The following is a 113,951-nucleotide window of genomic DNA, read 5'->3' as shown; positions in this document are numbered from 1 at the left end:
CGTGGCGCCGATCGCCGAATTATGCTGTTTGGCAACGGAATTGGCCTCCGAGATGGCCTTGAGGCGTTCGACCGGGTCCTCGATCTGGGTCTCGAGGCGGGAGAACATCGCCGACACCTGGTTGCGTCCGGGCCGGTCGGACTTGTCGTGCACCGACACCGGCACCGCGGCGATCAGCGTGCTGGTGGGCAGTTCCCCCCGATCCTGCAGGAACTTGCGCAGCACGCCCGAGACCAGCGCCATCACCACGTCGTTGAGCTTGACGCCGAAGTGGTTCTTGACGGCCTTCACGTCGTCGAGCTCGAGTTGGGCGAACGCGATGTTGCGGTGGCTGGTCACGTTGGCGTTCCATGCCGTCTGCGGCGCCACGAAGGGAGGCGCCATCGACAGCCCCGAACGCGCACGCTTGACGGTGTCGAGCACCGTGTTGACCGTCGCGGGCAACGCGTTGGCCAGTTTCAGCGGCCGGGTGGCGAACTTGATCGCCCCGTTGACGGCGATCTCGAGCTGGTTGCCGCCGCCGACGCCCGCGACCGGTTCGGGGTCCGGCGCATCGGGTTCGGTGCTGCACAGCTGCGACATGAGGCTGGCGCCGGTGACACCGTCGACGGCGGCGTGGTGCACCTTGGTCAGCACCACGAGCGGTCCCCCGTCGCGGGCGTCGGTCCCGTCGATGCCCTCGATGATCCACTTCTCCCACAGCGGCCGGGAGCGGTCCAGCGGCAGCGAGGCGATGTGGCCGAGGATCTCCGCGAGCTCCTCGCGGCCGCCAGGCGCGGGCAGCCCGATGCGGTGAAGATGCCGGTCGACGTCGAAGTCCTTGTCCTCCACCCACACCGGGTGGTCGGGGTTGAACCGGCTGTCGGCGAGCTTCTCGCGGAACTGCGGCATGGACTCGATGCGCCGCGACAGGGCGTCGCGCAGTTTGGCGAAGGTGTAGCCGCCGGGCATCGTCGTGGTGTCCAGCTCGAGGATCGAGCACACGTGCAGGAGCTGCTGTGCGGTTTCGAGATACAGGAAACTGGCGTCGAGACCGCTGAGCCGTTGCATACGCCCAGCGTAGGGGTCCGGGACGACGGTGTGAGCAAATCCACTTAACACCGTGTTCACCTGCGCGCGCCGGAGTGGCAGACTTGGGACGTCAGACGAACCCGGGGACCCGGATGGGCCTCGAGGATCGACCCGACCATCACGAGGGACAACGATGTCTGAGCAGACTGTCTACGGTGCTGCGAGCGATCAGCCCACCCCCAAGCCGCGCGTCAAGGTCCGCACCACCCACCTGCAGAAGTGGAAGGCCGAAGGGCACAAGTGGGCGATGCTCACCGCCTACGACTTCTCCACCGCCCGGGCATTCGACGACGCCGGCATTCCGGTGTTGCTCGTGGGCGACTCGGCCGCCAACGTCGTCTACGGCTACGACACCACGGTGCCGATCACGATCGACGAGTTGATCCCACTGGTGCGCGGCGTGGTGCGGGGCGCACCGCATGCGTTGGTGGTGGCGGATCTGCCGTTCGGCAGCTACGAGGAAGGCCCTCGCCAAGCCCTGGCCACGGCCACCCGGTTCCTCAAGGAGACCGGTGCGCACGCGGTCAAACTCGAGGGCGGCGAACGCGTCGCCGAGCAGATCGCCACGCTGTCCGCGGCGGGCATCCCGGTCATGGCGCACATCGGCTTCACCCCGCAGAGCGTCAACGGCCTGGGCGGCTTCAAGGTCCAGGGCCGTGGCGACGCCGCCGAGCAGACCATCCACGACGCGATCGCGGTCCAGGAGGCCGGCGCGTTCTCGGTGGTGATGGAGATGGTGCCCGCCGAACTGGCCACCCAGATCACCGGCAAGCTGACCATCCCGACGGTCGGCATCGGCGCCGGGCCGAATTGCGATGCGCAGGTGCTGGTCTGGCAGGACATGGCCGGACTGACGTCGGGCAGGACGGCGAAGTTCGTGAAGCGCTTCGGCGATGTCGGCGCCGAATTGCGCCGTGCGGCAAGCCAGTACGCCGACGAGGTGGCGGCCGGGGTGTTCCCGGCCGAGGAGCACAGCTTCTAGGCGGACTGTCTTACGCGAAGTCCGCCCTGCGTTTGGCGAGGAACGCGTCGACACCTTCGCGGCCGTCGGCGGAGTCGGCGCGGCGCGCAATCGTCCGGCCCTCGAGTTCCATCTGCTCTTCGAGACCGTTCTTCAGCGAGGCCAGCAGCAGCGTCTTGACCGCACCGTGCGACGGCGCCGAACCGCCGGCCAACTGATCGGCCAGCGCGGTCGCGCGGTCGCCGAGTTCGGCGTCGGGTACCACGTCGGTGACCAGACCCCAGTCGAGGGCTTCGCCGGCCGACAGTGTGCGGTTGGTCAGCATGAGCTCCTGCGCGCGGCGCATCCCGATCAGTCGCGGCAGGTGGTACGAGGCGCTGCCGTCCGGGCTCAGCCCGACCTTGGTGTAGGCCATCGTGAACGACGCGGATTCGGCGGCCAGTACCAGGTCGCCGGCCACGGCGATGCTGAAACCGGCCCCGGCCGCGGCGCCGTTGACCGCGGTCACCAGCACGGCGTCCATCCGGGCGAATGTCGAGACGGCCCGGTGCAGATCGTCGGCGACGCCCTTGATGAACCGGCCCCGCGACGGCGCCGTCGCGAAAGCCTTGAGATCGCCTCCGGCACAGAAGAAGCGGCCGGACCCGGTGAGCACCACCGCCTTGGTCGCCGAGGTGTCGCAGCGCGCGGCGGCGTCGGCGAGTTCGGCGGTCATGGTGTCGTTCATCCCGTTCGCCGCCTCCGGGCGGTTCAACACGATCCGGGCCACCGGACCTGACTGCTCGAAGGTGATTGCCTCGTATTCGCTCACAGGGGGACTGTAGCGATCGCCGTCGTCGGGGCTCGTTCACCTCGGTGTGGCAGGCTTGTGGCCCCCACGGACCAGCGAAGGTGGACATGGCAGCCAAGACGCCCAAGACATCTCGGTACACCGAGGTGGAACGCAAGTTCGAGGTCGCGGAACCGGACAGCGCCGAGTCGACGGTCTCCCCGTCGTTCGACGGGCTCAGCGCGGTCGCTCGGGTCGAGCGCCTACCCGTTCAGCAACTCGACGCCGTGTACTTCGACACCCCCGGACTGGACCTCGCCGCGCACCGGATCACGTTGCGGCGCCGCACGGGTGGCACCGACGCCGGCTGGCATCTCAAACTCCCCGCGGGACCCGATGCGCGCACCGAGGTCCGCGCACCGCTCGACGGCGCTGAGAACGAGGTGCCCGACGAACTCCGCGACGTCGTGCTGGCGATCGTGCGGGACCGTCCACTCGCCCCGGTCGCGCGGATCAGCACGCGGCGCACCGTCGACCTGCTGCACGGGCCCGCCGGTGACGCGGTGGCCGAGTTCTGCGACGACGAGGTGACCGCCTCCGCGGAGGGCGGCGAGGAGCAGCGGTGGCGCGAGTGGGAGCTGGAACTGACCGGTGCGGGTGACGCGAAACTGCTCGACCGGTTGACGAACCGGCTGCTGGACGCCGGGGCCTCACCGGCCGGGCACGGGTCGAAGCTGGGCCGGGTGCTCGACACCGGACAACCCGACGACGAGGTGAAGACCCATACCGAGGATCCAGTGCGCCGGGCCGTCGCCGAACAGGTCGAGCAGCTGGTGGAGTGGGACCGCGCGGTGCGCGCCGACGTCGAGGACTCGGTCCACCAGATGCGGGTGACGACGCGCAAGATCCGCAGCCTGCTGCAGTCCGCCGAGGGCGTGTTCGGCATCTCGGACGACGCGTGGGTGCTCGACGAACTGCGCCAGCTGGCCGCGGTACTCGGGGTGGCGCGCGACGCCGAAGTGCTCGCCGAACGGTACGCCAACGCGCTCGACGGGTTGGCGCCCGAAATGGTGCGGGGGCCGGTGCGGGAGCGGCTGGTGGAAGGTGCGAAGCGGCGGTACCAGTCGGGGTGGAAACGGTCGCTGATCGCGATGCGTTCGCAGCGTTACTTCCGCCTGCTCGATGCCCTCGACGGTCTGGTGGCCGCCGAACCGCCGGGCACCGGCCCCGGTGAGGAGCCGAAGCCGACCACGATCGACTCCGCCTACAAGCGGGTCCGCAAAGCCGCCAGGAAGGCGGCAGCGGCCGCCGACACCGAAGCCGACGAGGCACTGCATCGAATCCGCAAGGGTGCGAAGCGACTTCGCTACACGGCGGCGGCCACCGGTAAGGCCAAGGTGTCGGAACGGGCCAAGGCGATCCAGTCGCTGCTCGGCGACCACCAGGACAGCGTGGTCAGCCGCACGCACCTGCTCCACGAGTCCGAGGCGGCGCATGCGGCCGGCGAGGACACGTTCACCTACGGACTGCTGTACCAGATGGAGTTCGACGCCGCCGAACAGTCGCGGGCACAGGTCGACGGCGCGCTGCGCAAACTCGACAAGTCGGTGCGCAAGGCCCGGAAGAAGGACAAGTGACGGGCGGACGAGCTGGCCTGTAAGCCGGATTCTGTTCCGCGCCGTCATTGCTGACGGCGCGGCGGCGACCATCCATCTGGGCACTCCGTCGCCGGGTGCCTCGAGCGGCCTACCCGCAGGCTCGGGCGAGCAACCCTCGAGCGCCTGCGCAGCCGCACCGGGTGCGGCCTCTTGGCCTTGCTTCGGGTGGGGTTTACCGAGCCACCCCGGTCACCCGGGGTGCTGGTGCGCTCTTACCGCACCGTTTCACCCTTACCGCCCCTTTGCCCGAAGGCGTCAGGGGTGGCGGTCTGTTTTCTGTGGCACTGTCCCGCGAGTCACCTCGGATTGCCGTTAGCAATCACCCTGCTCTGTGAAGTCCGGACTTTCCTCGAACCGTTTCCGGTCCGCGGCCGCCCGGCCAACTCGTCCGCGCAGATCACCGTACCCTCATATGTATGCCGCAGGTGCCGCCGGCCCGCTATCTGCAGCGTGCCCGTGACCTCGTCGACGCCCGGTACGCCGAGCCGATCACCGTCGACGACCTCGCCGCGGCCGCCGGTCTGTCGCGGGCGCACTTCAGCCGCATGTTCACCCGCACCTTCGGGGAGTCGCCGCGCGAGTACCTGCAGACCCGCCGACTCGAACGCGCCGCCGCGCTGTTGCGTTACACCGACCGTTCGGTGGCCGACATCTGCGCGATGGTCGGGCTGCAGAGCGTCGGGTCGTTCACCACCAGCTTCGCCCGGGTCTACGGTCTGCCGCCAGCCGCCTACCGGGCCAGCCTGCCCCCGGCGGCCACGTACGCGCGGGTGCCGACATGCATCCTCAAGCGCGACACCCGTCCGCCCGCCGACAGCCGGGTGAAGACAGCACACGGGGAGAAGACGAAGGCGCCCGTCCGGTCGTAGCGTTCATTCCATGAAGATCGCAAGTGCCCACCTGTGGGTTCATGACCAGCAAGCAGCGCTCGAATTCTGGACCTCGAAGGTCGGAATGGAAGTGCGCCAGGATGTTTCACTACCCGATGTGGACGGGATGTTCCGGTGGCTGACCGTCGGACCGCCCGGACAGGACGACGTGTCGATCGTCCTGATGGCCGTCCCCGGCCGACCCGTGATGGACGAGGCCACCCGTCAGCAGGTGCTCGACCTGACCGCGAAGGGCTTCGCCGGGACGGTGTTCCTCACCACCGACGACTGCCAACGCAGCTACGAGGAGTTGTCCGCCCGCGGAGTCGAGTTCACCGAGACACCGCACGAGATGCCGTACGGGATCGACTCCGGATTCCGCGATCCGTCGGGCAACAGCGTGCGGTTGACGCAGCTGGCGGAGGTGCCGGTCACGTAATCCGTGCGGCGAGTGTGCGTCCACTGCGAAGATCCGGGCGATTCTTCGCACTGGGCGCACGTTCGGCGCGGTCGGCCGGGCGCGCGAATGACCGATGAGTTCAGCCGCTCTCCGTGGTCCCACTGTCATGCCCCAACTCCTCAGAGTCCAGAACTTCAACGTCTCCAGCGACGGTTTCGGCGCCGGCGAGAACCAGAGCCTCGAACGGCCTTTCGGCCACGTCGACCCGGGTGACATGTTCGCGTGGGCCGGCGCGACCGCGAGCTGGCCCAACCGCACCGACCCCGGCGGCAGCCGCGGGCTCGACGACTACTTCACCCGGGACTTCACCAACAACATCGGCGCCGAGATCATGGGCCGTAACAAGTTCAGCCCCCATCGCGGCCCGTGGCGCGACCACGAATGGCAGGGCTGGTGGGGCGACGAACCACCGTTCCACACCCCGGTCTTCGTGATGACCCATCATCCGCGCCCGTCGTTCACCCTGTCCGACACCACGTTCCACTTCGTCGACGATGCCCCCGCCGCAGTCCTCGAACAGGCCCGCGAGGCCGCGCAGGGCAGAGACGTCCGGTTGGGCGGCGGCGCGACGGTCATTCGACAGTTCCTCGACGCGGGCCTGGTGGACACGCTGCACGTCGCGGTATCCGATGTGCGCATCGGACGGGGATCGCGACTGTGGGAGTCGCCGGAGGAGTTGGAGGACCGCTACTCCACGAGGCGGTGCCGAGCCCCAGCGGGGTGACCCACCACCTGTTCTGGCGATCATGATGGGAGCATGTGCCCGGCACCTGACGCAGTCCTGCAGGAGAACCATCCGACCGCGAGGGCGTGGGCCGAACCCCGCGGCGTCCGCCGACGGGGTGTCGGCTGGTTCCTGATCCTGGCGTTCGCCGGCGCATGGATCCCCTGGTTCGGCGTCCACCTGGCGGGCGGGTCGTTGGACGATCCCGTCATCCAACTGCTCACCGCCGCCTTCGTCCCCGCCCTGGCCGCCTGCGTGGTGCGTCGATGGGTGACCCGGCAGGGTTTTCGCGATTCCGGCATGCGGTTGCGGCTGCGGACATCGTGGCGGCATTACGCGGCGGCCGTGACGATCCCGTGGGGTGTGCTGCTCCTGGCCGTCGGTATCGCCGCGGCGACCGGCATGTGGTCACCGCAATCGACGGATCTGAGTGCGTCCTCGTGGCTGTACCTGGCCGCAGGCCCGCTGATCTGCATCGCGCTGTCGCCGGTCTTCTGGGGTGAGGAGTACGGCTGGACGGCGTACCTGCGCGACCGCCTCGTGCCCGGCCGTCCGATCCTCACCACGTTCCTCACCGGGCTGATCTGGGGGCTGTGGCACTGGCCGCTGCCCTGGGTGGGCTACTTCGGCGGCGACGCCCCGGTGTCGGATGCGGTGTGGGGCATGCTGCTGTGGCTGCCGCTGAGCATCCTGCTCGAGTTCCTGATCGGCTGGCTGTGGTCGGAGACCGGGTCGGTGTGGCCGGGGGCGATGCTGCACGCCGGCGCCAACATGGTGGCGTCGCTGGGGATGATGGTCGTCTTCGGCGACGCGGTCGGCATCACCGGTACGACGGTGCTGCTGTGCGCCGCCTTGGTGCCGTTCGTGCTCGCAGTCGTCCTCACCGGCCACACCGCGGGCCGGATCCGTCCGATCAGCGGCGCCGCAACAGGATGACGTTGTCCAGCCACGTCACCGGCTGCCCGTCGGGGCTCACCCCGTCCCGCTCGACCGCCTCGACCCGGAGTTCCTCCCAGGCCTCGGGGTCCACCGCCAGCGACGCCAGGGCGTCCTGCAGCGACGGCAGATCGTGCGGGTGCCCGTCCTTCCACGTCCACTCCGGCGTCGCTCCGTGATCGACGATCAGCAGCAGCCCGCCCACCGTGACGGCATCGGCCGCCCGGCGCAGCGCACCGGTGCGGTCCACGTCGAGCGGGGAATGGAAGAACTGCGCCGACACCAGGTCGAACCGCCCCTCGGGGAACGTCTCGGCCAGGTCGTGCTGTTCGAACCGGACACGCTCGGCCACCCCGGCTGCCGCGGCGTCCTCGGCGGCCCGTTGCAGCGCGGTGTGCGAGACGTCCACGCCGACCACCTGCCATCCGTGCCCGGCCAGCCAGATCGCATCCGCACCCTCGCCGCAGCCGAGGTCGAGCGCGCGCCCCGGCGGCAACGGTTCGACGATCTCGGCCAGCCGAACATTGACCCGGCCGCTCCACACCCGGTCCTTCGCGCCGTAGTGCTCCTCCCAGAACTCCACCGTCTCAGACATTCACGTCCTCCTTCCATGCCGGTACCGGCAATCCGAACTCGTCGGCCAGCAGGCTCTGCATGACCGCCGCGGCCACCTTCGAACCGGCCGCGATCGCCGCGGCCACCTGCGGCAGCGCCACGGTGACGTCACCGGCGGCGAACACCCCGGGCACCGACGTGCGGCCGAACTCGTCGACCCAGACCGCCTCGGCCGAAAGGGGATTCGGCTCACCGAACCGCACGCCGAGCCGTTCGGCCAGCGCGGACCGCTGACCCACCGACGCCGCGACCATCAGCGCCCGCCGGCCCAGTACCGAACCGTCGGCGAAGACGACCTCGAGACCCTCTCCGGCCGCGCGCACCTCGGTGACCGGCCGTCCTTCGATCAGGATGCCCGCGGCCTCCAGCAGCACGCGGTCGTCGCCGACATCTCCTGCGAGCACCACGATGTCGTCACTCCACCCGCGCAGGAGCAGTCCGGCGTGCACCGCCCGGGCGCCGTCGGCCAGCACCGCGACCGGGGCGTCACGCACCTCCCAGCCGTGACAGAACGGGCAGTGGAACACCGCATCGCCCCACATCTGCGCCAGGCCGGGAACTTCCTGCAGGCGGTACTGCATACCGGTCGCGAGCACGATGCGTCGCGCGAGTTCGACTGTGCCGTCGGCCAGTTCGACGGTGAACTGCTCGCCCCGCCGCACGTCGGTCACCACTCCGGTGCGCAGTTGCACCTGCGGGTATCTCGTCAGCTCCGCTCGCCCGGCGGCGTACAGCTCCGCCGGCGCCCGCCCGTCGTGTCCGAGCAGCCCGCCGATCCCGTGCGCCACCGCATTACTCGGCTCACCGGCATCCACCACGAGTGTGCGGCGGCGCGCCCGCCCCAGTACCAGCGCGGCGCTCAGTCCGGCGGCGCCGCCGCCGATGATCACGCAATCCCAGATGTCGTCCATGTCCCGAGGTTGCCGTGTAGCCGCTACAGGTGGCAAGCTTATTTGCCATGCAGGCAAACGAGGCGTCCGAGGACAGCGTGGACCAACGGGTACGCAAGCGGTTGCGGGAACTGCGCCGCCAGCGTGGGTTCACCCTCGAGGAGGTGGCGGCCAGGTCGGCCATCGACGTGTCGACGCTGAGCCGCCTGGAGTCCGGTAAGCGACGCTTGGCCCTCGACCATCTCCCCCGGTTGGCCGCCGCGCTGGCGGTCACCACCGACGAACTGCTGCGCAGCCCGGAGGCGGAGGACCCGCGGGTGCGTTCGGATTCGCACACCCGCCACGGGGTCACGTACTGGCCGCTGACCCGTCAGGGGTCGCCGAGCGGTCTGCACGCGTTCAAGCTCCGGGTCAGCGCCCGCAGGCGCAAACCACCCGAAGACCTACCCGTGCACGAGGGTCAGGACTGGATGTACGTGCTGTCCGGACGGCTGCGGCTGATCCTCGGCGACCGCGACTTCATCGTCGAACCCGGTGAGGCCGTTGAGTTCTCGACGTGGACACCGCACTGGTTCGGGGTGGTCGACGGCCCGGTGGAGGCGATCGGGATCTTCGGCCCGCACGGCGAGCGCCTCCACCTGCACACCTAGAGGTGGGCGGTCTGGTTGACCAGCCGCACCGACGATCCACCGTCGGGGTAGAACTCCGCGATGCTCAGCGAGGCGAGATCCAGGTGCAGCCGGTACAGGATGCCTTCCCCGGCGTTGAGCGCCAGCCGCAGCATCGTCTTGATCGGCGTGACGTGGGAGACCACCAGCACCGTCGAGGCGCCGTGGTCGGCGATGATGCGGTTGCGGGCCCGCCGCACCCGGTGGGCGACGGTGTCGAAGCTCTCCCCGCCGGGCGGGTCGACGCTGGTGTCGCGCAGCCAGCGGCCGTGCAGCTCCGGATCCCGTTGCGACGCTTCGCCGAATGTCAGCCCTTCCCAGGCGCCGAAATCCGTCTCGATCAGATCCTCGTCGACGGTGACGTCCAGTCCGAGCGTCTTGGCGGCAGCGGTCGCGGTGTCGTAGGCGCGCTGCAGCGGTGAGGTGATGACGGCGTCGATGCCGCCCCGACCCGCGAGGTAGGCGGCCGCGGCGCCGGCCTGGCTGCGGCCCAGTTCGGTCAGCGCCGGGTTGCCGCGCCCGGAGTACCGGCGCTCCACCGACAGCTCGGTCTGTCCGTGGCGCAGCAGCAGGAACCGTGTCGGCTCCCCCCGCGCACCCGTCCAGCCGGCCGGTGACGTGGGGGTGTGGGTGGACGCGGCGGGGGCGGCCGTGCGCGGCGGGGGGTCGATACCCTGCGCGGCGTCCATCGCCTCGTTGGCCAGCCGGTCGGCGCGGGCGTTGGCGGCCCGCGGAATCCACGAATACGTGACGCGGTCGAACCCCTCGGCCAGTTCCCGCGCCCGCTGATACAGCGGAATCAGGTCGGGGTGTTTGACCCGCCAGCGGCCCGCCATCTGCTCGACGATGAGTTTGGAGTCCATCGACACCGCGACCTCGGTGGCGCCGACGTTGGCGGCCTCCTCGAGACCGGCGATCAACCCGCGGTACTCGGCGACGTTGTTGGTGGCCCGGCCGATCGACTGTTTGGCCTCGGCGAGCACCGACGACCGGTCCTCCGACCAGACCACCGAGCCGTAGCCCGCCGGTCCGGGGTTGCCCCGCGAGCCGCCGTCGGCCTCGACGAGAACCTTCACTTCTTGAAGCCCTCCGCGCGCACCAAAATTGCGTTGCACTCGGGGCAGCGCAGCACCTCGTCGTCGGGCGCGGCCGAGATGCGGGCCATCTCGCCCCGGTCGATCTCGAGGCGGCAGGCGCCGCATCGGCGACCCTGCAACTGCCCGGCGCCCGCACCGCCACGGGCTCGTTGCCGCTCGTAGAGGTCGACGAGGTCGGACTGCAGGGACCCCAGCAGCTCCTCGCGCCGGCTGAGGTTCTCCTGCCGGGATCCGTCCAGTTCGGCCACCGCGTCGGCGACCGCGCGCTGAGCTGCCGACAGCGTGATCTGCAGTTCGTCGACGCGCGCGAGTTCCGCCGCGCGCTGGGCGGCCAGTTCCTCGCGGCGCTCCATCAGCTCCAGCAGGGAGTCCTCGAGGCTCGCCTGGCGACGTTCGAGCGTCTCGAGTTCGTGCTGCAACTCGGCGACCTGTTTGGCGCCGACGCTGTCACCCTCCAGCAGGGCCCGGTCGCGGTCTTCGCGCTGACGGACGGCGTCGATCTCGGACTCGAACTTGGCCACCTGCTCGTCGAGATCGTCCATCGCGATGCCGAGCACCGCGACCTTGTCGGTGGCCGCACCGTGTTCGGCGCGGACCCGGTCGAGTTCGTCCTGTTCGGGCAGCTTGCGCACCCGGTGTTCGATCCGCGCCAGCCCGGCGTCCACCTCGGCCAGCTGTAGCAACGAATGTTGCTGCCAGACATCAGCTTTCACTTGTTTCCCTACCAGTTCCTAGGTTCCATGGATCGGTGCGCAGGGCACAGACCCGCACCGGCAACGCATCAGAGAAGTGGCGCCGCAGCACACCGGCGGCCTGTTCGCACCACGGGAACTCGCTTGCCCAGTGTGCGACGTCGACCAGCGCCACCGGCGACGCCCGCCGGTGCTCGTCGGCGGGATGGTGGCGCAGATCGGCGGTCAGATAAGCCTGTACCCCCGCGCGCGACACCGCGCCGAGCAGCGAGTCACCCGCTCCCCCGCACACCGCCACCCGTGACACCACGGTCGACGGATCCCCCGCGGCGCGCACCCCCCAGGTGGTGGCGGGCAACGCGGCGTTGACCCGGGACACGAAGTCGGACAACGTTTCCGGTGTCGGCAACGACGCGATTCGGCCGATTCCGACGTCGCCGGGGATCGGCGCGATGTCGAAGATGTCGAACGCGGGCTCCTCGTAGGGATGTGCGCCACGCACCGCGTTGAGCAGGTCACGGCGCCGCGCCGACGGCGCGATCACCTCGACGCGTTCTTCGGCGACGCGCTCGACCGAGCCGACGCTGCCGACGGCCGGTGAGGCTCCCTCGTGGGGCAGGAACTGTCCGGTGCCCGGCGCGCTCCAGCTGCAGTGCGAGTAGTCACCGATCTGACCGGCACCCGCACCGAACATGGCCTCGCGCACCGCATCCGCGTTCTCTGCGGGTACGTAGACCACCCATTTGTCCAGTTCGGTGTCGGCGGCGATCGGTGAGAGCACCTCCTCGACGGTGAGCCCGAGCGCGTCGGCCAGCGCATCGGACACCCCCGGCGACGCGGAGTCGGCGTTGGTGTGCGCGGTGAACAGGGACCGTCCGGTGCGGATGAGCGAATGCACCAGCGCACCCTTGGGGGTGCTCGCCGCGACGGAATCCACCCCCCGCAACAACAGCGGATGATGCGCCAGCAGGAGCCCCCGCTCGGGCACTTCGGCGATGACGGCCTCGGTGGCGTCGACCGCGACGGTCACCGATTCCACGGGTTCGTCGGGGTCACCGCACACCAGCCCGACCGAATCCCAGTCCTCGGCCAATCGCGGCGGATACGCCTCGTCGAGCACGCCGATGACGTCGGCCAGCCGTACGCTCATCGCATCGCCTCCGCCAGCGCCTCGGCGAGCACCGGCCACTCCTCGCGGACCGCCGCCCTCAGGAACTGACCATCCAGGCCGACGAATGTGTCGCACCGCCGCACTGCGATCCCCCTGACTTCCAATCGTTTTCGCACCAACTCGGCATCCGGCACCGCGAACAGCACGAACGGTGCGGAGCCGGCGACACACTCGGCGCCGATCCGGCGCAGGCCGGTCACCATCTCCGCCCGCAGCGCCGCGAGCCGTTCCGCACCGGCTTTGGCCTCGCGTAGCGCGGACGGCGCATTGCATGCGGCGAGCGCCTCCAACTGCAGCGTCCCCAGCGCCCAGTGTGCGCGCTGCGCGGTCAACCGCCGCAGCACGTCGGGGGCACCGAGCGCATACCCGACCCGTAGCCCGGCCAGCGCCCAGGTCTTGGTGAGGCTGCGCAGCACCAGCACGTCCGGCGGGGCATCGTCGGCCAGCGACTCCGGCTCCCCGGGCACCGCGTCGGCGAACGCCTCGTCGACCACCACGATCCGGCCGGGTCGGCGCAGCGCGAGGATGTCGGCCCTGGGGTGCAGCACCCCGGTGGGGTTGGTGGGGTTGCCCACCACCACGAGATCGGCCGCATCCGGTACCCGGGCGCCGGTCAGCGCGAACGGTGGATCGAGCACCACGTGTGCGAGGGGCACCCCCGCGGCGGCGAACACCGCATCGGGTTCGGTGAACGACGGCGCGACGAGCGCGGCCAACCGGGGCTGCAGGCGGGCGAGCAGCGCGAAGCCCTCCGCCCCGCCGGCCAGCAGCGCGACCTCGTCCTCGGCGCGCCCGTGCCGGGCCGCCACCGCGGCCACGGCGCGGCGTTCGTCGGCGGGCGACGGATAGCGGCCGAGGTCGGCCAGGCGGTCCGCGAGGCGCTCGGCCAGCCACGACGGCGGCGCGGCGGCGCGCACGTTGACGGCGAAGTCGAGCATGCCGGGCAGCACGGCCTGGTCGCCGTGGTACCTGATCGCCTGCGGCGCGGGACGTGGCACAGCACGACAGTAATGCGCGCGACGCGACGCGAAGCCGGACGACCCCGCGAACGCCGGTGCGGACTTCGGGGAGAATGGGGGCGTGACCGACACGCTGGCCCGTTCCACCGCCACCCGCCCGCAGCTCGTGCTGTTCGATCTGGACGGCACGCTGACCGATTCGGCGGAGGGCATTGTGGCGAGCTTCCGGCATGCGCTGGGTGAGGTCGGGGCGCCGGTTCCCGACGGTGATCTGGCCGGCCGCATCGTCGGCCCGCCGATGCACCACACCCTGCGCTCGCTCGGCCTCGGCGAGCAGGTCGACGCGGCGATCGCGGCCTATCGGGCCGACTACACCTCACGCGGCTGGGCGATGAACCGCACCTTCGACGGCATCCCGGCCCTGCTGGCCGACCTGCGGGCGGCGGGGATTCGCCTGGCCGTGGCGACCTCCAAGGCGGAGCCGACTGCGCAGCGCATCCTGGCCCATTTCGGCCTCGACGGCTTCTTCGAGGTCATCGCGGGCGCCAGCCCGGACGGGACGCGCGCGGTCAAGGCCGACGTCGTCGCCTCCGCACTGGCCCGGCTGGAACCCCTGCCGGAACGGGTGGTGATGGTCGGCGACCGCCTGCACGACGTGGAGGGCGCAGCGGCGCACGGTATCGACACGGTGGTGGTCGGCTGGGGCTACGGCCGCGCCGACTTCGCCGAGCCCACCTCGGTGCCGGCGTTCGCGCACGTGGACAGCGTGGCCGACCTGCGGGAGGTGCTGGGTGTCTGAAACGCCGTTGCACATCACGTTCGTCTGCTCGGGCAACATCTGCCGCTCGCCCATGGCCGAGAAGATGTTCGCCCACCAGATCGCCGAACGCGGGCTGTCCGGGGCGGTCCGGGTCAGCAGTGCGGGCACCGGAGGCTGGCATGCGGGTGATCCCGCCGACCGGCGGGCGATCCACGTGCTGCGCGCGCACGGTTACCCGAGCGGGCACGAGGCCGCCCAGGTCGACGACGACCACCTGGCCGCCGATCTGGTGGTCGCGCTGGGCCGCAACCACGTCCGGATGCTGACCGAACTGGGTGTACCGCCCGGGCGGCTGCGCATGCTGCGCTCGTTCGATCCGCGTTCGGCAGCACATCCCCTCGACGTGGAGGATCCCTACTACGGCACCCAGGACGATTTCGAGGACGTGTTCCGGGTGATCGAGGCGGCACTGCCCGGGCTGCACGACTGGGTCGACGAACAGCTCACCATCCGGGGTATCGCGAGCTGATGAAGCGTTGGGCGTTCCTTCTGCGGCCGGCGTGGCTGGCGCTGTTCGTGGTGGTGCTCGCGTTCGCCTACCTGTGCTTCACCGTGCTGGCGCCCTGGCAGCTGGGCAAGAACACCACGACCTCGCGGGAGAACGATCAGATCGCCCGCTCCGTGACCGCCGAACCGGTCCCGGTGACCTCGGTGCTGCCCCGGCAGGATTCGGCCGCGCCGGACGAACAGTGGCAGCGGGTCACCGCCACGGGGCGGTACCTGCCCGACGCGCAGGTGCTGGCCCGGCTGCGGGTGATCGACGGCGATCCGGCATACGAGGTGCTGGTGCCGTTCGCCGTCGACGGCGGCCCGACCGTGCTGGTGGACCGCGGCTACGTCACACCCGAACAGGGCACGGAGGTGCCGCCCATCGGACCCGCCCCCACCGAGACCGTGACCATCACCGCACGCCTGCGCGACGCCGAACCCGTTCCGGCGGGCAAGGAACCGCTGCGGGAGAACGGCACCGTGCAGGTGTACGCGATCAACCCCGGTCAGATCTCCGCGCTGACCGGTGTCCCGTTGGCCGGCTCCTATCTGCAGCTGGTCGAGGATCAGCCGGGTGGGCTGGGCGTCATCGGTCTACCGCACCTCGATGCCGGCCCGTTCCTGTCCTACGGGATCCAGTGGATCGCGTTCGGCATCATCGCCCCGATCGGCCTCGGCTATTTCATCTACGCCGAGGTCCGTCAGCGCCGCCGCGACAAGGCTGCCGCGGACTCCACCGCGCCCGCGACCCCCGAGGACAAGCTGGCCGACCGCTACGGCCGGCGGCGCTGACCGCCACCGCCAGCACCGCGGCCGCGCCCTGCACCACCCGCGACAGCCGCACCGCCCGCCGCAGATCGGCGGGCACGGGAGCGCGTCCGTCCCCCAGCGTCGGCCTGATCTCCAGTTCGTGGGCGTACTGGGTGGGCCCACCCAGACGCACGCCCAGCGCACCGGCGAACGTCGCCTCGGCGACCCCGGCGTTGGGGCTGGGGTGCCGGTGGGCGTCGCGCCGCCAGGCGTGCATCGCGGCGACGGGTGAACCACCGACCACCGGCGCGCACAGCGCCGCCAGCAGCCCGGTCAGACGAGCCGGCAGGTAGTTGAGGGCGTCATCGAGTCGTGCTGCGGCCCAGCCGAATCGGGCATATCTCGGGGAGCGGTTGCCGATCATAGCGTCGAGGGTGTTCGCTCCCCGGTACACCAGCAGACCGGGCACACCGGCGACGGCCGCCCACACCAGCGGCGCAACCTGGGCGTCGGAGGTGTTCTCGGCGATCGACTCCACGGCCGCGCGGGTCAGGCCCCCGGCGTCGAGCACCGACGGATCCCGTCCGCACAGTGACGGCAGCAGATCGCGGCCGGCCTCGATGTCACCGGTGTCCAACACCTCCGACAGTCGGTCACCCACCCGGCACAGCGAGGTCCCGCCCGCCGCGACGAAGGTGGCAGCCGCGGTGAGTGCGGTCGTCGCCCAGGGGCTGCGACGCGCCGCCCTCTGCGCCGTCGCGCCGGCGACGGCGAGCGCGCTCAGCAGCGCACCGGTGTGCAGTGCGCCCGCCCGTCGGGAGTCGGCGTAGCTGATGCGCTCCAATTGCGCTGCGGCGCGGCCGAATCCGGCGACCGGATGTCCGCGGCGCGGATCACCCAGCAGCGCATCGGCGACCAGTCCGGCGGCGATTCCGGCGGCGCGGGCACGCATGATCGGCGAAACCATCCCGGGAGCGTCTCACACGATGATGCGCAGTCGACGGCATCCCAGCTTGGCAAATTTGACAAGATCACCGATGAGCATCGGAATTTGCGATGTGGTCAATTTTTAGCAAAGCTGAACGGACGCCCGCGAGCGCATCGGACAGCGTGCACTCCGCACCTCCCCGGCGTCCCGCCCGAGCGAAGAAACTCGTCGGCGTTCCGGGTCACCCGGTCGGCGGCGACCTCACGAACTGCGGATCAACCAGATGCTGCTTGACCGACAGCCGACCACGCGCGCCAGCCTCGAAGGGCTACGCGTCGCACGGCCACGCAGCGCAGGCCGCGCAAGTTGCATTGCCAAGCACAGAATCTTGCGGATCCCGCTAAATCTTCCTCTGACCGCCCGACAGTGCTTTGATACATGAACAGGGGGTTTTGGCAAAGGAGGTCGAGATGTCGGTCTCATCGGGGGGAACCGGCGAGTCGGCGACGTCGATCGTCGTCATCGACCGCCAGGCCGTGGTGCACGCCGGCATCGAGCACTGGCTCATCGGCAGCGTGCCACCGATCAAGATCGTCGGGCACTTCTCGGATCCGGCCGAGTTCCTCGCGGCGTACCCGACGGCGGATCCGACGGTCGATGTCGTCCTCTCGGCGCTGAAATACGACGACCACGGGCCGGATTTCGATTCACTTCGCCGGATCTGCGCCGGCGGGCACCGGGTCATCGTCTATTCGTACCTCGTCACCGACGAAGTCATCCTGACCTGCCTCGACGAAGGGGCACTCACGTTCGTGGCGAAGTCCGAGAGCGGAAACCACTTGCGCGACGCGATCTACGCGGCGCGGACGAGTACGCCGTACGTCGCCCCGCGAATGGCCAGAGCGCTGCTCAACGACAAGACGGGCGGGCGGCCCCACCTCACCAAACGGGAACGCGAGGTACTCGTCGCCTGGTTCCAGACCGAGAACAAGGATGTCGTGGGACGGCGATTGTTCATCGAGCCGTCCACAGTCCGCACACACCTGCAGCGGGCACGGGCGAAGTACGCCGCAGTGGGCCGACCCGCGCCCACCAAAGCGGCCCTTGTCGCGCGGGCGATCCAGGACGGGATCCTCAGCGTCGACGATCTGTGAGACGGACGGGACCGGTTGCGCGCCCGAGTGCGTCTCCCCGCAAATCAGCGCGCGGATGGATTTTTGGCAAACTCGACTTATGCTGTGGCGTCTACCGTTCTGTCCGTCGAACGGATGAGGCGGTTGTCGCTTGATCGCACGAACCTCGGAAAAGCACTGATCAAACGTTTATTTTGTCTTGCTTGACGTCGGGCGAACGCGCAAACTCTGCATACCGTCATGGACGGCACTTTAAACAGCAAACTTCTGACACTTCAGGAGTACGCGTACGGGGTGGATTTCCGCGGAGCAGAGGGCATCGGGTCGTGCCCGGCCCGCGGTGAGGAGGTAGGACCATGTTGCATCGAGCACCGTCCCGGGCACAACGAGCGAACAAACGCGTCATCGGCGCATCGGTCGTCTCCGTCGGCCTGGTGTTGAGCGCCGCGCTCTACCCGCTACCCGGTGATTCGCGCCTCCTCGACCTCTTCCCGCCGGAGGGGGGCGCCTCGGATTCGCTGTCACCGGGATCGAGTCTGGTGCAGCTCCAGCTCACCGACCGCGACATGTTGGACGCCATCGCGGCGTCCGCGCTGCCTGAGGCCATCCGAGAGTTGCTGAACGGCGGCGACACGATGCTCCCCGGATTCGACGACCTCTCGGTGTCGACGCTCAACACTCTGGTCGAGACCTACGGACTGCCGAATCTCGTCCTGGCTCTCAATACACTCGCCCGGATCGTCCCACTGGTGGCCGGAGGCGGCCACGGATCGAGCGGTCCACCGATCGAACTCGGTCAGGGCGTTCTGCCGACGCTGGTCATACTGCTCGACTTCCTGCAACAGGAACTGCCCGCACTGTTCGTTCCCGGATCGCCGGCCCTGGTCGTCATGGTCATGCCGGCGGTACTCCGGTCGCTCGGATTCCTGGCCACGCCGGCGCCGCCACCTCCGGGGCCCACGGTGTCGACGTTCGCAGGACCGCCCGTGGCCGACCCCGGTCCCAACCTGGAGCCCGCACCTTCGCATGACCCGGTGCCGCCGCCCGAGCCAACACCGGTATCGGCACCCACATACGAACCGCAGGTTGCAGTCCAGGATCAGGTGTTCACCCCCACGCCGGAGCCACTCCCGGAGGTCCCCGCGGTGGTCACCGTCCTCTCTACGCCGGATCCGGCCCCCGAACTTCCCCTCGAGACCCGTGAGCCCCTGGAACCGGGCGGCATCGACGGCGACCCGGTCGAAGAACCCAGCGATCCGGACCCTCCGGCGACAGCGGAGCCCGATGACACCGCCACAGCCGAACCGGATCCACCGCAGCAGACACAACAGAACGAACCGGACGAGAACAAACCGGACGACAACCCGCCGGGGGGCACCGACGAGAACGGGGCATGAGCCCGTTCTCACAACCACACAACAAGGGGGACAACATGATCGACGGACGAACCACCGAGACGGCCGACTCACGATCGCGACGCCGCTGATGTGCGGCATCATCGCGTGCCGGACGCACCGTCCGGCCGCCGAGTATCTGCTCACCGCACTTCGCCGCCTCGAATACCGCGGATATGACTCGGTCGGTGTGGCGGTACGGACCACCGCGGGCGACATCGCGCGACTGCGGACCATCGGGCGGATCGGCGCACTCGAACTGCAACTGCGGCAGTGGACCGGAGCCGAACTCGACGGCACCGGCATCGGCCATACGAGATGGGCCACCCACGGTCCGGTGACCGAGGACAACGCGCATCCGCACAATGACTGTTCGGGACGGATCAGCCTCGTGCACAACGGGACCATCGAGAACGCCGACCGATTGCGCAGCGCGCTCGCCGGCGCGGGCCACCGCTTCACCTCCGCTGTCGACAGCGAGGTGCTGACCCACCTGATCGAAGACGAGTTGCTCGTCGCCGACGATCTTCCGTCGGCCGTGCGCAACGCCCTGGCCGTGGCCGAGGGCACCTGGGCTCTCGCCGTGCTCGAACGCGGTACCGGCCGAATCGTCGTCGCCGCCAACGGGTCTCCCCTGCTCGTCGCCCGCACCGCCCACGGGGTGTTCGCCGCGAGCGACATCGCCGCCATCGCCGACTGGGTGGACGAATTCCAGGTCGTCGAAGACGGCGACGTGATGGAACTGACCCCCACCGACCCGGTGGCCTGCACCGATCAAAACCGGGTGCAGCCCACCATGGTGCGGTGCATATGGCGCAGCGGCGACGCCGACCTGAACGGCTACGCCGACCACATGGCCAAGGAGATCGACGAACAACCCGAAGCGGCGATGCGCGTGCTCGACGAACTCGCCGGGGGCGTCGCCGACGGGACGCTGTGGGGCGATCTCGGGCTGGCGCCGTTCGACCGTCTGCAGGTGATCGCCTGCGGCACCTCGCTCAATGCGGGGATGGTGATCGGTAACGCGGTGCACGGCCTGGCCGGCCTGCCGGTCACGCGGTGCGTCGCGAGCGAGGCCGGGATGGACCTCCCCGAGCCCCGCACGTTGTGCCTGGCGATCAGCCAGTCCGGCGAGACCGCCGATGTGCTGCACGCCGTCAGCACACGCGTCGCCGAGGGCTGTTCGATCCTGGCCGTCACCAACAGTTCCCACTCCACCCTCGCCCGTCGCGCGGACGGCGTGGTCCACTGCGCCGCGGGCCCGGAGATCGGCGTCGCGGCCACCAAGACTTTCGTGTGCCAGATCATCGCGGGCGTCGCGGTGACGATCTCGGCGCTGGTCGCGATGAGTCGGGTGTCGCGGATTCAGGCGATCGGGCTCGTCGACGAACTGCGGCGGTTACCGGACCAACTGGCGCGGGCCGGGACCGTCGCCAAGAGCGTGGTGCCCCCGCTCGCCGAGGAGTGCATCGACGCCTCCGGCTACGTCTTCATCGCGAGAGGCACCGGCCTGCCCTACGCCGCCGAGGGCGCACTCAAGCTCAAGGAACTGACCTACCGCTGGGCGGAGCACTATCCGGCCGGTGAACTCAAACACGGTCCGCTGGCCCTGATCAGCGACGGCACCCCGGTCGTGGTGGTCGACAACGGTGACCCGAAACTGGCCACGAACATCGCCGAGGTGCAGGCTCGCGGCGGACGGGTCGTGCGGATCGGCCCGCCCGGCAGCTGCGTACCGGTGGTCGAGGACCCGATGGGCCCGTGGGGTCCCCTCCAGAGCGCGCTCCCGTTGCAGATCCTCGCGCGGACATCGGCGCTGTTGCTGGGCCGCGACGTGGACAAGCCGCGCAACCTCGCCAAATCGGTGACGGTGGAGTGACGCGATGACATCGATCGGAGCTCTCTGATGCGCGCCGTCGTCACCGGCGCAGCCGGATTCATCGGGTCCGCGCTGGTGGACCGCCTGCTCGACGATGGGCACCAGGTGGTCGGGATCGACAACCTGAGCACGGGATCGCTGGCGAACCTCGGATCCGCGTTGCGGCACAGCGCCACCGCCGCACGTCGATTCACCCTGGTGCGCCGGGACATTCAGGCGCCGGAGCTGACCGACATCATCGCGGGCACCAACCCCGCCGTCATCTTCCACCTGGCCGCGCACGTGAACTGCGAAGCCTCTTGGGCCGATCCGCATTTCGATGCCCGGAGCAACGTGCTGGGCACGATCAACCTCTGCGAGGCCAGCCGGCGCGCCGGGGTCGAGAAGATCGTCTACGCCACCGAGGGCGCGTCGTGTTCGTCCTCGCCGAGTTCGGTGGCCAAGGCCGCGGGCGAGATGTATCTGCGGGCCTATGCCGAACGGTATGGCCTGGCGCCGATCTGCCTGGCGATGGCCGGCGTCTACGGGCCGCGTCAGCATCCGGGTGGAGACGCGGGGCTCGTGACGCGTCTGGCGAGCGCGCTGATCACCGGCGCTCCGTCTGAGACCTGCCGCGACGACTTCGTCCACCGGGACTTCCTTTTCGTCGACGATGCGGTGGAGGCCCTGGTGCACGCCGGGTGCACACCGGTCGCGGCAGGCACCTACCACGTGGGCAGCGGACGCCCGACGACTGTGCTGCGCATGCATCAGATGATCTGCGCGGCAGTCGGGACCACGCGGCCCTGCCTGGTGGTCTCGATGGACGAGTGGAAGGCGGCCGCAGCAGGAGCCACGAGTACCGCCGGGGAATGGGACTGGACGCCCGCGGTGACTCTCGCCGAGGGGGTCGCCCGCACGGTCGAGTGGTTGCGAGCGACGCTCGACTCCGACTGTGACCGGCAAGAGGCAGGGTGAGAACGACCGTGTTCAGCCCCTTCAGAAGACGCCCGGACGCCATCCGCGGCACCGACCCTCTGACCGCCGCACCCGGTCCGGTGTTCTTCGACCGGACGGGAAAACGTCTGTACTACTTCGCCGCCGGTGTCATCGTGCTCGCGGTGATCGTGGCAGTGCTGCCGGTCCGGGTGACCCCCATGGCCTTCGATCCGCTGTGGACCGTGCCGACCAACAGTGATTCGGGCTTCCCGCGTCGCGTGCTGTCCACCGCCGACGACCGGCGCTTTCCCGTTCTCGGCAGCGAGGATGACGAGGTCCTCAGCAGGGTGGTCCGGGTCGACCGGCGGGGTGATCAGTGGAATCTCGTCGACCCGTTCACCAATCAGCTGTACCGGGTCGCCGACGATGACGACAAGGATCGGATTCGCGACAGTGCCTACGCGATAGACCATTACGGCCGTCCGCCGGACCGCCACCTGATGCTGACATTCGACGACGGACCCGACGTCGAGTTCACCACCCAGGTGCTCGACATCCTGTCCCGCGAGAAGATTCCCGCGACCTTCTTCGTCCTCGGCTCTCAGGTCGTCCTGCATCCGGATGTCTTCCGGCGGATGATCCGCGAGGGCCATATGGCCGGCAACCACACGATGTTCCATGTCGACTTCGACGAGCACACCGATTTCCGCAACCGGCAGGAGATCATCGCCACCGACCGCGTCATGCGCGCCACCGCGGCCTATGCCAGCAGACTCTTCCGGATCCCGCGAGGCGACCCCGACAACAACACGCTCGCGCTGCTGCAGTCACAGCAGCTCGGATACCTCCAGGTCGACCAGGACATCGACACCCTCGACTGGAAGGTGTCGCCGGAGAACGAGGTGGCGGTCCCACAACTCGACGGGCGTGGACACGTCGTCCTCCTGCACGACGGTGGCGGCGACCGGTCAGCGACCGTCCGCATGCTCGAGCAACTGATCGCCGAGGCCAAGAGCAAGGGCTACACCTTCTCGACGCTCGCACCGCTGCTGTCTGAGCAGGAGCTGCCCGTGAGCAACGCCGAACAGTATCCGGCCGACGCCGCGACGTACCACACGCTGCGGCTGATGGAGAAGGCGCCGGGAGCAGTGCTCGGGTTCCTGTTCTGGCTGGGCATGGGCTCGCTGACGGTGATGTCGTTGCTGTACCTGATACTCGCGCTCGTCTGTCAATACCGGCAGAACCGGTTGCGCTGGAACGACATCGGCGATGACCAGCTGCCGATGGTGAGCGTGGTGTTGGCCGCCTTCAACGAGGAGAAGGTGATCGCGAGAACGATTGCCGAACTCCGCCGCAGCGACTACCCGCGGTCGAGGTTCGAGGTGGTCGCGGTCAACGACGGGTCCACGGACGGCACCCTGCGGATCCTCACCGAACTGGCGCGCGACTGGCCCAAATTGCGCGTGGTCGACCAGGCGAACAGCGGAAAATCGTCGGCGATCAACAACGGGATCAATCACGCGTCGGCGGTGTCGACCGTGATGGTCACGATGGACGCGGACACCCTCTTCAGACCGGACACGATCCGCAACCTCGCCCGGCACTTCGCCCGCCACACCCACGGCAGACAGGTCGGCGCGGTGGCCGGGCACATCAAGGTCGGCAATCGGCGCAATCTCCTGACCGCCTGGCAGAGCCTCGAGTACATCTCCGGAATATGCGTCACCCGTATGGCGGAGCGCCTGCTCAACGCGATCTCGATCGTCCCCGGCGCGTGCTCGGCGTGGAGCCGCACGGCCCTCGAGGAGATCGGCGGCTTCTGCGATGACACCATGGCCGAGGACTGTGACGCGACCCTGGCGCTGCAGCGACGCGGTTACCGGATCCTGCAGGAGAACAACGCCATCGCCGACACCGAGGCGCCGGAAACCATCCGTGCCCTTGCCAAACAACGCAAACGGTGGACCTACGGCAACATCCAGGCGCTGTGGAAGCACCGCGCCATGCTGTTCCGGCCGCGCTACGGGGCACTGGGTCTGGTCGCGTTGCCCTACGCCGCGCTCTCGCTCATCGTGCCGCTGCTGTTCATGCCGCTGACGATCGTCGCGGCCGGGATGAGCCTCGCGGCCGGCAACTGGCAGAGCATCGCGCTGTTCGCGGGATTCGTTGCGGCACTGCACATGATCATCTCGATCACCGCTGTCGCGATGGCCCGGGAACGCGCCTGGCATCTGCTCGTCGTCCCCGTCTACCGGATCATCTACGAGCCGCTGCGGGCCTATCTGCTCTACGCCTCGGCCTATCGGGCCATCAAGGGCACCATCGTGGCCTGGGACAAGTTGGAACGCAGGAACACGGTGAGCGCCTTCGTCGAACGTCACCGCCCGATGCCACCGATCCTCGGGGCTCAGCAGTAGAGGTCCTCCCCCGGCGGCACCCCGAGCAGCGCGCTGATCCGCAGATAGGCGTCCACCCGGCTCTGCACCTGCGCCGGATTGCCGCCGCCACACTCGAGAACGCCGTTGAACGCCCGGATCGTCTCACCGAATCCGAGGCCGCGCACCATCGCGTCATGCGGGGTGGCCGCAGCCGCGGCTTTCTGGGTGGTCCAGAACCACAGCGCGGTCCGCCACGCCAGTGGGGCGTCCTGCGCGACGAGCTCGGGTTCGGTGAGCAGGTCGACCCCGAGCGCATCGCCCGCCGCGCGATAGTTGTAGTTCCAGCTCAGTTGGCCGGGACCGCGACCGAAATAGGCGTCCTCGCCCGCTGGACAACCGAACGGAAGGTCGGCGTCGCAGTACACTCTGCGGCGCTGTGGGCTCTCCTCGATGATCTCCAACCCACCCGTCTCGTGCGAGATGTTGCCGAAGAACGCGGCGACCTCGCGCCGGCGTGTGGTCTCGTCACCGGTCGTGGCGAACGCCGGAAACGACGGGAGCGCGTCCACCAGGTCGTCGTACGAGTAGAACCCGATGCGGCCGGGGAAGGCGCGGTCGAACTCCTCCCGGCTGACCACGAAAGCGCTCGCCGGGTCGGCATCTGCGTGCGGTGGCACCGGCATCGATTGGGCCCCGCACCCGACCACCGCGGCCACCGCCAGACACGCTGCCGTTCGCAGGTAGCGCATATCGAATCTCCCGATCTGCCGGTTGCACTCTTCACCGAGTGTGACAACATCGCCCGGCCCCAGGAGGGGGTTTTGCCGCACAGACTTCCCTGCGGCCCAGGATGTTTGATCGGGACAATAACGTCACATATGCGGTGCGCGGCACCTTCCGGCAGCCCGCTCGCGGACCGATAATCGATGAGGCGGTGAATGGCCTGACTGATCCGAGTAGCCGGATGTGCACGACTCCCCGAACCGGCCACGCCACCGCGGCCACTCCACTGGCCCGCAGGAAGGGGATGAACGATGTCTGAGCAGGAACGCAATGTCGAGGTGGTCAAGAAGGGGTACGACGCCTTCGCAGCCGGTGACATCGAAACCGTGATGAGCCTCTTCGACGACAACATCGAGTGGATTCATCCCGGGGCGAGCGCGATCAGCGGCACGTACCACGGGAAGGGCGAACTCGGTTCGTACTTGGAGAAGTTGACGAGCAAGCCGATCGAGGTCCGGGTGCACCGCCTCGTCGCCGAAGGTGACACCGTGGTCGCGCTGACCGACGTCACCGTCGAGTCCGAGCACTCCCGGGATGCCGATGTGTTCACGCTGCGTGACGGCAAGACGGTGCGTGTCGAGGTCTACGGCGACACCGCGCTGATGGAACGCGTGTACGGCAAGAAGCAGGTCTCGACGACGTAACTGACCCGATTGCGCTGTGGCACAGATGAATACGTCTGCGGGTGGCTCGCCGATGGCGATCGGCGGGCTCACCCACGTCGCGGTCACGGTGCGTGACCTCGAAGTCAGCACACCGTGGTACCGCGCACTCATCGGTACCGAGCCCGTCCTCGACGAACACACCGACGCCGGCTTCCACCACGTGGTGTGGGCATTCGGCGACGGCACGCTGTTCGGCATCCACCAGCACGACAGCCCCGCCGGACAGGTTCGCTTCAGCGAATTCGCCCCCGGACTCGACCATGTCGCCTTCGGCTGCGCCGATCGGACCGAACTCGAGCAGTGGGTACGCCGGCTGGACGAACTCGGCGTGTCCCACGGCGGCATCGTCGACGCCGGCTACGGGTCGGGGCTGAGTTTCCGCGATCCGGACGGGGTGGCGCTGGAGTTCTTCGCCCCGCCGCCGCGTTAACCGTTGCGGCACAGAGTCATCGAAAGTCAAGTCCGTAAACAGGCTTCCCCCCGTTCGAGGGGTAATCGCACGAAAGGGTATGGATCATGTCGGAACAAGAACGAAACATCGAGGCGGTCAAGAAGGGTTACGAGGCCTTCTCCTCCGGCGACATCGAGACTGTCATGAGCCTCTTCGACGACGACGTCGAGTGGGTGCAACCCGGCAGGAGCGCGGTCAGCGGCACGTTTCACGGTAAGGACGAGATCCGCGCCTATCTCGGCAAGCTGGCCGAGAAACCGTTGACGGTCAAGTTGCACCGGCTGATCGGCGAGGGTGACACGGTGGTCGCGCTGACCGAGCTGACGCTCGCCGGCGAGCATGGCACCGATGCGGACGTGTTCACGCTGCGCGACGGTAAGACCGTCCGCGTGGAGGTCCACGGCGACACCGCACTGATGGAACGGGTGTACGGGAGCAAGCAGGCCGCGACCGCACAGTGAAGATCGCCGGACCCGACTGCCCGGCATGAAGTGGGCGTGGACGGTATCGAACCGCCGACCGCTGGTGTGTAAAACCAGAGCTCTACCACTGAGCTACACGCCCCGTGCCGGGCAGGCTACCCGGACCCCCACCGCAGGCGGAAATCGCCTCAGCTCGAGCGCAGCGCCGCCAGCGCGTCCGTCCACACCGCCTGATCGCGCGCCTCACCCGGGCTCTTCATCTCAGAAAACCGGATGATTCCCGACCGGTCCACCACGAAGGTGCCCCGGTTGGCGATGCCTGCGTCGGCGTTGAACACCCCGTAGGCCTGGGCGACCGCACCGTGCGGCCAGAAGTCCGACAGCACCGGGAAGGTGAAGCCGCTCTGCGTCGCCCAGATCTTGTGGGTGGGCGGCGGGCCGACGGAGATCGCCAGCGTCGCCGTGTCGTCGTTCTCGTAGGTGGGCAGGTTGTCCCGGATCTCGTCGAGCTCACCCTGACAGATGCCGGTGAACGCGAGTGGGAAGAACACCAGCAGCACGTTCTTGGCGCCCCGGAAGTCGCCGAGCGTGACGGGCTGACCGTTCTGGTCCTTGAGCGTGAAGTCGGGCGCCTCGGTGCCGACATCGAGTGCGGCCACCTAACGCCTCCCCGCGGCCTTGGACTTGGGCTGCACCAGCCGGCTGGCGATCCAGTCACCCAGGTTCGCCGACGAGGTCTGCATCAGACCTGCCGTGGGCGCCGACTCCGCGATGTCCGCCGGTTGCACGTGCCCCGGCTTACCGGTCTTCGGCGTGATCACCCAGATCACGCCGTCGTCGGCGAGTGGGGTGATGGCGTCCATCAGGGCGTCCACGAGGTCCCCGTCGTCGTCGCGCCACCACAGCAGCACGACGTCGATGACCTCATCGGCGTCCTCGTCAAGCAGCTCGCCACCGCACGCATCCTCGATATCGGCCCGGATGTCGTCGTCGACGTCCTCGTCCCAACCCAGTTCCTGCACAACCTGATCGTTTTCGATGCCCAGTCGTTGGGCGTAGTTCGGGGCGTCCGCCGCCGCCACCACCGTCGGTCCTCCTTCTGCCGATGCTGCGCGTTCTCGAGCCCCTATCGTTGCACGTGCCCCACCGGTTACGTGCGGCCGCTGCCCCGGTTCGTCAATATGATGCGTCGCACAGTTCGAGCGCGACCTCCCTGGAATCGTTCAACCGCGTCACCGCGTCGTTGAACTCGTCGGGCCCGGCGTCCCGGGTGATGGTGCCCGCGACGTCGCGCGCGGCGCCCACCCAGGCGCCCAGCGCATCGCGCAGTTCCGGGGTGAGCACGTCGGAGATGCCGGTGGCGACGAGGTCGGCGCTGATGTTGAGCGCCTCCACCGCCGGTCCGGCGCGGACCCCCACCTCGGGCGTGTTCTCGTTGACCGCGTCGACGTAGGCGTTGACGGCGCCGATCGCGTTGACGCTGGAACTGCTGAGGTCCTCGCACGCGGTGTGGATGGCCGCGGTGGTCAAGGACTGCTGCCGTCGGGACTCCCGGGCGCTCGACTGCGCGATCGACTCCTCGACGGAGGCGGACACCGAGGCGCGGTACACCGGCGCGGCCTCGCGGTCGACCTGACCCGAACCCGAGGTCACCGACGTGCAGCCGACGATGACCATGGCCGCCGCGGCGAGGCTGCCGAGTATCCGGGCAACCATCTTCAGCCGCCTCCCCTGGCGCGGTCCACCGCTCAGCACGGTCTGCAGACGTTACCGGTTGACCGGCGTCGTCGCGGGTTCATTCCGACCACCTGCCCCCAGCGGTGCAGTTGGGGCACGATGGGGGAAGGATGGAGGTTGTCGCGCACGTGGAGAGCCACAAACCCCCCGCGGTCGCGGCGTACCGATACCGCCTGACAAGGAGCGGAAGTTGACCACCGAGTTCGTGCGCCAGGATCTGGCCCAAAACTCCTCCACCGCAGCCGAACACGATCGTGTCCGGGTGATCCGTGAGGGTGTTGCATCGTATCTGCCCGACATCGATCCCGATGAGACGAGCGAATGGCTGGAGTCGTTCGACCAGCTGCTCGAACGCTCCGGACCGGCGAGAGCCCGCTACCTGCTGTTGCGGCTGCTCGAACGCTCCGGGGAGCAGCGGGTGGCCATCCCCGCGCTCACCTCGACCGACTACGTGAACACGATCCCGACCGAACTCGAGCCGTGGTTCCCCGGCGACGAGGACGTCGAACGCCGCTACCGGGCCTGGATCCGGTGGAACGCCGCGATCATGGTGCACCGCGCGCAGCGTCCGGGAGTCGGTGTGGGCGGCCACATCTCGACGTACGCGTCGTCGGCCGCGCTCTACGAGGTGGGCTTCAACCACTTCTTCCGCGGTAAGAGCCACTCCGGCGGCGGCGACCAGGTGTTCATCCAGGGCCACGCCTCCCCCGGGATCTACGCGCGCGCCTATCTCGAGGGCAGGCTGACCGCCGACCAACTCGACGGGTTCCGCCAGGAGCACAGCCACCCCGGCGGCGGTATCCCGTCGTACCCGCATCCGCGGCTGATGCCCGACTTCTGGGAGTTCCCCACGGTCTCGATGGGCCTGGGCCCGATGAACGCGATCTACCAGGCCCGGTTCAACCACTACCTGCACGACCGCGGCATCAAGGACACCACCGACCAGCATGTGTGGGCGTTCCTCGGCGACGGCGAGATGGACGAACCGGAGAGCCGGGGGCTCATCCACGTGGCCGCCCTCGAGGCGCTGGACAACCTGACGTTCGTCGTCAACTGCAACCTGCAGCGCCTCGACGGCCCGGTGCGCGGCAACGGCAAGATCATCCAGGAACTGGAGTCGTTCTTCCGCGGCGCCGGCTGGAACGTCATCAAGGTGGTGTGGGGCCGCGAATGGGATGCGCTGCTGCACGCCGACCGCGACGGCGCACTGGTCAACCTGATGAACACCACCCCCGACGGCGACTACCAGACCTACAAGGCCAACGACGGCGGCTACGTACGCGACCACTTCTTCGGCCGTGACCCGCGCACCAAGGCGCTGGTGGAACCGATGACCGACGCCGAGATCTGGAACCTCAAGCGCGGCGGGCACGACTACCGCAAGGTCTACGCCGCGTACCGCGCGGCGATGGAGCACAAGGGCCAGCCGACGGTCATCCTCGCCAAGACCATCAAGGGCTACACCCTGGGTAAGCACTTCGAGGGCCGCAACGCCACCCATCAGATGAAAAAGCTTGCGCTGCAAGACCTCAAGGACTTCCGCGACGCCCAGCGCATCCCGATCGGCGATGCCCAGCTCGAGGAGAACCCCTACCTGCCGCCGTACTACCACCCCGGCCCCGAGGCGCCCGAGATCCGCTACATGCTCGACCGCAGGCGCGCGCTCGGCGGTTTCGTGCCGGAGCGTCGCACGAAGTCCAAGGCACTCGCGCTGCCGAGCAGCGATGCCTACAAGGCGCTGAAGAAGGGCTCCGGCAAGCAGGAGGTCGCCACCACGATGGCGACAGTCCGCACCTTCAAGGAGATCCTGCGCGACAAGCAGATCGGCCATCGCATCGTGCCGATCATCCCCGACGAGGCGCGCACGTTCGGGATGGACTCCTGGTTCCCGAACCTCAAGATCTACAACCGCAACGGGCAGCTCTACACCTCCGTCGACGCCGAGCTGATGCTGGCGTACCGGGAGAGCGAGGTCGGGCAGATCCTGCACGAGGGGATCAACGAGGCCGGTTCGGTGGGCACGTTCATCGCTGCGGGCACGTCGTACGCCACGCACAACGAGCCGATGATCCCGATCTACATCTTCTATTCGATGTTCGGGTTCCAGCGCACCGGTGACAGCTTCTGGGCGGCCGCCGACCAGATGGCCCGTGGATTCGTGCTGGGCGCGACGGCCGGGCGCACCACGCTGGTCGGTGAGGGGTTGCAGCACGCCGACGGCCACTCACTGCTGCTGGCGTCGACCAACCCCGCGGTGGTGGCCTACGACCCGGCGTTCGCCTACGAGATCGCCTACATCATCGAATCCGGGCTGCACCGGATGTACGGGGAGAACCCGGAGAACGTCTACTTCTATCTGACGATCTACAACGAGCCCTACGTCCAGCCGGCGGAACCGGAGAACCTCGACGTCGAGGGTCTGTTGCGCGGGATCTACCGGTACCGGGCCGCGGCGGAGAAGAAATCCAACACCGCCCAGATCCTGGTGTCCGGCGTGGCGATGCCCTCGGCGCTCAAGGCCGCCGAGATGCTGGCCGAGGAGTGGGACGTGGCCGCCGACGTGTGGTCGGTGACCAGCTGGAACGAGCTCAACCGCGACGGCGTCCAGGTCGAGAAGGACCTGCTGCGCCATCCGGACCGGCCGGCGGGCACCCCGTACATCACCACGGCGCTCGCCGACGCGGCCGGACCGGTCGTGGCGGTCTCGGACTGGATGCGCGCGGTGCCCGAGCAGATCCGGCCGTGGGTACCCGGTACGTACATCACGCTCGGCACGGACGGTTTCGGATTCTCCGACACCCGGCCCGCCGCGCGGCGGTTCTACAACACCGACGCCGAGTCGATCACCGTGGCGGTGCTCGAAGGGCTGGCCCGCGACGGCAACATCGACATCTCGGTGGCCGTCGAGGCGGCCCGCCGCTACGAGATCGACGACGTGCTGGCGGCGCCGGAGCAGACCTCCGATCCCGGGGTGGCCTGAGTACCTCCCGCGAGCAGACACAGAATCGCGTCCCCGAAGGCGGCCTAACGCGATTCTGTGTCTGCTCGGCACACCCGGCTTGGAGGTATCCGCCAGAACCATGGCGTAGCTTTTAGGGATGCCCGACAATCGGTACGTGCCGCCGGCCTCGACGGTCGAGGTGCTGCAGACCGTGCCGGATTCCGTGCTGCGCCGGTTGAAGCAGTACTCGGGGCGATTAGCCACCGAGGCGGTGGCCTCCATGCAGGACCGGCTGCCGTTCTTCGCCGGCCTGGAGGCCTCGCAGCGCGCGAGCGTGCACCTGGTGGTGCAGACGGCGGTGGTCAACTTCGTCGAGTGGATGCGCAACCCGCAGAGCAACGTCAGCTACACCGCGCAGGCGTTCGAAGTCGTGCCCCAGGACCTGACCCGCCGCATCGCGTTGCGCCAGACGGTCGAGATGGTGCGCACCACGATGGAGTTCTTCGAAGAGGCCGTGCCGCTGCTCGCGCGCTCGGACGAGCAGGTCACGGCCCTGACCGCCGGCATCCTGCGCTACAGCCGGGATCTGGCGTTCGCCGCCGCCTCGGCCTACGCCGACGCGGCGGAGGCACGCGGCGCGTGGGACACCCGGATGGAGGCCAACGTCGTCGACGCGGTGGTCCGCGGTGACGTCGGGCCGGAGTTGCAGTCCCAGGCGGCCACGCTCAACTGGGACGCCACCGCCCCGGCCACCGTCATCGTCGGCCTCCCCCACCCCGACCGAATCGATCTCGCCGCCGACGACGTGCGCGACATCGTGACCCGCAACGACCGGGCCGCGCTGTCGGATGTGCACGGCACCTGGCTGGTCGCGATCGTCTCGGGGCCGATCTCACCCACCGACCGCTTCCTCAAGGAGATCCTCGTCGCGTTCGCCGACGGCCCGGTCGTCGTCGGCCCGACCGCGCCGACGCTGTCGGCGGCCCACCTGTCGGCCACCGAGGCCATCGCCGGCATGAACGCGGTCGCCGGGTGGAGCGGTGCGCCCCGGCCGGTGTCGGCGCGCGAACTGCTGCCCGAACGTGCGCTGCTCGGGGACGCGACGGCCATCGCGGCGCTGGAAACCGAGGTGATGCGGCCGCTCGGCGACGCGGGCCCGGCACTCACCGAGACCCTCGACGCCTACCTCGACGCGGGGGGCGCGATCGAGGCGTGCGCCCGTCAATTGTTCGTTCATCCAAATACCGTCCGCTACCGGCTCAAACGGATCGCCGACTTCACCGGGCGCGACCCCACCCTGCCGCGCGATGCCTACGTGCTCCGGGTGGCCTCCACCGTCGGCCGGCTCAACCGGCAAGCGGCCCAGTCCAGCCGGGCGAGTGGGCCATCCCCGCAGGTCCCGGCCGCGCGGCCGGCCAGTGCGACCCTCTACCGCAGCGGATGAGATGTTGCGGCCCGATCTCGCTGGAGTCGCATCACATGCCGTTTTGTGGACTTGCTACAAAAACATAAGACGAGGTTCATAATCTCTTACACGGCGCAAAGTCGTCTTCACAGTGTTCTCTTAGAGACGTGCCTCAATCGCATACCCAGATCGCGCTGCTCGCGCCCGGCCAGGGGTCCCAGACTCCCGGGATGCTTGAGCCGTGGCTGCAGCTGTCCGGCGCCGCCGAGCGCCTGGCGACGTGGTCGGAGATCAGCGGCCTGGATCTCGCCAGGCTGGGCACCACCGCCGACGCCGATGAGATCACCGACACCGCGGTGACCCAGCCCCTGGTCGTGGCCGCGACACTGCTCGCCCACGAAGAAGCCGCCCGACGCGACCTGTTCGGCGGCGCAGGTGACAACACCGTCGTCGCCGGCCACTCGGTCGGGGAGATCGCCGCCTACGCCATCGCCGGGGTGATCTCCGCCGACGATGCCATCAAGCTGGCCGCGACCCGCGGCGCCGAGATGGCCAAGGCCTGCGCACTCGAGCCGACCGGCATGGCCGCCGTCCTCGGTGGTGAGGAGGCCGAGGTCCTTGCCCGCCTCGAGGCGCTGGACCTGGTCCCCGCCAACCGCAACGCGGCCGGTCAGATCGTGGCCGCCGGTGCGGTGTCCGCCCTGGACAAGCTCGCCGAGGATCCGCCGGCCAAGGCCCGCGTCCGCAAGCTGGCCACCGCGGGCGCATTCCACACCCGGTACATGGCCTCCGCACTCGACGGCTACGAAGCCGCCGCCCGCGAGGTGGCCGTCGCCGAACCCACGGCCACGCTGTTGTCGAACGCCGACGGCCAACCGGTAGCCTCGGCCGCGGACGCGATCGAGAAGCTGGTCGCCCAACTCACCCGGCCGGTGCGCTGGGATCTCTGTACCGCAACGATGCGGCAGCGCTTCGAGAACGCCGAGAACGCCGCGATCGTCGAATTCCCGCCCGCGGGCACACTCGTCGGCATCGCCAAACGTGAACTTCGGGGGGTTCCGACGCACCCCGTCAAGTCCCCCGCTGACCTGGACGGGCTCACCTCGCTGTAATCCGCCGGGACAACCACATATCGATCGTCATTCAAGAGTTCTCCGCTCCGCGGAGGCATGTTCACCACATATATAGAAGGAGCCATCGTGCCCGCCACTCAGGAAGAAATCATCGCCGGTCTCGCCGAGATCATCGAAGAGGTCACCGGCATCGAGCCGTCGGAGGTCACCCCCGAGAAGTCCTTCGTCGACGACCTCGACATCGACTCGCTGTCCATGGTGGAGATCGCGGTGCAGACCGAGGACAAGTACGGCGTGAAGATCCCCGACGAGGACCTCGCCGGTCTGCGCACCGTCGGTGACGTGGTCGCCTACATCCAGAAGCTCGAGGAAGAGAACCCCGAAGCTGCCGCCGCTCTCCGCGATAAGTTCTCGCAGTGACCAGGCCTTCCACTGCTAACGGCGGTTTCCCGAGCGTCGTGGTGACTGCCGTCGAGGCCACCACGTCGCTCGCCGCGGACATCGAGAGCACGTGGAAGGGCCTGCTGGCTGGCGAGAGCGGCATCCGCGTTCTCGAAGACGACTTCGTCACCAAGTGGGACCTGCCCGTGCGGATCGGCGGTCATCTCGTCGACAACGTCGACGACCACATGACCCGCATCGACATGCGTCGCATGTCGTACGTGCAGCGCATGTCCAAGCTGGTCTCGGGTCGCCTGTGGGAGACCGCGGGCAGGCCCGAGGTCGATCCGGACCGGTTCGCCGTGATCATCGGCACCGGTCTGGGCGGCGGCGAGAAGATCGTCGAGACCTACGACGCGATGAACGAGGGCGGCCCCCGCAAGGTGTCGCCGCTCGCGGTCCAGATGATCATGCCGAACGGTGCGGCGGCCGTCGCCGGTCTGGAACTGGGCGCCCGCGCCGGGGTCATCACCCCGGTGTCGGCCTGCTCGTCCGGCTCGGAGGCGATCGCGCACGGCTGGCGTCAGATCGTCATGGGTGACGCGGACTTCGCCGTCGTCGGCGGCGTGGAGGGCGGCATCGAGGCGCTGCCCATCGCGGCGTTCTCGATGATGCGCGCCATGTCGACCCGCAACGACGACCCCGCCGGGGCGTCGCGGCCGTTCGACAAGAACCGCGACGGGTTCGTGTTCGGCGAAGCCGGGGCGATGATGATCATCGAGACCGAGGAGCATGCCCTGGCCCGCGGCGCCAAGCCGTTGGCCCGCCTCATGGGCGCGGGCATCACCAGCGACGCGTTCCACATGGTGGCCCCGGCCGCGGACGGTCTTCGGGCCGGCCACGCGATGAAGCGTGCGATGGAGACTGCGGGGATCGATCCCAAGGACGTCAACCACGTCAACGCACACGCCACCGCGACGCCGATCGGTGACACGGCCGAGGCCAACGCCATCCGGGTCGCCGGTGTGGAGCACGCCGCGGTGTACGCGCCGAAGTCGGCGCTCGGCCACTCCATCGGGGCGGTCGGTGCGCTCGAGTCGATCCTCACGGTGCTCGCACTGCGTGACGGCGTCATCCCGCCGACACTGAACTACGAGACACCGGACCCCGAGATCGATCTCGATGTCGTTGCGGGCGAGCCACGGTATGGCGACTACCAGTACGCCATCAACAACTCGTTCGGATTCGGCGGCCACAATGTGGCCTTGGCGTTCGGTCGTTACTGAGTAGCGCACGACCAACGGAAAGACACATACGGAGCAGTAATGGCACGGTTAACCAGGCTTTCGACGGGGAACGGTTTCCCCAACGTGGTCGTCACGGGAGTTGCCATGACGACCGCCCTGGCTACCGATGCGGAGACCACCTGGCAGCGTCTACTCGACGGGCAGAGCGGTATCCGCACGCTCGAGGATCCGTTCGTCGAGGAGTACGACCTCCCGGTCCGGATCGGCGGGCATCTGCTGGAGGACTTCGACAGTGAGCTCACGCGTGTCGAGCTGCGCCGTCTGTCCTACCTGCAGAAGATGTCGACCGTGCTGGGCCGGCGGGTCTGGGCGAACGCCGGTTCCCCGGAGGTCGACCCGCGTCGGCTGATGGTCTCGATCGGCACGGGCATGGGCTCCACCGAGGAGCTCGTGTTCAGCTACGACGGGATGCGTGCCAAGGGTCTCAAGGCCGTGTCACCGTTGGCCGTGCAGATGTACATGCCCAACGCGGCCGCCGCCGCGGTGGGTCTGGAGCGCAAGGCCAGGGCCGGGGTCATCACCCCGGTCTCGGCCTGCGCCTCCGGCTCCGAGGGCATCGCCCAGGCCTGGCGCAACATCGTGCTGGGCGAGGCCGACATCGCGATCTGCGGCGGTGTCGAGACCCGGATCGAAGCGGTGCCGATCGCGGGGTTCGCGCAGATGCGCATCGTGCTGTCGACCACCAACGACGATCCGGCCGGCGCCTGCCGCCCGTTCGACAAGGACCGCAACGGCTTCGTCTTCGGCGAGGGCGGTGCGCTCCTGGTCATCGAGACCGAGGAACACGCCAAGGCCCGCGGCGCCAACATCCTGGCCCGCATCATGGGTGCGAGCGTCACCTCGGACGGCTACCACATCGTGGCGCCGGACCCCAACGGTGAACAGGCCGGGTGGGCCATGACCCGCGCCATCCAGCTGGCCGGTCTGCAGCCGACCGACATCGACCACGTCAACGCGCACGCCACCGGCACCAGTGTCGGTGACGTCGCCGAGGGCAAGGCGATCAACAACGCGATGGGCGGTCACAAACCGGCGGTCTACGCACCCAAGGGCGCGCTCGGCCACTCGGTCGGCGCCGTCGGCGCGGTGGAGTCCATCCTGACGGTGCTGGCGCTCAAGAACGGCGTCATCCCCCCGACCCTCAACCTGAAGAACCTGGATCCGGAGATCGACCTCGACGTCGTCGCCGGCTCTCCGCGCCCCGGTAACTACCAGTACGCGATCAACAATTCGTTCGGATTCGGTGGGCACAACGTCGCGCTCGCTTTCGGGAAGTACTGAGCACCACAGCTTCTCGACAGTCAGCTGACATCGGAACGGGCACTAGGAGGATTTGAATGACGGTCATGGCCCCCGAGACGGTCGGCGAAACGCTCGACCCGCGCGATCCGCTGCTGCGCCTGCGCACGTTCTTCGATGACGGCACCGTCGAGTTGCTGCACGAGCGGGACCGCTCGGGTGTGCTCGCCGCGGCCGGCACCGTCAACGGCGTCCGCAGCATCGCGTTCTGCACCGACGGGACCGTGATGGGCGGCGCCATGGGCGTCGAGGGCTGCCGCCACATCGTCAACGCCTACGACACCGCGATCGAGGAACAGAGCCCGATCGTCGGCATCTGGCACTCCGGCGGCGCCCGCCTGGCCGAGGGGGTCAAGGCCCTGCACGCGGTCGGTCTGGTGTTCGAGGCCATGATCCGGGCGTCCGGCTACATCCCGCAGATTTCCGTGGTCGTCGGTTTCGCCGCGGGCGGCGCCGCCTACGGACCGGCCCTGACCGACGTGATCGTGATGGCGCCCGACAGCAAGGTCTTCGTGACCGGCCCCGACGTGGTGCGCAGCGTCACCGGCGAGGACGTCGACATGGTCTCGCTCGGCGGACCCGAGGCCCACCACAAGAAGTCCGGTGTCTGCCACATCGTCGCCAGCGATGAACTCGACGCCTACGAGCGCGGTCGCCGCCTGGTCGGACTGTTCAGCCAGCAGGGCCATTTCGACCGCACCAAGGCCGAAGCCCAGGACAGCGACTTGGCCGCGCTGCTGCCGGAGTCGGCGCGGCGCGCCTACGACGTGCACCCGCTGATCACCGCACTGCTCGACGACGGCGTGCCGTTCGAGGAGTTCCAGGGCAAGTGGGCGCCGTCGATGGTCGTCGGCCTCGGCCGGCTGGCCGGGCGCACCGTCGGCGTGCTGGCCAACAACCCGCTGCGGCTGGGCGGCTGCCTGAACTCCGAAAGCGCCGAGAAGGCCGCGCGTTTCGTGCGGCTGTGCGATGCGTTCGGCATCCCGCTGGTCGTCGTCGTCGACGTGCCGGGCTACCTGCCCGGCGTGGATCAGGAGTGGGGCGGCGTGGTCCGCCGCGGCGCCAAGCTGCTGCACGCGTTCGGTGAGGCCACCGTCCCGCGCGTCACGCTGGTCACCCGCAAGATCTACGGCGGCGCCTACATCGCGATGAACTCGCGGTCGCTGGGTGCGACGAAGGTCTTCGCCTGGCCCGACGCCGAGGTCGCCGTCATGGGCGCCAAGGCCGCGGTCGGCATCCTGCACAAGAAGAAGCTGGCCGCCGCCGCCCCCGAGGACCGCGAGGCGCTGCACGAGGAGCTCGCCGCCGAACACGAACGCATCGCCGGCGGCGTGGACTCCGCCATCGAGATCGGCGTGGTGGACGAGAAGATCGACCCCGCCCACACCCGCAGCAAGCTGACCCAGGCGCTGGCCGAGGCGCCCGCCCGCCGCGGCCGGCACAAGAACATCCCGCTGTAGGCGCTCTACGCAGAACACCCGGAAGATCCCCGGCCGCCGCATGGCGTCGCCGGGGATTTCTGCGTCTGCCTGGCAGCAGCGCCGGCGGCGCGTAGCGTGGGGAACGGCGTCGGGGGAAGGATCATCGCCGGAAATCAAGGGGAGAAAAATGATCACATCGGGCATCACCATGCGCCGTAAACTCGCCGGCGTGCTCAGCACCGGCGCCCTGCTGGGGGTCGCGGCCGCCACCATCGCCATACCGTCGGCTTCGGCGCAGCCCCAGTGCACCGCTGCCGGACTGAGCAGCGCCCTGTCGTCGGTCTCGGGGCAGACCGCCGCATATCTCAACAGCCACCCCGGCGCGAACGACGCGATCACCAACGCCGGTTCCGGTGGTGAGGCGGTGATTCGGAACTACTTCGTCGCCAACCCGCAGGAGTGGGCCGATCTGCAGCGCATCGCCCAGCCGTTGCGCACCCTTCGGCAGCAGTGCCAGGTCGACGTCGCACCGGCCGAGATCGCGCGCCTCTACGACGCGATGGCCGCGTAGCGCCGCAACACCAGTCACCGTCAGGTGGCCCGGTCAGCGCCTCGGGACGATCATCACCGGAACGGGGCTGTGCCGCAGGATCTTCGCGGCGGCCGACCCGAGGAACACGTGCGCGGCAGGCCCGGCCGCACCGGAGCCGAGCAGAAGCAGATCGCCCGGCTCCCAGGCCACGTCCTCGACGGCGGTACGCCAGTCGTGGGAGACCCCGACGACCACCTCGGCGTCGGGGGCGGCGATGTGGGCCCGAATCTCGTTGAGCTGCTTGGTGATTTCGTCGGCGGTGCGCCTCGACCACTGCTCGACGACGAGGCTTTCCGCGGACGGTTCGATCGACCCGCTGAACACCGCGACCGGCCGCACCGAGAACGACGCGATCCGCAGCCGCGCCGACCACCGCACCGCGAGTTCGGTGGCGGTCTCGATCAACCGGACGGCGTCGGCGTGCCCACCGTAGGCGACGGTCAGCCGCCGGATCGGCTCCCGGCTCGGCGGATAGCTGCGCGGTGCGATCGCCACCGGCACCGCGGCGGTGTGCACGAGGCGGTCGGTCACGCTGCCCAGCGCGACCCGGCCGAGCAGACCGGACGACGAGGAGCCCACCACGACCACGTCGGCGTGGTGGTGCGCCGCGAGCTCGGTCAGACCTTCGGGTACCGACGCCGCCTTGTGCACGACGACCGACACATCGGCGTCGCCGGACATCTCGGCGACCACCCGTTCGAGTGACGTGCGCGCCGCGGCCGTGACGTAGCGCAGGTACTCCTCCTCGACCGGGTCGCCGCGAGGCGGCCACGGCCGCTCGACGATCGCCGCGGCGATGATCCGGTCGAAGGTGCACCGGGCGATCTCGGCCGCCAGATGCAGCGGTGCGCTGCCCTGCCGGCTGGCGCTGAACCCGGCGACGATCGTCATGGCGTGGCCGTGGCTTCGGCGCCCGTGGCGACCACGTGGGTCACCGGAACCCTGTGCTGTGCGCGGGCCCGGTCGACGACGTCGAAGCGCTGCCACACCGACTTCTCGGGCGGCAGCGTCGAGATGACGATCTGGTCGGGGTCGAAACTCTCGACGGCGTCGGCCAGCGCCCGCAGCGGCCGGCGGTCGCCGAGCTCGCCGTCGGCGGTGAAGTCGTGCCCGCGCAACGCGTTCAGCGTCAGGTCGAGGCGTTCGGAGGCGGCCTTCTGGGTGGCCTCCTCGACGTCGAGCGGTCCGTGCGTCTCGGCCGTGCCCGTCTCGATCGGGCTGACCGGCACCACCACGAAGTAGTGCGTCTCCTGATCGGCGCCGATCCGGTGCAGCTCGTCGAGCAGCTCCGTCGAGTTGACGGTCTGGTTGGCCAGCACGAGGACCCGATGCGGTTTGCCGGTGCCGGTGACCCCTGCCTTGGTCGGCCGGCGCTTGAGGAAGTGCTTGTTGGCGAAGTAGAGCAACAGCACCACTCCCCAGGACAGCAGGCTCAGCACCAACTGGGACCGCAGCGCGTCGTCGATGAACATCTGCACCAGGATCGCCACGATCCCGACCGCGGTGAGCACCGACAGCACCGGGAAGAGCCACATCTTCACGCGCAGTTCGGAATCCGGTGTGCGCCTGCGCAGGATGATCTGGGAGACGGCGATGAGCAGGTAGACGAACAGGATGATGGCGCCGCTGGAGTTGAGCAGGAACGCGAAGATGGTGTCCGGTGACACCGCCGCGGCGATCACGCACAGGAACCCGACCACCGACGACGCCAGGATCGCCTGTGCCGGCACTCCCCTGCGGGTCACCCGGACCAGCGAGGGCGGCGCTTCCCGCCGGGCGGCGAGGACGAACAGCATGCGCGACGCCGTGTACATCCCGGAGTTCAGACAGCTCAGCACCGCGGTGAGCACGACGGCGTTCATCACGTGGTCGGCATAGGGAATGCCCATCTCGGTGAACGCCGCGACGAACGGTGACGCAGCGATCCCCTCGTCGTTCCACGGCAGGATCGTCACGAGCAGCAGCGCGGAGCCCACGTAGAACAGCAGGATGCGCACGATCACCGAGTTCGCGGCCTTGGACACCGCCCGCTCGGGGTCCGCCGACTCGGCGGCCGCGATCGTCGCGATCTCGGCGCCCACCATCGAGAAGATCACCGTCACGATCCCCACGGTGATCACCCCGAAGCCCATCGGCATGAAGCCGCCGTGCGCGGTCAGATTCGAGAAGTCGGCGTCCTTACCCGGCCACAGCCCCACCACGAACAGCGCACCGAGCGCGATGAAGGCCACGATCGCGGCGACCTTGATCCCGGCGAACCAGAACTCGAACTCGCCGTAGGACTTCACCGAGAACAGGTTGGTCGCCGTCATCAGCACCATGAACACCAGCGAGGACGCCCACAGCGGGACGTCGATCCAGTACTGGATGATCTTCGCGCCCGCGATCGCCTCGAATCCGACGACGATGACCCAGAAGTACCAGTAGAGCCACCCGACGGAGAAACCCGCCCAGTTGCCCAGGGCGTTGCGCGAGTAGTCGGCGAACGAGCCCGTGGACGGATTGGCCACCGCCATCTCGGCGAGCATCCGCATCACCATGATGATGAGCACGCCACTCATCGCGTAGGTGAGGAAAGAGCCGGGCCCGGTGTCGGCGATCACCACCCCGGACCCCACGAACAGTCCGGCGCCGATGACGCCGCCGATGGCGATCATCCGCAGTTGGCGCTGGTTGAGCGCCTTTTTCAAGGTGGGTGCTGCACTCATCCGGCACGGATACCCAGATGTGACCGCCGTCACTCCACAAGTGCGTCGACGAACTCCTTCGCCACCTGCAGCGCACGGTTGCGGTCGTCCTCGACGAGGCCGATCCGGGTGCGTCGGTCGAGGATGTCGTCGACGGTCAGCGCACCCTCGTGGGTGACCGCGTATTCGAATTCGGCACGGGTGACGTCGATTCCGTCGGCCACGGCCGCGGTGGGCCGGTCGCAGCGGGCGCGGGCGACCACATGTGGGGCCTCGGCGCCGTAGCGGGCCACCAGCGACGTAGGCAGATCCGCCGGAACCCGGCCGACCGCCCCCACCAACGGCAGGTCACGGGTGCGGCACGGGCCCGCGGTCAGACCGCGCAGCGCGATCGCGCGGTCGAGGACGTCTTCGGCCATGTAACGGTATTCGGTCAGCTTGCCGCCGATCACGCTGATGACGCCGGACGGGGATTCGGTCACCGCGTGGTCGCGCGACAGGTCGGCGGTGCTGCCGGCGCCGGTGCCTGTTTCGCTCCTCGCGTGCGCGGTGTCGATCAGCGGGCGCAGTCCCGCGTAGGCCCCTCTGACGTCGGCTGCGGTCAGCGTCGTCGCCAGCGCGGTGTTGACGGTGTCGAGCAGGAAGGTGACTTCCTGTGGGCTCGGTTGTGGCACATCGGGTATCGGCCCGGGCGCATCCTCGTCGGTGAGCCCGAGGTAGACGCGGCCGAGTTGTTCGGGCATCGCGAAGACGAACCGGTTGAGCGCGCCGGGGATCGGGATGGTCAGCGCGGCGGTCGGGTGGCCGAACGCCGCGGCGTCGAACACCAGATGCGTCCCCCGCGATGGCCGCAGCCGCAGCGTCTCGTCCACGTCGGCGGCCCACACACCCGCGGCGTTGACCACCGCGCGCGCCGCGACGTCGAACGACTCGCCGGTGCACTGATCGGTGAGCCGGACGGAGGTCCCCGTGGCGTGGGAGGCGCCGACGCGGGTGAGGATGCGCGCGCCGTGCTGGGCGGCCGTTCGCGCGACCGCGGTCACCAGGCGGGCGTCGTCGATGAGCTGGCCGTCGTAGGCGAGGAACGCTCCCGCCAGCCCGTCGCGGCGGACGGCCGGTACCAGCTCGGCGGCCCGCCCGGCCGTGACGCGTCGCGAGCGCGGCAGCGTCGACGCCGGCGTACCCGCCAGCCGGCGCAGTCCGTCGCCCGCCAGGAATCCCGCCCGCACCAGCGCGCGCGCCGGACCACCCATCTCGGGGAGCAGCGGTACGAGCTGCGGCATCGCGGAGACGAGGTGGGGGGCGTTGCGGGTCATCAGGATCCCGCGTTCGACGGCGCTGCGCCGCGCGATGCCGACGTTGCCGCTGGCCAGGTAGCGAAGCCCGCCGTGGACGAGTTTGGAACTCCAGCGGCTGGTGCCGAACGCCAGATCGTGTTTCTCCACCAGCGCCACCGACAACCCGCGGCTCGCGGCGTCCAGTGCGATACCGGTGCCGGTGATCCCGCCACCGATCACCACGACGTCGAGCGGGGCACCGTCGGCGAGGGCGCTCAGTTCGGTGGCGCGGCGGGACGCGTTCAGGACCGGACTCCGTGACGAGGTCATGGCCGCAGGTATCCGTTCAACGAGCGCGCCAGCTCCACCGACAGTGCCTCCTCGTCGAGCAGCGGGGCGACCATCTGTGCGGATTGGATGGTCGACTGGGTGATCAGCAGGCACATCGCGGCGAGTTGGCGGGGTTCACCCGAGCGGACGCTGCCCTCGTCCTGGGCGAGTTTGATCTCACCGGCCAGCGCGTCGATGAGGATCTGCTGGCTGGTGCCTAGCCGTTCGGTGATGTAGACCATCGCCAACTCCGGCGCGCTGTGCAGCACCGCGATCACGATCTCGTCGTTGCGCAGCCGATCCCCCACCCGCACGATCCGGTCGACCAACGGCTCGCGGCCGACCGCGCTGCCGGGTACCGCGTCGAGCACACCGGCGATCCGCGCGGTCAGCAGGGCGGCGAGCACCGCGTCGGTGTCGCGCCAGCGGCGGTAGATGGTCGGCCGGCTGACCCGGGCGCGGCGGGCGATCTCCGCCAGCGTCACCCGGTTGACCCCGTAGGCCACGACACACTCCGCGGCGGCGTCGAGGATGCGCTCCTCCACCGATCGCGGACTGTCCTTACGGATTGACACCATGTGTAATACTGTAACGCATGTCCGCCGGATCGGAGCACCCAGCAGCCCTTCTCCCCCCGATGAAGTGGAACGCCTGGGGTGACCCGGATGCCGCCAAACCGCTGTCCGACGGCATCCGGGCGCTGCTCGAGCAGGCGCTCGGCGTCACGGAAGGGGCGGCACCGCCCGCTCTCGAGGACGTGACCGTGCGCCCCTCTGCGCTGCCCGATGCCGACCGCGACGCACTCGGCGACATCGTCGGTGCGCCGTACTGCCTGGTCGACGACGCCGGCCGGCTGTTGCACGCGGGCGGCAAGTCCACCCTCGACCTGCTGCGCCGCCGCGACCGCGGTGAACAGGAGGCCCCCGACGCGGTCCTGCTGCCCGCCGACGAAGATCAGATCGCCGCGATCCTCGAGTACTGCGGCGCGCAGCGGATCGCGGTGGTGCCGTTCGGCGGCGGCACGAGCGTGGTCGGGGGTCTGGATCCGATCCGCGGCGACTTCACCGCGGTGGTGTCGCTCGACCTGCGGCGACTCGACCGGCTGCACTGGCTCGACGAGGTCTCCGGTGAGGCCGAACTGGGGGCCGGCGTCACCGGCCCGGACGCCGAACGGCTGCTCGGCGAACGCGGTTTCTCCCTCGGACACTTCCCGCAGAGCTTCTGCTATGCGACCATCGGCGGCTTCGCCGCGACCCGGTCCTCGGGTCAGGACTCCGCGGGTTACGGCCGCTTCGACGACATGGTGCGCGGCCTGCGCGCCGTCACTCCGGCCGGTGTCCTCGACATCGGCCGCGCTCCCGCCTCGGCGGCAGGCCCGGACCTGCGGCAGCTCCTCGTCGGCTCCGAAGGGGCGTTCGGCGTGATCACCCGGGTACGGCTGCGGGTGCACCCCGTTCCGGAGGTGACCCGATACGAGGCGTGGTCGTTCCCCGACTTCGCCACCGGCGCAACGGCTTTGCGCGCAGTCACCCAGACCGGCAGCGGACCGACCGTGCTCCGACTGTCCGACGAGGCGGAGACCGGCGTCAACCTGGCGACCACCGAGGCCATCGGCGAGCAGACCATCACCGGCGGATGCCTGGCCGTCACGGTCTTCGAGGGCAGTGCAGCGCACGCCGAGAGCAGACACGCCGAGACCCGCGCCCTGCTCGAAGAGCACGGCGGCAGGTCACTGGGCGAGGGACCCGCCAAGGCGTGGGAGCACGGCCGGTTCGGGGCGCCGTATCTGCGTGACTCGCTGCTGTCCGCGGGGGCGCTGTGCGAGACGCTCGAAACCGCCACCACGTGGTCGAACGTCCCGGCGCTCAAGACCGCGGTCACCGATGCGCTGACGGATGCGCTCGGCCGATCCGGGACGTCGGCGCTGGTGCTCTGCCACATCTCGCACGTCTATCCGACCGGCGCGTCGCTGTACTTCACGGTCGTCGCCGCCCAGCGCGGCAACCCGATCGAGCAGTGGCGTGCCGCGAAAGCCGCTGCATCGGAAGCGATCATGCGCGCCGGCGGCACCATCACCCACCACCACGCCGTCGGCGCCGACCACCGGCCCTGGATGCGCGACGAGGTCGGCGACCTGGGGGTGGAGATCCTGCGTGCGGTCAAGGCGACCCTCGACCCGGCCGGAATCCTCAACCCGGGCAAGCTGATTCCATGACACGATGAGCCCGATGACCATCGGCCACGTCACGGTGCTGACGAACCCGCTGTCGGGCCACGGCAACGCCCCGCACGCCACCGAACGCGCCGTCGCCCGGTTCCAGCGGCGTGGTGTCGACGTGACGGCGATCGTCGGGACCGACGCCGCTCACGCGCGCCGTCTGGTAGACGAGGCGCTGGCCGGCGGGACCGACGCGCTCGTCGTGGTCGGCGGGGACGGCGTCATCTCACTGGCCCTGCAGGCGCTGGCACACGGCGACGTCCCGCTGGGCATCGTGCCGGCGGGCACCGGCAACGACCATGCCCGCGAATACCGTCTGCCGACCGGAGACCCGGAGGCGGCGGCCGACGTGATCGCCGACGGCCACACCGAGACCGTCGACCTCGGCCGGATCGACGACGCGTCCGGCGGGCACAAGTGGTTCGGCACGGTGATGGCGGCCGGTTTCGACTCCCTGGTCAGCGACCGCACCAACCGGATGCGCTGGCCGCACGGCCGGATGCGCTACAACGTGGCGATGGTCGCCGAACTGTCGAAGTTGCGACTGCTGCCGTTCCGGCTGCGCTTCGACGGCGGCGAGGAGGTGCGTACCGATCTGACGCTGGCCGCGTTCGGCAACACCCGAAGCTACGGCGGCGGCATGCTGATCTGTCCCGACGCCGACCACACCGACGGGCTGCTCGACGTCACGATGGTGCATTCGGCCTCGCGGACCCGGCTGATCCGGTTGTTCCCGACGGTGTTCAAGGGGACCCACGTCAACCTCGACGACGTGACCACCGCCCGCGCGCGGGTCGTCGAGGTGGACTGCCCGGGCATCAACGCCTACGCCGACGGCGACTACGCCTGTCCGCTCCCGGTCACGGTGTCCGCGGTGCCGGGCGCGCTGCGCATCCTGGTGCCCGCCCCCTAGCGCGAGCAGACACAGAATCGCCCTTTCGCGACCGGGAAAGGGCGATTCTGTGTCTGCTCGCGGGGGAAGTCTGGCTACCCGACTCCGCGCGACAGCCAGCTGACCTCGGCGCCCGCGCCGCCGTCGCGGTAGGGCTCCAGCGCCTCGTCCCATGCCGTGCCGAGCACGGTGTCCAGTTCGGCGGCGAGCACGTCGGCGCCGGCGGCCATCAGCGCACGCAGCCGCATCTCGCCGACCACGATGTCGCCGTTGGCGCTCATCGGGCCGCTCCACAGGCCGAGCTGCGGGGTGTGGCACCAGCGGTGTCCGTCCACTCCCGGACTCGGGTCCTCGGTGACCTCGAAACGCAGCACCGACCAGGAGCGCAGGGCGTTGGCCAACTGCGCGCCGGTCCCCACGGGACCCACCCAATTCGTGACAGCGCGAAGCTGCCCCGGCATGGCGGGCTGCGGGGTCCACTTCAGGTTGGCGCGCGCCGACAGGGTCGACGACAACGCCCACTCGACATGTGGGCACACCGCCGCGGGTGAGGCGTGCACGTACACCACGCCTGTCGTCGCGTCGGCGAACTGGTTCGACGCACGCATAGCTGCTCCTTCGGCTCCACGAGGGACGTCTTCCCCAAGCGGCCTCTTGAAACCGAATTACAACTGTGTCGTGCGTGTCTATTGTGCCTTGTGAGGCGCCTGTTGCGCTAGTGTGGCCCGAATTCTCTCAGGACTCCATCAGAGATCGTCGGCCAACGCTCGTACGCCCAGTCCCCGAAGTCGCGATCAGCAAAGGTGACGAGCGCCAGGTCCGCGTCCGGATCCACCCACAGAAACGTCCCTGACTGGCCGAAATGGCCGTACGTGCGCTTCGAGTTCGTCGAGCCGGTCCAGTGTGGCGACTTGTCGTCGCGGATCTCGAACCCCAGGCCCCAGTCGTTGGGGCGCTGCACGCCGAAGCCGGGCAACACGCCGTCGAGTCCCGGGAACTGCACGCTGGTCGCCTCGTCGTGCATCTGCTGGGAGACCAGCTTCGGGCGCAGCAGGTCGCCGGCGAACGCCGCGACGTCGGCGACCGTGGAGTAGGCCCCGTACCCGGCGGCCTCCGCCCCGCCGTCGAGCGTGCTGTCGGACATGCCGAGCGGTTCGAACACCGCCTCGGCGAGATAGCGGCCGAACTCGATGTCGGCGGCCCGCTCGATGGTGGCGGCGAGCACCCCGAATCCGTAGTTCGAGTAGACGCGGCGGTCGCCCGGTTCGGCCATCGTCTCGTCGGAGTGCATGGAAAGCCCGGAGGTGTGGGCGAGCAGGTGCCGGACGGTCGAGCCGGGCGGACCCGCCTCGGTGTCGAGGTCGACGACACCTTCCTCGACGGCGATCTGCGCGGCACGCGCCGCCAGCGGTTTGGTGACCGACGCGAGCCGGAACCGGTGCCGCTGATCGCCGTACTCGGCCAGCACACCGGCCGGTCCGACCACCGCCGCGGCAGCGGTACCGACCGGCCAGTCCGCGATCACGTCGAGCACGCCCATCGGGCAGATGTTACTTGCGGCAGACGTAGTAGAAGTTCAGCGGATCGGAGTCGATCTCCCGCACGTCCACTTCGGTGAAGCCGGCGTCGGCCAGCATCGACGTGGCGAGTTGGCGGCCCCAGCAGGTCCCCAGCCCCGCGCCGTCGAGCCCGAGCGACACGCTCATGCAGTGCATCGTCGAGACGGTGTAGAGGTAGGGCGCCATCGGCACCCCGACGTTGTCCTCCAGCCGGCTCGACGCCTTGATGTCGACCATCAGGAACACGCCGCCCGGCCGCAGGGCGCGCTGGATGTTGGCCAGCACCCGCGCGGGCTGCGCCTGGTCGTGGATCGCATCGAACACCGTGATGACGTCGTAGGCCTCGACGGCGTCCAGCGTCGCCACGTCGGCGGCGACGAACTGCGCGTTCTGCAGCCCGAGGCGCTGCGCCTCGGCGCGTCCCACGCCCAGGCCCTCGTCGGAGAAGTCGATGCCGGTGAACCGGCTGGCCGGAAACGCCTGCGCCATCACGTTGATGGCATGTCCGCTGCCGCAACCGATGTCGGCGACGTCGACGCCGGCCGCCAGCCGCGCGGGCAGGCCGTCGGCCATCGGCAGGATCACGTCGACGAGCGCGGCGTCGAACACCTCACCGCTCTCCTCGGCCATCAGGGTGTGGAACCTCGGATAGGCGCTGTAGGGCAGTCCCCCACCGTGGCGGAAGCATTCGATGATCTTCTGCTCGACCTCGCCGAGCAGCGGGATGAACTGCGCGACCCGGGCCAGGTTGTCCGGGCCGGCCGCGCGGGTGAGGACCGCGGCGTGCGTGGGCGGCAGCGAATAGGTCTGCGCCGCGGCGTCGTAGTCGACGACGCGGGCGGCGACCGTGCCGCCGAGCCACTCACGCACATAGCGTTCGTCGAGTCCTGCGGCGTCGGCGATCTGGGTGCTGGTGGCCGGCGGGAGTTGGGCCAACGTGTCGAACAGACCGGTCTGGTGTCCGATGGACAGCAGGATCGTCAGGCTCGCGCTGTCGATGGCGCCGACGATGCGTTCGGCGAACTGTTCGGTGGAGGTGGTGTCATCGAGTGTGGTCATACCCCGGAACGCTAGGCGCCGGGGCGGGTGGGCGGATCGGGAAAACGATGTATTTTCCGCACCTTCGGCCTACACGATGCCGGCTACGCGATGTTGTGCTGGTGCGCCCACGCCACCGCCGCAGCGCGCGATGACACCTGCAGCTTGAGGTAGATGTTCGCCAGGTGCCGGCCGACGGTCTTCTCGCTGATGAACATCTGTTGCGCCAACTGGCGGTTGCTCGCACCGTCGGCGGCGATGCGGCGCAAAATGTCGATCTCCCGCTTGGTGAGCCCACCGGGAGGTCGGCCGCAGACCGTGGCGGGTTCCACCCCGAGATGGGCGTAGATGCTCTCCGCGGTGGCGGAATCGGCGTCCGCGGTTGCGTGGTCACCCAACGCGCGGTGCGCCAACGCCATCCACTCGTAGACCTCGGCGGTCTCGTAACGCGACTGCTGGGTGCGGTATTCGCGTAACGCGGCGCCCAGGCTGTCGAGCGCCTCGGCGTGCCGTCCGGCCTGGACGTGGACCGCGCCGCGCGCATGGGCCGCCCACGCCCGGAAGCCCGCGGTGCCGAATTGCGCCGCACCGTCTTCCAGTTCGCGGCAGTATTGCTCGGCCTCCTCGAATTGCCCACGCGCCAAGGCGATCTCGACGGCGGCGCGCAGGAGGCGCATCCGGTCCAGGCGGTCTGCCGACGTCAGGGCCACCCTTAGATCGGCCCATGCCGCCTGGCTCTGGCCCAGCCGGCAGCGCAGCATCGCCTCACCCGGCTGCGGATCGACACCCGATGCGCGGGCCCTGGCGTACGCGGCGAACGCGCCGTCCGCGTCGCCGCGCAGTCGCCGCACCTCCCCCAGTTGGTAGAACCCCTCGCCGGCCGCCCAGGAGTTGACGCTCTCGAGCATCTGGCTGGCGCGGGCCAACTGGTTCTCCAGGCTCTGGTAGTCGTCGGTGGCGGCCCGCACCTGCAGCCGGTGCACGTCGCACACCCCGCCGTAGGTGTCGGATCCCGCCGCCGCGCACCACCGTTCCATGGAGTGCACCCAGGCCCGCATCCGTGGCAGGTCGGCCACCTTGTGGCAGATGTGCAGCACGATGCAGTAGATGTCGCCGGCCCAGTCGATCGGCACGTCGTCGGCCATCAGCGGCAGCATCACCTCGTCGAGAAGTCCACCGGCGTGCGACATCCGCCCGGCATAGACCGCCTCGATCGCCTCGGCCACCATCGCGAGCGCGGTCAGTGCGGGCACGTCGAGCCGGCCGCTCATCGCCCGCAGATCCGCCACCAACCGGGTCAGCGTGTCCAGGTCGTCGCCGAGCACGGCGACCACGGCGTCCAGATAGGTGAGGTAACCGTGCGTCGGGCTCTCCGGCACACCGTCGAGCAGTCGGCGGGCGCGGTTCATCCACCCGGCGGCGATGTTGAGGTCCCCGCGGGTCAGCCACGCCAGCGCCAGTTCGACGGCCTTGCGCGCCGCGGCGTTCGGATCGCTGCGCGCCAACTGGGCGAAAACCCGCTCGGCGATGCGCACCGCTTCCTTGGCCTCGCCGATGCGCCAGGCCGCGACCGACAACGCGTCGAGGTCGTCGGTGCTCAGCGCCGCGACGGCGTTGGCCCGGGCGAAGTTCGCATACGAGCCGTGCCAGTCGCGGCCGGCATGGGCGGCGCGGGCCGCGGTCACCAGTTCGGTGTGGAGGTCGGTCGTGGTTTTCATGTCGCCGGCGTTCATCTCGCTCGGTTCAACGGTAGTGCGGACCCGACGGTTCAACCATGGGTTTGGCCGAGACCGACACGATTCGTTCCCACCGCCGAGGCATTAGGTTGTAGGGATGAGTCAGACAGTGCGCGGGGTGATCTCCCGGTCCAAGCAGCAGCCGGTGGAAGTGGTCGACATCGTGGTCCCGGATCCGGGTCCGGGTGAGGTGGTCGTCGACATCATCGCGTGCGGGGTGTGCCACACCGATCTGACCTACCGCGAGGGCGGGATCAACGACGAGTACCCGTTCCTGTTGGGCCACGAGGCGGCCGGGACCGTGGAGTCGGTCGGCGAGGGTGTCACCAATGTGGTGCCGGGCGATTTCGTGATCCTGAACTGGCGTGCGGTGTGCGGACAGTGCCGGGCGTGTAAGCGGGGCCGCCCCCATCTGTGTTTCGACACCCACAACGCCGCGCAGAAGATGACGCTGACCGATGGCACGGAGCTGACCCCGGCGCTGGGCATCGGCGCGTTCGCCGACAAGACCCTGGTGCACGAGGGGCAGTGCACGAAGGTCGATCCGGCGGCCGATCCGGCGGTGGCCGGGCTGCTCGGCTGCGGCGTGATGGCCGGTATCGGGGCCGCGATCAACACCGGCGCGGTGGGCCGCGACGACACCGTCGCGGTGATCGGCTGCGGCGGCGTCGGTGACGCGGCGATCGCGGGTGCGGCGCTGGTCGGGGCAAAGAAGATCATCGCCGTCGACACCGACGACAAGAAGCTGCAGTGGGCGCGCGAGTTCGGCGCCACCGACACGATCAACGCCCGCAGCGTCGACGACGTGGTCGAGGCCATCCAGGAGCTCACCGACGGATTCGGCACCGACGTGGTGATCGACGCGGTCGGAAGGCCCGAGACCTGGAAGCAGGCGTTCTACGCCCGCGATCTGGCGGGAACCGTTGTGCTGGTGGGTGTTCCGACCCCGGACATGCGGTTGGAGATGCCACTGGTGGACTTCTTCTCCCGTGGCGGATCGCTGAAGTCGTCGTGGTACGGCGACTGCCTGCCCGAACGGGACTTCCCCACGCTGATCAGTCTCTATCTGCAGGGCCGGTTGCCGTTGGACAAGTTCGTCTCCGAACGCATCGGCCTCGACGGCATCGAGGACGCCTTCCACAAGATGCACGCCGGTGAGGTGCTGCGCTCAGTGGTGGTCCTGTGATGATGAGCGGCGGACCGATCCAGCGGGTGGTCACCCACGGCACGTTCGAACTCGACGGCGGGTCCTGGGAGGTCGACAACAACATCTGGGTCGTCGGCGACGACGACGAGGTGATCGTCTTCGACGCCGCCCACGACGCGGCCCCGATCGTGATGGCCGTCGGCGGGCGCAACGTCGTCGCGGTGATCTGCACCCACGGCCACAACGACCACGTCACCGTGGCACCCGAACTCGGTCAGGCGCTCGACGCCCCGGTGCTGCTGCACCCGGCCGACGACATGCTCTGGCAGATGACCCACCCGGACAAGACGTTCCGCGCCGTCGAGGACGGTGCGACGCTGCGCGCGGGCGGGATCGAACTGCGCGCCCTGCACACCCCGGGGCACTCGCCGGGTTCGGTCTGCTGGTACGCCCCCGACCTCGGTGCGGTGTTCTCCGGGGACACCCTGTTCCAGGGCGGCCCCGGTGCCACCGGGCGGTCGTTCTCCGACTTCCCCACCATCCTCGACTCGATCTCCGGACGCCTCGGCACCCTGCCCGGGGACACCGTCGTCTACACCGGCCACGGCGACACCACCACCGTCGGCGACGAGATCGTCAACTACGACGACTGGGTGGCACGCGGCCACTGACGCCTCTCGGGCACTTGCGCGCCGAATCCGCCGCGCGGCGACTACCGTCGGAGGTGTCGTCCGTTCGAAGGAAGTCCGCTCGTGCCCGAGTCCAGCGTCGTGGTCCGTCCGCAGCCGATGGACAGCGCCTACTTCACCGCCGGATCGCGGCTGCAGGCGGCCGGTCTGCGTCCGGCCATCGCCCTGTTCGAGCAGGCCGCTCGGGTGGTGCCGCTGCCCGCGCCGCCGCAGCCCATCGCGATCGCCGACTACGGCGCCGCCACCGCGCACAACTCGCTGCTGCCGATCTGCGCGGCGATCGCCGTCCTGCGCACCAGGACCACCCGCGAGCACTCGGTGCTGGTGGCGCACACCGACGTACCCGAGAACGACTTCACCGCGATGTTCCGCACGCTGACCGAGGACCCGGATTCGTATCTCCGCAAGGACGGCGCGTCGTTCGCGTCGGCGGTCGGCCGGTCGTTCTACTCGCAGATCCTGCCGTCCAACAGCGTGACCCTGGGCTGGAGTTCGTATGCGATTCAGTGGCTGAGCCGGGTGCCCGCCCCGGTGCCCGATCATCTGCAGGTCGCCCACACCGCCGAGGAGGCGCTGCGCACCGCCTACGCCCGCCAGGCCGCCCACGACTGGCATGAGTTCATCGCGTTCCGGGGCCGCGAACTGTGTCCGGGCGGGCGTCTGGTGGTGATGACCATGGGCATCGGTGAGGACGGCGAGTACGGCTACCGGCCGCTGCTGGCCGCGTTGACCGATTCGCTGACAGAACTCGCCGGGCGGGGGCTGGTGCGCCAGGACGAAGTGGTGCGCATGACGATTCCGACCGTGAGCAGACGTGCCGCTGATTTCATGGCGCCGTTCGCCCCGTCGGGCCGTTTCGAACGCCTGGAGATCGAACACCTCGAGATATTCGACGGTGAGGACAGGTTCTTCGCCCAGTACCGAATGGACAAGGACGCCAAGGCTTTCGGCGACAACTGGGGTCAGTTCGCAAGGGCGTCGGTGTTCCCAACGATGGTGGGCGCCCTCGACGGCGGCCGTGACGATCCGCGTGCCGGACAGTTCCTCGACCGCCTCGAGGCCGGCATCGCCGCGCGCCTGGCCGCCGCACCGGAGCAGACGCAGATCCCGCTGGCCCATCTCGTGCTGCACAAGCGGCCCAAGAACCGCTGATCAGCCGGCGACGCGCTCCCGGAACGTGTTGCGGTAGCTCAGCGGTGCGACGCCGGTGAGCCGGCGGAACTGTTCGCGGAAGTTCGCCGGTGAGCTGAACCCGACCTGGCGGCCGACGCGTTCGACGCCGAAACCGGTGGTCTCCAGGAGTTGCTGGGCGTGCCGGACCCGCACCCCGGTCACCCACTGCATCGGGGTCTGACCGGTCTCGGCCTGAAAGCGCCGGTTCAGCGTGCGCACGCTCATCGACGCGTACTGCGCGATGTCGGCGAGCGTCAGGTCCCGGTGGGCGTGCTCTTCGAGCCAGGCCAGTACGCCGTCGAGGCGGGTGTGTTCGGCGAGCGGACCGGTGGCCGCCCGGTTGCGCAGGATGAACTGCGCCTGCCCGCCGCCGCGGTGCAGGGGTGCGACCGCCATGCGGGCGGAGTCCGCGGCCACCGCGGCGCCGTGGTCGCGCGCCACCATGTGCAGGCACAGGTCCAGACCCGCCGACGCGCCTGCCGAGGTCAGCACCTGTCCCTCGTCGACGTAGAGCACGTCCGGGTCCAGATGCACGGCCGGGAACGCGGCGCGGAACGCGTCGGCGGCCATCCAGTGGGTGGTGGCCCGCCTGCCGTCGAGCAACCCCGCCGCGGCCACCGTGAAGGCGCCGGTGCAGATCGACGCGACCCGCGCACCCGCGGCGTGCGCGGCGCGCAACGTCTCCAGCACGTCGGCGGGCGCCTCGGCGCCGATGTCGTTGCAGCCCGGCACCACGATCGTGTCGGCGTCGGCCAGCGCGTCGATGCCGTGGTCGGTGCCGATGCGCAGCGGCCCGGCGTCGACCTGCGCTGCGGTGGCGCAGACCCGAACGTCGTAAGCCGTTGTGCCATCGGTTTTTCGGGCGCGGCCGAACACCTCCACGGCGGTGGCGAGGTCGAAGGCGATGACGTCCGGCAGGGCCAGGACCGCGACGGTGTGCATGGCGGCACCATAACAGTCACGCTGGCAAGATATCGGCGTGGTTTGGCGATCTGGCCACTCCCGGAGCGCAGCCGGCGCGGGCACGCTGGTCGGCATGGATGCCCAGATCGTGCTGTTCGACGGATTCGACCCACTCGACGTCATCGCGCCCTTCGAGGTCCTCGTCGCCGGCAGCGACGCCGTCGGGGGTGACCTGACCGTGGAACTCGTCTCCGCGGAGGGACCGCGGCCGGTGGTCAGCGGCAGCCGGGGCCTGGTCCTGCACGCGACGTCCGGATTGGACCCGCACCGGCCGGGTTTCGTGATCGTGCCGGGCGCCGCTGGGCCGATCGAGGGTGACCCCGACGAGGGGGTCGAGACCATCCCGGTCCTGTTGGCGCGCTTCGGCGATACGGTGGCGATCCCGCTGATGCGCCGGGCCATGGCCGATCCGGAGGTCACGGTGGCCACAGTCTGTGGCGGCTCCCTCGCCCTGGCCATGGCCGGTTTGCTCGAAGGCAGGTTCGCCGTCACCCACCACCTCGGCATGGACATGCTCGAGGCGACCGGCGCGCACGCCGTACCCGCCCGGGTGGTCGACGACGGCGACCTGGTCACCGCCGCGGGGGTCACCTCCGGGCTGGAGTTGGCGCTGCACCTGCTCGACCGCAGCTACGGCCCGCAGATCGCGGCCGCGGTCGAATCGCTGTTCGCCTATGAACGGCGCGGCACGGTGTGGAGCAACCGCGGCCGCATCCCGGTGTCGGTGTGACGGGGGTCGTCGGCCAATGGGACGTGCGGATCAGGACCCCGATCGGATCCCTTTCCACCACTTACGAATTCGTCGTTGACGGAGGAGCCCTGCGTGGCAGCGCGACCTCCAGGGACGAAACCGTTGCGCTGCACGACATCACGGTCACCGACGAACCGGACGGACAACGGGTGACGTGGCGACAGTCGGTGACCAGGCCCATGCGGCTGCACCTCGCCTTCGACGTCGTCGTCGCCGGCGACCGGATGACCGGCCACTCGCGGGCCGGCCGGCTGCCCCGCTCGGCGGTGACCGGCGTGCGCCGCGCGCGCTAACCGCCGAAGCCGGGAGGTGCCGGGACGAACGGCAGACCCGGGATCGTGGTGTAGGGCAACGTCGGGATCACCGGCGGCGGCTGCGTGGTGGGCGGCGGGGGTGGCGGCTCTTCGGCCGGCGGCGGGGGCGGCGGCTCCTCGGCCGGCGGTGGCGGTGGCGGCTCCTGGGCCGGCGGCGGCGGTGGCGCCTCGGTGGCCGCCGGCGGTGGCGCCTGCTGGGTGACGGTCTCGGGCGCGGGGGCCTGGGGTTCGGGATTGTCGACCGGCGGTGGCGCGGCCGGCGCCGGGCCCTCGGTGGTCGTCGTCACAGGGGTGGTGGTGTCCGTCGTCGCGGGTGCGTCACCGTCGTCGCGGTTGACCAGGAACACCGCCGCGGCGAGCGCCGCGAGCACTGCCGCCGCCCCGATCGCCAGCGCCACCGGCGTCCGCCGGTACCACGGCACCACGGCGGGCCGGTCGTCCGCGGCGGACTCGGCGGCGCCGAACATCAGTCGCGGCCGAAGATCCTGCGGGTCGGCGGCCGGGTCGGCCTCGTAGGCGGCGGGTGCGACATCGGGGATGTCGTCGGCGTCCGACCACGCCAGCGCTCCGAAGGTGCCCGATTCGGCGTTTTCGAACGCGGCCGGCGCGGCCGCCGTGAGCGGGGCTGCCGCGGCGAGTGCGGTGTGGTCGTCGTCGGGCCCGCGCACGGCGGTCAGCCCGGCACCGATCGCGGCCGACAGTTCCGGCCGCGGGGTGGTGACCACAGGGACGCGGAAGTTCTCCGACAGGGCGGTCGTGACGATCGGTATGCGCGCACCCCCGCCTGCAGTGGCCACCGCGGCCAGGTCGGCCGGTCGCGCACCGGTGCGCTCGATGGTGTGGCGCAGCACGTCGACGAATTCGGCGAGTGGGCCGCGCACCACGTCGTCGAGTTCGGTACGCGTGACCCGGACCTCGCCGGCGCTGCCCGGCAGTTCGGCGCTCAACGCGGTCACCGTGTCGGTCGACAACCGCTCCTTGGCGGCGCGGCACTGGCCCCGCAACCGGGTCAGTGAGCCGATCGCCGACGTTCCGGACAGGTCCGCCGAGTCAGGGACACCGGCGAGGACGTGCGTCAGCAGCGCCTGATCGATCAGGTCACCGGACAGGTCGAGATGGCGGACGGTCGGGGCGACGGGTCGATATCCGTCGGCGGCGTCCACCACGGTGATGCTCGTCCCCGAGCCGCCGAAGTCGCAGAGCGCGATCAGGCCGCGGGTGGGCAGACCCGGTTCGGCCTGCAACGCCGTCAGCGCGGCCGCCGCGTCGGGCAGGACGGGGGTGGCCGGGCCGAACTCGGCGATCTCGGCCAGGGCGGCGCGCAGCGCGTCGACGGATCCGGCGTGCCAGTGGGCCGGGTGGGTGACCCCTATCGGTGCGCCCGGTTCGTGACCGCGGGGCAGCGCATAGAGCAGGGCCCGCAGCGCATCGGCCACCAGCGTCGCGCCGCGGTGGCTGGTCCCGTCGGCGGCGAGGATGCCGACCGGGTCCCCGACGCGGTCGACGAAGTCGGTGATGACGAGCCCGCGCTCGTCGAGGCGGGGGTTCTCGCTCGGCACGCCGACCTCCGGCGGCCGGTGCGGGAACAGCGTCAGCACCGGTGAGCGCCGCACGGCCGCGCGGTCCACGACCACCGCCGTCAGTGCGGTGGCCCCGATCGACAGCCCGGTTGCGTCCGTCATGTCAGCGAATTGTGCCCGCTCCGGCGATCAACGGTAAATCCAGTGCCGTGACCCACCCCGGCCGCAGGTCGTTGACGGCGGGCACCGCGTTGAGCGCCCGCATGCCGGTGGCCAGGCAGCCGGCGGCGGCGGCGTCGCGTCCGGAGCCGTCGGTGAAGCGGAACGCGGTCTCCTGCACGATGCTCGGCGTGCCGTCGATCTCGACGCGGTAGACGTCGTTCTGCGTTCCCGACGGCCAGTCAGGTGCGGCGTCGGCGCCGATGCGGTTGACGTGTTCGAGCTGGATGCGGGTCTCGCCGCGGTAGACGCCGTTGATGGTGAACCGGACCGCGGCGACGCTGCCCGCCTCGATGACGCCCTTGGCGCTCGTGCGCTCCGTCGGCGTGACCCACTTGTCGTAGGTGGTGGTGATCTCGTCGAGCATGATGCCCGCCGCCTGAGCGATCATCGGAACCGTTGCCCCCCAAGCGAATACGAGGATGTCGGGGGTTTCGAGCAGCGCGCGGTGCCCGGGTGGCCTGCCGATGCCCATCTCGTTCTCGTAGTCGCCGGTGTAGTTGGTGTAGTCGAGCAGTTCGGCCGCGCGGACGCGCTTGACCTCTGAGCACACACCCATCAGCGTCATGGGGAACAGGTCGTTGGCGAAACCGGGGTCGATGCCGGTGGTGAAACACGACGATTCACCGAGTTCGCACGCCTCGGTCACCGGCATGATCCACTCGGGCGGGTTGAGGTGCATGGTGGGCCACACCCACGGCGTCATCGCCGTCGAGCACACGTCGATACCCGCGCGCAGGAAGCGGGTGATCACCGCGATGTTGGCGTCGGCATGTGCGGCGGTGGGCCCGAAGTGCACCAGGGCGTCGGGGTCGAGCGCGATGAGCGCGTCGACGTCGTCGGTGGCGGTCACGCCGATCGGGTGGCCGAGCCCGCAGATCTCCCCCGCGTCGCGTCCGACCTTGGCCGGGTTGCTCACCCCGACGCCGACGAGCTCGAAGAGCGGATGCCGGTCGATCTCGGCGATCACCATCTTGCCGACGAAGCCGGTGCCCCACACGACGATCCGTTTGGTCATGCGCTCTTGCCTTCCGTCGGGATGTGTTCACCATAGGGTGAGACCATGACGGCTGCGGTGGAACAGAGACTGGCCGGTCGGCGGGCGCTGGTGACCGGCGGATCACGCGGTATCGGCGCGGAGATCGTGCGCCGGCTGGCCTTCGAGGGGGCGGCCGTGGCGTTCACGTACGGGTCGTCGGTGAGCGATGCGGACAAGGTCGTGGTCGACGTGTCCCGCGGTGGCGGCCGGGTGTTGCCGATCCGCGCGGACAGTTCGGACGCCGGGCAGATCGCCTCGGCGGTCGACGAGACGGTCACCCGCCTCGGCGGCCTCGACATCCTGGTCAACAACGCCGGGGTGGCCCATCTCGGCGCGGTCGAGTCGTTTCCGCTCGACCAGTTCGACCGCCTGGTGGCGGTCAATGTCCGCGGCGTGTTCGTGGCGATCCAGTGCGCGGTCCCGCATCTCGGCGACGGCGGGCGCATCATCAACATCGGCAGCGTCAACGCCGACCGGGTCCCGTCGCCCGGTCTGTCGGTGTACGCGATGACGAAGGCCGCGGTGGCGGGGCTGACCCGCGGCCTGGCCCGCGAACTCGGGCCGCGCGGCATCACGGTCAACACCGTCGCGCCCGGGCCGATCGCGACGGACATGAACCCCGCCGAAGGCGAGTTCGCCGACGCGGCAAGGGAAATCATCGCCGTCGGGCATTACGGGAACCCCACCGACGTGGCGGGCGTGGCGAGCTACCTGGCCGGCCCCGACGCCGGCTACGTGACCGGCGCCAACTGGACAGTCGACGGCGGGTTCACCGCCTGAGCGGCCCGCAGAGATCTAGAAGCAGCGCCGCAGGCCGCCCGGCTCACAGATCAGCGGGTACTTGTCGACCGGGATCGGCAGTTCAGTCTTGTACGCCAAACTGAACGGCGTCTTGATCATCGTGGCGGGCAGTTCGCCGTTGCAACCCGGCGCGTGGGTGTTGGTGCGCGTGCCGGACATGGTTTCGGTGTTGAACTCGTAGATCTCGACGACCTGCAGTGGACTGCCGTCGGAGCAGGTGATTCCGTCGGCGATCGTGGTGTCGTAGGCCCACACACCGTTGGTGAGCACCGCGTCCCCACCCTGGACGCCCTCGAACGACGTCACGTGCAGCCGGCAGGCCACCGGTAGGTACAGCGGTTCGCGCAGGTCCCCCACGGTGGGGACACACGACGGGAAGATCGTCCACTCACCGCTCAGACCGTCGGCCTGGGTGTAGGTGTAGATCCCCTGCAGCACCTGCTGCTCGGCCTGCGCCGGTCCGGCCGCGCCGACGGCGACCCCGAGCGCCAGGACGACGGCGGCGATCACTCGCGAGATGGTGGTCATCGGGGTCAGTATGGCAGTCGGCCTCCCGTGAAGTCACCGGTTCACCGCTTCGGCGTTTGCGGGGACGACCGCGTGGGGTAAGAAGCGGGGAGGTGCCCGATTGATCTTGAGGTGGTCGTGATGCGGCGTGACGCGGTGCAGGCTGCCGGCCTGGCCCTGATCGTGGCGCTGCTGCTGGCGGTCACGGGCTGTTCCACCGCAGAACGCGTAGACCTCGGTGACGCCACCTCGGGCAATCTCGTAGCCGCGATCGCGGGCGAACCCGACCAACTCGACCCGCACAAGACCAGCGCGTACTTCTCGTTCGAGGTGCTCGAGAACGTGTTCGACACCCTGGTCGAACCCGACGCCGCCCTCGAGATGCGCCCGGCGCTCGCCGAGAGCTGGGAGGTCAGCCCCGACCAGCGGGTGTGGACGTTCCACCTGCGGCGCGGCGTGACCTTCCACGACGGCTCGCCGTTCACCGCCGACGACGTCGTCTACTCCTACCGCCGCATCATCGACGAGGAACTCACCAACGTCGACAAGTTCAGCGCCGTCACCGACGTCACCGCCGTCGACCCCGCCACCGTGCGCATCACCGTCGACAAACCCACCCCGAACCTGCTGACCAACCTCGGCGGGTTCAAGGGGATGGCGATCGTGTCGCGGGCCAACGTCGAGAGCGGACGCATCGCCACCCATCCCGTCGGGACCGGACCGTTCTCGTTCGCCGGCGCCACCAGCGGTGACTCGATCACGTTGCGCGCCAACCCCTCGTTCTGGGGTGGACCGCCCCGCATCTCGGGGGTCACGTTCCGGTTCATCTCCGAACCGTCGACGGCGTTGTCGGCCCTGCAGGCAGGCGAGATCGACTGGACCGACTCGGTTCCCCCGCAACGGGTTTCGCAGCTGCGTGACGACGAGTCCCTGCGCCTCGCCGTCACACCGAGCAATGACTACTGGTATCTGGCGCTCAACGAGGCGCGTGCCCCGTGGAACGACGTGCGGGTGCGCCAGGCGATCGCCTACGGCATCGACCGCGAGGCGATCGTCGCCGCCACGAGCTACGGCACCGCGGCCGAGAATCAGCTCGCGATCCCCGAGGGCAACCCCTGGTACACCCCGTACGACCGGTACTCCGCCGATCTCGAGAAGGCCAGGAGCCTGCTGGCCGAGGCGAACGCCGAACCGGACCGGCTCGACATGCTGGTCACCAGCGAGTATCCCGAGACGGTCACCGCCGCGCAGATCATCGCCGACAACCTCGCCCCGCTGGGGATCACGGTCGACATCCGCACCGTGGACTTCGCCACCTGGCTCGACGAACAGAACAACGGCAACTTCGACATGCTGATGATGGGTTGGCTCGGCAACATCGACCCCGACGACTTCTACTACGCCCAGCACCACACGAACGGCACCAGCAACGCCCAGAAGTTCTCCGACCCGGAGGTGGACCGCCTGCTCGACGCCGGCCGCGTGGAGACCGACCGCGACGCGCGCCACGACGTCTACGCCAAGGCCGCCACCCGCATCGCCGACGAGGTCAGCTACATCTACCTCTACAACCCGTCGGTCATCCAGGCCTGGACCCCGGCCCTGTCGGGATACGAGGCACGCCGCGACGGTGCGGTCCGCTTCCGCGACGCCGTCCTCGGTGAGGACGAAAGCTCATGACGGCGTTGCTCACCCACCCCGTCGTACGCTTCCTCGCCCGGCGGATCGCCTATTCGCTGGTGGTGCTGATCGGTGTGCTGGTCGTGGTGTTCGCACTCGTGCAGTTGGTGCCCGGTGACCCCGTGCGCATCGCGCTGGGAACCCGCTACACCCCGGAGGCGTACGAGGCGCTGCGGTCGGCGAGCGGCCTGGACCGCCCGTTGATCGTGCAGTTCTTCAGTTATCTGGGCAATGCGCTCACCGGTGATCTCGGGGTGAGTTTCCGCAACGGCGACCCGGTCACCGCCACCCTGCTCGACCGCCTGCCCGCGACGGTGTCCCTGGGGTTGGTGGGCATCGTGTTCGCACTGCTCATCGCGGTGCCCGCGGGCATCTGGGCAGCGCTGCGCGAAGGCCGGGTCAGCGATGCGATCGTGCGGGTGAGCAGCCAGTTCGGGGTCTCGGTCCCGGACTTCTGGCTCGGCATCCTGTTGATCGCGCTGTTCTCGTCGACGCTGGGGTGGCTGCCGACGTCGGGGTACCGACCGCTGTTCGACGATCCGGCGGGCTGGCTGCGCCACATCGTCCTGCCGGGGCTGACCGTCGGATTGGTGGCGGCGGCGATCATGACCCGCTACATCCGGTCCGCGGTGCTCGAGGTCGCCTCGATGGGCTACGTGCGGACCGCCCGGTCGAAAGGCCTTGCGCCGCGGGTGGTCACGCTGCGCCACACGGTGCGCAACGCGCTGATCCCGGTGCTCACCATCACCGGTATCCAACTCGCCACGATCCTGGGCGGCGTCATCGTCGTCGAGGTGGTCTTCGCCTGGCCCGGCCTGGGCCGGCTCGTGTACAACGCCGTCGCCGCCCGCGACTACCCCCTCATCCAGGGCGCGGTGCTGCTGATGGCCGCCCTGTTCTTGCTCATCAACCTGATCGTGGACGCGCTGTACGCGGTCGCCGACCCGAGGATCCGGCTGTCATGAGCGCCCCCGCCGACCACACCAGCCCCGAAACGCGAATCGCGTCGTGGCGGTTGCTGCTCGGCAACCCCGTCACGGTCGTCAGCGCGGTCATCCTCGCGGTGGTCATCGTCGTCGCGCTGTTCGCACAGTGGCTGATCCCCTACGGCGTCAACGACATCGACGTGCCGAACGCGTTGCAGGCCCCCAGCGGCGCGCACTGGTTCGGCACCGACGAACTCGGGCGCGACGTGCTCTCACGCGTACTGGCCGCGATCCAGGCGTCGATGCGGGTGTCGGTGGTCAGCGTGTCGTTCGCGGTCGTGGTCGGGGTGACCGTCGGTGTGGTCGCCGGATACCGCGGCGGGTGGCTGGACACCGTGTTGATGCGCATCGTCGACGTGATGTTCGCGTTCCCGGTGCTTCTGCTCGCGCTCGCGGTGGTGGCGATCCTCGGGCCGGGAGTGACGACGACGATCTTGGCGATCGGCATCGTCTTCACGCCGATATTCGCCCGGGTGGCCCGGGCGAGCACCCTGTCGGTGCGGGTGGAACCCTATGTGGCGGTGTCCCGCACGATGGGCACCGGGCACCTCTACATCCTGACCCGGCATGTGCTGCCGAACATCTCGGGACCGCTGATCGTGCAGACGTCGCTGTCGCTGGCGTTCGCGATCCTGTCCGAGGCCGCGCTGTCGTTCCTCGGTCTGGGTATTCAACCGCCCCAGCCGTCGCTGGGTCGGATGATCTTCGACTCGCAGGGTTTCGTGACGCTGGCGTGGTGGATGGCGGTGTTCCCCGGCGCGGCGATCTTCGTCATCGTCCTGGCGTTCAACCTCCTCGGCGACGGGCTGCGCGATGTGCTGGATCCCAAGCAGCGCACCATGATCGAGGCACGCGCACGCGAGGAGCGAGAATGACACCGGAGAAAGCAATGACCGAACCGGTCCTCGACGTCGCCGACCTGCAGGTGCGGATCGGCAGGCGCGACATCGTGCGCGGGGTCTCGTTCACCGTCGAGCGGGACAAGACGCTGGGCATCGTCGGCGAATCGGGGTCGGGCAAATCGATGACGGTGCTGGCCGCCACGGGTCTGCTGGACGCCCCCGGCGCGGTGGTCGGCGGCTCCAGTCGGCTCGGCGGGCAGACGCCGACGCAGTTGGTCGGCGCCTCGGCCCGCACGCTGCGGTCCGTGCACGGCGGGCGCATCGGTTTCGTGTTCCAGGACCCCGGTACGTCGCTCAACCCCCTGCTGACGCTGGAACGTCAGATCACCGAATCCCTCGAGGCGCACCGGAACATGACGCGCCGGCAGGCCCGCGAACGCGCCCTGGAACTGCTCACCGCGGTGGGACTGCCGGAGGCGGACCGGCGCCTGGACTCCTACCCGCACCAGTTGTCAGGTGGGCAGCGCCAGCGGGTGATGATCGCCATCGCCCTGGCCTGCGACCCGGAACTGCTCATCGCCGACGAACCGACCACCGCACTCGACGTCACCACGCAGGCGCAGATCATCGACCTGGTGCGGGATCTGCAGCGTGACTTCGGCACCGCGGTGGTGTGGATCAGCCACGACCTCGGGGTGATCGGGCAGGTCGCCGACGACGTCACCGTGCTGCAGAACGGGGTGGCGGTCGAGCAGGCCCCGGTGCTCGACGTATTCGACCACCCGCAGCACGACTACACCCGCGAGCTGCTGGCGGCGCGCCCGCTCGTCGGCGGTGACGGTCCTCCAGCCGCCGACCCGGACGCTCCTGTCCTGCTCGCGGTCGACGGCCTCGACGTCCGGTTCGACGTATCCGGTCCGACGGGCCGCTCGACTGTCCATGCGGTGCAGGATCTTTCGTTCCAGATCCGCCGCGGCAACACACTCGGCCTGGTCGGCGAGTCCGGGTCCGGGAAGTCGACGGTCGCCGCCGCGCTGACCGGTCTGGTCGCCCCGCACGCCGGGTCGGCGACGCTGGACGGCGTCGACGTGCTCGCCGTGCGGGGCGCCGACGAGAAGCGGCTACGGCGGCGGATCAGCCTGGTGTTCCAGGATCCGTTCTCCTCGTTGAACTCCCGGATGCGGGTGGGTGCGGCGATCGGTGAACCGCTGGCGGTGCACAAACTGGTCGACGGGCGGGCCGGCCGCCGGGCGCGGGTCGCCGAACTGCTCGACCTGGTCGGGTTGCCCACCGACTTCGCGTCGCGCTACCCGCACGAACTGTCCGGCGGTCAGCGCCAGCGGGTGAGCATCGCCCGCGCGCTGGCGACCGAACCTGATCTGCTGATCCTCGACGAATCGACTGCCTCCCTTGATGTCTCGGTCCAGTCCAAGGTGCTCGACCTGCTGGCCCGACTGCAGCGCGACCTCGGGCTGACGTATCTGTTCATCGGCCACGACCTCGCGGTCATCCAGCGGATGAGCCACGACGTGCTGGTGATGCGCGACGGTGCGGCGGTCGAGTACCGGCCGGCGACGGATTTGTTCGCCGCCCCCGAGCAGCCGTACACCCGGGACCTGCTGGCGGCCGTGCCTCCCGCCCGGCCCCGTGCGTCGGCGTGAGACAGTCGTCGCCATGACACAGCTGAGCGGCAAGGTGGCGTTGGTGACGGGCGCGTCGTCGGGGTTGGGTGCGGCGACGGCGAAAGTGTTCGCCGAGCGCGGTGCGACGGTGTTCGGGATCTCCCGCGACGCCGACCGGATGGCGTCGGTGTTCGCCGACGTGCCCGGCGGGACGTACGCGTCGGTCGACATCACCTCCCCCGAGGCCTGCCGCCGAGCCGTCGACGACTGCGTCGCGAAGTTCGGCAGGCTCGACGTGCTGGCGAACATCGCCGGCTACCACCAGATGCGGCATACCCCGACGATGTCCGATGCCGACTGGGACCACGACCTCGCCGTCAACCTCAACGGCCCGTTCTTCCTGTGCCGCGCCGCGTTACCGCACCTGCTCGAGACCGGCGGCAGCATCGTCAACGTCGCCTCCATCGCGGGTGTCGAGGGTGAGGTGTACTCGGCGGGCTACTGTGCGGCCAAACACGGTCTGGTCGGTCTGACGCGCGCACTGGCCATCGAGTTCACCGCGGACCGGGTGCGGATCAACGCCGTCTGCCCCGGCGGCATGGTCACCCCGCAGACGACGGAGTTCTCCGCACCCGATCAGGCGGACTGGAACCTGATCATGCGCATCGCCGCACCCCGCGGGATGATGGATGTCGCCGACGTCGCCAAGACCATCGCGTTTCTGGCCAGCGATGACGCCGCGGCGGTGCACGGCGCGGTGTACGTGGTGGACAACGGGAAGACGGCAGGATGACGCGACTCCCAGGTGTGGTGCGGTCGAAGGCGACCCGAGCGAGCGCAGGGGTGGCCAGGTCGGTGGGGACCCTCAACAGCGCAGGCGTCTCGGCGTCCGTCGGCACCATGAACAGCGCCGGGGTGACCGGCTCGATCGGCACCGCCGGCAGCGCTGCGGTGGCCGGAAGCGCGCTCACCGCACTGTCGTTCGCGATCAGCGCGTGTCTGGCCTGCGTGGGGTGTTTCGCGTGCGCCAGGTGCGTCGCGTGCCTCGGCTGCGCCCGGTGCTCGAATTGTGTTGGCTGCGTGGGGTGTTACAACTGCTCAGGGCTGCGGAACGCGGTCGGCCTGCGGGATGTGCACGTCTAGCCCAGAGACGTGTGCATGAGCAGCGTGCTGTAGTCCGACCAGCGTGACAGCGTGAAGTACAGGTCGCGGCCCTTCGACCACGGGTGGATGTACGGGGCGTAGATACCGCCCGGCACCGCGGCCGAGGTGACGACCGTCTTCGCCGAACTCCACGGCCCCTCGGGTTTGTCGGCGGTGCGCATCACCACATCGCTCACCGTGTTGGTGTAGAGCATCACGAACTTGTTCAGGTGGTCGTTCCACGCCACCGACATCTCGCTGCCCGGCGCCCACACCACCTGGACCGCCAGGAACGGGAAGCCGCGCAGCCAGCCGAAGGGCGTGTAGTACTCGTAGGCGGATTTGTCGGCCACGGCGTTCTCGTTGACGCGGGACAGGAACGGCATACCGCCGCGGCCGGCCCCCGTGCCGTAGGCGTAGACGTAACCCTTGTACCGCAGGTACGCACCCATCTGGAAGTTCTGGTCGCCCCAGACGAACTGCACGCCGGGCACGGTGTTGAACCAACTGGGCCGGATGCTGGTGCGTGGCACCGTCCACGTCTCGCCGTTGTCGTCGGAGACCGCGACGGCCGAGAAGTTCGTCGACCACTGTCCGGGGGCGCCCCACTGGCTGACCGACATGAAGTTGACGTATTGCCGGGTGCCGACCGAGATCCCGGCCGTGGGGATGACAGTTACCTCGGTGGCGGCCAGGTTGAGGCTCTGGATCACCTGCCGGGAGAAGCTCGGCCGGTCGGCGTTGACCGGTGAGCCACCGAACCTGTCGCCGGGCACCGGGTCGGTGACCGTCATCCCGTTGGAGAGGTCGGTGGTCGCGCTGCGGAAAAGGGTGTTCTTCCGCCACTCCTGGTCCTGCAGGCTGCAGTTGCCGAAGGTGTCGCCGAACGCGATCAGCACCTGGCGCTGCGCACCGGAGTTCCCGTTGTCCCACAGGATGCCGAGGTCGGCACCGGAGATGCCGAACCGCGGGTAGGACGACGAGTTCGGGCCGGCGATCGTGTCGACGATGGTGGCGCCCGCCGCGGCGGGCGCCGCTGCCGCGGTCGGCGCGGTGTCGGGGGCGACGGCGGCGTCGGACTGGGCGGCCTCGGCGGCGGTCGTCTTCGGCGCCGGTTTGCGCCCGATCGGCAGGTGCAGGATCGGGAACCGCGGGATGGTGAACGAAGGGTTGGCGCTGCGGGCCGACGGCGCCGCGACCGGAACCGAACACGGGTCGGCGGCGGCGGGCGGGCTCGTCGCCACCGGCACCACGAGCGACGCCAGGGTCGTCGACGCCACGGTCAGCGCCGCCAGTCGTCGCATGGCCGGCATGTCACACCTTTCGGACCGCATGAAGCGAGATACCGGTGTGACAGTAGTGGTTTGTGTGGTTGACCGACCGGCTCAGCGAGGGAACCGCAACGGCTTCGTGATCGATCCGAGATCGTTTGCCATGACCAACTGACGTCTACGTCAACGCAGCACGCGATGAATCACCGCGCACTTTATTTGTTTGCGCAAAGGCTAGCTGGCGGCGCGGCCGAGCAGGATATGGGGCGTGCGGTGGGTTCCGTCGAGCTGACGGGCGAACTGATCGCGGGCGGCGAGCACCACGTTCTGCAGGCGGGCGACGTGGGCGGACTGACCCCCGACTGCGGCGGCCGCATCGGCCACCTCGTCGATCGCCTGCCAGGTCTGGGCGCTCAGCGGGGTCAGGGGCTGGAGATGTGCGTTGCGAACGCCGGTGCGGATCGCCTCACACAACCAATGTTCAAAGTTAATTCGAAGGGTTTCCTCAGGGAATTCATTGGTATACATGTTCGCTGTCCTCCGCACGCCAAGCTGTTTAGGCTGTTCACAGCTTCGCGTCTGATCTTACCCCCCTTTGCAATCTCCCAACCCTCCAGATCGGGTGAGCGGCCGATAGTGGCCCAGGCCACATCGACGTGTCGTTCCCAGGCGAGTGGGCATGCTGCTCCAGGTACCTACTGAGGGGAATTCATGACTGAGAACAACAAGTCCGACCAGGCACGTAAAGGCCTCATCGACTCGGTCAAGGGCAAGGCCAAGGAAGTCGTCGGCGCCGTCACCGGCAACGACTCCCTGACCGCCGAGGGACAGCTCGAGCAGACCCAGGCCAAGGAACGCAAGGCCGCGAACGCCCAAGAGGCGCTCGCCGAGGCCGAGGCCGAACAGGCTCGCCAGGAGGTCGCGGAGGCGCGGCAGGAGGGTGCGCAGGAGCGCGCGGCCGTGAACGCCGAGACCGCCGCCCAGGAGCGCGCGGCACGCGCCGACCAGGCCGCCCAGAAGCAGCAGGCCGAGCAGGCGGCGGCGCAGCGGGCGGCCGCAGACACCGCCCAGGCCGAGACCGAGGCCCAGCGCCGTGCCGAGCGGGCCGACGCCGAGGCCCGCGCGGAGAAGGCCGCGGCCACCGCCGAGGTCGCCGACGCCGCCGCTCAGCGCAACGACGCCTTCAAGGTCGCCGCGGGCGCGAAGGCCGAGGCCGAGCGCATCCGGCAGGAAGCCGACGAACTGGCCGCCGACGCCGATGTTCCCGAACAGCGATAGAGAACCCAGGAGTAATTGATGAGAGTCACCGACGTCCCATTCGCCGTACTGCGATTCCAGTACCAGATCGCCCGGATCCCCCTGCAGGTGATCGAGGACCGGGTCGTGGCACGCCTCGACGCAGAGGCACCCGCCCGGCTGTTCTACGAACGCTCGCTGGGCATGCTCGACCTCGCGGTCGGCAATGCACTCAGCGCACCCGAGGTCGAACATCGCGGCGCGGCGTTGATCGAGCGCAGCGAGGCCCTGCGCCGGGCGGCTCAACTCGACGAGACCGCCACCGAGGTGCACCAGCAGGCCGAGGCGAATCTCGAATCGACCCGCGAGCAGGCCAAGCGCGAGCAGATGCAGGCGGAGCAGGACCGGGAACGTGAGATCAAGGAGTCACGCGAGACGGCGTCCGAGCGTAAACAGAATGCCGTGCAGACCGCCCAGAAGAAGGCCGCCGACGCCAAGCAGCAGGCCGACCAGATCGCTGCGCAGCGGGTGAAGTCGGCCGAGGCCGCCCGCCGCCAGGAAGAGGCCGTGATCTCGGCGACCGAGAGGAGCATCGAGAAGGTCGCGCAGGGCAAGCTCGACGACGCCGCCGACAAGGCCGGTAACGCCGCCGCCAAGCGGGCGCAGGCCGACCGCGTCGAGGATCTCGCGGAGACCGAGAAGGAAAAGCGTCAGCAGGAGCGCGCGGCGAAGAACGGAAACTAGCCGCAGCTAGTCCGAGTAGTACTCCAGTACGCGCTCCGAGGTATCGGCCCGGCCGTTGCTCACGATGGTGAGCCGGTCGGGCCGAACTTCGTAGCGGGCACCGCCGGACGGGTCGACCACGTCGTATCCGCCGCCTGCGGGCTTGGCATCCTGCAGCTCGATCGTCGCGCCGTCGCTGAGCCGTTCGCCGCGGTAGTAGTACTCGTCATCGTCGTTGCGGCACACGATGGCCAGTGACTGCGCGGTGCGCACCATCGCCGCCGGGGAGCCGCCGGATTCGCACCGTGCGTAGTGGCCGACGAAACCCTGCCCGTCGGCCCCCGACACTCCCGCCGGGGCGGTGGTCGACGTCGACGGCGAGGTGCTCGTCGTGGACGGCGTGGTGCTGGTGGTCGACGGTGTGGTGCTCGGGGTGGTCGACTCGGTGGTGGTCGGGATGCTCTCGTCGTACGGGGCGGTGGTGGGGGTCAGCGTCGTGCGGGCCGTGGGCGTGCTGTCCTGCCCGTTGAACGCGAGGATCGCGGCCAGCACGGCGGCCACCCCGAACATCACGATGATCGCGGCGATCAGCACCACCTGTGCGGTGTTCTTCTTCGCCTGCGGTTTCGCCGGGGGTCGAGGCGCCGCGGGCGGATACGGGGTGAAGCCGGTGGCGGCGGGGTTGGCGAACACCGACGAGAATTGGCGGGTGCTGTTCGGCGGCGCTGCGGCGGCGGCACCGGCGGCGGGCGCTGCGGGCTGCATCGCCGCGGCGGAGGCCGCCTTGGCCAGGTCACCGGCGGTCGGGAACCTGTCCCCCGGCTGTTTGGCCATCCCCCGGGCGATGACGTCGTCGAACGCGCGGCTGATCCCGCGCCGCATGATGCTCGGCCGCGGCGGCGGCGCGAACATATGGGCGCTCATCAGTTGTTGCAGGGCACCGGTCTCGAACGGTGGTTTACCGGTCAGGCACTCGTAGAGCAGGCAGGTCAGCGAGTACACGTCGGCGGGCGGGCCGACGGGTCCGCCGCTGAACCGCTCCGGCGCCATGTACGCCGACGACCCGACGATCATCCCGGTCGACGTGACACCCGGATCCCCACCGGTGTGGGCGATCCCGAAATCCACCAGATAGGCGAAGTCGTCGGGGTTGAGCAGGACGTTCTCGGGTTTGACGTCGCGGTGGACGAGTCCGTCGGCATGCGCGGCGTCGAGCGCCGCGGCGACCTGGGCGATGATCGAGGCCGCCCGTTTGGCGTCGAGGGGCCCGCCGGCCTGCAATACGTCCTTGAGGCTGGCGCCTTCGACCAGGCGCATGTCGATGTAGAGGACACCGCCGATGTCACCGAAGTCGTGCACCGGGATGACGTGCGGTTCCTGCAGCCGGGCCGCGACGCGGGACTCGCGGCGGAAGCGCTCCTGGAAGCTCGGGTCGGCGGCCATCTCCGCGCGCAGCAGTTTCAGCGCGACCGTACGGCCCTTGACCGTGTCGTAGGCGCGGTACACCTCGCCCATCCCGCCGACTCCGATCAGGGACCGGAGTTCGTACGGGCCGAACCGGGTACCGAGCCGCGAGCCGCCGTGCGGGGTGGCCATCAGAAGTGAGTCCTTTCAGTCCGTCCCGACCGTACCGGTACCGACTACCCGCCGGATCCGGTGACAACAGTGTTCCCGGTCGGCCGGGGACGGATTCGTGGCACATCCCACACGCACTTCCACGAGCGGACCGGTGCCGAGAGGGAGGCCCCTAAAACGTTGCGCGGTCTGCTATCACTACTCACGACACCACGTCACGGAGGATTTCACCACGTTGCCCAACTCGCACGTTGAGGCTGGGCGCCGTCTCGGTCCCCCGTCAGAACGCACTGCTCGCACCGGTCCGGCGAAATGGATCCGGCGGTTCGCGATCCCGATCATCCTCGGCTGGATCCTGCTGGTCGCGGTCCTGTCGCTGACGGTGCCGCAACTCGAGGTCGTCAGCCAGATGCGGTCGGTGTCGATGGCCCCCGCCGAAGCACCCTCGGTGATCGCCATGACCCGCGCCGGGGAGGTCTTCGAGGAGTTCGAATCCGACAGTTCGGTCATGATCGTGCTGGAGGGCGAACAGCGCCTCGGCGATGAGGCGCACCGCTTCTACAACGACATGGTCGACCGGCTCGAGGCCGACACCGTCCACGTCGAACACATTCAGGACTTCTGGGGTGATCCGCTGACCGAGGCGGGCGCGCTGAGCGGCGACGGCAAGGCCGCCTACGTCCAGCTGTATCTGGCCGGCAACCAGGGCGAGGCGCTGGCGAACGAGTCGGTCAAGGCCGTGCAGGACGTCGTCACCGGTCTGTCGCCCCCACCCGGGGTGAAGGTGCACGTCACCGGCGGCTCGGCGCTGGCCGCCGACCAGCAGATCGCCGGCGACCGCAGTGTGCGCGTCATCGAGATGGTCACGTTCGCCGTGATCATCGTGGTGCTGCTGATCGTGTACCGGTCGATCACCACCGTGCTGCTGGTCCTCGGCATGGTGCTGCTCGGTCTGTCCGCGGCGCGCGGTGTGGTGGCGTTCCTGGGCTACCACGAGCTGATCGGGCTCTCGACGTTCGCGACCACGCTGCTGGTCGCGCTCGCGATCGCCGCGGCGACCGACTACGCGATCTTCCTGATCGGCCGCTACCAGGAGGCCCGCACCGCAGGCGAGGACCGCGAGTCCGCGTTCTACACGATGTTCGCCGGCACCGCCCACGTGGTGCTCGGCTCCGGTATGACGATCGCCGGTGCGACGTTCTGCCTGAGCTTCACGCGGTTGCCGTACTTCCAGTCGCTCGGCGTCCCCCTGGCCGTCGGCATGACCATCGCGGTGTTCGTCGCGCTGACCCTGGGTCCGGCGTTGATCACCGTCGCCACCCGGTTCGGCCTGCTGGAACCCAAGCGGGCGATGCGGATCCGCGGCTGGCGCCGCCTCGGTGCGGCGGTGGTCCGCTGGCCCGGCCCGATCCTGCTGCTCACGATCGCGCTGTCGCTGATCGGTCTGCTCACCCTGCCGGGTTACAAGACCAACTACAACGACCGCAACTACCTGCCGGACGACCTGCCCGCGATGGAGGGTTTCGCGGCCGCCGAACGGCACTTCTCCGTCGCCACGATGAACCCCGAACTGCTGCTCGTCGAGACCGACAGGGATCTGCGCAACCCCGCCGACTTCCTCGTCATCGACAAGATCGCCAAGGCGGTCTACCGCGTCGAGGGCATCGGGTCCGTTCAGGCCATCACCCGCCCCCAGGGCAAACCGCTGGAGAACGCCACCATCCCGGCGCAGATGAGCCTCGGCGGGGTGATGCAGGCGATGACCCGGCCGTACCTGCAGGGGAACATGGAGATGCTCCTGCTGCAGGCCGACGAAATGGAGAAATCCGTCGACACGATGACCGAGATGATCGCGTTGATGGAGCAGATGAGCGCGACCACCCACGACCTGGTGGGCAAGTCCAAGGACCTGTCCGTCGAGATCGCCGAACTGCGGGACAGCATCTCCGATTTCGACGACTTCTTCCGGCCGATCCGCAACTACTTCTACTGGGAGCCGCACTGCTTCAACATCCCGGTGTGCGCGTCGATGCGGTCGGTGTTCGATGCCCTCGACGGGGTCAACACCATGACCGAGGACTTCCAGGCGATCATCCCGGACATGGAGCGGCTCGACGCGCTGATGCCCCAGCTTCTGGCGATCATGCCGCAGACGATCGAGACCATGCAGACCGCGCGCGCGACGATGCTGTCGATGCACTCCACGCAGTCGGCCCTGCTGGAGCAGCAGGCCGCGATGGACGTGAACTCGACGGCGATGGCCGATGCGTTCAACGAAGCCATGAACGACGACACGTTCTACCTGCCCCCGGAGATCTTCGAGAACGAGGATTTCAAACGCGGTATGGAGAGCTTCATCTCGCCGAACGGCCGCGCGGTCCGGTTCATCATCTCCCACGAGGGTGACCCGCTGACAGTCGAGGGCATCGAACGCATCGACGCCATCGAGACCGCGGCCAAGGAAGCCATCAAGGGCACCCCGCTGGAGGGTTCGCGCATCTACATCGGCGGCACCGCCGCGGCGTTCAAGGATATGCAGGAAGGCAACAACTGGGATCTGCTGATCGCCGGAATCGCCGCGCTGTCATTGATTTTCATCATCATGCTGATCCTGACGCGGGCATTGGTGGCCGCGGCGGTGATCGTCGGCACCGTGGTGCTGTCACTGGGCGCGTCGTTCGGGTTGTCGGTGCTGGTGTGGCAGCACGTGTTCGGGATCGAACTGCACTTCATGGTGATGGCGATGGCCGTCATCATCCTGTTGGCCGTGGGCGCGGACTACAACCTGCTGTTGGTCGCGCGCCTGAAGGAGGAGATCCCGGCGGGGATCAACACCGGGATCATCCGTGCGATGGGCGGAACCGGGTCGGTGGTGACAGCCGCGGGTCTGGTGTTCGCGTTCACAATGATGTCGATGGTGGTCAGCGAGCTGACCGTGGCCGCGCAGATCGGCACGACGATCGGCCTGGGACTGATCTTCGACACGCTGGTGATCCGGGCGTTCATGACGCCGTCGATCGCGGCGCTGCTGGGCCGCTGGTTCTGGTGGCCTCAGCGGGTGCGTCAACGGCCGGCGACGACGGGTTCACTGATCCGCCGCTGAACCCCTACCGACCGAAGCCGGCGTCGCGCAGCGCCTGCGCCATCGACCCCGACGGTGCCTTCTCGCGACGATCGTTGTCGCGCTTGGGGTTTCGCTTCTGCTGTGGCCGCGGCGCGCCGGCGTTCTGGCGCGGTTTGGCCTTGTCGCGCTGCGGTGTGTCGCCCAGGCGCAGGCTCAGCCCGATCCGCTGCCGGTCCACGTCGACCTCGACGACCTTGACCCGCACCACCTGACCGGACCGCACCACCTCGTGCGGATCGGAGACGAAACGGTCGGCCATCGCGGAGACGTGGACCAGCCCGTCCTGGTGCACGCCGACGTCGACGAACGCCCCGAACGCGGCGACGTTGGTCACCACCCCCTCGAGCACCATGCCGACCTTCAGATCGGCCACCTTCTCGACACCGGCCGCGAACGTCGCCGTCGAGAACGCCGGCCGGGGGTCACGGCCGGGCTTCTCGAGTTCGGCCAGGATGTCGCTGACGGTCGGGATGCCGAACCGGTCGTCGGCGAAGTCGGCGGGTTTGAGCGAGCGCAGCTGCCGTTCGTTGCCGATGATCTCGGTCAGGGTGACCCCCGACCGGTCGAGGATGCGCCGCACCACCGGGTAGGCCTCGGGGTGCACACCGGAGGCGTCCAGCGGATCGTCCCCGCCGGTGATCCGGAGGAAGCCCGCGCACTGTTCGAAAGCCTTGGGCCCCAAGCGCGGGACGTCCAGCAGTGCTGTGCGGTTGCGGAACGGCCCGGTCTTCTCACGGTGGGCGACGATGGCCTCGGCGAGCGTGTCGGTGACACCCGACACCCGGGACAGCAGCGGCACCGACGCGGTGTTCAGGTCGACGCCGACGGCGTTGACGGCGTCCTCGACCACGGCGTCGAGGCTGCGCGCCAGGGTCCCCGGCGTCACGTCGTGCTGGTACTGGCCCACCCCGATCGACTTCGGCTCGATCTTGACCAGTTCGGCGAGCGGATCCTGCAACCGGCGTGCGATGGACACCGCACCCCGCAACGTCACGTCCAGCGCGGGCAGTTCGTGCGCGGCGTACGCCGAGGCGGAGTACACCGACGCCCCGGCCTCGCTGACCATCGCCTTCACCGGCGCCTTGGCCCCCGCCGCCGCGATGTCGGCGATGAGTTCGGCTGCCAGCGCGTCGGTTTCGCGCGATGCGGTGCCGTTGCCGACGGCGATCAACTCGACCCCGTGGCGGGCGACGAGCGCCGCGAGCGTGGCCTTGGCCTGATCCCACTGCTTCTGCGGCTGATGCGGGAAGATCGCGCAGGTGTCGACGACCTTGCCGGTGCCGTCGACGACGGCCACCTTGACACCCGTGCGGAAGCCCGGGTCGAGGCCCAGGGTGGTCCGGGAACCCGCGGGGGCGGCGAGCAGCAGGTCCTTGAGGTTGCGGGCGAACACCGCGACCGCATCCTCTTCCGCGCGTTGCCGCAGGCGGACACGTGCGGCGACGGCCGCCGAGACCATCAGCTTGACCCGCCACGCCAACCGGACGGTGGTCGCCAGCCACGGTGTCGCCGGGGCCGTCGACGCCATGTCGATGCCCAGGGTCTGGGCCACCATCGCGAGGTAGAGGTCGTCGTCTCCCCCGTCGAAGTTCAGCGACAGCACCTCTTCCTTCTCGCCGCGCATCACCGCGAGCACGCGGTGCGACGGCATGTTCTGCAGGGGTTCGGAGAATTCGAAGTAGTCGCGGAACTTCTGGGCCGCCGGGGTCTTGGCGACCTCGTCGGAGCGGGGTGAGGTGCGCAGCGCCCCGTCGGTCCAGAACTTCTCGCGTACGGCGCCGACCAGATCGGCGTCCTCGGCCGCACGCTCGATCAGGATGTGGCGCGCCCCGTCGAGTGCGGCGGCAGCGTCGGGCACACCGTCGGCGAGGAACCGAGCCGCTGCATCCTCGGGGACCAGCGTCGGATCGGCGAGCAGGCGGTCGGCGAGCGGTTCGAGGCCCGCCTCCCTGGCGATCTGCGCCTTCGTGCGCCGCTTCGGCTTGTACGGCAGGTAGATGTCCTCGACCCGCGACTTGGTGTCGGCGGTCAGCAGCGCGGTTCTGAGGTCGTCGGTGAGTTTGCCCTGCTCCTCGATGGAGGCCAGCACCGCCGCCCGCCGCTCGTCGAGTTCCCGCAGGTAGTTCAGGCGTTCTTCGAGCGTGCGCAGTTGCGCGTCGTCGAGGCTGCCGGTGACCTCCTTGCGGTAGCGGGCGATGAACGGCACGGTGGCGCCTTCGTCGAGCAACCGGACGGCGGCCGCGACCTGCCCCTCACCGACGGCGAGTTCCTCAGCGAGACGGGCATTTACGGATCTGACGGTCAGGCTCGAAGTCACGCCGAGACCCTACCGAAGCCGGCCGACAAGTCGCGGCAGCGGTCGACCGGCGCGGCGCTCGGTCAGGGATGGGTGGTGGTGTGGCCACCACCGTCGACCAGGGTGTCGAGGTCGTGTTGCCACGCGGCGGACCGGATGCGGTCACACGTCATCTGGACGAGCGTGGAGAGGATCGCCGCACCCGCGGCCACGCTCAGCCAGATCGCGGCGGCGCCCGCCACCGCCTCGACGGCGGCGCGCGACGCCGGCGCCGGGGCGAGCACCCGGGCGCCGTCGGCGTCGATCCACAGGTCCACGGCGTCGCCCGGGTCCACCGAGCCGTGCGCCTGCACGGTCTCGGTGTGGCGGGTGTCGCCTTCCCACCACTCCACCGGGACGGTCATCATGCCGGTCCGGGTGAACGACCGGTACTCCGGCACATCGGTGACCACCGCGGTCACGTGTTGCCTGGTCGCGTTCTGTTCGTTGTAGAAGTGGCTGCGGGAGTCGTGGATCGCGGTGCCGATGGCGGCGGCGACGGGCACCGCGAGCAGCACCACCACGATGGCCAGCGTCACGACGAGCGCCTCGAACCGGTCGGTGGGGCGGACCAACGGCCCGCGGTCGAACAACCGCACGAGAAGGGGCCACCGGGGCACGCGGATCTCGAAGGGTTCCATGGCATCGTCGCGCCGTCGACGCGACGTGTCGTGCCGAGGGGCCGGTTCGTGGCGCTTCACCGTGATCTCCGTCCGTCGGCGAAACGGCCACCGGAGGTGAGCGCGGCGATCACCACCCACCTCCTCGAATCGATCCATCGGTTGATTCCATGGTGGACGAGTTGTCCGCCGCACGGTTAGCCCGAACTCGACAACGTCGCGGCGGGGAATTGTCTGATTCTCACAGGACCGATGACGCAATTCGCCGTGGCGGCGGATTGCGCGTCACGCCGGGCTCACTGGCGCACGGACTCGCGCTGTTCGGTCGTTGCGGCGGGCACGGCGGCGGGGGTGGCGGGCCGGCGCCGCAGGCGGGCGTCGGCGCGGGCGAACCGCCGGTCGAGGACCCGGAAGTCGCGCTTGGTGAGCGTGCGGCTGATCCGGGCGAGTTGATCCAACTGTTCCCAGCTCAGACCGTCGAGGTCGCCGTCGGTGTCGTGGGTGGCCACGACCACGCCGCCGCGCAGGAGCGGGACGTTCTTGGCGGTGAACCCGGTGGCGGCCAGCAGCAACTCGGTGGCGCTGCGATTGACCCGGCGCTGGCAACGCCGCGTGGTCGGGGTGAACCAGAAATCGAACTGGCGATCACCGCTGGACAGGCTTTCCAACCCGTAATCGCTCACGAGATGGGCGATATCCGCTTTGCTGAAGGCGCGGGTTTCGTAAACCACGCCCTTGGGATCGATATAGAGGACGGTGTTCATGAGGAGTCCTTTTCGCTGGTGGATTCGGTTGAGATGGGCTCTCGATAATGAGGTTTGCCGTGATACTTCTGTGATAAACGTGAAATTTGTGACCAATGTGACAGATGATTCGAATTGAGGTCCACGATGAAGGCAATGCAGCTCTCCGCCTGGCAGACGCCGCCGGAGATCCGGGAGGTTCCGGAACCCGAGCCCGGACCCGGTGAGGTGGTCATCCGCGTCGCGGGCGCGGGCGCCTGCCACTCGGATCTGCACCTGCTCCACGATTTCGCGCCAGGGATGATGCCGTGGAATCCGCCGTTCACGCTCGGCCACGAGAACGCGGGGTGGGTGCACACCCTCGGCGCCGGGGTGAGCGGTTTCAGCGTCGGTGAACCCGTCGCGGTGTACGGACCGTGGGGATGCGGACGCTGCAAACGGTGCCAGGTGGGCATGGAGAACTACTGCGAGCGCGCGGCCGATCAGCCGGCGGCCGGCGGTGGGCTCGGCTACGACGGCGGCATGGCGGAATACATGCTGGTGCCCGCCGCCCGCCTGCTCGTCCCGCTCGGTGACCTGGACCCGGTCGAGGCCGCCCCGCTGACCGACGCGGCGCTGACGCCGTATCACGCGATCAAGCGGTCCCTTCCGCTGCTCACGCCGGGGGCGACCGCGGTGGCCATCGGCATCGGCGGGCTGGGTCATCTGGGCGTGCAGATCCTGCGCGCGTTGACCGCCGCGCGGATCATCGCCGTCGACAACCGGCCCGAGGCGTTGCGCCTGGCCGAGCGCAGCGGCGCCGACCACGCGGTGCGCGCGGGCGACGACGCGGCCGGCGAGATCCGCGACCTCACCGAGGGCCTCGGCGCCGACGTGGTCGTCGACTTCGTCGGGGTCGACGCCACCCTGGCGCTGGCCACCGCGGTCGCCCGGCCACGCTCGGACATCACGGTGGTCGGCATCGGCGGCGGCACTGTGCCGTTCGGCTTCTTCTCGGTGCCCTACGAGGCCAGTCTCGCGACGACCTACTGGGGCTCCCGCCCGGAGCTGATGGAGGTGCTCGAACTGGCCCGCCACGGACGGATCAAGACAGAGGTGCACCGGTTCCCGCTCGAGGAGGGACCGCAGGTCTACGAACGTCTCGCCGCGGGCGAGTTCACCGGACGCGCGGTCATCACCCCGAACTCATGAGCCCAAAGCCCCGAGTCCGCATTCGTGTGACTTCCGACCCTGGCTCGACCACACCGGACCGTGGCACGTTTGCATTCGTCACGCAACGAGAGGACAGATCATGAGTGGGTCCGCCTACGTCACCTTCTTCGAGGAGATCGGCATCGACGACGTGCCTCTGGTCGGCGGCAAGAACGCCTCGCTGGGCGAGATGTACCAGAACCTGTCCGGCCAGGGTGTCCGTGTGCCACACGGGTTCGCGATCACCGCCGCGGCGTACCGCCACATGCTCGACGAGGCCGACGCGTGGGGCCGGTTGCACGCCGAACTCGACGACATCGACCCCGCCGACGTCGCCGCCCTGGCGCGCAAGGGTAAGCGCGCCCGCGAGATCGTCTACGGCGCAGGGCTACCCGACGATCTGGCCGCCCAGATCCGGGATGCCTACCGCACGCTCCAGCAGGAGTACGGCGAAGACGTCAGCCTCGCCGTCCGCAGTTCAGCGACCGCAGAGGACCTGCCCACGGCGAGCTTCGCCGGCCAGCAGGACTCCTACCTCAACATCAAGGGCGACGAAAGCCTGCTGGACACCTGCCGCCGCTGCTTCGCCAGCCTGTTCACCGATCGCGCGATCCACTACCGGATCGATCAGGGCTTCGACCATTTCAAGGTGTCGCTGTCGATCGGCGTGATGAAGATGGTCCGCTCCGACATCGCCTCCTCCGGCGTGATGTTCTCGTTGGACACCGAATCGGGTTTCCGCGACGCGGTGTTCCTCACCGGTGCCTACGGCCTCGGTGAGAACGTGGTCCAGGGCGCGGTCGACCCCGACGAGTTCTATGTCCACAAGCCCACCTATCTCGCCGGCCACCGCGCGGTCCTGCGCCGGCGCCTCGGCGACAAGGCCGTGAAGATGGTCTACGTCGAAGGCGAGACGAAGAACACCACCCGCAACATCCCCACCCCCAAGGCCGATCGCGCCCGCTTCTGCCTCGACGACGAGGACGTCCTGGAACTGGCCGGCTACGCGTGTGCGATCGAACAGCACTACGGCCGGCCCATGGACATGGAGTGGGCCAAGGACGGCCTCGACGGGCAGCTCTACATCGTCCAGGCCCGCCCCGAGACCGTGGCCTCCCAGCAGAGCGTCACCGCCCTGGAGACCTATGTGTTGGAGAGCCACGCCGAGGTGCTGGCCGAGGGCCGCTCGGTCGGCGAGCGCGTCGCCTCCGGTGCGGTCAAACGCATCGAGCACCTGTCCCAGCTGGCGGAGTTCCAGCCCGGGCAGGTGCTGGTGGCCGACACCACCACCCCCGACTGGGAACCGGTCATGAAGACCGCCGCGGCGATCGTCACCAACCGCGGCGGACGGACCTGCCACGCGTCGATCATCGCCCGCGAACTCGGCATCCCGGCCGTCGTCGGGACCGGCGACGCGACCGTCAACGTGCCCGACGGCGCCATGGTGACGGTGTCGTGCGCGGAAGGCGATACGGGCCGGGTGTACGACGGCGCGTTGGGTTTCCACGTGGACCGCACCGAGGTCGGCGACATCGCGCGGCCGCGCACCGAGATCATGATCAACCTGGGCAACCCCGAACTCGCCTTCAAGACGTCGTTCCTGCCCAACGACGGTGTCGGATTGGCCCGGATGGAGTTCGTGATCAGCGAGTACATCCGTTTCCATCCGCTGGCGCTGCTGCACCCCGAGAAGGTCGACGACCCTGCGATCCGGCGTGACATCGAACGGCTGACGCAGGGCCACCGGGACGGGGGCGCCTTCTTCGTCGAGCGCCTGTCGGAGGGGATCGGCACGATCGCGGCCGCGTTCTGGCCGAAGCCGGTGGTGGTGCGGATGTCGGATTTCAAGACCAACGAGTACGCGAGCCTGCTCGGCGGACGTGTATTCGAGCCCACGGAGAGCAACCCGATGCTCGGCTTCCGGGGGGCCTCGCGCTACGCCCATCCCGCGTACGCGGAGGGCTTCGCCCTCGAGTGCCGGGCGATGCGGCGCGTACGCGAGGAGATGGGCCTGAGCAACGTCATCCTCATGCTGCCGTTCGTCCGCCGGGTCGCCGAGGCGGACCTGGTTCTCCAGACGATGGCCGACCTCGGTCTGCGGCGAGGGGAGAACGGGCTGAAGATCTACGCGATGTGCGAGATCCCGAACAACGTCATCCTCATCGACGAGTTCGCCAAACGCTTCGACGGATTCTCCATCGGCTCCAACGACCTGACCCAGCTCACCCTGGGCGTCGATCGTGACAGCGAGGTCGTCGCGTTCGACTACGACGAACGTGACGACGGCGTGAAGGAGATGATCCGGCTGGCCGTGGAAGGCTGTCGCCGCAACGGCATTCACTCGGGACTGTGCGGACAGGCCCCCTCTGACTACCCGGACATGGCCGAGTTCCTGGTGCGGGTCGGCATCGATTCGATGAGCCTCAACCCCGACACCGTCGTGCGGACCACCCGCCTGGTCCTCGCCGCCGAACAACAGCTCGCATCCCTGTCATGACCGTGCCGGTCGTCATCGATCCCCGCTACCACGACGCGGTGATCTTCGACCTCGACGGCGTGCTCAGCGACCCGGCGCCGACGGTGACGCTGGCGCGCGAACTGCAGGACGTCGGCGTCAAGACCGCGGCCTGTTCGTCGAACAGTCACGGCCGGGACATGGTGAAAAGCATTGGGGCCGAGGGTTTCGATGTGTGCGTCGACGGCTCCGCCGAAGACCGGGCCGGCGCCCCGTGTCTGGAGGCAGCGCGCCGACTCGGTGTGCGCCCGCAGCGCGCCGTGCTCATCGAGGATTCGGCCGCGGGCCGGACACCGGGCCGCGACGGTGGGTTCGCCCTCGTGATCCGGGTCGACCGGACCCGGCACCCCGACGAACCGATCGACGGCGATGCCGACCGGGTCGTCGCGGGTCTGGCCGGTATCGCGGTCCGCACCGGTGACAGGCGCGTCTCCGAGGTCCCCAACGCGTTGGAGTCCTACGGACAGCTCATCGGTATCACCGGCGCCCGCGAGTCGGTGTTGTTCCTGGACTACGACGGAACCCTGTCCCCCATCGTCTCCGAACCGGACGCCGCGGTGCTGGTCGACGGCGCGGCCGAGGCGCTGGCGCTCGTCGCCGCGGTGTGCCCGGTCGCGATCCTGAGCGGCCGCGACCTCGCGGATGTCCGCACCCGCGTGGGCGCACCGGGGCTGTGGTACGCCGGCAGCCACGGATTCGAGCTGACCGGACCGGACGGCACCTACCACCAGAACGAGGCGGCCGCCGCGTTCGTGCCCGTCCTCGAACGGGCCGCCGGGGATCTGCGCGACCTGCTGGGGCACGTTCCCGGAATCTTCGTCGAGCACAAGCGCTTCGCCGTCGCGGTCCACTACCGGGAGGTCGGGTCCTCCGACGAGGTCGCCGAGATCGTCTCGACCACACACAGACTCGGCAGGCAGGCCGGTCTCCGGGTGACGAGCGGCCGCATGCTCGTCGAACTGCGACCCGACATCGACTGGGACAAGGGCACCACCCTGAGGTGGATCCGGGACCGCATCGACGCGGCCGGTTCGCTGATGCCCATCTACATCGGTGACGACCTCACCGACGAAGACGCGTTCGATGCGGTCCGCTTCGACGGCGTCGGCATCGTCGTGCGCCACGACGAGGACAGCGACCGCAAGACGGCGGCCCGATTCAGCCTGCAGTCACCCGACCAGGTGCGCGAATTCCTCCAACGGGGGTCGCAGTGGCTGGCCTACAAGCACCAGGTCGCAAGCGAGGCCTGGGATCTCACCTACGAGGGGTACGACCCGCAGAGCGAGAAGCTGCGCGAGGCGTTGTGCACCGTCGGGAACGGTTACTTCGCCACGAGGGGCGCGGCACCGGAATCGAAGGCCGGCCAGGTGCACTACCCCGGCACCTACGCCGCGGGCATCTTCAACCGCCTCGTCGACGACGTATCGGGTACCGCCGTCGACAACGAGAGCCTGGTGAACCTGCCGGACTGGCTCTCGCTGACCTTCCGGATCGACGGCGGTGACTGGTTCGACATCGACGAGGTCGAAGTGCTCTCCTACCGCCAGACTCTCGACCTGCGCGGGGCGACGCTGACGCGGGAGGTCCGCTTTCGCGACGACGCCGGGCGCACCACTTCGGTTACGCAGCAACGTTTTGTCGCGATGCACCTGCCGCACGTCGGCGCTCTGCAGACCAAGATCGTCGCCGAGGACTGGTCGGGCCGGATCACGATCCGCTCGACGCTCGACGGGAACGTGACGAACTCGCTGGTCGAGCGGTACCGCGACCTCGGTAAAGAGCACCTCGAACTGATCGAGAAGCGGCAGCTCAGCGACGATTCGGTGTTGTTGACGGTCCGCACGACCCAGTCGGGCATTCCGATCGCCATGGCGGCCCGCTGCATCGTCTGGCGTGACGACGCCCCGGTCGGGGCGTCCTACCGACTCGTCGGGGACGGCGCCGAGATCGGTCACGAGATCACCGTCGAGCAGTCGGTCGGCGAGGCGCTGACGGTGGAGAAGCTGGTCACCCTCTTCACCGGCCGCGACGTCGCGACCTCCGATCCCGCGGTGGACGCCGAGCGGTGGGTGGCGCGACTCGGCCGGTACGCCGAGGTACGCGAGGGACACCTCACCGACTGGACACACCTGTGGGAACGCCTGTCCATCGAATTCGACGATTTCACCGACGAAGTGCGCATCCTGCGGCTGCATCTGCTGCATCTGCTGCAGACCGTCTCCCCCAACAGCGCCGACCTCGACGTGGGTGTGCCCGCGCGTGGCCTGCACGGTGAGGCATACCGCGGCCACATCTTCTGGGATGAGCTGTTCATCTTCCCGGTGCTCAATCTGCGGCTGCCCATGATCACCCGATCGCTGCTGGCGTACCGCTACCGGCGGCTGCCGGAGGCCCGGCACGCCGCCAGGGAGGCCGGTTACGCCGGCGCGATGTTCCCCTGGCAGTCCGGAAGCGACGGCCGCGAGGAAAGCCAACGGCTGCACCTGAATCCGCGCAGCGGCAACTGGAATCCCGATGCGAGCGCTCGCGCGCACCACATCGGTATCGCCGTGGCCTACAGCGCGTGGAAGTTCTACCAGGCCACCGGGGATCTCGCCTACCTGATCGACTACGGCGCCGAGATGCTGGCCGAGGTCGCGCGCTTCTGGGTGAGTCTGGCCAGCTACGACGAAGACCGCGGCCGCTACAGCATCCGCGGGGTCATCGGGCCCGACGAATTCCACTCCGGCTACCCCGACGCACCCTACGACGGCATCGACAACAACGCGTACACGAACGTGATGGCGGTGTGGGTGATCATGCGGGCGCTCGACGCGTTGGACCTGCTTCCGCTGCCGAACCGGCTCGACCTGCTGGAGACGCTCGGGCTGACCAGCGGTGAACTGGCGCACTGGGACGACGTGAGTCGCCGGATGTACGTGCCGTTCCACGACGGTGTCATCAGCCAGTTCGAGGGCTACGGCGAGCTCGAGGAGCTGGACTGGGACCGCTACCGCGCCCACTACGGCAACATCCAGCGCCTCGATCGCATCCTCGAGGCGGAGAACGACGACGTGAACCGGTACAAGGCGTCCAAACAGGCCGACGTGCTGATGTTGCTGTACCTGATGTCGGTGCCCGAACTCGGCGAGATCCTGAACCGGCTCGGTTATCACTTCCCCGCGGACCAGGTTCCGAGCATGGTCGACTACTACCTGGCCCGCACGTCGCACGGGTCCACGCTCAGCGGAGTCGTGCACACCTGGGTCCTGGCGCGCGCCAACCGCGACCGTGCGATGGAGTTCTTCGAACTGGCGCTCAAGTCCGACGTCTCCGACATCCAGGGCGGCACCACGTCCGAGGGCATCCACCTGGCCGCCATGGCCGGCACCGTCGATCTGATGCAACGCTGCTTCACCGGATTGGAGACCCGGTCCAACCGCCTCATCCTTTCCCCGTACTGGCCGGAAAGCCTTGGGGTGCTGGCGGTCCCGATCCACTACCGGGGCCTGCACCTGCACCTGCGGGTCAGCGGTAAGGGTGTGATCATCAGCGTCGACCCACGCGAGGCCGCCGGGGTGGTGGTGGAATGCCGGGGGCGGGTGGTGCAGCTGATGCCGGGCACCACCGTCCGCTTCCCCGGCTGACCGGCCTCAGGCGCTCGGCGAGGCGAGCGCCAGCACCTCGTCGAATCCGTCGACGAGGCACTGGCGGAACACGTCGAAGTCGGGGATCGCCCCGGTGTCGACGTCGATACCGATCGTGCAGATGTCCACGTAGGTCAGCAGAGTGACGTTGACCGCCGCGCCGATTGTCGGGCCGAAGGCGTACTGCGTCACCACCCGGGCGCCGCCGAGGAACACCGGCACCGGTACGCCCGGCACGTCGCTGCACAGGAAATCGACGTTGCGCAGGATCGAGCCGATGTACCACCGCGGCATCATGTTCAGGGCGCCGGCGATCCACTGGGTGTAGGGCAGCGACTTCTCGTGGCGAACCGCGCTGGTTCTCTCGTGGATCCGACGGATCCGTTCGGCGGGGTCGGCGATCCCGACGGGGACGTCGAACCGCATCAGGGTGATCCGGTTACCCCCCAGCTCGTCGCCCTCCTCGCGCAGGCTGATCGGCATCGTCAGGTGCAGGTCGCCGACGTCGGCGCCGTGGTGTTCGTGGTAGCGGCGGAGGCCGCCGGCCACGCCGGCCACGAATGCGTCGTTCAGCGCGCAGTCGCAGCGGTGGGCAGCGTCCCGGAGTTCCCGGAACGGAACCTCTGTCACGCCGAGGCGTCGAATCAGGCTGCGCTTCCTGATGATCGGCGAACCCGTCCGGTTCACCGGGCGGACGGTCCGGACGACCGACGCGGCGATCTGGGCCGCCGACGACACCGTCGACACCGGCCGACGGATGCCGTCGCGGATCAGCCTCGGGGCGCTTCTCGCCGTGCCGATCACCGCGTCGGTGATCAGCCGGGCGTCGTACTTCGCCGTCTCGCGGTAACCGCTCAGCCACGGCGGCGGGGTCACCTCCGGGACCTCCGCGACCGGACCGTGTTTCTCGGGGATCTCGGACAGATCGAACAGGATCATCCCGATCTGGACCCCTCCCACCCCGTCGGTCAGGGCGTGGTGGAATTTCAGGACCACGGCCGCCCCGCCGTCGTCGAGCCCGTCGACCAGCGTCGCCTCCCAGAGCGGACGCGCACGGTCGAAATCCTCCATCGCCGCGACCCTGGCCATCTCCAAGACGGTGTCGAAGCCGCCCGGGGCGGGCGCGGTCACTCTGCGCATGTGGAAGTCGAGGTCGAAGTCCGCGACGTACTCCCATCGCGGCGGCGTCGGCGGTGACGACGGGACGACCCGCTGCCTCAACATCGGCACCTTGCGCGAGACCAGGTCGAAACGCGCGCGCAGCTCATCCCAATCCGGGGATCGCTCGAGCACGATCACCGTGACCACGGTGGAACGCAGTCCGGGATCGGTCTCCATCGCCCAGGTGAACGCGTCGCTGTTACGCATGAATTCAGTCATCTCGAAGGACACGTTAGGGCTGCCGGGGAGCACCGGACCAGGGCCGTTGGTCTCTTATCCGATCAGGACGTCGATTCGTTCGGACGATCGGTTCGGGACTTCAGACCCTGTTGCGCGGCCCACAGGGAGCGGACAGTGGTGACATGGACCACCTGAGCACCCTCGACGCGAGCTTCCTCGAGGCCGAGGACTCCGACCCCCACGTCAGCCTCGCCATCGGTTCGGTGTCCGTACTCGACGGTCCGGTTCCCGACGACGACGCGTTCGTATCGGGCCTCGCGGACCGGGTGCTCGCCGTGCCGCGGTTCCGGCAGGTGCTTCGCACGCATCCACTGGACCTCGAGGCACCGGAGTGGGCCGACGCGGAGAACTTCGACATCTCCCATCACGTGCACCGGACCGCGCTGCCGCATCCGGGCGACGACGCGGCGCTGTTCCGGCTGACCGCCGACGTGATGGAACGCCGACTCGACCGCGAACGGCCACTGTGGGAATGCTGGATCGTCGAGGGGCTGCCGGACGACCGGTGGGCCATGATCATGAAACTGCACCACTGCATCGCCGACGGGATCGCGACGATGCACATGCTGGCCGGGCTGAGTGACAGCGGCGAGGGCGATACGTACGCCACGGAGATCCGGGCGGCCGGCAGCACAGCGCAGCGCAGGTTCCGGTTACCGCAACTGAGTCCCGATCCGCGGCAATGGGTCGGCACCCTGTGGCGGACCTCGACGGGTCTGGTCGGGGCCGCCGCACGCGGGGTGGGCGGGGCCGCCGAGATCATAGGCGGCCTCCTGCGGCCGAGCCCCACATCGCTGGTCGGATCGGTGAGCACGATGCGGCGTTTCGCGGGTGCCGAGGTGTCGCTCGACGACGCGCAGCGCGTCTGTTCCGCCTTCGGGGTGACCCTCAACGACGTGGTGCTCGCCGCGATCACCGACGCCTTCCGCGCCATGTTGATCCGCCGGGGCGAGAAACCCCAGGGCAATTCGCTGCGCACGCTGGTACCGGTGTCGGTCCGCGCGAACAACGCCGTCGGCAAGGTCGACAACAGGGTGTCGCTGATGCTCCCGTACCTCCCGGTCGACAAAGCCGATCCCGAAGAACAGCTGATGACCGTCCACGCGCGCTTGACCCAGGCCAAGAACAGCGGGCAGCGGCAGGCCGGACACGCCGTCATCTCCGCGACGAACATCATCCCGTTCCCGTTGACCGCGTGGGCGGTTCGCGCGATGACCCGGCTCCCGCAACGCAGCGTCGTCACCGTCGCGACGAACGTGCCCGGTCCCCGGCACCACATGCAGATCATGGGGCGCAAGGTCGTGCGCATGTTCCCGATCCCGCCGATCGCGCTCGGCCTGCGCACCGGTATCGCGATCGTGACCTACGCCGACCGGTTGGTCTTCGGGATCACCGGTGACTTCGACACCGCACCCGACGTCGACGACCTCGCCCGCGGTATCGAACACGCGATGGACCGTCTCGTGGAGATCAGCACCGACGCCGAGAACCGACGACCTCACTAGGGGAGCCCGAATCCATGAGTCAGGGCCGCGCGGACACCGACGTCCTCGTCAAGGCGATCCGGCTGGCGTGCAGAGCGCCGTCACTGCACAACAGCCAGCCGTGGCGGTGGATCGTCGGTGAGACCGTGGTCGATCTGTTCGCCGACCACCGACGGGTGGTGCGCTCCACCGACAGATCCGGCCGTGAGGCCATCATCAGCTGCGGTGCGGCCCTCGACCACTTCCGGACCGCGATGGCCGCCTGCGGCTGGAGCACCGACGTCGACCGTTTCCCCGATCCCGGTGAGCGCGACCACCTGGCTTCGGTCACCTTCGCGCCCGCGCGCAGCGTGACGGCGGACCAACGCGACCGCGCCGAGGCCATCGTGCGACGCCGCACCGACCGGCTGCCGTTGCGCGCACCCGAGCGTTGGCAGGAGTTCGAACCGACGTTGCGGCGCAGCATCGAACCCGGGATGGCGGCACTGGTGGTGCTGGACGATCAGTCGCGGCCGATACTGGCCGAGGCATCCCGGCTGACCGAGTCACATCGCCGCCACGACATCTACTACCATGACGAATTACGTTGGTGGACAGAACCTTCCCGGCCGTACCGGGGCGTGCCACCGAGCGCTCTGGTGTCCGAGGAGGAGCAGGGACGAGTGGACATCGGTCGCGCCTTCCCGGTTTCGGGGCACGGGAATCGCTGCCCCGAGGTGCGCACCGACGAGGCGAAGATCCTCGTCCTGACCACACCGGGTGACACCCGCGCCGACGCACTGCGGTGCGGCGAGACGCTGTCGACCGTCCTGCTGGCGTGCACCGCGGCCGGGCTGGGGACATGCGCGCTGACCCATGTCACCGAGTTGCCGGAAAGCCGCGCCACGATCGAGAACCTGATCGGGGACCGCGGTGTTCCCCAGGTGCTGATCCGGGTGGGCACGGCCCCGACGATCGAGGAGGATCGGGCGCCGACACCGCGGCTTCCCCTCAGCGACGTCATGCAGATTCGACGATCGAACCGCCCTCGGCCGGAGGAGTGACATGAACGCGAACGGTAGCGGCATCCTGGTGGGTGTCGACGGCTCGGCGGAGTCCGACGCCGCCATCCGCTGGGCGACCCAGGAGGCGGTGATGCGCCGTGCGCCACTGACGTTGGCGCACGTGGTCGCGGCTGTGGCGACGAGCTCACCGATCGGGCCCATCCTCGCCGAGATCAACGAGTGGCAGCAGGACAACGCCCGGCACGTCCTCGAGCAGGCACTCAAGACCGCGCAGGCCTGCGCACCCGAATCCCATCACCCCGACATCCACACCGAAGTCCTCGGCGCGAGCGTGGTGCCGACGCTGGTGCGCGAATCCGCCGACAAACAGATGATCGTCGTCGGCAACCGCGGAACCGGTGCGCTCGGCCGGCTGCTGCTCGGCTCGGTCAGTACCGGGCTGGTACACCACGCCCACTGCCCGGTGGCCGTCATCCGCCCCACCCGCGGCGGGTCCCCGGACGCCGATGCGCCCGTCCTGCTCGGCATCGACGGGTCACCCGCCTCGGAGGCCGCCACCGCGATGGCGTTCGACGAGGCGGCACGCCGCGGAGTCGACCTGGTGGCCCTGCACGCGTGGAGCGATGTGGCGGTGTTCCCGATAGTGGGTCCGGCCTGGCGCGAATACGAGAGCCAGGGCGAAGAGGTCCTCGGCGAACGGCTCGCCGGCTGGCAGGAACAATATCCCGACGTGCGCGTCCACCGTCGCCTCGTCTGCGACCAACCGGCCCGATGGCTGATCCGCGAGTCCGAGCACGCGCAGCTGGTGGTGGTCGGCGTCCGCGGCCGCGGCGGCTTCGCAAGCACCTGGCTGGGTTCGGTGAGCTCGGCGGTGGCGCAGTCCGCGGACACCCCGGTGCTCGTGGTGCGCGACGCATCGAGGGGTCAGGGCCGATGAGACGGTCCGGCGAACGCACAGGACACGGACCGGCCATCGTCACGCTGACGATGAACCCGGCGCTCGACATCACCACGAGCGCGCCGCAGGTCCGGCCGACCAGCAAGATCCGTTGTGTGGGAGCCCGTTACGACCCTGGAGGCGGTGGCATCAACGTGGCCCGCACCGCTCACGTCCTCGGCGAGTCGGTGTCGGCGGTGTTCCCCGTGGGCGGGCCGACCGGCGACCTGGTCACCGAACTGCTCGGTAAGGCCGATGTTCCGTTCCGTCGTATCGCGATCGGAGATCCGACGCGCGAGAGCTTCACCGTCAACGACGACAGCAGCGGCCAGCAGTACCGGTTCGTCCTTCCCGGCCCCTGTCTGACCGCACAGGAACAGGCGAAGTGTCTGGAGGAACTGCGTTTCGAGGCCCGCGCGGCGCAGTTCGTGGTGGCAAGTGGCAGCCTGCCGCCGGGCGTTCCCTCGGACTTCTACCAGCGGGTCGCCGACATCTGCCGCGACGTCGGCGCACGGCTGATCCTCGACACCTCGGGCGACGCCCTCCAGAGCGTCCACTCGGGGGTCTTCCTGCTCAAAGCCAGTGTGCGCGAACTACGGGAGCGGGTCGGCCGCGATCTGCTCGACCGGTCCGATCAGTTGACCGCCGCACAGGAACTCATCGCCGCCGGCGTCGCCGAGATCATCGTGGTGTCCCTGGGTTCGGAGGGCGCGCTGCTGGCCACCTCGCAGGGCGGTCACCATTTCCCGCCGGTGCCCGTGGAGGCCGTCAGTGGTGTCGGCGCGGGGGACGCGATGGTGGCGGCGATCGCCGTCGGCCTGACTCGCGGGTGGTCGCCGACCAAGTCCGTGCAGTTCGGGGTCGCCACCGGAGCTGCCATGTTGTTGACGCCGGGGACCGAGGTGTGCGCACGAGCCGACGTGGAACGGCTCTTCGAAGCGACGCCGGAGCCCGAAGAGATTGTCGGCTAACGGATCCGGCCGCCCGCGCCCGGCCGCGCGGGTGCCCGATACAGCGCGGCGCCCGCGGTGATCCCGGCCCCCGCGGCGACGATCAGGATCAGGCCCTCCGGCGGGAGGGCGGCCAACGCCGGCTGCAGGGCCGAGGCGAGCGATGCGGTGTGGGCGTTCTCGTCCTCGGCGACCACGAGCCGGCCGGCGCGCAGGTCGAGCCGCTCGGCGAGCGCGACACCGTAGCGGTGGCGGCCTGGCGCGGCGACCACGACGTCGATGTCGGACAACGTCAGCCCCGCATCGTCGAGGCAGCTGTGAACGGCGTGCACCGCGGCCTGCGCGAGCCGGTCATCGAAATCGGGAGATTCCTCGAAGCGCAACACGTTTCGGGCGTCCGCCGACCCCACCGTGGCGCGGAAGTTCGCCCCGCCATCGGGATCGTTGACCCAGCTCACCCGCCCGAGCCCGGAGTCGTCGTCGGTCCAGTCGCACAGCAGCGCGGCCCCCACCGGCGTGAACGGGAAGTCCCGGCTCATACCACGCCCGGGATCGGCTTCGCTGGCGGTGATGAGTGCGTGGGTGACCGCGCGCGACCGGAGGAATCCGTCGACGATCTGCAGCCCGGTCAGGATGCCGCAGCTGCCGTTGGCGATGTCGAACGAGAACGTGCCGTGGGCATCGTCGAACGGGCCGCCGTGCGGATCCTCGGGGTTGGCGCCGATGTCCTCCTGGATCAGTGCCGCGAGCGCGGGCTCCCCCAGATTCCGGTCCCGGTAGATCCCGGCGTTGACGAGCAGATCGAGGTCGTCGGGATCCCGCTGCGCGGCGTCGAGACACGATCTGGCGGCCGCGACCGCGAGGTGCAGGGCACTGTGCCGGGTGCGCCAGCCGCCGCGCGTCAGCTCGACCCGATCAATGATGGTGCCCATAGCGATTCACCAGATCCTCGTCCACCTCGATGAGTACGACCCCGATCTCGAGCCCCGACGCCAGCGCGATGAGCGCGATCGTCTCGCCGGGCTCGATGTGGCCTGCCTCCAACTCTTCGACGAGGGCCACCGTATGTGTCGTCGACGCCGTGTTCCCGTAGCGGTCGACGGTGATCACCGCGTCGTGGCGGGGGCTGTCGCCGAAGACCGCGGACATCTCGGCCATCCCCTTGCGGATGGCCCGCGCCGAGGTCTGATGCGTGATCACGTGGTCGATGTCGTGGATCGCGATCCCGGCCGCGTCCAGGACCTCGTGCAGCAGCACCGGCGTGTCGGCGATCGCCGCCCGCTGGATCGCCCGGGAGTCGGTGAACATCCGCGCCCCCGGATCGCGGCCCTTCGGGTAGGCCAGGCACAGCCGGCTGTGGTCGGCGATCGTGGTGAAGCCGGCCAGGCTGATCGCGCCCGAGTCGGCGCCGGCGCGTTCGAGCAGCAATGCAGCGCCGGCGTCGCCCAGGGTCAGACAGGCCAGTTCCTTGCTCATGATGGTGCGGATGTGGCGGGCGGCATTGTGGCCCAGCTGGGAGATGTATTCGCCGCTGACCACCAGGCCCCGCCGCACCACGCCCTGGCGTATCCAGTTGTTCAGAACCGTGACGCCCGTGAGCATCCCGGCGCACGCATTGGACAGGTCGAACGTCATCGCCCGCTGTGCACCGATGGCATGCGCGACCGCGCTGCTCATCGTCGGTTCCATCCACTGGGTCAGACCGCCGTGGAACTTCGTGATGCTGCAGCTGATGACGACGTCGATCTCGGAGGCCGGCGTCTCAGCCCTGTCCAGGCAGTCGCGCGCCGCCGTGGTGGCCAGGCTGTAGGAGTCCTCGTCCCCGACCGACACCCGGCGCTCGTGGATCCCGGTGAGGCGTTCGAGGTCGATGTGGGTGTTGTGCCGCGTCGTCGACATCAACTCGTCGGTCGTCAGACGGGTCGCGGGCAGATGCCGGCCGGCCGCGGCCAACCTTGTGCGGTACGGCGCGCCGTCACCGTCCCTCGAGTGGTCCATCACCAGCCAATGAGTGCTCACCAGCGTCACCTCCCGATGTGATCGTGGTTCACCGCGGCGACCCGCGGCCAGGGCATTTGGACCCTTGTTGGCGGCCTGACGGCATGTGCTCGATCTCGGCCAGCACGGCGTCGACCACCTCCGGCACGGCCGCGGCCACCGCGGCGGACAAGCCCAGTCCCACCCCGGTGTCGGCGGCTTCGACGGCGAACACCAGGAGATCCCCGGGCATCCGGTCCAGCGCTCGACCCAACTCGAGCACCGTGGCGAGGTCGACGGCATGCGACGTCACGGTCGACGACGCCGGCAGTTGATCGGCGGCGCAACGGTGGATCCGGCCCGGTGTCGACGGTGTCGCGACCGCGGCATCGATCACCACGGCCAGCCGGGCCCCGGCCCACGCGTCGAGGATCGCGCACGGGTCGTCGGCGACGCTGAGCACCCGGACGCCGGGAGTCCCGCGGGCATCGACGGCCGAAGCGACGGCCGGGCCCACACCGTCGTCCCGGCGACAGCTGTTGCCGACGCCGATCACGACGATGTCGCTCATCCGCGCTCGACGGTGAGCGTCAGGAAGTGCGCCGAACACGAGATGCACGGGTCGTGGTTGCGGATCGACCGCTCGCACAATGACGTCAACTCCGCATCGTCGAGCGTGAGGTTGCCGGCCACCAGCCGGCCCATCTCGTATTCGATGGCGGCCTGGTTCTGCGCGGTCGGTGGCACCATCGTCGCCGCGCTGACCAGACCGTCGTCGCCGATCTCGTAGCGGTGGTACAGCAGCCCGCGCGGCGCCTCGCTGACGCCGTGGCCGACGCCGGCGCGGGCCGGCACGTCGACGAACGGCCGGGCGGGCCGCTCGTAGTCCTCGATGATCCGCAGCGCCTCCTCGATCGCGTACACGACCTCCACAGCACGGACGACGATGCTGCGGAACGGGTTTCGGCACTGCGCACCCAGCCCCGCCTGTGCGGCAGCCTGCCGGGCGGTCGGTGAGAGGGCGGCCGAGCTCAGCGAGTACCGCGCGAGCGGCCCGGTCAGATAGCGCTCCCCGTCGAGCGTCGCGTGCAGCGCCGTGGAGTGCGGCACCTGCATCTCCCTGACGTGCTCGCTGAAGTCGGCCACCGGGAATGCGGGCCCAGCGCTGCGCACGATCGCGCCGTCCTCGATCGCGTACCGGTCCGGTTGCGTCAGCGCGAGGAACTCGTGGTCGAATTCCACGTCGGGGAAGTCGAATTCGGCCACCGACCGCAGCGTGAACAGGGCGTCGTCCAGCGCGCGGCGCAGTTCCTCGGCCAGCGGTCCGAGCTCGTCGCGGCGCGGAACCGAGTAGAAGCCTCCCAATCGGACGTTGATCGGGTGGATGGCCCGCCCGCCGATCTGCTCCATCAGCCGGTTCCCGGCCTTCTTCAGGGCCAGCCCGCGTTCGAGGAACTCCCGGTGGTCCTTGGCGAAGCTGATGGCGTCCGGGTATCCCAGGAAGTCCGGTGCGTGCAGCAGATAGATGTGCAGGGCGTGACTGTGGATCCACTCCCCGCAGTACAGCAGCCGCCGCAGCTCGATCAGTTCGGGATCGAGCGTCACGCCGCACGCATCCTCGATCGCGTTGCAGGCACTGACCTGATAGGCCACCGGGCAGATGCCGCAGACCCGCGCGGTGATGTCGGGCGGTTCGGTGTAGGCCCGTCCCCGCAGGAACGCCTCGAAGAACCGCGGCGGCTCGTAGATGTTCAGTTCGACGCTTTCCACCACGCCGTCGGTCAACGTGACGTGCAGCGCCCCTTCACCTTCCACACGGGTCAGCGCGCCGACGGTCAGGGTGCGGATCTCGGGATTCACGTATCGTCCCGGTGCTCGGCGAACTTCGCGACGTTGAACGTCGAGAACACCCGGTCGACGTCACCGCCCGACATCCCGTCACGGCGCAGCACCGGGATGAGCGCGGCGGTGTTCGGCGTCGCCGCGGGACCGAAACACCCGTAGCACCCGCGGTGATACGTCGGACACAGTGCACCGCAACCGGCGTGCGTCACCGGCCCGAGGCAGGGCACGCCCTCGGCGACCATCACGCACGTCACCCCGCGGAGTTTGCATTCGGTGCACACCGTCTTGGCCGGCAGCCGCGGTTTGCGCCCCACCAGCAGCGCGGCCAGGGTCTCGAGCAACTGGCCACGGTCGATCGGGCAGCCCTGCAGCTGATAGTCGACCTCGACGTGGGCCGCCGCCGGGGTGGAGGTCGCCAACGTGTCGATGTAGTCGGGCCGGGCGTAGACGACCGAGGCGAACTCGTCGACGTCGGCGAAGTTGCGCAGGGCCTGGACTCCGCCGGCGGTCGCACAAGCGCCGATGGTCACCAGCACCCTCGACTGCTCGCGAATCTCCTTGATGCGCCGTTCATCCGCCGCGGTGGTGATCGAACCCTCGACCAGCGACACGTCGTAGGGACCACCCAGGATCGCGCTCGACGCCTCCAGGAAGGTGGCGATCTGGACCTGGCCGGCGAGGGTGAGCAGTTCGTCCTCACAGTCGAGCAGGGTCAGCTGACAGCCGTCGCACGAGGCGAACTTCCAGACCCCCAGCGTGGGTGGGCTCATCTACAGCTCCTCGACCTGCAGCAGTGGCTCGGCGACGTCGTAACCCACCACGGGTCCGTCGCGGCACAGCAGTAGCGGGCCGAGCTGGCAGTGCCCGCACCAGGCGATCCCGCACTGCATGTTCCGTTCGAGCGAGACACGGATCTCACTGTGCGCGAGTCCTTTTCGAAGCAGCTCCTGTGCGCCGTTGCGCATCATCGGCTCGGGGCCGCACAGGAATGCGGTGGTGCGGCCGGGCCGGACGGGCAGGCGGCGCAGCGGTTCGGTGACGAAGCCGACCTCACCGGGCCAGCCCTGGACCGGAACGTCGACGGTCAGGTGGACGTCGATGGCGCCGCTGTCGGCCCATCGCCGGAGTTCGTCGGAGAACAGGAACTCCTCACGTGAGCGGGCGCCGGCGATGAGCGCCACCCTGCCGTAGCGGTCCCGGTCGGCCAGCGCGCCGAGCACCACCGGCCGAAGCGGTGCGAGGCCGACCCCGCCGGCGACGATGACGAGATCGCGGCCCTCGGCGTCGTCGAGACCCCAGTTGGTGCCGAACGGCCCCCGCATCCCGATGACGGTCCCGGGCTGCGCGTCGTGCAGGGCCCGGCTCACGGCGCCGACCGCGCGGATGGTGTGGGTGATGGCGTCGTCGGTGGCCGTCGGCGCCCCGCTGACCGAGATCGCGATCTCGCCGACCCCGAAGGCGTACAGCATCAGGAACTCACCGGGTTTCGGCGCGGGAAGCGGGGCGCCGAGCGGTTCGAGACACAGGGTGGCCGAGTCACGGGATTCGGTGGTCCGGCTGCGTACCCGGTACGGCACCGGGGTCATCGCCGAGATCGGCGCCGACACGGTGGCGGCCTCAGTCATCGGCGGCGTCCGCCCCGTCGGCCATTCGGTTCATTTCCTCGGTGATGTCGATGCCCGTCGGGCACCACGCGATACAGCGCCCGCAGCCCACGCATCCGCTGCTGCCGAACTGGTCGTGCCAGGAGCCCAGCTTGTGGGTCAGCCAGTGCCGGTACCGCGACGACGCCGTCTGCCTGGTGCTTCCTTCGTGCACGAACGTGAAGTCGAACTCGAAGCACGACGCCCAGTGCATCCAGCGCTCGGCGTGCTCACCGCTGAGGTCGGTGACGTCCTCGACGCTCGTGCAGAAGCAGGTGGGACACACCATGGTGCAGTTCCCGCACGTCAGACACCTGCCGGCGACCTCCTCCCACTGCGGCGACTCCCGGGAGTCGATCAGCAGTCGGCGCAGGTCGAGTTCCGGCATCTGGCGGCCCATGTGGTTCGCGGCCTCGCGGACATCAGCACGTGCCGAGTCGACCTCGGCCGGCTCGGCGTCGCGGTGCGCCACGGCGGCCAGCACGTCGGCGCCGTCGTCGCTGCCCACGTCGACGACGTACCGCCTGCCCTGCCCGTCGATGCGTTCGGTCAGGGCGAGGTCGTAGCCGGGACCGACCGCAGGGCCGGTCCCCATCGACGCGCAGAAGCACAGCCCGCCGGGTTCGGTGCAGTTCACGGCGACGACGAAGAGCCGCTCCAGGCGCCCGGTGAAGCCCCGGTCCGGATGGGCGCCCCCGCCCAGCACACCGTCGAGGACGCGGATCGCCGACAGGTCGCATGCGCGCACCCCGATGAAGGCGTACCTCGGGGGCTCGTCGGACGGGGCGCCGTCCGAGGACCAGAGCCGCTGCCTGGGCTGGTGGAGGAATTGCTTCCAGGACTGCGGCCCGGCGGAATGGCCGAACAGCGCATCGTCGTCGCGGCGGCGCAGACGGTAGCTACCGGGAGCGACGTCGACACCCCAGCCGCGGGGCAGATCGTCGGCCGAGGTCAGTTCGGCGAGCACGATCGCGTTGTCCGAGACGGTCGGGCCCACCACGCGGTAGCCGCGTTCGATCAACGCGGCAAGCATCTGCTGCAACCCCGCAGCGTCGATCACCCCGGCGTTCACGGGCCCATCGTGCTCTCAACCGGGAGCGGATGTGGAGGCATTGGCCCTATTGCGCGAAAGCCGCGACGGTCATCGGCGGGGCGGGCGTCGCGCCAGGGTCCGGATGTGCGACCGTCGGGTGTACGCAAGCGCGGGAGTTGAACAGCAGTGAGTAACGACCAGATCCTCGCCGCCCTGTTGAGGAGGGCGGCGCCGTCACTACTCGTCGTCGCCGCGGTGGCCGCCGGCGGCTGTTCGGCGTCGAGCGAGCCGGCAGCCGCACCGTCGCCGCCCCAGGCGGTGACTGCGCCGTCGGCCACACCGAGGGCCGCAGCCGAACCACCGAGACTGCGCCTGGCGGCCGACCCCGCGAGGATCGTCGACGACCTCGTCGCCGACGAGCAGGCGCTGCGCGATCCGTCGTCTCCGGAGGAGGTGCGGCGGGCGGCCGCGCGGCGCCAGCAGCTGGCCTACCGCGCACTGGGACATCACCCCGAGTGGGACCCGGTCGTGCGACCGCGGGTGCCGGCGCCGCTGCTTGAGATCTACGACCGCAACGTCAGCGCCCGGCGCCAGTTGTCGTCGCTGAGCAAGGGCGACGCCAAACCGACCCTGCCGGCCTGGCGGATCATCGAGCCGCGGCCCGCCGAGGAGTTGATGGGCTACTACCGCAAGGCCGAGGCGACCTTCGGCGTCGGCTGGAACTACCTGGCGGCGATCAACCTGGTGGAGACGGCGTTCGGGCGCATCGCCGGGGTGAGTACGGCAGGCGCCCAGGGGCCGATGCAGTTCATGCCCGCGACGTTCGCGGCCTACGGGGGCGGTGGCGACATCACCTCACCCCACGACAGCATCATGGCCGCGGGCCGCTACCTCGCCGCCAACGGTTTCACCCGCAACCCCGATGCCGCGCTGTGGCGGTACAACAACTCGAACGAGTACGTGCGGGCGGTGAGCGACTATGCGGCGGTGATGGCCCGCGATCCGGCGGCGTTCGCCGGATTCCACCGCTGGGACGTCTACTACAACTCGACCGCCGGAGACGTGGCGCTGCCCGTCGGGTACTCCGCGACCGCACCGGTTCCGGTCACCGATTATCTGGCCGCACACCCCCTCGAACCGCCGGTCGTCCGCGTCTCGCCCCGCAGCGAACAGATCCTCGGGGATCTGCTGCGGGTCCGCAACGGCGCTCTGCACGAACGGGTTCCGTCCCTGGCCGAGGCGGTGTCGGGAAGATTCCTCGGGGTGCCCTACGGCGCGAACACACTCGTAGGTTCGCCGACCCGACCCGAGGAACTCATCGTCAACGTCGAGGCGGTGGACTGTTTCACCTACGCCGACTACGTGGAGGCGCTCAAACGCGCCGACGACCGTGAGGAGTTCATCGACCGCCTCATCGAGGTGCGATACAAAGGCGGTGTCGTCGGATTCCGGAACCGGAAGCATTTCTTCACGGACTGGTCGACCGCGACACCGGCGATCGCGACGGATGTGACCGCGGATCTCGGCGCGAAGTCGGTCACGGTGGCCAAGCGCCTCAACCAGAAGGACGGTGGCGGGGTGCATCTGCCCGGGCTGCCGGTGGTCCCCCGTCAGGTCTCCTACCTCCCGAGTGCCGAGATCGACGACGCCGTCGTGGCCGGTCTGCGCACCGGTGACTACATCGGGGCGTACGCGGAGGACGGCGGCCTCGACGTCACGCACGTCGGGATCTTCGTCGACGGACCCGACGGACCGGTCGTGCGGAACGCCTCGTCGCTGCGGGCGAACAACAAGGTGGTCGACGAGCCGTTGGGCGACTACCTGCGCACCATCCCGGGCATCGTGGTGCTGCGCCCGACCCGGTGACGCGAGGGTCCGCAACGCGAACGAGTCACTCGCCTCCAGCCGGCGACATTTCTGTGAAAAGGTAAGGACCGCGTTGGTCCACGCCGCGAGGATGTGGTCGGTCGACAGATGGGGTGCGATTCGGATGAACGGTTCGGTACGCGCGGTGTTCACTGCCGGCGTCGTCGCGTTGACCGGCGGTGCGCTGGTGGTCAGCACCCCGCTGCTCCCGACGACGGTCGAGGTCGTCCGGCCGGTGGTCAACACCGCCGGCGTCGCAACGCTCGCGCCGCCGGTCGAACCACCCTCGGCGGACGAGCTGAGATCGGCGCTCGCACTGGTCGGCCAACTCGCGCAGGCGCCGATCGGCGCGGACGAACCTCCCGTGAGGGTCGCCGCGGCGGCGTTCGACGATCCGGCTGTGCTCGACACGGCCTCCACCGTCATCGACGACGTCTACTCGGTGGCGAGGTACTGGGCCAACTACGTGGCGCTGGATCTCGGCCCCTGGTTGCTCAACTGGGTTCCGTTGGGATACCTGATCTCCGACCAGATCTACATCTGGTATCCGGATCTCGTCCTGCCCACGGTCGACAGCTTCGTCTACGACTTCCTCGATCCGGTGGTGAACGACGCGCTCAACCCCGCCGTGTGGCTCGAGGGCATCAACGCGATCGTCAGCACCGCCGCCAACGGCGTGGGCAACGGGATCGTCGACGAGATCGACTACGTCCTGAGCCTCGGATGGTTCCCGATCCCATTGCCGCCGTTACCGACTCCCCCGCTGCCGCGCCTCGCTTCGGAGTCGGCGCCCGCCGTGACAGTGGCGGCCTCGAGCGAGTTCGACGAGATCGTCACCGACACCACCGACGGTCCGCTCGCGGATCCTGCCCCGCAGGCGAGCGTCGAGCAGATCGCGACCGAGAAGATCGACGAGACCGAGACCGAGACCGACCCGGCGGCGGAGGTGCAGGCGCCGGGAGACTCCGGGTCCGCAGCCGAGGACGTCGAGGAGCCGGCTTCGGACTCCGAAGACGAGGAGTCGCAGGAGGTTGCGGACGACCCGTCCGTGGACGACCCGTCCGACGCCGATCAGCCCGACGCCGATCAGGCCGAGGGCGAGAGCGCTGAGCAAGAATCCGCCGCCAAGACCGCCGAGACGTCCAGCGGCGAAAACGGTTCCGGCGACTGACCACGGTCCCAGTCAATCCACCGCCAGTTCCAGGCGTTCGAGTCGACGCACCAAGAGACTCGGCAACCAGCGGCCGACCTCGACCGCGTCCACCTGCGAGGTGCGTTCGAGGAGCTGACGGATGACGATCCTGGCCTCCAGTCTGGCCAGGGCCGCTCCGACACAGAAGTGCGCACCCCTGCCGAACGCCATGTGCCCCCTGCCGGCGGGGCGGTCGAGCCGGAAGTCGCCGGGGTCGTCGAAGTGTGACGGGTCGCGATTGGCCGCGCCCCAGAGCAGCAGCAGCCGGGATCCCGCCGGTAGGTCGACGTCGCAGAGCGTGGTGTCGTGGACGACGTGCCGGTAGTGGCCGCGGAACGGCGGTTCGCAGCGCAACACCTCTTCGAGGAATGCGTCGAGCAGTTCGGGCCGGGCGCGGACCCGCTGCTGGATGTCCTGGCGGGTCGCGAGAATCCATGCGGCGGAGCCGATCAGCGACGCCGTCGACTCGCCCCCGGCGCTGAACAGGGTGATCATCATGGCCAACGCCGCCATATCGTCCAGCGTGCCATCGGCGCACGCGGCTGCGAGGTCGCCGAGCAGATTCTCGCGGGAACCTGCTGCCGCACGCCGGAACTGGTCGGCGATGTAACCGCTCAACTCCAACACCGCGACAGAAGCGGCGTCCAATTGCTGTTGGGTGACCAGACCCTCGACGACCTGGGTGGCCGAGTACCCCCATCGGATGAGCTTGTCGACGTCGGCGTCGGGCACGCCGATGATCCGCCCGACGATCATCATCGGCAGCCGGTTGGCCACCGCACCCATCCACTCGATGCGGCCGTCTCGAAGGTGGGTGTCCCAGAGTTGCGCGGCGGTGTCGTCGATGAACGGCTCGAACGCGCGAATGCGTTTGACCGCCAGATGCGGTAGCAGCGCTTTGCGATGGACGGAATGGGCCGGCTCGTCCGCGGTCGCGAGGGCCTGCGTCGGGCCGCCGAGTTCGCCGAGGTGGAACTCGGTGACCGCGCCGCCGGGCTGATACAGCATGGTCGCGGTCAGGTTCGACGAGAAGTCGTCGCAGCGGGCGATCGCCTCGGTCACGGCGTCCCATCCGCTGACTGCGTAGAAACCGGAATCCCCGATGCGGTGCACAGCGCCGGCCCGGTGCATCCGCGCGTAGAGCGGACCCGGGTCCTGGATGTAGCGATCGTCGAAGAGCGAGATGCCAAGGGCACCATCCGGTGACGTCATCGTTCCACGCTGCGCGGCGCGATGACGCCACGTCAACGGGTGCCGCCGAAGTGGAGATCCGGCGCCGACGCTACGGCGCGGCACTGTCTCAGCGCGGGGACGCCACCCTGCGGAAATGCTGAAACACTTCGCCAGCCTCGTCTCAAATCTGAGATACTCCGCGACAACCGGACACGGGGGTTCTGCGCGATGGTTCGCGACGACTGGGTGGTCGGCGGCGATCGCCGCGATGCGGCGGCCGAACGCATCTACGCCTCCGCCGTCGACGTCGTCGTCACCGAGGGACTGGACGCGCTGGACATCGACGCCCTTGCGAAGCGACTGCACTGCTCGAGGGCCACCATCTACCGCTACGCCGGAGGAAAGGCCCAGATCCGTGACGCGGTGTTGATGCGCCTCGCCGCAGGCGTCATCGACACGGTTCGCCGCGCCGTCGCGGACCGGAGCGGTGCGGACCGGGTCGTCACCGCGATCACGGTGGCGCTCGGCGAGCTCCGGTCCGATCCGATGCGAAAACTGCTCATGGGCGCACCGAACGCGCCCGAACTCGGTGCGCTGCATTCGTCACCGGTGCTGGGCCAACTCGCCGCCGACCTCAGCGGGATCACCGAGGACGACCCCTTGGCCGCACAGTGGATCGTGCGGGTGGTGGTGTCGCTGGCGTACTGGCCGGACCCGGACCCCCGGCAGGAAGAACAACTGCTTCGCCGCTTCGTCGCCCCGGCGTTCGGCGCGGCGTCGTCGCGGTAACGCCGGACCTGACGCCGACGATGTGTCAGCGTGAAGTTTGCAGTGCTCATCGCCGGGGTCGCCCTGGGACTCGGATTCGCCCCGGCAGCCCTCGCTACCCCGCTGCCCCAGCAGCCCTCCCAATGCGATCCCAATTACTCCGGCCCATGCGTTCCGATCGCCAGCGACGTCGACTGCGCCGCAGGCAGCGGGAACGGCCCCGCCTATGTGTCCGGCCCCGTCACCGTCATCGGGACCGACATCTACGAACTCGACCAGGACGGCAACGGAACGGGTTGCGAGAACGGCTGAGACACCGCCGTCCTGAGTCAGGCATTCATCGACCCGGCGGTCTCCGGCTGGCTCTGAATGCCGGTCCGGGCAGGGCGTAGCAGATCGGTAGGTAGATCACCCACGGCAGGCCCAGGCACAGGACGATCGCCGACCACATCACGCTTGGCGCGCGCACGGAGTCGTCAGCCCGGAACAGGAAAATCAGCGCGTCGACCGTTATGGCCAGGAAGCCGTAGGCGGAGATCGAGATGGCAGCGAGGGCGAGCGCCCGGAACCGGGAGTCGGCGACGGCGCCCCAGTCAGCCTGCGCCTTCCGATACCGGTAAAGGCCGGCCGTCCTCAGCACGATCATCGAGCAAGCGATCGCCGCCATGACCAGACCGAAGATCCAGACAGCTGCGACGGCCAGACCGGACGGCCGGTCCGGGTACATCATGAACACCAGGTACTGGTTCGAGACGTTGACGAGCGACAGCGTCGTGGTCAGCACGATGAAGAAGCTGAAGACCCCTCCCAGAGCCGCGAAGATCGGACTCTCGATGTCGTTCGTGATGGCGTACTGGACGATCATCCAACCGATGCTCACGACCAGGACGGTCGCCCCGACCATCAGCATTCCAAAGCCCGGCATCGCCAGGGTCCACACGAGATAGCACACGTACTCGCCGCCCGGCGCGATCACGTCGTCGATCACGAACGGCTTCCTCGAGTGCACCGACGCGAACAGGAAGGAGTCGGCGGCGAGGATCAGCACACCGGAGGCGAGCAACGCGATCGTGTGGGGTGGCGCCGCTTCCTTCTTCCCGAGCAGGAACGCGACCGCGCCGAGCGCGAGTCCGCAGAGCAGGTTGGACAGGAAGCCGTAACCTCCGACCAGCTCGACTATGCTCGTCGGGAGGTCGATCGAGACACATGAGCCGTCCAGTTGTGCATTCACGAGGACTCACCTCCCCAGCCCCGCCGAGACTGCTGCCAGATCACGAAATCACTGCTGGACCTTATCTGTGCGCAGTTTCGCCGCAATACAAGACCTGGGGTGGGGCGGGCGGGGCTCGAACCCGCGACCAATGGATTATGAGTCCACGGCTCTAACCGACTGAGCTACCGCCCCCGGCGCATCGAACGCGGCACCATCGTCGCATGCGGCTGTGATTCCCTCGCCCGCACCCACGGCAGCGTCATGGCCACCCAGACGATGACGATCAACACCGTCGCCGAGACGATGTACACCGGCCACGGGCCGAGCACGTCCAACAGGCTCGCGGTCACCGGCTTGCCGTTGAGGAACCCGTAGTTGGTTCCGGCGATCCGGTTGAACGCGAACGTGACCGCCGCCCACGCCGCGGTGACCAGCAGGACGAGCCGCAGGCTGCGCCAACTCGGTCGCATCCCCCGCCCCCACGTCAGGTAGATCGCCGCCCACACGACCAGCAGGTGGATCGCCCAGAACGCCAGAAACGTGTAGTGCGGGAAGTCGGGGCCGACCAGAACCGGCGAGATCAGCGCCTGCGCGCTGAGCACCAGTCCCCAGTAGTAGGTCAGCGCGAACGCCCAGTGCCGCTGCGACCACAGCGCGCACGCCGCGGCCACCGTCGCCAGGTCGGTCAACCGCAGAGGCACGGACCGCCCGATCATCGGCGGGAACAGCGAGTAGACCAGTACGGCCACATAGATCACCGCGGTGAGCCCACCGACGATCCGGCCGAACCGCCGCGACTGCTCCTCGGTCTGCCGACGGCCCACCCACACCAGGACCACCGCACCGACCACGAACACGGCGATGGCACCCCAGTACGACGGTCCGTACGTCTCGAACTGTCGTGCCGCGGTGACGGTCACGGCGCCCCGGCGAACACCGTCTGCCCGTCGTCGTCGATCAGGTAACGCTCGGTACCTGACGCCACCCGGGGCGTGTCGGCGCCCAGTGCGACGGCGATCTTGTTCGTCGCGTTACGCATGATGTCCAGTGTCAGCTCGAGGGACTCGTCCTCGGAGAAGCAGCTGCGCACACCCCGCGCCACCTCGACCGGTATCGCCGACGGTGTCCACACCAGCGCGTCGACGTAGCGCAGCGCCGCCTTGTGCTCGTCGCTCAACTGCTCGGAGTGCTCGTAGTCCTGGATCTCGGCGTACAACGATTCCGAACCGCCCGCATCGAGGGCATGGCCCTCCCGCAGTGATTTGCACAGCCGGCAGTTGTGGGCGACCGCCCCGCGCAACCGCACCACCTCCGTCGTGAGCGGATCGAGCGCGCGCAACCGGGCGACCGCGGGGACGAATTCGCCCAGCAGCGCCTGCGCCGGGTCGGTCTCGTGGTCCCAGTCCACCGGTACATCCCTACCCGGATGGCCCAGCCCCAACGCCTCCAACCCGGCCCACACCCGCGGCACGAAGTCCGCGATGAACACCGCGGCGCTGACCCGAAACGCCCTGTCGCCCAACGCTGTCACGAAACAGGTGCGCTGATTGTCACTGACGCCCGTCACGTCGGTGGCGAACTGTTCGGCGAACGCCGCCACCACCGACTCGGCGTCGGACTTACCGTCGAACAGGTCGACTTCGACCGGTAGCGGCAACAGCCGCAGGGCCCGCCCACACGTCAGGCGGATCACGGTGTCGAGGCGCAAATCCCCCGACGACGTCGCAACCAGAGCGGACAACTGTCGAAACACCGCATCTACGGGCACCTCAGTGATTATTGCGCCTGGCTCACCGAAGACATGTGAAAGTCGGGAATCCGTAACGTCGGCATCGCCGCGCGGGTCGCCCAGTCCCCCCACTCGCGTGGCAGCGTCACCTCGCTCACCCCCGCCTCGGTGGCCCGCCGCAGTAGATCGAGCGGGCTCTCGTTGAACCGGAAGTTGTTCACCGCCGCCGAGACCTCACCGTCCTCGATGAGGTAGACGCCGTCGCGGGTCAGCCCGGTCAGCAGCAGCACCGTCGGATCGACCTCGCGGATGTACCACAGCGTCGTCAGCAGCAGTCCGCGCTCGGTGGCGGCGATCATGTCGGCCAGTTCCGCGGTTCCGCCGGTCATCAGCAGGTTCTCCGCCGGTACCGCGACCGGCTCCCCGAACTCCGCGGCCGCGGCGCGCGGATAGGCCAGCGCGTTGACCGCGCCGTCACGCAGCCAGTCCACCCGGTCGATGTCCATCCCGTTGTCGAACACCGACACCCGCTCCGAGGACGTGGCCGCCGTGACGAACGGCAGGCACGCCAGACCTGGTGCGGCGGGATCGGAGTACAGCGTCAGCGGCAGGTCGGTCAGCTTCTCCCCCACCCGGGTACCGCCCGGCGCCGACAGCGCGGTGCGGCCCTCCTGCGCCCCGCGGCCGTCCATCGTCCAGGTCAGGTAGATCATCATGTCGGCGACCGTCGACGGCGGCATGAGTGTCTCGTAACGTCCGGCGGGCAGTTCGACCGTGCGCTCGGCCCATCCCAACCGTGTCGCCAGGTCTTCGAGCATGGAATCGGTTGGCACGTTGACGAAGTCGGGCGTGCTGACACCGGCCCACGCGCTCGCGCCGCCCCGCTTGGCGTTGATCTCCACCGATCCGGTCGGCTGCGTGTAGCGGCGGCGCAGACCCGTCGACGTCGCGACGAACGTCGTTTCCAGCACGTGCCGGGCGAACCCGTACAGTGCGTCCTCGCCACGGAATCCGCGCGCCAGGCTGCCCGCCACGCCGGCGAACACCTCCGCGCCGGTCGCAGGCACCGGAAGCTCCCAGTCTCCGGGTGTCTCGGTCGGCGGCAGCGGCGGCGCACTGTCGCGGGCCTCGGGTGCGGCGACGGCGGCGTCCTGCGACGCCGCGACCAGCGCGCCGATCGCGGCCGGTTCCACCTCGCTGGAGCGCACCGACCCGACGCGCGCGCTGTTGCCTTGCCGCACAATCGAAATCACCGTGGTGCTGCGACTGACCGACTCACCGTTGGTGGTCATCGAGTTGCCCGCCCACCGCAGCGACGCGTCGGCCCGGTCGGTCACCAGCACGATCGTCTCGTCGGCGCGACCCCGGCGGGCCGCTTCGGCGAGTACGGCGTCGACGACGTCCTGCGGCCCGATCACCTACCGGCCTCCTCACGGGTGTTGAGCACGTTGATCCCCCGGAACAGCGCGGACGGACAACCGTGGCTCACCGCCGCGACCTGTCCGGGTTGGGCCTTACCGCAGTTGAACGCCCCGCCGAGCCGCCACGTCGACGGCCCGCCGACGGCCTCGAGCGCACCCCAGAAGTCCGTCGTCGTCGCCTGATAGGCCACGTCACGCACCTGACCGTCGAGGCGGCCGTCACGGATCCGGAAGAACCGCTGACCGGTGAACTGGAAGTTGTAGCGCTGCATGTCGATCGACCAGCTCTTGTCGCCGACGATGTAGAGGCCGTCCTCGACGCGGGCGATCAGGTCGTCGGTGCCGACGTCCTCGGCGGCCGGCTGCAGGGACACGTTGGCCATCCGCTGGATCGGCACGTGGTGCGGCGAGTCGGCGTACGCGCACCCGTTGGACCGGGCCACCCCCAGCCGCGGGGCGAACACCCGGTCGAGCTGATAGCCGACGAAGATCCCGTCGCGCACCAGGTCCCAACTCTGCGCGCGGACGCCTTCGTCGTCGAAACCGATTGACGCCAGACCGTATTCGACGGTCCGGTCGGCGGTCACGTTCATCACCGGTGAGCCGTACCGCATGGCGCCGAGTTTGTCGGGGGTGGCGAACGACGTGCCGGCGTAGGCGGCCTCGTAGCCGATGGCCCGGTCGTATTCGGTGGCGTGGCCGATGGATTCGTGGATGGTCAGCCAGAGGTTCGTCGGGTCGATCACCAGATCGGTCGGCCCGGCGGTGACGCCGGGCGCCTTGACCTTCTCCGCGAGCAGCGACGGCAACTCGGCGAGTTCGGCGGTCCAGTCCCACACCTCGTCGCCGGCGACGACCTCCCAGCCGCGCGCGGTCGGCGGGGCGAGGGTGCGCATGGTCTCGAATGTCCCTGCGGCGCTGTCGACGGCGACGGCATCGAGGGTCGGCAGCACCCGCACCCGCTGCTGCGTGATCGACGACCCGAACGTGTCGGCATAGAACGTCTGCTCCTTGGCGGTGTGCAGACCGGCCGACACGTGGTCGACGCCGTCCGCGGCGAGCAGCCGACCGGAGTATTCGCCCAGTACCGCGATCTTGTCCGCGGCGGGCACGGTGAACGGGTCGACGCGGTAGTCCGACACCCAGCTGACGTCACGGTAGACCGGTTCGGGTGCCAGTTCGATGCGTTCGGCGTTGAGCGGGGCCAGCGTCGTCGCCACGGCCACCGCCCGCCGCGCGGTATCGGCGGCCACCGCCGGGTCGAGTTCGGCGTGCGAGGCGAACCCCCATGTGCCGTCGACGATCACCCGCACGGCCAGGCCGATCTCCCGGTCGATGACCGCGGTCTCGAGTTCGCCGTCGCGCAACTGAACCAGTTCGCTGGTGATCGCGTGGATCCTCAGGTCGGCGTAGGTCGCCCCCGCCGCCAGCGCAGCCGACAACGCGGCGTCGGCCAGGTGCTGTCGTGGCAGGGCGAGGAAGTCGGCGTCAACACGTCGGGGCGCTGTCACGGCATCCACCGTAGTGGCGCTGCGGCGACGGCACCGATCAGGTGGGCGCCGAACTCGTCGGCAGCACGGTCAGTTCCACCGCCAGCGCCGCCCCGCACACCACGACGATGATCGCCATGGTGATCCAGTCGCGCGCCCTGGGTCCCGACGGCGCCGCCGAGATCTGCCCGGTGCCACCGCGGGCGGTGATCGCATCGCCCATCTCGTCGGCGCGACGCAGTGCGGCGGTCACGGCCGCGGCGAGCAGGTCGACGATCTCGATCAGCCACCGCTTGCGCCGCGCCTTGCGGCTCGACAGGTGCTGTTTGGGGCGCAACCGCCGCGCCGCGTACAGCGTCGCGAACTCGTCGACGAGCATCGGAAACGCCCGAAGGGCCAGGGCGATCGCCACCGCCCAGTCGTCGATCGGGATGCGGACCGCCCGCAGCGGGCGGCCCAGTTTCGCGACCGCGGGGGCGATCTCGGCGACGTTGGTCGTCCACGACACCATCGCGCCCAGACCGAGCAGCACGATCGACAGCGCCGTGATGCGCAGGAAGTTGAACAGGCCGCCGAGCCCGACCTCGACCGAGCCGAAGGCCACGACGGGGTCCCCACCGCCGAACGTCGCCGTCAGGCCGCCGATGAACAACAGACCCCACAGGAAGGCCGGGATCGACGGGAGCGCCCCACCCGGGATGTGCGCCAACCGCGCCGCCACGACCACCAGCAGTCCGACCGCCGCGATCGGCACCCAGCCCGGATAGAAGGTGAGCAGGACTCCGATCGCGGCGACCGCGATGAGCTTGGTTCCGGCCCACAGGTCGTGGATGACCGAGCGTCCCGGGACCGGACGCAGCAGCACCACCGGCCGGCGCGGTTTGCGGGCGGGGGCCGTCACGACACACCTCCCGCGGTCGCCGAGGCGGGGGCGAGCAGGCCGTCTCGCAGATGCAGGGTGCGCGGGCACAGCTCCTCGAGTCCGGAGAAGTCGTGGGAGATGACGACGACCGTCAGACCGGCGTTGCGGCGCAGATCGGTGACCAGCCGCAGCAGGCCGCGCTGGCTGGCGGCGTCGAGCCCGGCCAGCGGTTCGTCGAGGATCAGCGCCCGCGGTTTCCGGGCCAGCAGACCGGCCAGCACGACGCGGCGCATCTGACCGCCGCTGAGCTGGTCGATCCGCCGCGAGGCCATCGTCGGATCCAGGCCGACCGTGGCGAGCGCCTGCCGGACGCGGTCGTGGTCGTGGTGGGAGAACCCCGCGGCCGAAGCGATCTCCCGGTCGACATGGCTGCGCATGAGCTGCAGACGGGCCGCCTGGAAGGAGATCGCGACGGCGCCGACCTGGTCGGAGACGGGTTCGCCGTCGAGCAGGCAGCTGCCGGTGGTCGGCACGGTCAGACCCGCCATGATCCAGGCCAGTGTCGATTTGCCGGAGCCGTTGAGGCCGTGGATCAGCAGACCGTCGCCCTCGGGCACGGTGAAGTCGATGTCGCGCAGGGCGGTCTTGGCCCACGGGGTGCCGGTGGCGTACTCGTGTCCGACGCCGACCAGTTCGAGGACCGGTGCGGCGCCGGTGTGAGCGACGGGCGTCGTGCCCGTGGGGGCGGCGGCGGTCTCGACCATCTCGGCGTTGTCGGCCGCGCCGCCGTTTCCGGTGAGGTTGATGGTGCGGTCGGCGACGCCGGCCTCGTCGTTGTAGTGCGTGATGTGCACCAGCGACATGTCGTGATGTTCGGTGAGCCCGGACAGCACCTGGATGAGACCGTCGCGGCCCTGCTGGTCGACCATGCTGGTGACCTCGTCGGCGATGAGCAGCGCCGGTTCGCGGGCCAGGGCGGCGGCCACGGCGAGCCGCTGCAGTTCGCCGCCGGAGAGACCGCCGGTGTCGCGCTCCTCCATACCGCTCAGGCCCACCTCGGACAGCAGCCTGGGCACGTCGGTCTTCGTGCCCGGAGGCAGGCCCCAGACGACGTCGTCGGCCACCCGCGTACCCAGCACCTGGCTCTCCGGGTGCTGCATGACCACCGCGGTGCCGCCGAGGCGCCCGAGTCCCACCGCCCCCGGCCGCTCGACGGTGCCCGCGGTCGGTTCGCGGCCGGCCAGCACGAGCATCAGCGTCGTCTTCCCCGATCCGTTGGCGCCGGTGATCGCGAGGTGTTCGCCGGGACTCACGGCCAGCGACACCGGACCGAGCGCGTCCTGCCCGGTGTTGGGATAGCGGAACCGTACGTCGCGCAGTTCGGTCGGGACCGGCGCGACGGGCCCGGTCTCGGCGGCGGCCTCGAGTTTGTGCACGTCCGGGATGTTGACCAGGCGGCCGAGCACCCTCGACAGCGCCCACCATCCGATCAGCGTGACCATGGTGATGCTGAGGATCCCGGATCCGCCGATGACCAGTGGCCAGTAGTCCAGCGCCGTCGCGAAGTCGCGTTTGAGCCGTTCGGCCGAGTCCTCCATGTTCGGGATGCGCGACAGCACCGCGGCGATGCCGTTGATGTTGGCGGTCAGCGAATCGAAGATCAGGTTGCGCAGACGCGAGAGGACGGTCAAGGCTGCCACCGCCGCCGCGCCGAAGGCGGTTCCCGCGACCAGGGCCGCGACGAACACGGTGGGCGTGCCGCGGCCGCGCCGTTTGACGATGCCGGTCAACCCGCCGATGTAGGCGCAGTCGATCACCGACATCATCCCGCCCATACCGGCGATCAGGAAGGCGATGGTGGCCCCCGCGACCGTCGCGGCGATCAGCACGCGCAGGCGGTAGCGATAGGCCAGCAACCCCATCGGGACGGTGCCGAGCAGCGACAGCGCGGCGGCGAACGGGACGACGACGGCGATGATGGCCGTCGCCGCACACAGGGCCGCCATCACCGAGGCCTGGGCGAGTTCACCGGGCTGCAACGACCCGGCGCGGCGAGGCTGGCTCGGCGTCGGGGTTGCGGTCATCACCCGATTCTGCCAGTCGGCCGCGTAGGGTCTGCGTCCCCGGGCAGATGACAGTGCTTGGACTGCATAGTTTTCCTATGTATTATGGCGGCCATGACCACACCTGCCACCGAGGATTCCCCCGGGGCGGGCGGCGAACATCTCGGCGGCGACCTGCTCGCCGTCGTCGCCCGGCTCAACCGGTTGGCCACCCAGCGCACGCGGTTACCGCTGCCCTGGGCGCAGGCGCGGCTGCTGTCGACCATCGAGGACCAGGGTGAGGCCCGCATCTCCGACCTCGCCACCCTCGACCGCTGTTCGCAGCCCACCATGACCACGCAGGTGCGCCGGCTCGAAGACGCCGGCCTGGTCTCGCGGACCACCGACCCGCTGGATGCGCGGGCGGTGCTGATCCGCATCACCGACAAGGGCAGGACGGTGCTGGCCCAGGCCCGCATCGACCGCGCCGCGGTCATCGATCCGCGGCTGGCACAGCTCTCGCCGGAAGACCGCCAGACGCTCGCCGACGCCGTCGAGGTCATCGAGCGGTTGCTCGCGCAACCCGACAGCTGACAGACAGGAGTCGCCCACCGATGTGGCGCCAACCCAAAGCCGTCTGGGCCGTAGCCTTCGCCTCCGTCGTGGCGTTCATGGGCATCGGCCTCGTCGACCCCATCCTCAAACCGATCGCCGACAACCTGAACGCCTCCCCGTCCCAGGTGTCGTTGCTGTTCACCAGCTACATGGCCGTGATGGGGGTGGCGATGCTGATCACCGGCGTCGTCTCCAGCCGCATCGGCCCCAAGCACACCCTGCTGCTCGGTCTGGTCGTGATCATCGCCGGCGCCGGTCTGGCCGGGATGAGCGGCACGGTCATGGAGATCGTCGGATGGCGCGCGCTGTGGGGTCTGGGCAACGCCCTGTTCATCGCGACCGCGCTGGCCACGATCGTCAACTCGGCGCGTGGCTCGGTGGCGCAGGCGATCATCCTGTACGAGGCCGCACTCGGCCTCGGTATCGCCGTCGGCCCACTCGTCGGCGGTCTGCTCGGTGAAATCTCTTGGCGCGGGCCATTTTTCGGCGTCTCGGCGCTCATGGTCGTCGCCGTGGTGGTCACCGCGATCCTGCTGCCGCCGACGCCGCGGCCGGAGCGGGCCACCACGCTGGCCGATCCGTTCCGCGCGCTGCGGCACCGCGGTCTGCTCGGCACGTCGATCACCGCGCTGCTCTACAACTTCGGGTTCTTCACCCTGCTCGCGTTCACCCCGTTCCCCTTGGACATGTCCGCACAGCAGATCGGGCTGATCTTCTTCGGGTGGGGGGTGGCGCTCGCGTTCACCTCGGTGGTCGTAGCGCCCCGGTTGCAGCACCGGTTCGGCACCGTGCCCACACTGATCGTCAACCTGCTCGCGATGACGGCGACGTTGGTCGTGATGGCGATCGGCACCGACAGCAAGGCAGTGCTGGCGACCTGTGTCGTGGTGGCCGGCCTGTTCATCGGCGTCAACAACACGCTGATCACGGAGACGGTGATGAAGGCCGCCCCGGTCGAACGCGCGGTCGCGTCGGCCGCCTACAGCTTCCTGCGGTTCGGCGGTGCGGCCGTCGCCCCGTGGCTGGCCGGTGTGCTCGGTGAGCAGGTCGACGTCCACCTCCCCTACTGGGTCGGCGCGGGCGCGGTGCTGGCGGCCGCCGTCGTGCTGACCGCCACCCGCGGACACCTGCGCGGTATCGACGTCGAGGAAGACGAGCTCACCGAACGCACCGACGAGGCCCGAGCCGTGACGGTCGGAAGCGAGACCTAGGCCTAGGTGACGGTGGTGCCGATGAGGAGGCCGACGGCGTAGGTCGCGGCGATCGCGATCGCCCCGAGACCGAGCTGGCGGATCCCGGCGAACGCGATCGGCTTGCGGGTGAACCGCGCGGCGCTCGCGCCGGCGATGAGCAGGCCGACCCCGCCGAACAACAGCCCCACCCAGAGCGATTCGTAGCCGAGCAGGTACGGGATGAGCGGAATGATGGCGCCGATCGCGAACATGACGAACGACGAACCGGCCGCCACCCACGGCGACGGCGTCTCCTCCGGATGCACGCCCAGTTCCTGGACGAGGTGGAAGTTCAGCGCCCGCGTCTCATCCTGGTGGATCTCCGTGGAGGCCTTGCGGGCGGTCTCGTCGCTCATCCCCATCTCCATGAGCATGCCGACGAGCTCGTCCTCTTCGGCCTGCGGCTGGGTCCGGAACGACCGCCGTTCGAGGCGGACCTCGGAGTCGATCTGCTCATTGGCCGTCTGCACCGATGTGTACTCCCCGAGCGCCATCGAGAACGCGCCGGCCAGCAGACCGGCCACACCGCTGAGGACGACGGTCTGCGCGCTCGCGCTCGCGGCCACCCCCGCGATCAGCGCGGTGTTGCTGACCAGCCCGTCCATCGCCCCGAAAGTGGCCGCACGCAACCACCCTCCGGTGACGTCGGCGTGCTGATGATCGACCGTGTGCGGCAGGCCGGTCGGTGACACCGGATTAGGCCGCTCGGAATCCGTCATGCCGATATTGAACGCTCACCCGAAGATGACGTTTTCCTGAGGTCTGCCTTGGTTTGCCATATCACAGTTTCGCGGAATGGATAGCGGGTTACCGTCAGGTATGACCACCACTGCGGAGCATCTGCGAAACGCCCTCGACGGCCGCTGGCGTGACGTGAAGAACGACATGCGGGACAAACTCTCCCACGAGGTCTTCAAACCGCATTACACCCCGAACACGGTCATCGCCCGCACCAAGGTGAACGAACAGCTGCGGATCATGGCCGCCGAGGGCGCCGCCGAGGACGGCTTCGCGAAAGAGCACGGCGGCAACGGCAACGTCGGCGCGGCCATCACCCAAATCGAGATGCTCGCGATGAGCGACCTGTCGCTGATGGTCAAGGCCGGTGTGCAGTGGGGACTGTTCGGTGGTGCCGTCGAGAACCTGGGCACCGAACGCCATCACGAGCAGTACGTCAAGCGCATCATCGACTGCGATCTGCTCGGGTGCTTCGCGATGACCGAGACCGGCCACGGCAGTGACGTCCAGTCCCTCGAGACGACGGCCACCTACGATC

104 protein-coding genes, 2 tRNA genes, 1 other RNA gene and 2 pseudogenes (2 of these 109 cut by a window edge) are annotated in these 113,951 nt (G+C 69.2%); 58 read left to right on the top strand and 51 right to left on the bottom strand.

What is annotated here, in order from left to right:
• Window positions 1-1,050, bottom strand: the 5' portion of a protein-coding gene (locus G6N49_RS06295) for a WS/DGAT/MGAT family O-acyltransferase (RefSeq protein ID WP_011768290.1). It extends 342 nt beyond the left edge of the window; 1,050 of the gene's 1,392 nt are visible here — the first part of the coding sequence; it begins with the start codon at window positions 1,048-1,050; its stop codon lies beyond the left edge, outside the window.
• A 154-nt stretch (window positions 1,051-1,204) separates the two neighbouring features.
• Here G6N49_RS06295 and panB point away from each other — a divergent pair, with 154 nt between their 5' ends.
• Window positions 1,205-2,053 carry a 3-methyl-2-oxobutanoate hydroxymethyltransferase gene (gene panB / locus G6N49_RS06290; RefSeq protein ID WP_011560715.1) on the top strand — a complete coding sequence of 283 codons (849 nt, stop codon included), beginning with the start codon at window positions 1,205-1,207 and terminating at the stop codon, window positions 2,051-2,053.
• 10 nt (window positions 2,054-2,063) lie between these two features.
• Here panB and G6N49_RS06285 read toward each other — a convergent pair whose 3' ends face one another.
• The gene (locus G6N49_RS06285; protein WP_011560716.1) at window positions 2,064-2,843 is read right to left on the bottom strand and encodes an enoyl-CoA hydratase/isomerase family protein; all 780 of its coding nucleotides are present in this window, start codon (window positions 2,841-2,843) and stop codon (window positions 2,064-2,066) included.
• A gap of 86 nt (window positions 2,844-2,929) precedes the next feature.
• On the opposite strand from G6N49_RS06285, the gene G6N49_RS06280 reads away from it, so the two are divergent.
• Window positions 2,930-4,438, top strand: coding sequence for a CYTH and CHAD domain-containing protein (locus G6N49_RS06280; protein WP_011560717.1), 1,509 nt, complete (start codon window positions 2,930-2,932; stop codon window positions 4,436-4,438).
• A 4-nt stretch (window positions 4,439-4,442) separates the two neighbouring features.
• On the opposite strand, the gene rnpB is transcribed toward G6N49_RS06280, so the two are convergent.
• Window positions 4,443-4,846, bottom strand: an RNA gene (gene rnpB / locus G6N49_RS06275) — RNase P RNA component class A.
• A gap of 29 nt (window positions 4,847-4,875) precedes the next feature.
• On the opposite strand from rnpB, the gene G6N49_RS06270 reads away from it, so the two are divergent.
• The 4 genes and pseudogenes from G6N49_RS06270 (at window position 4,876) to G6N49_RS06255 (ending at window position 7,448) form a co-directional block, all read left to right on the top strand.
• Window positions 4,876-5,328 (top strand): helix-turn-helix domain-containing protein, encoded by a 453-nt coding sequence (locus G6N49_RS06270; protein WP_011560718.1) that lies wholly within the window; start codon window positions 4,876-4,878, stop codon window positions 5,326-5,328.
• A gap of 10 nt (window positions 5,329-5,338) precedes the next feature.
• Window positions 5,339-5,767 (top strand): VOC family protein, encoded by a 429-nt coding sequence (locus G6N49_RS06265; RefSeq protein WP_082947959.1) that lies wholly within the window; start codon window positions 5,339-5,341, stop codon window positions 5,765-5,767.
• A gap of 127 nt (window positions 5,768-5,894) precedes the next feature.
• Window positions 5,895-6,538 (top strand): annotated as a pseudogene (locus G6N49_RS06260) (dihydrofolate reductase family protein).
• A 7-nt stretch (window positions 6,539-6,545) separates the two neighbouring features.
• Window positions 6,546-7,448, top strand: coding sequence for a CPBP family intramembrane glutamic endopeptidase (locus G6N49_RS06255; RefSeq protein ID WP_011560721.1), 903 nt, complete (start codon window positions 6,546-6,548; stop codon window positions 7,446-7,448).
• Here the strand turns inward: G6N49_RS06255 and G6N49_RS06250 are convergent.
• Both G6N49_RS06250 and G6N49_RS06245 read right to left on the bottom strand, forming a co-directional pair.
• Window positions 7,426-8,043 carry a class I SAM-dependent methyltransferase gene (locus G6N49_RS06250; RefSeq protein ID WP_011560722.1) on the bottom strand — a complete coding sequence of 206 codons (618 nt, stop codon included), beginning with the start codon at window positions 8,041-8,043 and terminating at the stop codon, window positions 7,426-7,428. The genes G6N49_RS06255 and G6N49_RS06250 overlap by 23 nt on opposite strands.
• Window positions 8,036-8,974 (bottom strand): NAD(P)/FAD-dependent oxidoreductase, encoded by a 939-nt coding sequence (locus tag G6N49_RS06245; protein WP_011560723.1) that lies wholly within the window; start codon window positions 8,972-8,974, stop codon window positions 8,036-8,038. Before G6N49_RS06245 ends, G6N49_RS06250 begins: the two co-directional genes overlap by 8 nt.
• Window positions 8,975-9,021: 47 nt before the next feature.
• Between G6N49_RS06245 and G6N49_RS06240 the strand changes: the two genes are divergently transcribed.
• Window positions 9,022-9,603, top strand: a complete 582-nt coding sequence (locus G6N49_RS06240) for a type II toxin-antitoxin system RelB family anti-toxin (RefSeq protein WP_011560724.1) — start codon at window positions 9,022-9,024, stop codon at window positions 9,601-9,603.
• Here the strand turns inward: G6N49_RS06240 and G6N49_RS06235 are convergent.
• Genes G6N49_RS06235 through cobC form a run of 4 tightly spaced genes read right to left on the bottom strand, consistent with a single transcriptional unit; the run spans window position 9,600 to window position 13,579 of the window.
• A complete protein-coding gene (locus G6N49_RS06235; RefSeq protein ID WP_011560725.1) occupies window positions 9,600-10,697 on the bottom strand; it encodes a bifunctional RNase H/acid phosphatase in 1,098 nt (365 codons plus the stop codon). The genes G6N49_RS06240 and G6N49_RS06235 overlap by 4 nt on opposite strands.
• Entirely contained in the window at window positions 10,694-11,431 is a 738-nt protein-coding gene (locus tag G6N49_RS06230; protein ID WP_011560726.1) for a zinc ribbon domain-containing protein, read from the bottom strand. Before G6N49_RS06230 ends, G6N49_RS06235 begins: the two co-directional genes overlap by 4 nt.
• The gene (locus G6N49_RS06225; RefSeq protein ID WP_011560727.1) at window positions 11,421-12,560 is read right to left on the bottom strand and encodes a Nif3-like dinuclear metal center hexameric protein; all 1,140 of its coding nucleotides are present in this window, start codon (window positions 12,558-12,560) and stop codon (window positions 11,421-11,423) included. Before G6N49_RS06225 ends, G6N49_RS06230 begins: the two co-directional genes overlap by 11 nt.
• Window positions 12,557-13,579 (bottom strand): Rv2231c family histidinol phosphate aminotransferase CobC, encoded by a 1,023-nt coding sequence (cobC, locus tag G6N49_RS06220; RefSeq protein WP_011560728.1) that lies wholly within the window; start codon window positions 13,577-13,579, stop codon window positions 12,557-12,559. Before cobC ends, G6N49_RS06225 begins: the two co-directional genes overlap by 4 nt.
• Before the next feature lie 82 nt (window positions 13,580-13,661).
• Between cobC and G6N49_RS06215 the strand changes: the two genes are divergently transcribed.
• The 3 genes from G6N49_RS06215 to G6N49_RS06205 are packed head-to-tail and all read left to right on the top strand — an operon-like array spanning window position 13,662 to window position 15,641.
• On the top strand, window positions 13,662-14,339 hold the full coding sequence (locus G6N49_RS06215; RefSeq protein ID WP_011560729.1) for an HAD-IA family hydrolase: 678 nt from the start codon (window positions 13,662-13,664) through the stop codon (window positions 14,337-14,339).
• Window positions 14,332-14,829 (top strand): low molecular weight protein-tyrosine-phosphatase, encoded by a 498-nt coding sequence (locus G6N49_RS06210; RefSeq protein WP_011560730.1) that lies wholly within the window; start codon window positions 14,332-14,334, stop codon window positions 14,827-14,829. The genes G6N49_RS06215 and G6N49_RS06210 overlap by 8 nt, the downstream gene beginning before the upstream one ends.
• Window positions 14,829-15,641: an SURF1 family cytochrome oxidase biogenesis protein gene (locus tag G6N49_RS06205; protein ID WP_011560731.1), complete on the top strand. Its 813-nt coding sequence runs from the start codon at window positions 14,829-14,831 to the stop codon at window positions 15,639-15,641. The genes G6N49_RS06210 and G6N49_RS06205 overlap by 1 nt, the downstream gene beginning before the upstream one ends.
• On the opposite strand, the gene G6N49_RS06200 is transcribed toward G6N49_RS06205, so the two are convergent.
• Window positions 15,532-16,566, bottom strand: coding sequence for a cobalamin biosynthesis protein (locus G6N49_RS06200; RefSeq protein WP_011560732.1), 1,035 nt, complete (start codon window positions 16,564-16,566; stop codon window positions 15,532-15,534). The genes G6N49_RS06205 and G6N49_RS06200 overlap by 110 nt on opposite strands.
• Before the next feature lie 431 nt (window positions 16,567-16,997).
• On the opposite strand from G6N49_RS06200, the gene G6N49_RS06195 reads away from it, so the two are divergent.
• The 5 genes from G6N49_RS06195 (at window position 16,998) to G6N49_RS06175 (ending at window position 24,268) form a co-directional block, all read left to right on the top strand.
• The gene (locus tag G6N49_RS06195) at window positions 16,998-17,681 is read left to right on the top strand and encodes a response regulator transcription factor (RefSeq protein WP_011560733.1); all 684 of its coding nucleotides are present in this window, start codon (window positions 16,998-17,000) and stop codon (window positions 17,679-17,681) included.
• 335 nt (window positions 17,682-18,016) lie between these two features.
• Window positions 18,017-19,057: a hypothetical protein gene (locus tag G6N49_RS06190; RefSeq protein WP_011560734.1), complete on the top strand. Its 1,041-nt coding sequence runs from the start codon at window positions 18,017-18,019 to the stop codon at window positions 19,055-19,057.
• Between the two features lie 88 nt (window positions 19,058-19,145).
• Window positions 19,146-20,933 carry a glutamine--fructose-6-phosphate transaminase (isomerizing) gene (gene glmS, locus G6N49_RS06185; protein WP_011560735.1) on the top strand — a complete coding sequence of 596 codons (1,788 nt, stop codon included), beginning with the start codon at window positions 19,146-19,148 and terminating at the stop codon, window positions 20,931-20,933.
• Between the two features lie 27 nt (window positions 20,934-20,960).
• On the top strand, window positions 20,961-21,890 hold the full coding sequence (locus G6N49_RS06180; RefSeq protein WP_011560736.1) for an NAD-dependent epimerase/dehydratase family protein: 930 nt from the start codon (window positions 20,961-20,963) through the stop codon (window positions 21,888-21,890).
• Window positions 21,891-21,898: 8 nt separating this feature from the next.
• Window positions 21,899-24,268, top strand: coding sequence for a bifunctional polysaccharide deacetylase/glycosyltransferase family 2 protein (locus G6N49_RS06175; protein WP_011560737.1), 2,370 nt, complete (start codon window positions 21,899-21,901; stop codon window positions 24,266-24,268).
• Here G6N49_RS06175 and G6N49_RS06170 read toward each other — a convergent pair.
• Entirely contained in the window at window positions 24,259-24,978 is a 720-nt protein-coding gene (locus tag G6N49_RS06170) for a chitinase (protein ID WP_225891947.1), read from the bottom strand. The genes G6N49_RS06175 and G6N49_RS06170 overlap by 10 nt on opposite strands.
• Before the next feature lie 285 nt (window positions 24,979-25,263).
• Between G6N49_RS06170 and G6N49_RS06165 the strand changes: the two genes are divergently transcribed.
• From G6N49_RS06165 to G6N49_RS06155, 3 genes are all read left to right on the top strand, one after another.
• Entirely contained in the window at window positions 25,264-25,656 is a 393-nt protein-coding gene (locus tag G6N49_RS06165) for a nuclear transport factor 2 family protein (RefSeq protein WP_011560739.1), read from the top strand.
• Between the two features lie 52 nt (window positions 25,657-25,708).
• Window positions 25,709-26,107 (top strand): VOC family protein, encoded by a 399-nt coding sequence (locus G6N49_RS06160; protein WP_011560740.1) that lies wholly within the window; start codon window positions 25,709-25,711, stop codon window positions 26,105-26,107.
• An 86-nt stretch (window positions 26,108-26,193) separates the two neighbouring features.
• Complete coding sequence (locus G6N49_RS06155; protein WP_011560741.1) at window positions 26,194-26,589, top strand: nuclear transport factor 2 family protein; 396 nt, start codon at window positions 26,194-26,196, stop codon at window positions 26,587-26,589.
• 31 nt (window positions 26,590-26,620) lie between these two features.
• Here G6N49_RS06155 and G6N49_RS06150 read toward each other — a convergent pair.
• The 4 genes from G6N49_RS06150 to G6N49_RS06135 form a co-directional block, all read right to left on the bottom strand.
• Window positions 26,621-26,692: transfer RNA gene (locus tag G6N49_RS06150), tRNA-Val, on the bottom strand.
• Between the two features lie 46 nt (window positions 26,693-26,738).
• Window positions 26,739-27,209, bottom strand: a complete 471-nt coding sequence (locus G6N49_RS06145) for a peroxiredoxin (protein WP_011560742.1) — start codon at window positions 27,207-27,209, stop codon at window positions 26,739-26,741.
• Entirely contained in the window at window positions 27,210-27,635 is a 426-nt protein-coding gene (locus tag G6N49_RS06140) for a DUF3052 domain-containing protein (RefSeq protein WP_041309735.1), read from the bottom strand.
• A 91-nt stretch (window positions 27,636-27,726) separates the two neighbouring features.
• On the bottom strand, window positions 27,727-28,266 hold the full coding sequence (locus G6N49_RS06135) for an Rv2240c family protein (protein WP_011560744.1): 540 nt from the start codon (window positions 28,264-28,266) through the stop codon (window positions 27,727-27,729).
• 211 nt (window positions 28,267-28,477) lie between these two features.
• On the opposite strand from G6N49_RS06135, the gene aceE reads away from it, so the two are divergent.
• The 8 genes from aceE (at window position 28,478) to G6N49_RS06095 (ending at window position 38,685) form a co-directional block, all read left to right on the top strand.
• Window positions 28,478-31,267, top strand: a complete 2,790-nt coding sequence (gene aceE, locus G6N49_RS06130; RefSeq protein WP_011768291.1) for a pyruvate dehydrogenase (acetyl-transferring), homodimeric type — start codon at window positions 28,478-28,480, stop codon at window positions 31,265-31,267.
• Window positions 31,268-31,385: 118 nt separating this feature from the next.
• Window positions 31,386-32,672 carry a PucR family transcriptional regulator gene (locus G6N49_RS06125; RefSeq protein ID WP_011560746.1) on the top strand — a complete coding sequence of 429 codons (1,287 nt, stop codon included), beginning with the start codon at window positions 31,386-31,388 and terminating at the stop codon, window positions 32,670-32,672.
• A 128-nt stretch (window positions 32,673-32,800) separates the two neighbouring features.
• Window positions 32,801-33,745, top strand: a complete 945-nt coding sequence (locus G6N49_RS06120) for an ACP S-malonyltransferase (protein WP_011560747.1) — start codon at window positions 32,801-32,803, stop codon at window positions 33,743-33,745.
• A gap of 87 nt (window positions 33,746-33,832) precedes the next feature.
• Entirely contained in the window at window positions 33,833-34,126 is a 294-nt protein-coding gene (gene acpM, locus G6N49_RS06115) for a meromycolate extension acyl carrier protein AcpM (protein WP_011560748.1), read from the top strand.
• A complete protein-coding gene (gene kasA / locus G6N49_RS06110; RefSeq protein WP_011560749.1) occupies window positions 34,123-35,373 on the top strand; it encodes a 3-oxoacyl-ACP synthase KasA in 1,251 nt (416 codons plus the stop codon). The genes acpM and kasA overlap by 4 nt, the downstream gene beginning before the upstream one ends.
• A 39-nt stretch (window positions 35,374-35,412) precedes the next feature.
• On the top strand, window positions 35,413-36,675 hold the full coding sequence (gene kasB, locus G6N49_RS06105; RefSeq protein WP_011560750.1) for a 3-oxoacyl-ACP synthase KasB: 1,263 nt from the start codon (window positions 35,413-35,415) through the stop codon (window positions 36,673-36,675).
• Between the two features lie 56 nt (window positions 36,676-36,731).
• Window positions 36,732-38,153, top strand: coding sequence for an acyl-CoA carboxylase subunit beta (locus G6N49_RS06100; RefSeq protein WP_011560751.1), 1,422 nt, complete (start codon window positions 36,732-36,734; stop codon window positions 38,151-38,153).
• Between the two features lie 148 nt (window positions 38,154-38,301).
• Window positions 38,302-38,685 carry a hemophore-related protein gene (locus G6N49_RS06095; protein ID WP_011560752.1) on the top strand — a complete coding sequence of 128 codons (384 nt, stop codon included), beginning with the start codon at window positions 38,302-38,304 and terminating at the stop codon, window positions 38,683-38,685.
• Window positions 38,686-38,718: 33 nt separating this feature from the next.
• On the opposite strand, the gene G6N49_RS06090 is transcribed toward G6N49_RS06095, so the two are convergent.
• The 4 genes from G6N49_RS06090 to G6N49_RS06075 are packed head-to-tail and all read right to left on the bottom strand — an operon-like array spanning window position 38,719 to window position 43,578.
• A complete protein-coding gene (locus tag G6N49_RS06090) occupies window positions 38,719-39,597 on the bottom strand; it encodes a universal stress protein (protein ID WP_011560753.1) in 879 nt (292 codons plus the stop codon).
• Complete coding sequence (locus G6N49_RS06085) at window positions 39,594-41,414, bottom strand: amino acid permease (RefSeq protein WP_011560754.1); 1,821 nt, start codon at window positions 41,412-41,414, stop codon at window positions 39,594-39,596. Before G6N49_RS06085 ends, G6N49_RS06090 begins: the two co-directional genes overlap by 4 nt.
• A 29-nt stretch (window positions 41,415-41,443) precedes the next feature.
• Complete coding sequence (locus G6N49_RS06080) at window positions 41,444-43,000, bottom strand: glycerol-3-phosphate dehydrogenase/oxidase (protein ID WP_011560755.1); 1,557 nt, start codon at window positions 42,998-43,000, stop codon at window positions 41,444-41,446.
• Window positions 42,997-43,578 carry a TetR/AcrR family transcriptional regulator gene (locus tag G6N49_RS06075; RefSeq protein WP_011560756.1) on the bottom strand — a complete coding sequence of 194 codons (582 nt, stop codon included), beginning with the start codon at window positions 43,576-43,578 and terminating at the stop codon, window positions 42,997-42,999. Before G6N49_RS06075 ends, G6N49_RS06080 begins: the two co-directional genes overlap by 4 nt.
• Window positions 43,579-43,637: 59 nt before the next feature.
• Here G6N49_RS06075 and G6N49_RS06070 point away from each other — a divergent pair, with 59 nt between their 5' ends.
• Window positions 43,638-45,215 carry an FAD-binding oxidoreductase gene (locus G6N49_RS06070; protein WP_011560757.1) on the top strand — a complete coding sequence of 526 codons (1,578 nt, stop codon included), beginning with the start codon at window positions 43,638-43,640 and terminating at the stop codon, window positions 45,213-45,215.
• A gap of 4 nt (window positions 45,216-45,219) precedes the next feature.
• Window positions 45,220-46,131, top strand: coding sequence for a diacylglycerol kinase (locus G6N49_RS06065; RefSeq protein ID WP_011560758.1), 912 nt, complete (start codon window positions 45,220-45,222; stop codon window positions 46,129-46,131).
• A 74-nt stretch (window positions 46,132-46,205) separates the two neighbouring features.
• Here the strand turns inward: G6N49_RS06065 and G6N49_RS06060 are convergent, their stop codons facing one another.
• From G6N49_RS06060 to G6N49_RS06045, 4 genes are all read right to left on the bottom strand, one after another.
• Complete coding sequence (locus tag G6N49_RS06060) at window positions 46,206-46,718, bottom strand: DUF3145 domain-containing protein (RefSeq protein WP_011560759.1); 513 nt, start codon at window positions 46,716-46,718, stop codon at window positions 46,206-46,208.
• A 107-nt stretch (window positions 46,719-46,825) separates the two neighbouring features.
• Window positions 46,826-47,650, bottom strand: coding sequence for a serine hydrolase domain-containing protein (locus tag G6N49_RS06055; RefSeq protein WP_011560760.1), 825 nt, complete (start codon window positions 47,648-47,650; stop codon window positions 46,826-46,828).
• A 10-nt stretch (window positions 47,651-47,660) separates the two neighbouring features.
• Entirely contained in the window at window positions 47,661-48,728 is a 1,068-nt protein-coding gene (locus G6N49_RS06050; RefSeq protein WP_011560761.1) for a class I SAM-dependent methyltransferase, read from the bottom strand.
• 83 nt (window positions 48,729-48,811) lie between these two features.
• Window positions 48,812-50,440, bottom strand: a complete 1,629-nt coding sequence (locus G6N49_RS06045; RefSeq protein ID WP_011560762.1) for a LuxR C-terminal-related transcriptional regulator — start codon at window positions 50,438-50,440, stop codon at window positions 48,812-48,814.
• 100 nt (window positions 50,441-50,540) lie between these two features.
• Here G6N49_RS06045 and G6N49_RS06040 point away from each other — a divergent pair, with 100 nt between their 5' ends.
• The 3 genes from G6N49_RS06040 to G6N49_RS06030 all read left to right on the top strand — a co-directional run bounded on the left by G6N49_RS06040 (window position 50,541) and on the right by G6N49_RS06030 (window position 53,431).
• Window positions 50,541-51,629, top strand: a complete 1,089-nt coding sequence (locus tag G6N49_RS06040; protein ID WP_011560763.1) for an S-(hydroxymethyl)mycothiol dehydrogenase — start codon at window positions 50,541-50,543, stop codon at window positions 51,627-51,629.
• A 2-nt stretch (window positions 51,630-51,631) separates the two neighbouring features.
• Window positions 51,632-52,261 (top strand): MBL fold metallo-hydrolase, encoded by a 630-nt coding sequence (locus G6N49_RS06035; protein ID WP_041309736.1) that lies wholly within the window; start codon window positions 51,632-51,634, stop codon window positions 52,259-52,261.
• Between the two features lie 81 nt (window positions 52,262-52,342).
• Entirely contained in the window at window positions 52,343-53,431 is a 1,089-nt protein-coding gene (locus G6N49_RS06030) for a class I SAM-dependent methyltransferase (RefSeq protein ID WP_011560765.1), read from the top strand.
• On the opposite strand, the gene G6N49_RS06025 is transcribed toward G6N49_RS06030, so the two are convergent.
• Complete coding sequence (locus G6N49_RS06025; RefSeq protein ID WP_011560766.1) at window positions 53,432-54,394, bottom strand: GlxA family transcriptional regulator; 963 nt, start codon at window positions 54,392-54,394, stop codon at window positions 53,432-53,434. It lies immediately after the preceding gene.
• Window positions 54,395-54,488: 94 nt separating this feature from the next.
• Here G6N49_RS06025 and G6N49_RS06020 point away from each other — a divergent pair, with 94 nt between their 5' ends.
• Together G6N49_RS06020 and G6N49_RS06015 are read left to right on the top strand one after the other, a co-directional pair.
• A complete protein-coding gene (locus tag G6N49_RS06020; RefSeq protein WP_011560767.1) occupies window positions 54,489-55,145 on the top strand; it encodes a DJ-1/PfpI family protein in 657 nt (218 codons plus the stop codon).
• Window positions 55,142-55,459 carry a hypothetical protein gene (locus G6N49_RS06015; protein ID WP_011768293.1) on the top strand — a complete coding sequence of 106 codons (318 nt, stop codon included), beginning with the start codon at window positions 55,142-55,144 and terminating at the stop codon, window positions 55,457-55,459. The genes G6N49_RS06020 and G6N49_RS06015 overlap by 4 nt, the downstream gene beginning before the upstream one ends.
• Here the strand turns inward: G6N49_RS06015 and G6N49_RS06010 are convergent.
• Window positions 55,456-57,162 carry an Hsp70 family protein gene (locus G6N49_RS06010; RefSeq protein WP_011560769.1) on the bottom strand — a complete coding sequence of 569 codons (1,707 nt, stop codon included), beginning with the start codon at window positions 57,160-57,162 and terminating at the stop codon, window positions 55,456-55,458. The genes G6N49_RS06015 and G6N49_RS06010 overlap by 4 nt on opposite strands.
• Window position 57,163: 1 nt before the next feature.
• Window positions 57,164-58,237 (bottom strand): NAD(P)H-dependent amine dehydrogenase family protein, encoded by a 1,074-nt coding sequence (locus G6N49_RS06005; protein WP_011856070.1) that lies wholly within the window; start codon window positions 58,235-58,237, stop codon window positions 57,164-57,166.
• A 45-nt stretch (window positions 58,238-58,282) separates the two neighbouring features.
• Between G6N49_RS06005 and G6N49_RS06000 the strand changes: the two genes are divergently transcribed.
• Complete coding sequence (locus tag G6N49_RS06000) at window positions 58,283-59,038, top strand: 3-oxoacyl-ACP reductase family protein (RefSeq protein ID WP_011560772.1); 756 nt, start codon at window positions 58,283-58,285, stop codon at window positions 59,036-59,038.
• A gap of 15 nt (window positions 59,039-59,053) precedes the next feature.
• Here the strand turns inward: G6N49_RS06000 and G6N49_RS05995 are convergent, their stop codons facing one another.
• Window positions 59,054-59,587: a hypothetical protein gene (locus tag G6N49_RS05995; RefSeq protein WP_011560773.1), complete on the bottom strand. Its 534-nt coding sequence runs from the start codon at window positions 59,585-59,587 to the stop codon at window positions 59,054-59,056.
• A gap of 120 nt (window positions 59,588-59,707) precedes the next feature.
• Here G6N49_RS05995 and G6N49_RS05990 point away from each other — a divergent pair, with 120 nt between their 5' ends.
• The 6 genes from G6N49_RS05990 to G6N49_RS05965 are packed head-to-tail and all read left to right on the top strand — an operon-like array spanning window position 59,708 to window position 65,839.
• Window positions 59,708-61,246, top strand: coding sequence for an ABC transporter substrate-binding protein (locus tag G6N49_RS05990; RefSeq protein ID WP_083045358.1), 1,539 nt, complete (start codon window positions 59,708-59,710; stop codon window positions 61,244-61,246).
• Entirely contained in the window at window positions 61,243-62,211 is a 969-nt protein-coding gene (locus G6N49_RS05985; protein WP_011560775.1) for an ABC transporter permease, read from the top strand. Before G6N49_RS05990 ends, G6N49_RS05985 begins: the two co-directional genes overlap by 4 nt.
• Window positions 62,208-63,107, top strand: a complete 900-nt coding sequence (locus tag G6N49_RS05980) for an ABC transporter permease (RefSeq protein WP_011560776.1) — start codon at window positions 62,208-62,210, stop codon at window positions 63,105-63,107. Before G6N49_RS05985 ends, G6N49_RS05980 begins: the two co-directional genes overlap by 4 nt.
• Before the next feature lie 14 nt (window positions 63,108-63,121).
• Complete coding sequence (locus G6N49_RS05975; protein WP_041309737.1) at window positions 63,122-64,735, top strand: ABC transporter ATP-binding protein; 1,614 nt, start codon at window positions 63,122-63,124, stop codon at window positions 64,733-64,735.
• Window positions 64,736-64,748: 13 nt separating this feature from the next.
• On the top strand, window positions 64,749-65,489 hold the full coding sequence (locus tag G6N49_RS05970) for an SDR family NAD(P)-dependent oxidoreductase (RefSeq protein ID WP_011768294.1): 741 nt from the start codon (window positions 64,749-64,751) through the stop codon (window positions 65,487-65,489).
• Window positions 65,486-65,839 carry a hypothetical protein gene (locus tag G6N49_RS05965; RefSeq protein ID WP_011768295.1) on the top strand — a complete coding sequence of 118 codons (354 nt, stop codon included), beginning with the start codon at window positions 65,486-65,488 and terminating at the stop codon, window positions 65,837-65,839. The genes G6N49_RS05970 and G6N49_RS05965 overlap by 4 nt, the downstream gene beginning before the upstream one ends.
• Here the strand turns inward: G6N49_RS05965 and G6N49_RS05960 are convergent.
• Complete coding sequence (locus G6N49_RS05960) at window positions 65,836-67,152, bottom strand: glycoside hydrolase family 183 protein (protein WP_011856071.1); 1,317 nt, start codon at window positions 67,150-67,152, stop codon at window positions 65,836-65,838. The genes G6N49_RS05965 and G6N49_RS05960 overlap by 4 nt on opposite strands.
• Window positions 67,153-67,344: 192 nt before the next feature.
• Window positions 67,345-67,638 carry a hypothetical protein gene (locus tag G6N49_RS05955; RefSeq protein WP_011560780.1) on the bottom strand — a complete coding sequence of 98 codons (294 nt, stop codon included), beginning with the start codon at window positions 67,636-67,638 and terminating at the stop codon, window positions 67,345-67,347.
• A 183-nt stretch (window positions 67,639-67,821) separates the two neighbouring features.
• Here G6N49_RS05955 and G6N49_RS05950 point away from each other — a divergent pair, with 183 nt between their 5' ends.
• Window positions 67,822-68,388: a CsbD family protein gene (locus G6N49_RS05950; protein WP_011560781.1), complete on the top strand. Its 567-nt coding sequence runs from the start codon at window positions 67,822-67,824 to the stop codon at window positions 68,386-68,388.
• A gap of 18 nt (window positions 68,389-68,406) precedes the next feature.
• Entirely contained in the window at window positions 68,407-69,090 is a 684-nt protein-coding gene (locus G6N49_RS05945) for a hypothetical protein (RefSeq protein WP_011560782.1), read from the top strand.
• Window positions 69,091-69,096: 6 nt separating this feature from the next.
• Here the strand turns inward: G6N49_RS05945 and G6N49_RS05940 are convergent, their stop codons facing one another.
• Window positions 69,097-70,665: a serine/threonine-protein kinase gene (locus G6N49_RS05940; RefSeq protein WP_011560783.1), complete on the bottom strand. Its 1,569-nt coding sequence runs from the start codon at window positions 70,663-70,665 to the stop codon at window positions 69,097-69,099.
• A gap of 214 nt (window positions 70,666-70,879) precedes the next feature.
• On the opposite strand from G6N49_RS05940, the gene G6N49_RS05935 reads away from it, so the two are divergent.
• Complete coding sequence (locus G6N49_RS05935; protein WP_011560784.1) at window positions 70,880-73,747, top strand: MMPL/RND family transporter; 2,868 nt, start codon at window positions 70,880-70,882, stop codon at window positions 73,745-73,747.
• Window positions 73,748-73,751: 4 nt separating this feature from the next.
• Here G6N49_RS05935 and G6N49_RS05930 read toward each other — a convergent pair whose 3' ends face one another.
• The 3 genes from G6N49_RS05930 to G6N49_RS05920 all read right to left on the bottom strand — a co-directional run bounded on the left by G6N49_RS05930 (window position 73,752) and on the right by G6N49_RS05920 (window position 77,487).
• On the bottom strand, window positions 73,752-76,085 hold the full coding sequence (locus G6N49_RS05930; RefSeq protein WP_011560785.1) for a Tex family protein: 2,334 nt from the start codon (window positions 76,083-76,085) through the stop codon (window positions 73,752-73,754).
• 62 nt (window positions 76,086-76,147) lie between these two features.
• Entirely contained in the window at window positions 76,148-76,804 is a 657-nt protein-coding gene (locus G6N49_RS05925; protein ID WP_011560786.1) for an Rv1733c family protein, read from the bottom strand.
• Between the two features lie 215 nt (window positions 76,805-77,019).
• Window positions 77,020-77,487, bottom strand: coding sequence for a hypothetical protein (locus G6N49_RS05920; RefSeq protein ID WP_011560787.1), 468 nt, complete (start codon window positions 77,485-77,487; stop codon window positions 77,020-77,022).
• Window positions 77,488-77,613: 126 nt separating this feature from the next.
• Here G6N49_RS05920 and G6N49_RS05915 point away from each other — a divergent pair, with 126 nt between their 5' ends.
• From G6N49_RS05915 to otsB, 3 genes are all read left to right on the top strand, one after another.
• A complete protein-coding gene (locus tag G6N49_RS05915; protein WP_011560788.1) occupies window positions 77,614-78,657 on the top strand; it encodes an NAD(P)-dependent alcohol dehydrogenase in 1,044 nt (347 codons plus the stop codon).
• Window positions 78,658-78,757: 100 nt separating this feature from the next.
• Window positions 78,758-81,154 carry a phosphoenolpyruvate synthase gene (ppsA, locus tag G6N49_RS05910; RefSeq protein ID WP_011560789.1) on the top strand — a complete coding sequence of 799 codons (2,397 nt, stop codon included), beginning with the start codon at window positions 78,758-78,760 and terminating at the stop codon, window positions 81,152-81,154.
• Window positions 81,151-84,798 carry a trehalose-phosphatase gene (otsB, locus tag G6N49_RS05905; protein ID WP_011560790.1) on the top strand — a complete coding sequence of 1,216 codons (3,648 nt, stop codon included), beginning with the start codon at window positions 81,151-81,153 and terminating at the stop codon, window positions 84,796-84,798. Before ppsA ends, otsB begins: the two co-directional genes overlap by 4 nt.
• A 6-nt stretch (window positions 84,799-84,804) precedes the next feature.
• Here the strand turns inward: otsB and G6N49_RS05900 are convergent, their stop codons facing one another.
• Window positions 84,805-86,178: a wax ester/triacylglycerol synthase domain-containing protein gene (locus G6N49_RS05900; RefSeq protein ID WP_179967732.1), complete on the bottom strand. Its 1,374-nt coding sequence runs from the start codon at window positions 86,176-86,178 to the stop codon at window positions 84,805-84,807.
• Window positions 86,179-86,321: 143 nt separating this feature from the next.
• On the opposite strand from G6N49_RS05900, the gene G6N49_RS05895 reads away from it, so the two are divergent.
• From G6N49_RS05895 to G6N49_RS05880, 4 genes are read left to right on the top strand one after another with little or no spacing between them, the layout of a single operon-like run.
• On the top strand, window positions 86,322-87,704 hold the full coding sequence (locus tag G6N49_RS05895) for a WS/DGAT/MGAT family O-acyltransferase (protein ID WP_041925088.1): 1,383 nt from the start codon (window positions 86,322-86,324) through the stop codon (window positions 87,702-87,704).
• Between the two features lie 14 nt (window positions 87,705-87,718).
• The gene (locus G6N49_RS05890; RefSeq protein WP_011856073.1) at window positions 87,719-88,726 is read left to right on the top strand and encodes an Acg family FMN-binding oxidoreductase; all 1,008 of its coding nucleotides are present in this window, start codon (window positions 87,719-87,721) and stop codon (window positions 88,724-88,726) included.
• Between the two features lies 1 nt (window position 88,727).
• Window positions 88,728-89,624, top strand: a complete 897-nt coding sequence (locus G6N49_RS05885) for a universal stress protein (protein WP_011560794.1) — start codon at window positions 88,728-88,730, stop codon at window positions 89,622-89,624.
• Window positions 89,621-90,595 (top strand): 1-phosphofructokinase family hexose kinase, encoded by a 975-nt coding sequence (locus G6N49_RS05880; RefSeq protein WP_011560795.1) that lies wholly within the window; start codon window positions 89,621-89,623, stop codon window positions 90,593-90,595. The genes G6N49_RS05885 and G6N49_RS05880 overlap by 4 nt, the downstream gene beginning before the upstream one ends.
• Here G6N49_RS05880 and G6N49_RS05875 read toward each other — a convergent pair.
• The 7 genes from G6N49_RS05875 to G6N49_RS05845 are packed head-to-tail and all read right to left on the bottom strand — an operon-like array spanning window position 90,592 to window position 97,072.
• The gene (locus G6N49_RS05875) at window positions 90,592-91,506 is read right to left on the bottom strand and encodes a 3-oxoacyl-[acyl-carrier-protein] synthase III C-terminal domain-containing protein (RefSeq protein WP_083045356.1); all 915 of its coding nucleotides are present in this window, start codon (window positions 91,504-91,506) and stop codon (window positions 90,592-90,594) included. The two genes, G6N49_RS05880 and G6N49_RS05875, sit on opposite strands and share 4 nt — an antisense overlap.
• The gene (locus G6N49_RS05870; protein ID WP_407665037.1) at window positions 91,490-92,593 is read right to left on the bottom strand and encodes a 3-oxoacyl-ACP synthase III family protein; all 1,104 of its coding nucleotides are present in this window, start codon (window positions 92,591-92,593) and stop codon (window positions 91,490-91,492) included. Before G6N49_RS05870 ends, G6N49_RS05875 begins: the two co-directional genes overlap by 17 nt.
• A 28-nt stretch (window positions 92,594-92,621) precedes the next feature.
• Entirely contained in the window at window positions 92,622-93,122 is a 501-nt protein-coding gene (locus tag G6N49_RS05865; protein WP_011856075.1) for a hydrogenase maturation protease, read from the bottom strand.
• Complete coding sequence (locus G6N49_RS05860) at window positions 93,119-94,411, bottom strand: Ni/Fe hydrogenase subunit alpha (RefSeq protein WP_011856076.1); 1,293 nt, start codon at window positions 94,409-94,411, stop codon at window positions 93,119-93,121. Before G6N49_RS05860 ends, G6N49_RS05865 begins: the two co-directional genes overlap by 4 nt.
• Window positions 94,408-95,166, bottom strand: a complete 759-nt coding sequence (locus tag G6N49_RS05855; RefSeq protein WP_011560800.1) for an NADH-quinone oxidoreductase subunit B family protein — start codon at window positions 95,164-95,166, stop codon at window positions 94,408-94,410. Before G6N49_RS05855 ends, G6N49_RS05860 begins: the two co-directional genes overlap by 4 nt.
• Window positions 95,167-96,021, bottom strand: a complete 855-nt coding sequence (locus tag G6N49_RS05850; RefSeq protein ID WP_011560801.1) for an FAD/NAD(P)-binding protein — start codon at window positions 96,019-96,021, stop codon at window positions 95,167-95,169.
• Window positions 96,014-97,072, bottom strand: a complete 1,059-nt coding sequence (locus G6N49_RS05845) for a 4Fe-4S dicluster domain-containing protein (protein WP_011560802.1) — start codon at window positions 97,070-97,072, stop codon at window positions 96,014-96,016. Before G6N49_RS05845 ends, G6N49_RS05850 begins: the two co-directional genes overlap by 8 nt.
• A 675-nt stretch (window positions 97,073-97,747) precedes the next feature.
• Between G6N49_RS05845 and G6N49_RS29830 the strand changes: the two are divergent.
• From G6N49_RS29830 to G6N49_RS05835, 3 genes and pseudogenes are all read left to right on the top strand, one after another.
• Window positions 97,748-98,017 (top strand): annotated as a pseudogene (locus G6N49_RS29830) (lytic transglycosylase domain-containing protein); the annotation flags it as partial.
• Between the two features lie 45 nt (window positions 98,018-98,062).
• Window positions 98,063-98,938: a DUF1460 domain-containing protein gene (locus G6N49_RS29825; protein WP_406540080.1), complete on the top strand. Its 876-nt coding sequence runs from the start codon at window positions 98,063-98,065 to the stop codon at window positions 98,936-98,938.
• 124 nt (window positions 98,939-99,062) lie between these two features.
• Complete coding sequence (locus G6N49_RS05835) at window positions 99,063-100,109, top strand: ICP22 family protein (RefSeq protein ID WP_011856078.1); 1,047 nt, start codon at window positions 99,063-99,065, stop codon at window positions 100,107-100,109.
• 12 nt (window positions 100,110-100,121) lie between these two features.
• Here the strand turns inward: G6N49_RS05835 and G6N49_RS05830 are convergent, their stop codons facing one another.
• Window positions 100,122-101,342 (bottom strand): cytochrome P450, encoded by a 1,221-nt coding sequence (locus G6N49_RS05830; RefSeq protein WP_011856079.1) that lies wholly within the window; start codon window positions 101,340-101,342, stop codon window positions 100,122-100,124.
• Window positions 101,343-101,531: 189 nt separating this feature from the next.
• Here G6N49_RS05830 and G6N49_RS05825 point away from each other — a divergent pair, with 189 nt between their 5' ends.
• Together G6N49_RS05825 and G6N49_RS05820 are read left to right on the top strand one after the other, a co-directional pair.
• Complete coding sequence (locus G6N49_RS05825; RefSeq protein WP_011856080.1) at window positions 101,532-102,092, top strand: TetR/AcrR family transcriptional regulator; 561 nt, start codon at window positions 101,532-101,534, stop codon at window positions 102,090-102,092.
• Window positions 102,093-102,155: 63 nt separating this feature from the next.
• A complete protein-coding gene (locus tag G6N49_RS05820) occupies window positions 102,156-102,383 on the top strand; it encodes a hypothetical protein (RefSeq protein ID WP_041925325.1) in 228 nt (75 codons plus the stop codon).
• Window positions 102,384-102,408: 25 nt separating this feature from the next.
• On the opposite strand, the gene G6N49_RS05815 is transcribed toward G6N49_RS05820, so the two are convergent.
• The 8 genes from G6N49_RS05815 to G6N49_RS05780 all read right to left on the bottom strand — a co-directional run bounded on the left by G6N49_RS05815 (window position 102,409) and on the right by G6N49_RS05780 (window position 110,870).
• On the bottom strand, window positions 102,409-103,302 hold the full coding sequence (locus tag G6N49_RS05815; RefSeq protein WP_011856082.1) for a hypothetical protein: 894 nt from the start codon (window positions 103,300-103,302) through the stop codon (window positions 102,409-102,411).
• A 100-nt stretch (window positions 103,303-103,402) separates the two neighbouring features.
• A tRNA-Ile gene (locus G6N49_RS05810) sits at window positions 103,403-103,476 on the bottom strand.
• The gene (locus G6N49_RS05805) at window positions 103,467-104,204 is read right to left on the bottom strand and encodes a YwaF family protein (RefSeq protein ID WP_011560809.1); all 738 of its coding nucleotides are present in this window, start codon (window positions 104,202-104,204) and stop codon (window positions 103,467-103,469) included. Before G6N49_RS05805 ends, G6N49_RS05810 begins: the two co-directional genes overlap by 10 nt.
• On the bottom strand, window positions 104,201-105,037 hold the full coding sequence (locus tag G6N49_RS05800; RefSeq protein WP_011856083.1) for a carboxymuconolactone decarboxylase family protein: 837 nt from the start codon (window positions 105,035-105,037) through the stop codon (window positions 104,201-104,203). The genes G6N49_RS05805 and G6N49_RS05800 overlap by 4 nt, the downstream gene beginning before the upstream one ends.
• 23 nt (window positions 105,038-105,060) lie before the next feature.
• Window positions 105,061-106,431 (bottom strand): metallopeptidase TldD-related protein, encoded by a 1,371-nt coding sequence (locus tag G6N49_RS05795; RefSeq protein WP_011856084.1) that lies wholly within the window; start codon window positions 106,429-106,431, stop codon window positions 105,061-105,063.
• Window positions 106,428-107,945 (bottom strand): TldD/PmbA family protein, encoded by a 1,518-nt coding sequence (locus G6N49_RS05790; protein ID WP_011856085.1) that lies wholly within the window; start codon window positions 107,943-107,945, stop codon window positions 106,428-106,430. The genes G6N49_RS05795 and G6N49_RS05790 overlap by 4 nt, the downstream gene beginning before the upstream one ends.
• 37 nt (window positions 107,946-107,982) lie before the next feature.
• Window positions 107,983-108,825 carry a CbiQ family ECF transporter T component gene (locus G6N49_RS05785; RefSeq protein WP_011856086.1) on the bottom strand — a complete coding sequence of 281 codons (843 nt, stop codon included), beginning with the start codon at window positions 108,823-108,825 and terminating at the stop codon, window positions 107,983-107,985.
• Window positions 108,822-110,870 (bottom strand): ABC transporter ATP-binding protein, encoded by a 2,049-nt coding sequence (locus G6N49_RS05780; RefSeq protein ID WP_011856087.1) that lies wholly within the window; start codon window positions 110,868-110,870, stop codon window positions 108,822-108,824. Before G6N49_RS05780 ends, G6N49_RS05785 begins: the two co-directional genes overlap by 4 nt.
• A gap of 84 nt (window positions 110,871-110,954) precedes the next feature.
• Here G6N49_RS05780 and G6N49_RS05775 point away from each other — a divergent pair, with 84 nt between their 5' ends.
• On the top strand, window positions 110,955-111,422 hold the full coding sequence (locus G6N49_RS05775; RefSeq protein ID WP_011856088.1) for a MarR family winged helix-turn-helix transcriptional regulator: 468 nt from the start codon (window positions 110,955-110,957) through the stop codon (window positions 111,420-111,422).
• Window positions 111,423-111,442: 20 nt separating this feature from the next.
• Complete coding sequence (locus G6N49_RS05770; RefSeq protein WP_011856089.1) at window positions 111,443-112,654, top strand: MFS transporter; 1,212 nt, start codon at window positions 111,443-111,445, stop codon at window positions 112,652-112,654.
• 2 nt (window positions 112,655-112,656) lie between these two features.
• Here the strand turns inward: G6N49_RS05770 and G6N49_RS05765 are convergent, their stop codons facing one another.
• Window positions 112,657-113,394, bottom strand: coding sequence for a VIT1/CCC1 transporter family protein (locus G6N49_RS05765; protein WP_011560817.1), 738 nt, complete (start codon window positions 113,392-113,394; stop codon window positions 112,657-112,659).
• A gap of 100 nt (window positions 113,395-113,494) precedes the next feature.
• Between G6N49_RS05765 and G6N49_RS05760 the strand changes: the two genes are divergently transcribed.
• A protein-coding gene (locus G6N49_RS05760) for an acyl-CoA dehydrogenase family protein (RefSeq protein ID WP_011856090.1) crosses the window boundary here: on the top strand, window positions 113,495-113,951 show its 5' portion. Its footprint extends 1,481 nt past the window's final position; 457 of the gene's 1,938 nt are visible here — the first part of the coding sequence; it begins with the start codon at window positions 113,495-113,497; its stop codon lies off the right edge, out of view.

Source organism: Mycolicibacterium monacense (assembly GCF_010731575.1).
Taxonomy (GTDB): Bacteria; Actinomycetota; Actinomycetes; order Mycobacteriales; family Mycobacteriaceae; genus Mycobacterium; species Mycobacterium monacense.
The sequence above is the reverse complement of the archived record's forward strand: the minus strand, read 5'-3'. Positions and strand labels throughout refer to the sequence as shown.

Coding starts and splice junctions, on each gene's coding strand:
- panB (WP_011560715.1), top strand. CDS start 1,205: ATGTCTGAGCAGACTGTCTACGGTGCTGCGAGCGATCAGCCCACCCCC.
- G6N49_RS06280 (WP_011560717.1), top strand. CDS start 2,930: ATGGCAGCCAAGACGCCCAAGACATCTCGGTACACCGAGGTGGAACGC.
- G6N49_RS06270 (WP_011560718.1), top strand. CDS start 4,876: ATGCCGCAGGTGCCGCCGGCCCGCTATCTGCAGCGTGCCCGTGACCTC.
- G6N49_RS06265 (WP_082947959.1), top strand. CDS start 5,339: ATGAAGATCGCAAGTGCCCACCTGTGGGTTCATGACCAGCAAGCAGCG.
- G6N49_RS06255 (WP_011560721.1), top strand. CDS start 6,546: ATGTGCCCGGCACCTGACGCAGTCCTGCAGGAGAACCATCCGACCGCG.
- G6N49_RS06250 (WP_011560722.1), bottom strand. CDS start 8,043: ATGTCTGAGACGGTGGAGTTCTGGGAGGAGCACTACGGCGCGAAGGAC.
- G6N49_RS06245 (WP_011560723.1), bottom strand. CDS start 8,974: ATGGACGACATCTGGGATTGCGTGATCATCGGCGGCGGCGCCGCCGGA.
- G6N49_RS06240 (WP_011560724.1), top strand. CDS start 9,022: ATGCAGGCAAACGAGGCGTCCGAGGACAGCGTGGACCAACGGGTACGC.
- G6N49_RS06225 (WP_011560727.1), bottom strand. CDS start 12,560: ATGAGCGTACGGCTGGCCGACGTCATCGGCGTGCTCGACGAGGCGTAT.
- G6N49_RS06205 (WP_011560731.1), top strand. CDS start 14,829: ATGAAGCGTTGGGCGTTCCTTCTGCGGCCGGCGTGGCTGGCGCTGTTC.
- G6N49_RS06200 (WP_011560732.1), bottom strand. CDS start 16,566: ATGGTTTCGCCGATCATGCGTGCCCGCGCCGCCGGAATCGCCGCCGGA.
- G6N49_RS06195 (WP_011560733.1), top strand. CDS start 16,998: ATGTCGGTCTCATCGGGGGGAACCGGCGAGTCGGCGACGTCGATCGTC.
- G6N49_RS06190 (WP_011560734.1), top strand. CDS start 18,017: ATGTTGCATCGAGCACCGTCCCGGGCACAACGAGCGAACAAACGCGTC.
- glmS (WP_011560735.1), top strand. CDS start 19,146: ATGTGCGGCATCATCGCGTGCCGGACGCACCGTCCGGCCGCCGAGTAT.
- G6N49_RS06180 (WP_011560736.1), top strand. CDS start 20,961: ATGCGCGCCGTCGTCACCGGCGCAGCCGGATTCATCGGGTCCGCGCTG.
- G6N49_RS06170 (WP_225891947.1), bottom strand. CDS start 24,978: ATGCGCTACCTGCGAACGGCAGCGTGTCTGGCGGTGGCCGCGGTGGTC.
- G6N49_RS06165 (WP_011560739.1), top strand. CDS start 25,264: ATGTCTGAGCAGGAACGCAATGTCGAGGTGGTCAAGAAGGGGTACGAC.
- G6N49_RS06160 (WP_011560740.1), top strand. CDS start 25,709: ATGGCGATCGGCGGGCTCACCCACGTCGCGGTCACGGTGCGTGACCTC.
- G6N49_RS06155 (WP_011560741.1), top strand. CDS start 26,194: ATGTCGGAACAAGAACGAAACATCGAGGCGGTCAAGAAGGGTTACGAG.
- G6N49_RS06135 (WP_011560744.1), bottom strand. CDS start 28,266: ATGGTTGCCCGGATACTCGGCAGCCTCGCCGCGGCGGCCATGGTCATC.
- G6N49_RS06125 (WP_011560746.1), top strand. CDS start 31,386: ATGCCCGACAATCGGTACGTGCCGCCGGCCTCGACGGTCGAGGTGCTG.
- kasB (WP_011560750.1), top strand. CDS start 35,413: ATGGCACGGTTAACCAGGCTTTCGACGGGGAACGGTTTCCCCAACGTG.
- G6N49_RS06100 (WP_011560751.1), top strand. CDS start 36,732: ATGACGGTCATGGCCCCCGAGACGGTCGGCGAAACGCTCGACCCGCGC.
- G6N49_RS06095 (WP_011560752.1), top strand. CDS start 38,302: ATGATCACATCGGGCATCACCATGCGCCGTAAACTCGCCGGCGTGCTC.
- G6N49_RS06090 (WP_011560753.1), bottom strand. CDS start 39,597: ATGACGATCGTCGCCGGGTTCAGCGCCAGCCGGCAGGGCAGCGCACCG.
- G6N49_RS06085 (WP_011560754.1), bottom strand. CDS start 41,414: ATGAGTGCAGCACCCACCTTGAAAAAGGCGCTCAACCAGCGCCAACTG.
- G6N49_RS06080 (WP_011560755.1), bottom strand. CDS start 43,000: ATGACCTCGTCACGGAGTCCGGTCCTGAACGCGTCCCGCCGCGCCACC.
- G6N49_RS06075 (WP_011560756.1), bottom strand. CDS start 43,578: ATGGTGTCAATCCGTAAGGACAGTCCGCGATCGGTGGAGGAGCGCATC.
- G6N49_RS06070 (WP_011560757.1), top strand. CDS start 43,638: ATGAAGTGGAACGCCTGGGGTGACCCGGATGCCGCCAAACCGCTGTCC.
- G6N49_RS06065 (WP_011560758.1), top strand. CDS start 45,220: ATGAGCCCGATGACCATCGGCCACGTCACGGTGCTGACGAACCCGCTG.
- G6N49_RS06060 (WP_011560759.1), bottom strand. CDS start 46,718: ATGCGTGCGTCGAACCAGTTCGCCGACGCGACGACAGGCGTGGTGTAC.
- G6N49_RS06055 (WP_011560760.1), bottom strand. CDS start 47,650: ATGGGCGTGCTCGACGTGATCGCGGACTGGCCGGTCGGTACCGCTGCC.
- G6N49_RS06050 (WP_011560761.1), bottom strand. CDS start 48,728: ATGACCACACTCGATGACACCACCTCCACCGAACAGTTCGCCGAACGC.
- G6N49_RS06045 (WP_011560762.1), bottom strand. CDS start 50,440: ATGAACGCCGGCGACATGAAAACCACGACCGACCTCCACACCGAACTG.
- G6N49_RS06040 (WP_011560763.1), top strand. CDS start 50,541: ATGAGTCAGACAGTGCGCGGGGTGATCTCCCGGTCCAAGCAGCAGCCG.
- G6N49_RS06035 (WP_041309736.1), top strand. CDS start 51,632: ATGAGCGGCGGACCGATCCAGCGGGTGGTCACCCACGGCACGTTCGAA.
- G6N49_RS06025 (WP_011560766.1), bottom strand. CDS start 54,394: ATGCACACCGTCGCGGTCCTGGCCCTGCCGGACGTCATCGCCTTCGAC.
- G6N49_RS06020 (WP_011560767.1), top strand. CDS start 54,489: ATGGATGCCCAGATCGTGCTGTTCGACGGATTCGACCCACTCGACGTC.
- G6N49_RS06010 (WP_011560769.1), bottom strand. CDS start 57,162: ATGACGGACGCAACCGGGCTGTCGATCGGGGCCACCGCACTGACGGCG.
- G6N49_RS06005 (WP_011856070.1), bottom strand. CDS start 58,237: ATGACCAAACGGATCGTCGTGTGGGGCACCGGCTTCGTCGGCAAGATG.
- G6N49_RS06000 (WP_011560772.1), top strand. CDS start 58,283: ATGACGGCTGCGGTGGAACAGAGACTGGCCGGTCGGCGGGCGCTGGTG.
- G6N49_RS05995 (WP_011560773.1), bottom strand. CDS start 59,587: ATGACCACCATCTCGCGAGTGATCGCCGCCGTCGTCCTGGCGCTCGGG.
- G6N49_RS05990 (WP_083045358.1), top strand. CDS start 59,708: ATGCGGCGTGACGCGGTGCAGGCTGCCGGCCTGGCCCTGATCGTGGCG.
- G6N49_RS05985 (WP_011560775.1), top strand. CDS start 61,243: ATGACGGCGTTGCTCACCCACCCCGTCGTACGCTTCCTCGCCCGGCGG.
- G6N49_RS05980 (WP_011560776.1), top strand. CDS start 62,208: ATGAGCGCCCCCGCCGACCACACCAGCCCCGAAACGCGAATCGCGTCG.
- G6N49_RS05975 (WP_041309737.1), top strand. CDS start 63,122: ATGACCGAACCGGTCCTCGACGTCGCCGACCTGCAGGTGCGGATCGGC.
- G6N49_RS05970 (WP_011768294.1), top strand. CDS start 64,749: ATGACACAGCTGAGCGGCAAGGTGGCGTTGGTGACGGGCGCGTCGTCG.
- G6N49_RS05965 (WP_011768295.1), top strand. CDS start 65,486: ATGACGCGACTCCCAGGTGTGGTGCGGTCGAAGGCGACCCGAGCGAGC.
- G6N49_RS05960 (WP_011856071.1), bottom strand. CDS start 67,152: ATGCCGGCCATGCGACGACTGGCGGCGCTGACCGTGGCGTCGACGACC.
- G6N49_RS05955 (WP_011560780.1), bottom strand. CDS start 67,638: ATGTATACCAATGAATTCCCTGAGGAAACCCTTCGAATTAACTTTGAA.
- G6N49_RS05950 (WP_011560781.1), top strand. CDS start 67,822: ATGACTGAGAACAACAAGTCCGACCAGGCACGTAAAGGCCTCATCGAC.
- G6N49_RS05945 (WP_011560782.1), top strand. CDS start 68,407: ATGAGAGTCACCGACGTCCCATTCGCCGTACTGCGATTCCAGTACCAG.
- G6N49_RS05940 (WP_011560783.1), bottom strand. CDS start 70,665: ATGGCCACCCCGCACGGCGGCTCGCGGCTCGGTACCCGGTTCGGCCCG.
- G6N49_RS05920 (WP_011560787.1), bottom strand. CDS start 77,487: ATGAACACCGTCCTCTATATCGATCCCAAGGGCGTGGTTTACGAAACC.
- G6N49_RS05915 (WP_011560788.1), top strand. CDS start 77,614: ATGAAGGCAATGCAGCTCTCCGCCTGGCAGACGCCGCCGGAGATCCGG.
- ppsA (WP_011560789.1), top strand. CDS start 78,758: ATGAGTGGGTCCGCCTACGTCACCTTCTTCGAGGAGATCGGCATCGAC.
- otsB (WP_011560790.1), top strand. CDS start 81,151: ATGACCGTGCCGGTCGTCATCGATCCCCGCTACCACGACGCGGTGATC.
- G6N49_RS05900 (WP_179967732.1), bottom strand. CDS start 86,178: ATGACTGAATTCATGCGTAACAGCGACGCGTTCACCTGGGCGATGGAG.
- G6N49_RS05895 (WP_041925088.1), top strand. CDS start 86,322: ATGGACCACCTGAGCACCCTCGACGCGAGCTTCCTCGAGGCCGAGGAC.
- G6N49_RS05890 (WP_011856073.1), top strand. CDS start 87,719: ATGAGTCAGGGCCGCGCGGACACCGACGTCCTCGTCAAGGCGATCCGG.
- G6N49_RS05885 (WP_011560794.1), top strand. CDS start 88,728: ATGAACGCGAACGGTAGCGGCATCCTGGTGGGTGTCGACGGCTCGGCG.
- G6N49_RS05880 (WP_011560795.1), top strand. CDS start 89,621: ATGAGACGGTCCGGCGAACGCACAGGACACGGACCGGCCATCGTCACG.
- G6N49_RS05875 (WP_083045356.1), bottom strand. CDS start 91,506: ATGGGCACCATCATTGATCGGGTCGAGCTGACGCGCGGCGGCTGGCGC.
- G6N49_RS05865 (WP_011856075.1), bottom strand. CDS start 93,122: ATGAGCGACATCGTCGTGATCGGCGTCGGCAACAGCTGTCGCCGGGAC.
- G6N49_RS05855 (WP_011560800.1), bottom strand. CDS start 95,166: ATGAGCCCACCCACGCTGGGGGTCTGGAAGTTCGCCTCGTGCGACGGC.
- G6N49_RS05850 (WP_011560801.1), bottom strand. CDS start 96,021: ATGACTGAGGCCGCCACCGTGTCGGCGCCGATCTCGGCGATGACCCCG.
- G6N49_RS05845 (WP_011560802.1), bottom strand. CDS start 97,072: ATGCTTGCCGCGTTGATCGAACGCGGCTACCGCGTGGTGGGCCCGACC.
- G6N49_RS29825 (WP_406540080.1), top strand. CDS start 98,063: ATGGCCCGCGATCCGGCGGCGTTCGCCGGATTCCACCGCTGGGACGTC.
- G6N49_RS05835 (WP_011856078.1), top strand. CDS start 99,063: ATGAACGGTTCGGTACGCGCGGTGTTCACTGCCGGCGTCGTCGCGTTG.
- G6N49_RS05830 (WP_011856079.1), bottom strand. CDS start 101,342: ATGACGTCACCGGATGGTGCCCTTGGCATCTCGCTCTTCGACGATCGC.
- G6N49_RS05825 (WP_011856080.1), top strand. CDS start 101,532: ATGGTTCGCGACGACTGGGTGGTCGGCGGCGATCGCCGCGATGCGGCG.
- G6N49_RS05780 (WP_011856087.1), bottom strand. CDS start 110,870: ATGACCGCAACCCCGACGCCGAGCCAGCCTCGCCGCGCCGGGTCGTTG.
- G6N49_RS05775 (WP_011856088.1), top strand. CDS start 110,955: ATGGCGGCCATGACCACACCTGCCACCGAGGATTCCCCCGGGGCGGGC.
- G6N49_RS05770 (WP_011856089.1), top strand. CDS start 111,443: ATGTGGCGCCAACCCAAAGCCGTCTGGGCCGTAGCCTTCGCCTCCGTC.
- G6N49_RS05765 (WP_011560817.1), bottom strand. CDS start 113,394: ATGACGGATTCCGAGCGGCCTAATCCGGTGTCACCGACCGGCCTGCCG.